Origin of the sequence: Limibacillus sp. (genome assembly GCA_037379885.1) — a bacterium.
GTDB lineage: Bacteria > Pseudomonadota > Alphaproteobacteria > Kiloniellales > CECT-8803 > JARRJC01.
Window position 1 is genome coordinate 1 of the sequence record JARRJC010000001.1, and the last position, 111,453, is coordinate 111,453.

108 protein-coding genes, 1 tRNA gene and 1 pseudogene (1 of these 110 only partly in view) are annotated in these 111,453 nt (G+C 66.6%); 65 read left to right on the forward strand and 45 right to left on the reverse strand.

Annotated elements, in window-relative coordinates:
* Window positions 1-197 precede the first annotated feature (197 nt).
* Window positions 198-272: transfer RNA gene (locus tag P8X75_00005), tRNA-Val, on the reverse strand.
* Window positions 273-610: 338 nt separating this feature from the next.
* Here P8X75_00005 and P8X75_00010 point away from each other — a divergent pair.
* Complete coding sequence (locus P8X75_00010) at window positions 611-1,648, forward strand: N-formylglutamate amidohydrolase (GenBank protein ID MEJ1993579.1); 1,038 nt, start codon at window positions 611-613, stop codon at window positions 1,646-1,648.
* Window positions 1,649-1,658: 10 nt separating this feature from the next.
* A complete protein-coding gene (locus P8X75_00015) occupies window positions 1,659-2,216 on the forward strand; it encodes a GNAT family N-acetyltransferase (GenBank protein ID MEJ1993580.1) in 558 nt (185 codons plus the stop codon).
* Window positions 2,217-2,468: 252 nt separating this feature from the next.
* Here P8X75_00015 and P8X75_00020 read toward each other — a convergent pair whose 3' ends face one another.
* The gene (locus P8X75_00020) at window positions 2,469-2,858 is read right to left on the reverse strand and encodes an ankyrin repeat domain-containing protein (GenBank protein ID MEJ1993581.1); all 390 of its coding nucleotides are present in this window, start codon (window positions 2,856-2,858) and stop codon (window positions 2,469-2,471) included.
* 142 nt (window positions 2,859-3,000) lie between these two features.
* Between P8X75_00020 and P8X75_00025 the strand changes: the two genes are divergently transcribed.
* Entirely contained in the window at window positions 3,001-3,927 is a 927-nt protein-coding gene (locus tag P8X75_00025) for a DMT family transporter (GenBank protein MEJ1993582.1), read from the forward strand.
* Here P8X75_00025 and P8X75_00030 read toward each other — a convergent pair.
* On the reverse strand, window positions 3,924-4,460 hold the full coding sequence (locus P8X75_00030; GenBank protein ID MEJ1993583.1) for a winged helix DNA-binding protein: 537 nt from the start codon (window positions 4,458-4,460) through the stop codon (window positions 3,924-3,926). The two genes, P8X75_00025 and P8X75_00030, sit on opposite strands and share 4 nt — an antisense overlap.
* Window positions 4,457-8,107: a hydantoinase B/oxoprolinase family protein gene (locus tag P8X75_00035; GenBank protein MEJ1993584.1), complete on the reverse strand. Its 3,651-nt coding sequence runs from the start codon at window positions 8,105-8,107 to the stop codon at window positions 4,457-4,459. The genes P8X75_00030 and P8X75_00035 overlap by 4 nt, the downstream gene beginning before the upstream one ends.
* A 150-nt stretch (window positions 8,108-8,257) precedes the next feature.
* On the opposite strand from P8X75_00035, the gene P8X75_00040 reads away from it, so the two are divergent.
* From P8X75_00040 to P8X75_00085, 10 genes are all read left to right on the forward strand, one after another.
* Entirely contained in the window at window positions 8,258-9,004 is a 747-nt protein-coding gene (locus P8X75_00040) for a TerB family tellurite resistance protein (protein MEJ1993585.1), read from the forward strand.
* Between the two features lie 56 nt (window positions 9,005-9,060).
* Complete coding sequence (locus P8X75_00045; GenBank protein ID MEJ1993586.1) at window positions 9,061-9,945, forward strand: EamA family transporter; 885 nt, start codon at window positions 9,061-9,063, stop codon at window positions 9,943-9,945.
* Window positions 9,946-9,952: 7 nt separating this feature from the next.
* Window positions 9,953-10,636: an N-acetylmuramoyl-L-alanine amidase gene (locus tag P8X75_00050; GenBank protein ID MEJ1993587.1), complete on the forward strand. Its 684-nt coding sequence runs from the start codon at window positions 9,953-9,955 to the stop codon at window positions 10,634-10,636.
* Window positions 10,637-10,739: 103 nt separating this feature from the next.
* Window positions 10,740-11,147 carry a tellurite resistance TerB family protein gene (locus tag P8X75_00055; GenBank protein ID MEJ1993588.1) on the forward strand — a complete coding sequence of 136 codons (408 nt, stop codon included), beginning with the start codon at window positions 10,740-10,742 and terminating at the stop codon, window positions 11,145-11,147.
* A gap of 9 nt (window positions 11,148-11,156) precedes the next feature.
* Entirely contained in the window at window positions 11,157-12,998 is a 1,842-nt protein-coding gene (gene recQ / locus P8X75_00060; protein MEJ1993589.1) for a DNA helicase RecQ, read from the forward strand.
* A gap of 55 nt (window positions 12,999-13,053) precedes the next feature.
* Window positions 13,054-14,946 (forward strand): ABC transporter ATP-binding protein/permease, encoded by a 1,893-nt coding sequence (locus P8X75_00065; GenBank protein MEJ1993590.1) that lies wholly within the window; start codon window positions 13,054-13,056, stop codon window positions 14,944-14,946.
* Window positions 14,947-14,959: 13 nt separating this feature from the next.
* Entirely contained in the window at window positions 14,960-15,418 is a 459-nt protein-coding gene (locus P8X75_00070) for a VOC family protein (protein ID MEJ1993591.1), read from the forward strand.
* On the forward strand, window positions 15,415-16,425 hold the full coding sequence (gene meaB / locus P8X75_00075) for a methylmalonyl Co-A mutase-associated GTPase MeaB (GenBank protein MEJ1993592.1): 1,011 nt from the start codon (window positions 15,415-15,417) through the stop codon (window positions 16,423-16,425). The genes P8X75_00070 and meaB overlap by 4 nt, the downstream gene beginning before the upstream one ends.
* Window positions 16,426-16,561: 136 nt before the next feature.
* Window positions 16,562-16,855: a 50S ribosomal protein L28 gene (rpmB, locus tag P8X75_00080; protein ID MEJ1993593.1), complete on the forward strand. Its 294-nt coding sequence runs from the start codon at window positions 16,562-16,564 to the stop codon at window positions 16,853-16,855.
* A 156-nt stretch (window positions 16,856-17,011) separates the two neighbouring features.
* On the forward strand, window positions 17,012-17,788 hold the full coding sequence (locus P8X75_00085) for a dienelactone hydrolase family protein (protein MEJ1993594.1): 777 nt from the start codon (window positions 17,012-17,014) through the stop codon (window positions 17,786-17,788).
* An 88-nt stretch (window positions 17,789-17,876) separates the two neighbouring features.
* Here P8X75_00085 and P8X75_00090 read toward each other — a convergent pair whose 3' ends face one another.
* Complete coding sequence (locus P8X75_00090; GenBank protein ID MEJ1993595.1) at window positions 17,877-18,344, reverse strand: Hsp20 family protein; 468 nt, start codon at window positions 18,342-18,344, stop codon at window positions 17,877-17,879.
* A gap of 290 nt (window positions 18,345-18,634) precedes the next feature.
* Window positions 18,635-18,862, reverse strand: coding sequence for a 50S ribosomal protein L31 (rpmE, locus tag P8X75_00095; protein MEJ1993596.1), 228 nt, complete (start codon window positions 18,860-18,862; stop codon window positions 18,635-18,637).
* A 242-nt stretch (window positions 18,863-19,104) separates the two neighbouring features.
* On the opposite strand from rpmE, the gene P8X75_00100 reads away from it, so the two are divergent.
* Window positions 19,105-20,907, forward strand: a complete 1,803-nt coding sequence (locus tag P8X75_00100; GenBank protein MEJ1993597.1) for an ABC transporter transmembrane domain-containing protein — start codon at window positions 19,105-19,107, stop codon at window positions 20,905-20,907.
* 183 nt (window positions 20,908-21,090) lie between these two features.
* On the opposite strand, the gene scpA is transcribed toward P8X75_00100, so the two are convergent.
* From scpA to P8X75_00120, 4 genes are all read right to left on the reverse strand, one after another.
* Complete coding sequence (gene scpA, locus P8X75_00105) at window positions 21,091-23,244, reverse strand: methylmalonyl-CoA mutase (protein ID MEJ1993598.1); 2,154 nt, start codon at window positions 23,242-23,244, stop codon at window positions 21,091-21,093.
* 153 nt (window positions 23,245-23,397) lie between these two features.
* Entirely contained in the window at window positions 23,398-24,276 is an 879-nt protein-coding gene (locus P8X75_00110; GenBank protein ID MEJ1993599.1) for a TIGR01459 family HAD-type hydrolase, read from the reverse strand.
* Complete coding sequence (locus tag P8X75_00115; protein ID MEJ1993600.1) at window positions 24,273-25,346, reverse strand: quinone-dependent dihydroorotate dehydrogenase; 1,074 nt, start codon at window positions 25,344-25,346, stop codon at window positions 24,273-24,275. Before P8X75_00115 ends, P8X75_00110 begins: the two co-directional genes overlap by 4 nt.
* Before the next feature lie 5 nt (window positions 25,347-25,351).
* Window positions 25,352-25,699 carry a DUF952 domain-containing protein gene (locus P8X75_00120; protein MEJ1993601.1) on the reverse strand — a complete coding sequence of 116 codons (348 nt, stop codon included), beginning with the start codon at window positions 25,697-25,699 and terminating at the stop codon, window positions 25,352-25,354.
* A 168-nt stretch (window positions 25,700-25,867) separates the two neighbouring features.
* Between P8X75_00120 and P8X75_00125 the strand changes: the two genes are divergently transcribed.
* Window positions 25,868-26,707, forward strand: a complete 840-nt coding sequence (locus tag P8X75_00125) for a branched-chain amino acid aminotransferase (GenBank protein MEJ1993602.1) — start codon at window positions 25,868-25,870, stop codon at window positions 26,705-26,707.
* Between the two features lie 210 nt (window positions 26,708-26,917).
* Here P8X75_00125 and ychF read toward each other — a convergent pair whose 3' ends face one another.
* From ychF to lgt, 9 genes are all read right to left on the reverse strand, one after another.
* Window positions 26,918-28,015, reverse strand: coding sequence for a redox-regulated ATPase YchF (gene ychF, locus P8X75_00130; GenBank protein MEJ1993603.1), 1,098 nt, complete (start codon window positions 28,013-28,015; stop codon window positions 26,918-26,920).
* 10 nt (window positions 28,016-28,025) lie between these two features.
* On the reverse strand, window positions 28,026-28,643 hold the full coding sequence (gene pth / locus P8X75_00135) for an aminoacyl-tRNA hydrolase (GenBank protein MEJ1993604.1): 618 nt from the start codon (window positions 28,641-28,643) through the stop codon (window positions 28,026-28,028).
* 102 nt (window positions 28,644-28,745) lie between these two features.
* On the reverse strand, window positions 28,746-29,462 hold the full coding sequence (locus tag P8X75_00140) for a 50S ribosomal protein L25/general stress protein Ctc (protein ID MEJ1993605.1): 717 nt from the start codon (window positions 29,460-29,462) through the stop codon (window positions 28,746-28,748).
* A gap of 157 nt (window positions 29,463-29,619) precedes the next feature.
* Complete coding sequence (locus P8X75_00145) at window positions 29,620-30,585, reverse strand: ribose-phosphate pyrophosphokinase (GenBank protein MEJ1993606.1); 966 nt, start codon at window positions 30,583-30,585, stop codon at window positions 29,620-29,622.
* Between the two features lie 158 nt (window positions 30,586-30,743).
* On the reverse strand, window positions 30,744-31,607 hold the full coding sequence (locus tag P8X75_00150; GenBank protein ID MEJ1993607.1) for a hypothetical protein: 864 nt from the start codon (window positions 31,605-31,607) through the stop codon (window positions 30,744-30,746).
* 92 nt (window positions 31,608-31,699) lie between these two features.
* Complete coding sequence (locus tag P8X75_00155; GenBank protein ID MEJ1993608.1) at window positions 31,700-32,860, reverse strand: Xaa-Pro peptidase family protein; 1,161 nt, start codon at window positions 32,858-32,860, stop codon at window positions 31,700-31,702.
* Between the two features lie 3 nt (window positions 32,861-32,863).
* On the reverse strand, window positions 32,864-33,649 hold the full coding sequence (gene pgeF / locus P8X75_00160; protein MEJ1993609.1) for a peptidoglycan editing factor PgeF: 786 nt from the start codon (window positions 33,647-33,649) through the stop codon (window positions 32,864-32,866).
* Window positions 33,650-33,660: 11 nt separating this feature from the next.
* Window positions 33,661-34,758: an SAM-dependent methyltransferase gene (locus P8X75_00165; GenBank protein MEJ1993610.1), complete on the reverse strand. Its 1,098-nt coding sequence runs from the start codon at window positions 34,756-34,758 to the stop codon at window positions 33,661-33,663.
* The gene (gene lgt, locus P8X75_00170; GenBank protein MEJ1993611.1) at window positions 34,758-35,570 is read right to left on the reverse strand and encodes a prolipoprotein diacylglyceryl transferase; all 813 of its coding nucleotides are present in this window, start codon (window positions 35,568-35,570) and stop codon (window positions 34,758-34,760) included. The genes P8X75_00165 and lgt overlap by 1 nt, the downstream gene beginning before the upstream one ends.
* A 141-nt stretch (window positions 35,571-35,711) precedes the next feature.
* Here lgt and P8X75_00175 point away from each other — a divergent pair, with 141 nt between their 5' ends.
* The 9 genes and pseudogenes from P8X75_00175 to P8X75_00215 all read left to right on the forward strand — a co-directional run bounded on the left by P8X75_00175 (window position 35,712) and on the right by P8X75_00215 (window position 41,904).
* Entirely contained in the window at window positions 35,712-36,212 is a 501-nt protein-coding gene (locus P8X75_00175) for a PaaI family thioesterase (protein MEJ1993612.1), read from the forward strand.
* Window positions 36,209-36,664, forward strand: coding sequence for a PaaI family thioesterase (locus P8X75_00180; protein ID MEJ1993613.1), 456 nt, complete (start codon window positions 36,209-36,211; stop codon window positions 36,662-36,664). The genes P8X75_00175 and P8X75_00180 overlap by 4 nt, the downstream gene beginning before the upstream one ends.
* A gap of 46 nt (window positions 36,665-36,710) precedes the next feature.
* Window positions 36,711-36,950, forward strand: a pseudogene (locus P8X75_00185) (accessory factor UbiK family protein).
* A gap of 475 nt (window positions 36,951-37,425) precedes the next feature.
* A complete protein-coding gene (locus P8X75_00190; GenBank protein ID MEJ1993614.1) occupies window positions 37,426-37,926 on the forward strand; it encodes a YbjN domain-containing protein in 501 nt (166 codons plus the stop codon).
* 9 nt (window positions 37,927-37,935) lie between these two features.
* Window positions 37,936-38,766 (forward strand): pyrroline-5-carboxylate reductase, encoded by an 831-nt coding sequence (proC, locus tag P8X75_00195; protein ID MEJ1993615.1) that lies wholly within the window; start codon window positions 37,936-37,938, stop codon window positions 38,764-38,766.
* Window positions 38,767-38,904: 138 nt separating this feature from the next.
* On the forward strand, window positions 38,905-39,567 hold the full coding sequence (locus tag P8X75_00200) for a TetR family transcriptional regulator (GenBank protein ID MEJ1993616.1): 663 nt from the start codon (window positions 38,905-38,907) through the stop codon (window positions 39,565-39,567).
* Window positions 39,568-39,676: 109 nt separating this feature from the next.
* On the forward strand, window positions 39,677-40,132 hold the full coding sequence (gene phaP / locus P8X75_00205) for a TIGR01841 family phasin (GenBank protein ID MEJ1993617.1): 456 nt from the start codon (window positions 39,677-39,679) through the stop codon (window positions 40,130-40,132).
* A gap of 194 nt (window positions 40,133-40,326) precedes the next feature.
* Window positions 40,327-40,995 carry a dienelactone hydrolase family protein gene (locus P8X75_00210; GenBank protein MEJ1993618.1) on the forward strand — a complete coding sequence of 223 codons (669 nt, stop codon included), beginning with the start codon at window positions 40,327-40,329 and terminating at the stop codon, window positions 40,993-40,995.
* Between the two features lie 12 nt (window positions 40,996-41,007).
* A complete protein-coding gene (locus P8X75_00215; GenBank protein MEJ1993619.1) occupies window positions 41,008-41,904 on the forward strand; it encodes a VOC family protein in 897 nt (298 codons plus the stop codon).
* A 25-nt stretch (window positions 41,905-41,929) separates the two neighbouring features.
* Here the strand turns inward: P8X75_00215 and P8X75_00220 are convergent, their stop codons facing one another.
* The 6 genes from P8X75_00220 to petA all read right to left on the reverse strand — a co-directional run bounded on the left by P8X75_00220 (window position 41,930) and on the right by petA (window position 47,322).
* Window positions 41,930-42,580, reverse strand: coding sequence for a class II aldolase/adducin family protein (locus P8X75_00220; GenBank protein ID MEJ1993620.1), 651 nt, complete (start codon window positions 42,578-42,580; stop codon window positions 41,930-41,932).
* On the reverse strand, window positions 42,577-43,689 hold the full coding sequence (mtnA, locus tag P8X75_00225; GenBank protein ID MEJ1993621.1) for an S-methyl-5-thioribose-1-phosphate isomerase: 1,113 nt from the start codon (window positions 43,687-43,689) through the stop codon (window positions 42,577-42,579). Before mtnA ends, P8X75_00220 begins: the two co-directional genes overlap by 4 nt.
* Before the next feature lie 3 nt (window positions 43,690-43,692).
* Entirely contained in the window at window positions 43,693-44,577 is an 885-nt protein-coding gene (locus P8X75_00230; GenBank protein ID MEJ1993622.1) for an S-methyl-5'-thioadenosine phosphorylase, read from the reverse strand.
* A 149-nt stretch (window positions 44,578-44,726) separates the two neighbouring features.
* Window positions 44,727-45,473 carry a cytochrome c1 gene (locus tag P8X75_00235; protein ID MEJ1993623.1) on the reverse strand — a complete coding sequence of 249 codons (747 nt, stop codon included), beginning with the start codon at window positions 45,471-45,473 and terminating at the stop codon, window positions 44,727-44,729.
* Window positions 45,474-45,476: 3 nt separating this feature from the next.
* Entirely contained in the window at window positions 45,477-46,763 is a 1,287-nt protein-coding gene (locus P8X75_00240) for a cytochrome b N-terminal domain-containing protein (protein MEJ1993624.1), read from the reverse strand.
* 13 nt (window positions 46,764-46,776) lie between these two features.
* On the reverse strand, window positions 46,777-47,322 hold the full coding sequence (gene petA / locus P8X75_00245) for a ubiquinol-cytochrome c reductase iron-sulfur subunit (protein ID MEJ1993625.1): 546 nt from the start codon (window positions 47,320-47,322) through the stop codon (window positions 46,777-46,779).
* Window positions 47,323-47,674: 352 nt separating this feature from the next.
* Here petA and P8X75_00250 point away from each other — a divergent pair, with 352 nt between their 5' ends.
* Both P8X75_00250 and hemF read left to right on the forward strand, forming a co-directional pair.
* Complete coding sequence (locus tag P8X75_00250) at window positions 47,675-48,148, forward strand: tRNA (cytidine(34)-2'-O)-methyltransferase (protein ID MEJ1993626.1); 474 nt, start codon at window positions 47,675-47,677, stop codon at window positions 48,146-48,148.
* A 96-nt stretch (window positions 48,149-48,244) separates the two neighbouring features.
* The gene (hemF, locus tag P8X75_00255) at window positions 48,245-49,114 is read left to right on the forward strand and encodes an oxygen-dependent coproporphyrinogen oxidase (GenBank protein MEJ1993627.1); all 870 of its coding nucleotides are present in this window, start codon (window positions 48,245-48,247) and stop codon (window positions 49,112-49,114) included.
* Window positions 49,115-49,126: 12 nt separating this feature from the next.
* Here the strand turns inward: hemF and tldD are convergent, their stop codons facing one another.
* Complete coding sequence (gene tldD / locus P8X75_00260) at window positions 49,127-50,512, reverse strand: metalloprotease TldD (protein MEJ1993628.1); 1,386 nt, start codon at window positions 50,510-50,512, stop codon at window positions 49,127-49,129.
* Between the two features lie 135 nt (window positions 50,513-50,647).
* Here tldD and P8X75_00265 point away from each other — a divergent pair, with 135 nt between their 5' ends.
* From P8X75_00265 to P8X75_00325, 13 genes are all read left to right on the forward strand, one after another.
* Window positions 50,648-51,949, forward strand: a complete 1,302-nt coding sequence (locus tag P8X75_00265; protein ID MEJ1993629.1) for a DUF3422 domain-containing protein — start codon at window positions 50,648-50,650, stop codon at window positions 51,947-51,949.
* A gap of 251 nt (window positions 51,950-52,200) precedes the next feature.
* The gene (gene coxB, locus P8X75_00270) at window positions 52,201-53,055 is read left to right on the forward strand and encodes a cytochrome c oxidase subunit II (protein MEJ1993630.1); all 855 of its coding nucleotides are present in this window, start codon (window positions 52,201-52,203) and stop codon (window positions 53,053-53,055) included.
* A gap of 21 nt (window positions 53,056-53,076) precedes the next feature.
* Complete coding sequence (gene ctaD, locus P8X75_00275) at window positions 53,077-54,678, forward strand: cytochrome c oxidase subunit I (GenBank protein ID MEJ1993631.1); 1,602 nt, start codon at window positions 53,077-53,079, stop codon at window positions 54,676-54,678.
* A gap of 104 nt (window positions 54,679-54,782) precedes the next feature.
* A complete protein-coding gene (gene cyoE, locus P8X75_00280) occupies window positions 54,783-55,646 on the forward strand; it encodes a heme o synthase (GenBank protein ID MEJ1993632.1) in 864 nt (287 codons plus the stop codon).
* Window positions 55,647-55,670: 24 nt separating this feature from the next.
* Window positions 55,671-55,805 carry a hypothetical protein gene (locus P8X75_00285; protein ID MEJ1993633.1) on the forward strand — a complete coding sequence of 45 codons (135 nt, stop codon included), beginning with the start codon at window positions 55,671-55,673 and terminating at the stop codon, window positions 55,803-55,805.
* Between the two features lie 7 nt (window positions 55,806-55,812).
* The gene (locus tag P8X75_00290; protein MEJ1993634.1) at window positions 55,813-56,457 is read left to right on the forward strand and encodes a cytochrome c oxidase assembly protein; all 645 of its coding nucleotides are present in this window, start codon (window positions 55,813-55,815) and stop codon (window positions 56,455-56,457) included.
* 39 nt (window positions 56,458-56,496) lie between these two features.
* The gene (locus tag P8X75_00295) at window positions 56,497-57,318 is read left to right on the forward strand and encodes a cytochrome c oxidase subunit 3 (protein ID MEJ1993635.1); all 822 of its coding nucleotides are present in this window, start codon (window positions 56,497-56,499) and stop codon (window positions 57,316-57,318) included.
* 37 nt (window positions 57,319-57,355) lie between these two features.
* A complete protein-coding gene (locus P8X75_00300; GenBank protein MEJ1993636.1) occupies window positions 57,356-57,739 on the forward strand; it encodes a DUF983 domain-containing protein in 384 nt (127 codons plus the stop codon).
* Window positions 57,732-58,469: an SURF1 family protein gene (locus P8X75_00305; protein ID MEJ1993637.1), complete on the forward strand. Its 738-nt coding sequence runs from the start codon at window positions 57,732-57,734 to the stop codon at window positions 58,467-58,469. The genes P8X75_00300 and P8X75_00305 overlap by 8 nt, the downstream gene beginning before the upstream one ends.
* Before the next feature lie 15 nt (window positions 58,470-58,484).
* Window positions 58,485-59,990 carry a carboxypeptidase M32 gene (locus P8X75_00310; GenBank protein ID MEJ1993638.1) on the forward strand — a complete coding sequence of 502 codons (1,506 nt, stop codon included), beginning with the start codon at window positions 58,485-58,487 and terminating at the stop codon, window positions 59,988-59,990.
* An 82-nt stretch (window positions 59,991-60,072) separates the two neighbouring features.
* Window positions 60,073-61,482, forward strand: a complete 1,410-nt coding sequence (thrC, locus tag P8X75_00315) for a threonine synthase (GenBank protein MEJ1993639.1) — start codon at window positions 60,073-60,075, stop codon at window positions 61,480-61,482.
* Window positions 61,483-62,748 (forward strand): pitrilysin family protein, encoded by a 1,266-nt coding sequence (locus P8X75_00320; GenBank protein ID MEJ1993640.1) that lies wholly within the window; start codon window positions 61,483-61,485, stop codon window positions 62,746-62,748. It abuts the gene before it with no gap.
* Between the two features lie 31 nt (window positions 62,749-62,779).
* A complete protein-coding gene (locus tag P8X75_00325; GenBank protein ID MEJ1993641.1) occupies window positions 62,780-63,376 on the forward strand; it encodes a GNAT family protein in 597 nt (198 codons plus the stop codon).
* Between the two features lie 15 nt (window positions 63,377-63,391).
* Here the strand turns inward: P8X75_00325 and P8X75_00330 are convergent, their stop codons facing one another.
* Together P8X75_00330 and P8X75_00335 are read right to left on the reverse strand one after the other, a co-directional pair.
* Window positions 63,392-64,132, reverse strand: coding sequence for a hypothetical protein (locus P8X75_00330; protein MEJ1993642.1), 741 nt, complete (start codon window positions 64,130-64,132; stop codon window positions 63,392-63,394).
* 113 nt (window positions 64,133-64,245) lie between these two features.
* The gene (locus P8X75_00335; protein ID MEJ1993643.1) at window positions 64,246-64,458 is read right to left on the reverse strand and encodes a DUF4170 domain-containing protein; all 213 of its coding nucleotides are present in this window, start codon (window positions 64,456-64,458) and stop codon (window positions 64,246-64,248) included.
* Window positions 64,459-64,768: 310 nt separating this feature from the next.
* Here P8X75_00335 and P8X75_00340 point away from each other — a divergent pair, with 310 nt between their 5' ends.
* The 4 genes from P8X75_00340 (at window position 64,769) to P8X75_00355 (ending at window position 69,222) form a co-directional block, all read left to right on the forward strand.
* Window positions 64,769-65,728, forward strand: a complete 960-nt coding sequence (locus tag P8X75_00340; GenBank protein MEJ1993644.1) for an SPFH/Band 7/PHB domain protein — start codon at window positions 64,769-64,771, stop codon at window positions 65,726-65,728.
* Between the two features lie 45 nt (window positions 65,729-65,773).
* The gene (locus P8X75_00345; protein ID MEJ1993645.1) at window positions 65,774-66,217 is read left to right on the forward strand and encodes an NfeD family protein; all 444 of its coding nucleotides are present in this window, start codon (window positions 65,774-65,776) and stop codon (window positions 66,215-66,217) included.
* A gap of 64 nt (window positions 66,218-66,281) precedes the next feature.
* Window positions 66,282-67,790, forward strand: coding sequence for a UbiD family decarboxylase (locus P8X75_00350; GenBank protein MEJ1993646.1), 1,509 nt, complete (start codon window positions 66,282-66,284; stop codon window positions 67,788-67,790).
* A 79-nt stretch (window positions 67,791-67,869) separates the two neighbouring features.
* Window positions 67,870-69,222, forward strand: coding sequence for a TldD/PmbA family protein (locus P8X75_00355; GenBank protein ID MEJ1993647.1), 1,353 nt, complete (start codon window positions 67,870-67,872; stop codon window positions 69,220-69,222).
* 7 nt (window positions 69,223-69,229) lie between these two features.
* Here the strand turns inward: P8X75_00355 and P8X75_00360 are convergent, their stop codons facing one another.
* A complete protein-coding gene (locus P8X75_00360; protein ID MEJ1993648.1) occupies window positions 69,230-70,141 on the reverse strand; it encodes a diacylglycerol kinase family lipid kinase in 912 nt (303 codons plus the stop codon).
* A gap of 204 nt (window positions 70,142-70,345) precedes the next feature.
* Between P8X75_00360 and P8X75_00365 the strand changes: the two genes are divergently transcribed.
* The 8 genes from P8X75_00365 (at window position 70,346) to P8X75_00400 (ending at window position 80,181) form a co-directional block, all read left to right on the forward strand.
* Window positions 70,346-71,200, forward strand: coding sequence for a UDP-2,3-diacylglucosamine diphosphatase (locus P8X75_00365; GenBank protein ID MEJ1993649.1), 855 nt, complete (start codon window positions 70,346-70,348; stop codon window positions 71,198-71,200).
* A complete protein-coding gene (locus P8X75_00370) occupies window positions 71,200-72,204 on the forward strand; it encodes a glycosyltransferase family 1 protein (GenBank protein ID MEJ1993650.1) in 1,005 nt (334 codons plus the stop codon). The genes P8X75_00365 and P8X75_00370 overlap by 1 nt, the downstream gene beginning before the upstream one ends.
* A 68-nt stretch (window positions 72,205-72,272) precedes the next feature.
* A complete protein-coding gene (locus P8X75_00375) occupies window positions 72,273-74,084 on the forward strand; it encodes an ABC transporter ATP-binding protein (GenBank protein ID MEJ1993651.1) in 1,812 nt (603 codons plus the stop codon).
* A gap of 4 nt (window positions 74,085-74,088) precedes the next feature.
* Window positions 74,089-74,805, forward strand: a complete 717-nt coding sequence (locus tag P8X75_00380) for a lysophospholipid acyltransferase family protein (protein MEJ1993652.1) — start codon at window positions 74,089-74,091, stop codon at window positions 74,803-74,805.
* Between the two features lie 8 nt (window positions 74,806-74,813).
* The gene (locus tag P8X75_00385; protein ID MEJ1993653.1) at window positions 74,814-76,133 is read left to right on the forward strand and encodes a 3-deoxy-D-manno-octulosonic acid transferase; all 1,320 of its coding nucleotides are present in this window, start codon (window positions 74,814-74,816) and stop codon (window positions 76,131-76,133) included.
* Complete coding sequence (gene lpxK / locus P8X75_00390; GenBank protein ID MEJ1993654.1) at window positions 76,130-77,110, forward strand: tetraacyldisaccharide 4'-kinase; 981 nt, start codon at window positions 76,130-76,132, stop codon at window positions 77,108-77,110. The genes P8X75_00385 and lpxK overlap by 4 nt, the downstream gene beginning before the upstream one ends.
* A complete protein-coding gene (locus P8X75_00395) occupies window positions 77,107-78,120 on the forward strand; it encodes a hypothetical protein (GenBank protein ID MEJ1993655.1) in 1,014 nt (337 codons plus the stop codon). Before lpxK ends, P8X75_00395 begins: the two co-directional genes overlap by 4 nt.
* A gap of 108 nt (window positions 78,121-78,228) precedes the next feature.
* Window positions 78,229-80,181 (forward strand): acetoacetate--CoA ligase, encoded by a 1,953-nt coding sequence (locus tag P8X75_00400; GenBank protein ID MEJ1993656.1) that lies wholly within the window; start codon window positions 78,229-78,231, stop codon window positions 80,179-80,181.
* Between the two features lie 22 nt (window positions 80,182-80,203).
* Here the strand turns inward: P8X75_00400 and P8X75_00405 are convergent, their stop codons facing one another.
* The 3 genes from P8X75_00405 to P8X75_00415 form a co-directional block, all read right to left on the reverse strand.
* A complete protein-coding gene (locus P8X75_00405) occupies window positions 80,204-81,115 on the reverse strand; it encodes a transglutaminase family protein (GenBank protein ID MEJ1993657.1) in 912 nt (303 codons plus the stop codon).
* A gap of 62 nt (window positions 81,116-81,177) precedes the next feature.
* Window positions 81,178-82,137, reverse strand: coding sequence for an alpha-E domain-containing protein (locus P8X75_00410; GenBank protein ID MEJ1993658.1), 960 nt, complete (start codon window positions 82,135-82,137; stop codon window positions 81,178-81,180).
* Window positions 82,134-83,594, reverse strand: coding sequence for a circularly permuted type 2 ATP-grasp protein (locus P8X75_00415; protein MEJ1993659.1), 1,461 nt, complete (start codon window positions 83,592-83,594; stop codon window positions 82,134-82,136). The genes P8X75_00410 and P8X75_00415 overlap by 4 nt, the downstream gene beginning before the upstream one ends.
* 235 nt (window positions 83,595-83,829) lie before the next feature.
* On the opposite strand from P8X75_00415, the gene P8X75_00420 reads away from it, so the two are divergent.
* A complete protein-coding gene (locus P8X75_00420; protein MEJ1993660.1) occupies window positions 83,830-84,732 on the forward strand; it encodes a CoA ester lyase in 903 nt (300 codons plus the stop codon).
* 11 nt (window positions 84,733-84,743) lie between these two features.
* Here P8X75_00420 and P8X75_00425 read toward each other — a convergent pair whose 3' ends face one another.
* From P8X75_00425 to P8X75_00435, 3 genes are all read right to left on the reverse strand, one after another.
* Window positions 84,744-85,340, reverse strand: a complete 597-nt coding sequence (locus tag P8X75_00425) for a TetR/AcrR family transcriptional regulator (GenBank protein ID MEJ1993661.1) — start codon at window positions 85,338-85,340, stop codon at window positions 84,744-84,746.
* Between the two features lie 20 nt (window positions 85,341-85,360).
* Window positions 85,361-85,915 (reverse strand): peroxiredoxin-like family protein, encoded by a 555-nt coding sequence (locus P8X75_00430; GenBank protein MEJ1993662.1) that lies wholly within the window; start codon window positions 85,913-85,915, stop codon window positions 85,361-85,363.
* 102 nt (window positions 85,916-86,017) lie between these two features.
* The gene (locus P8X75_00435; protein ID MEJ1993663.1) at window positions 86,018-86,467 is read right to left on the reverse strand and encodes a thioesterase family protein; all 450 of its coding nucleotides are present in this window, start codon (window positions 86,465-86,467) and stop codon (window positions 86,018-86,020) included.
* A gap of 127 nt (window positions 86,468-86,594) precedes the next feature.
* Here P8X75_00435 and P8X75_00440 point away from each other — a divergent pair, with 127 nt between their 5' ends.
* The 6 genes from P8X75_00440 to P8X75_00465 all read left to right on the forward strand — a co-directional run bounded on the left by P8X75_00440 (window position 86,595) and on the right by P8X75_00465 (window position 92,648).
* A complete protein-coding gene (locus P8X75_00440) occupies window positions 86,595-88,004 on the forward strand; it encodes an amidase (GenBank protein ID MEJ1993664.1) in 1,410 nt (469 codons plus the stop codon).
* 297 nt (window positions 88,005-88,301) lie between these two features.
* Window positions 88,302-89,600 (forward strand): O-acetylhomoserine aminocarboxypropyltransferase, encoded by a 1,299-nt coding sequence (locus tag P8X75_00445; GenBank protein MEJ1993665.1) that lies wholly within the window; start codon window positions 88,302-88,304, stop codon window positions 89,598-89,600.
* Window positions 89,601-89,621: 21 nt separating this feature from the next.
* A complete protein-coding gene (locus P8X75_00450) occupies window positions 89,622-90,410 on the forward strand; it encodes an alpha/beta hydrolase (GenBank protein ID MEJ1993666.1) in 789 nt (262 codons plus the stop codon).
* Window positions 90,411-90,515: 105 nt separating this feature from the next.
* Window positions 90,516-91,406, forward strand: a complete 891-nt coding sequence (locus tag P8X75_00455; GenBank protein MEJ1993667.1) for a LysR family transcriptional regulator — start codon at window positions 90,516-90,518, stop codon at window positions 91,404-91,406.
* 450 nt (window positions 91,407-91,856) lie between these two features.
* Window positions 91,857-92,174 carry a hypothetical protein gene (locus P8X75_00460; protein ID MEJ1993668.1) on the forward strand — a complete coding sequence of 106 codons (318 nt, stop codon included), beginning with the start codon at window positions 91,857-91,859 and terminating at the stop codon, window positions 92,172-92,174.
* A gap of 153 nt (window positions 92,175-92,327) precedes the next feature.
* Entirely contained in the window at window positions 92,328-92,648 is a 321-nt protein-coding gene (locus tag P8X75_00465; protein ID MEJ1993669.1) for a hypothetical protein, read from the forward strand.
* Window positions 92,649-92,660: 12 nt separating this feature from the next.
* Here P8X75_00465 and P8X75_00470 read toward each other — a convergent pair whose 3' ends face one another.
* Window positions 92,661-93,176 carry a hypothetical protein gene (locus P8X75_00470; protein MEJ1993670.1) on the reverse strand — a complete coding sequence of 172 codons (516 nt, stop codon included), beginning with the start codon at window positions 93,174-93,176 and terminating at the stop codon, window positions 92,661-92,663.
* Window positions 93,177-93,277: 101 nt separating this feature from the next.
* Here P8X75_00470 and P8X75_00475 point away from each other — a divergent pair, with 101 nt between their 5' ends.
* Window positions 93,278-93,460 (forward strand): hypothetical protein, encoded by a 183-nt coding sequence (locus P8X75_00475; protein ID MEJ1993671.1) that lies wholly within the window; start codon window positions 93,278-93,280, stop codon window positions 93,458-93,460.
* Window positions 93,461-93,495: 35 nt separating this feature from the next.
* On the opposite strand, the gene P8X75_00480 is transcribed toward P8X75_00475, so the two are convergent.
* From P8X75_00480 to xseA, 5 genes are all read right to left on the reverse strand, one after another.
* Complete coding sequence (locus P8X75_00480; GenBank protein MEJ1993672.1) at window positions 93,496-94,200, reverse strand: pentapeptide repeat-containing protein; 705 nt, start codon at window positions 94,198-94,200, stop codon at window positions 93,496-93,498.
* A 16-nt stretch (window positions 94,201-94,216) separates the two neighbouring features.
* On the reverse strand, window positions 94,217-95,206 hold the full coding sequence (gene msrP / locus P8X75_00485; GenBank protein MEJ1993673.1) for a protein-methionine-sulfoxide reductase catalytic subunit MsrP: 990 nt from the start codon (window positions 95,204-95,206) through the stop codon (window positions 94,217-94,219).
* 156 nt (window positions 95,207-95,362) lie between these two features.
* Window positions 95,363-97,387, reverse strand: a complete 2,025-nt coding sequence (locus P8X75_00490) for an elongation factor G (GenBank protein ID MEJ1993674.1) — start codon at window positions 97,385-97,387, stop codon at window positions 95,363-95,365.
* A 190-nt stretch (window positions 97,388-97,577) separates the two neighbouring features.
* Window positions 97,578-98,381: a M23 family metallopeptidase gene (locus P8X75_00495; protein ID MEJ1993675.1), complete on the reverse strand. Its 804-nt coding sequence runs from the start codon at window positions 98,379-98,381 to the stop codon at window positions 97,578-97,580.
* On the reverse strand, window positions 98,378-99,898 hold the full coding sequence (gene xseA, locus P8X75_00500) for an exodeoxyribonuclease VII large subunit (GenBank protein MEJ1993676.1): 1,521 nt from the start codon (window positions 99,896-99,898) through the stop codon (window positions 98,378-98,380). Before xseA ends, P8X75_00495 begins: the two co-directional genes overlap by 4 nt.
* A 122-nt stretch (window positions 99,899-100,020) precedes the next feature.
* On the opposite strand from xseA, the gene purD reads away from it, so the two are divergent.
* On the forward strand, window positions 100,021-101,289 hold the full coding sequence (gene purD, locus P8X75_00505; GenBank protein MEJ1993677.1) for a phosphoribosylamine--glycine ligase: 1,269 nt from the start codon (window positions 100,021-100,023) through the stop codon (window positions 101,287-101,289).
* Between the two features lie 11 nt (window positions 101,290-101,300).
* On the opposite strand, the gene P8X75_00510 is transcribed toward purD, so the two are convergent.
* Genes P8X75_00510 through P8X75_00520 form a run of 3 tightly spaced genes read right to left on the reverse strand, consistent with a single transcriptional unit; the run spans window position 101,301 to window position 103,495 of the window.
* Window positions 101,301-102,158 carry a DUF4743 domain-containing protein gene (locus tag P8X75_00510; GenBank protein ID MEJ1993678.1) on the reverse strand — a complete coding sequence of 286 codons (858 nt, stop codon included), beginning with the start codon at window positions 102,156-102,158 and terminating at the stop codon, window positions 101,301-101,303.
* Window positions 102,155-103,120 (reverse strand): AEC family transporter, encoded by a 966-nt coding sequence (locus P8X75_00515; GenBank protein ID MEJ1993679.1) that lies wholly within the window; start codon window positions 103,118-103,120, stop codon window positions 102,155-102,157. The genes P8X75_00510 and P8X75_00515 overlap by 4 nt, the downstream gene beginning before the upstream one ends.
* A gap of 51 nt (window positions 103,121-103,171) precedes the next feature.
* Complete coding sequence (locus P8X75_00520) at window positions 103,172-103,495, reverse strand: hypothetical protein (protein ID MEJ1993680.1); 324 nt, start codon at window positions 103,493-103,495, stop codon at window positions 103,172-103,174.
* Between the two features lie 286 nt (window positions 103,496-103,781).
* Between P8X75_00520 and P8X75_00525 the strand changes: the two genes are divergently transcribed.
* Genes P8X75_00525 through P8X75_00535 form a run of 3 tightly spaced genes read left to right on the forward strand, consistent with a single transcriptional unit; the run spans window position 103,782 to window position 106,961 of the window.
* Window positions 103,782-104,117 (forward strand): metalloregulator ArsR/SmtB family transcription factor, encoded by a 336-nt coding sequence (locus P8X75_00525; GenBank protein MEJ1993681.1) that lies wholly within the window; start codon window positions 103,782-103,784, stop codon window positions 104,115-104,117.
* Between the two features lie 32 nt (window positions 104,118-104,149).
* Window positions 104,150-105,601 (forward strand): multicopper oxidase family protein, encoded by a 1,452-nt coding sequence (locus P8X75_00530; GenBank protein ID MEJ1993682.1) that lies wholly within the window; start codon window positions 104,150-104,152, stop codon window positions 105,599-105,601.
* A 49-nt stretch (window positions 105,602-105,650) separates the two neighbouring features.
* Complete coding sequence (locus tag P8X75_00535) at window positions 105,651-106,961, forward strand: solute carrier family 23 protein (protein MEJ1993683.1); 1,311 nt, start codon at window positions 105,651-105,653, stop codon at window positions 106,959-106,961.
* Between the two features lie 56 nt (window positions 106,962-107,017).
* Here P8X75_00535 and P8X75_00540 read toward each other — a convergent pair whose 3' ends face one another.
* The gene (locus P8X75_00540; protein ID MEJ1993684.1) at window positions 107,018-107,914 is read right to left on the reverse strand and encodes a LysR family transcriptional regulator; all 897 of its coding nucleotides are present in this window, start codon (window positions 107,912-107,914) and stop codon (window positions 107,018-107,020) included.
* 105 nt (window positions 107,915-108,019) lie between these two features.
* Here P8X75_00540 and P8X75_00545 point away from each other — a divergent pair, with 105 nt between their 5' ends.
* Together P8X75_00545 and P8X75_00550 are read left to right on the forward strand one after the other, a co-directional pair.
* A complete protein-coding gene (locus P8X75_00545; GenBank protein ID MEJ1993685.1) occupies window positions 108,020-109,579 on the forward strand; it encodes a proton-conducting transporter membrane subunit in 1,560 nt (519 codons plus the stop codon).
* A gap of 23 nt (window positions 109,580-109,602) precedes the next feature.
* Window positions 109,603-111,453: the 5' portion of a DUF2309 domain-containing protein gene (locus tag P8X75_00550; protein MEJ1993686.1), read on the forward strand. The gene runs 573 nt beyond the window's last position; only the first 1,851 of its 2,424 coding nucleotides appear in the window; the start codon lies at window positions 109,603-109,605; its stop codon lies off the right edge, out of view.

Sequence of the window (111,453 nt, forward strand, 5' to 3'; positions counted from 1 at the left end):
GCTTTTTGTCGGTGAATGTCTTTGAGACAGGCGGGTGTCCTTTACGTCGGACCTGCACCTGCCACTTGCTTTTGAGCTGTCGAATTGAAGCCATCGATGCACCCCCAGTGTGATCAGAGTGTGAATCACTGAGGTATCCATCGCTTGTTGGGGCAGGCCTCTGATCAGCTAAGTGCTTGATCTTGTGAGGCAAAAGATGGTGGGCGCGGCTGGGATTGAACCAGCGACCCCTACGATGTCAACGTAGTGCTCTCCCGCTGAGCTACGCGCCCGCCTTGGATGGGACCGGTGCCTTTTCGGGGCTTCGGTCGAAGCGGTTGTCCTGCGGCGGTTCGGGATGGCTGCCAGGGCGGACCGTTTGGGACCTGCCGGGGCATCTCCGCCGCGAGGTGGGAGGCGAATAGCATCTGCCGACGGACTTTTCAAGAGGCCTTGGACCGCCCCTTCCCCACCGCGTCCCCACCGCGTCCCCGCCGCCTCCCTGCGCCCCTTTCCATGCCGGGGCGGCGGCCCGACCCGCTCCGGCTTAGAAGCCGCTGTTGGCTTGCCGTGGGGCGCGGAAGCGGCTACCTAGGATGGTGGCCGACTTTCTGCTGGAGGAACCCGCCTCTTGGACGAACTCTTCGCTCATCCCCAGGCCCGCGCCGCGCTGGCCCAGGCGCGCGGCGCTACGGGCGAGACCCTGCGCGCTGGCAAGGCGCACGAGGGGGATGGCCGGGCGGCGGAGTCCGGGCAGAGCGGGCGGCAGGCCTTCTCCATCGCCGAGCCCAAGCGGCAGTCGGTGCCGCTGGTCTTCGCCTCGCCGCACAGCGGGCGGGACTATCCAGCGGACTTCGTGGCGCGCTCGCGGCTCGACCCCGCCGGCCTGCGCCGGTCGGAGGACTGCTTCGTCGACCAGCTCTATTCCTTCGCCCCCAGGCTGACCGGCGCGGAGAGCGGCGCGCCGCTGCTCTGCGCCCTCTTCCCGCGCGCCTACGTCGACCCCAACCGGGAGCCCTATGAGCTCGACCCCGCCATGTTCGAGGAGTCGCTGCCCGAGTACGTCAACACGCGCTCGCCCCGCGTCGCCGCCGGGCTCGGCACGGTGGCGCGCGTGGTCGCGGGCGGCGCGGAGATCTACCGCGGCAAGCTGACCTTCGAGGAGGTGCGCCGGCGCATCGAGCTCACCTACTGGCCCTATCACGAGGCGCTGCGCGGCCTGCTGCAACAGACCCGGGAGAGCTTCGGCGGCTGCCTGCTGCTGGACTGCCACTCCATGCCCTCCGGCGTGGCCGCGACCGTGGCCTCGAACGAGATGGGCAAGCGGAACAGCGGCATGCCGGCAAGCGGCGCGTCAGGCCCGGCCTTCGTGCTGGGCGACTGCCACGGCAGCGCCTGCGACCGGCGCATCGTCGAGGCGGCCGAGAGCTTTCTGAAAGGGGCCGGCTACCGCGTCGCGCGCAACCAGCCCTACGCCGGCGGCTTCATCACGCGCCACTACGGGCGCCCCGGCGAGGCGATCCATGCCCTGCAGATCGAGATCAACCGCGCCCTCTACATGAACGAGCGGCGGCTGGAGCCCAATGACGGCTTCAAGGCGCTGCAAGACGACCTGAAGGCGCTCTCGGCCAATCTGGCGGAGGTCTGCGGGTCCCTCTTTTCGAAGTAGGCCGCGCGGCATGGAGAGCGAAAACCAGCCAGACTTCATTCTGCGCGACGCCGCGCCGGGGGACCTGCCGGCGCTGCAGGCGATCTACGCCCATCATGTGCGCACCGGCCTCGCCTCCTTCGAGCTGGAGCCGCCGGACCTCGCCGAGTTCACGCGCCGCTTCGAGGCGCTGAAGGCCGAGGGCCTGCCCTACTACCTGGCCGAGGCGCAGGACGGCACCCCGCTTGGCTACGCCTATGCCGGGCGCTATCGCCCCCGGCCCGGCTACCGCTTCTCGTTGGAGGACTCGATCTACGTGGCGCCGGAGGCCCAGGGGCGCGGCGTCGGCAAGGCGCTCCTGGAGGCCTTGATCGAGACCGCGACGGCCATGGGATACCGCAAGATGGTGGCGATCATCGGCGACAGCGCCAACGCCGCCTCCATCGGCCTGCACGCCAGCCACGGCTTTCTGCTGGCCGGGACGCTTCGGTCGGTTGGCTTCAAGCATGGGCGCTGGGTGGACTCGGTCCTGATGGAGCGTTTCCTGGGCGAGGGCGACAGCAGCCTGCCTCAGGAAATTTCCCGCTAAATCACTGGAAACACTCTGAAAAGAAAGGGGCCGCGCTCGTAAGCGCGGCCCGAGTTTAGGGAGGAAACGCCCAAGAAGTGCGTTTACGTCCAGGACGAGGCTTGCTCGTCCCTTTCGCACTGCACAATCTAAGGAGCATTTTTGTGCGCCGCAACAGAAAAATTCTAATCCACTGTGTTTTCTTATATTTTCAGAATCTTGACGATTTTTTATCCACAAGTTTGGAAAGCTCTGTTTTTGCCTAAAAAAGCGTCATTTGTCGGCCGCGAGCAGCAAGGCCTCGATCTCCTCGGCGTTCTTCGGCCAGACAGCCCAGTCGCGCGCGGCAAGCCCCCAGCGGTTGCCCGCCTTGGGGTCGGCGCCCGCCGCCAGCAGCCGCTTGACCACTTCCGCCTGTCCCCGCGCGGCGGCCAGCATCAAGGCCGAGTTCCCGGCATCGTCGGTCTTGTCGACCGCCGCGCCCTCGGCCAGCAGGAACTCCACGAGCTCCAGCCGTCCGGCCCCGGCGGCGAGGTGAAGCAGGGTCGCGCCGTGGCGGTCGCAGCCCTCGACCTCCGCGCCGGTCTTGAGGGCGGCGGCGATGGTTTCCTTGTCGCCGCGCTGGGCGGCGCGCAGCAGCGCGGGGTCGGCTTTCTTGGCCATGAATCTCAGTTTCCTCTATCCAAGCCGTCTTGTCGGCGGGGTCTTTCGCGCAAGATGCGCCGGGCGCTAAAGCCGGTCAAGCATGGCTCCCATCCCGACTTTGCACCTTGGATGCGCCGGCAAGAATGTTAAGAGAGGCGCCATGACCGGGGAGCGACAAGAAAGGGAACCGCTTGAGAACGTCGCCAATGGCGAGACGCTGGCGCGCGTCCTGCTTTTCGTAACCCCCTCCTTCTTCGCCTCCAACATGCTGATCGCCCGCGCGACGGCGGAGCTGGTGCCGCCGGTCGCGCTTGCCTTCGGCCGCTGGGCGCTGGCGCTGGCGATCCTGCTGGCGCTGCTCGGACCCTCTGTCTGGCGCGCGCGCCGCGCGATCGCGGGGGAGGCGGCGGAGCTGGCCCTGCTGGGCGCGCTGGGCATGGGGGTCTGCGGCGCCTTCGTCTACATCGGGGCCGACAGCACGACGGCCACCAACATCGGCATGATCTATGCGACCTCGCCGGTCATGATCATTCTTCTGGCCCGCGCCTTCTATGGCGAACGGCTGACTCCCGGGCGCTGGCTGGGGGTGTTCCTGGCGCTGGCCGGCATGATGGCGATCGTGTTCCGCGGCCAGGTTGAGACGCTCCTGACCCTGGACCTGACCCGGGGCGATCTCTGGATCATGGCCTCGGCCTTTTCCTGGGCGCTCTATTCGATCCTGCTGAAGCACCGCCCCACCCGGCTTGAACCCAAGGTCCGCTTTGCCGCGATCATGCTGTTTGGAACCCTGGTGCTGGCGCCCTTCACGCTCCTGGAGGCGCTGCTGTTCGAAGCCCCTGAGATCAACGCGGTCTCCGTCGGCGCGGTGGTCTTCCTGGCTCTGGTGCCGGCGCTCGGCGCCTATGGCAGCTATGGCTACGTGCAGCGCCACCTGGGCGCGTCCAAGACCGGACTGATGCTCTACCTAAGCCCCGTCTACACGGCTGTGCTCGCCTATTTCCTGCTGGCGGAGGCCTTGCAGGGCTATCACCTGCTGGGCGCCGCCCTGGTGCTGCCCGGCCTCTGGCTGGCGACCCGGAGGGACTAGAGCGAGGCGGCGGCGCGCGCCGCCTGATCGTAGAGTCCCGAGAAGGCGCGCAGCAGTTCCGCCGCCTCCCCCGTCTCCTCCGCCAGCGCCTCGCGCCGTCCACCCGCGAAGGCCTGGAAGACCTCCAAAAGACAGGCCTCGCGCAGCTCGCGGTAGCGCTTGCAGGCCTTCAGGCCCTCGGCGCTCGCGCTCCAGAAGGTCTCCTTGCCCTGCCGCGCGCCTTCCACCAGGCCCAGGCGCTGCAGCTTCTTCAGCGCATAGGTGACGGTGTGGGTGTCCTCGATGTTCAAGACAAAGCAGATGTCGCCCTGCCGCTTGGGCCGGTCCCGGTGATTGACAGAATGCAGGACCAGAACATCGGTGGCCGAAAGCTCCGGCCAGCCCGCCGCGGCCATGCAGCGCACGATCCAGCGGTTGAAGGCGTTGCCCGCGGTGATCAGGCCGAACTCCAGCTCGCTCAGCTCCGCCGCCTCCTCCGCGACCAGGTGGGAGGATCCGACGATGCGCGTGCCGCCGCTCTGACGCTTACTCATTCCGCGGCCTCCTTCTGCCCGTCCGCCGCGCCGAAGCCGCCGCCGCCCGGCGTCTCCACCACGAAGACGTCGCCCGGCGCCATCTCGCGCCTGTCGGTGCCGGTCATCTCCTCGCGGCTGCCGTCCTTGCGTTCGACCCAGTTGCGGCCGAGTTCACCCGGCGCGCCGCCGGCAACGCCGAAGGGCGGAACGCGCCGGTGGTTGGAGAGGATCGCGACCGTCATCTCCTCCAGGAACCTGAGCCGCCTCAGCGTGCCGTCCCCGCCCCGGTGCCGGCCCGCGCCACCGCTGCCCCGCCGGATCTCGAAGGACTCCAGCAGGACCGGAAAGCGGAACTCCAGCACTTCGGGATCGGTCAGGCGGGAGTTGGTCATGTGGGTGTGGACCGCATCGCAGCCGTCGAAGTCCGGCCCGGCGCCCGAGCCGCCCGCCAGCGTCTCGTAGTACTGATAGCGCGCGTTGCCGAAGGTGACGTTGTTCATGGTGCCCTGCGCGCCCGCCATCACGCCCAGCGCGCCATAGAGCGTGTCGGTGATGACCTGGCTGGTCTCCACGTTCCCGGCCACCACGGCGGCGGGATAGCGCGGGTTCAGCATGGAGCCTTCGGGGATCACGAGCTTGAGCGGCTTCAGGCAGCCCTCGTTCATCGGAATCTCGTCTTCGACCAGCGTGCGGAAGACGTAGAGCGTCGCCGCCCGGCAGACCGCCGAAGGCGCGTTGAAGTTGTTGGGAAGCTGCTGGCTGGAGCGCGAGTAGTCGATGGTCGCCTCGCGCTTTTCCTTGTCGATGGTGATGTCGACGGCGACCTTGTTGCCGTCGTCCATCTCGTAGTCGAAGGAGCCGTCCTTCAGCACGTCCAGGACCCGGCGCACCTGCTCTTCCGCATTGTCCTGCACGTGGCCCATGTAGGCCTGCACCACATCCAGTCCGAAGTGACCCACCATCTTGCGCAGCTCCTGCACGCCGCGCTCGTTGGCGGCGATCTGCGCCTGCAGGTCGGCGACGTTCTGATCGGCGTTGCGCACCGGATACTTGCCCGAGCCGAGCAGGTCGCGCAGCTCCTTCTCCCGGAAGCGCCCGCGCTCGATCAGCAGGAAGTTGTCGATCAGGACGCCCTCCTCCTCCACCGTCTTGGAGTCCGGCGGCATGGAGCCCGGGGTGATGCCGCCCACGTCGGCATGGTGCCCCCGGCTGGCGACGTAGAAGAGGATCTCCTCCCCCGCCTCGTCGAAGACCGGCGTCACCACCGTGATGTCGGGCAGGTGCGTGCCGCCGTTGTAGGGAGCGTTCAGGACATAGACGTTGCCGGGTTCGATCGCGCCCTCGTTCTCGCGGATCACGGTGCGGATCGATTCGCTCATGGAGCCCAGATGGACCGGCATGTGCGGCGCGTTGGCGACCAGGTTGCCCTCCTGGTCGAAGACCGCGCAGGAGAAGTCCAGCCGCTCCTTGATGTTCACAGAGTGCGCCGTCTTCTCCAAGGCCGAGCCCATCTGTTCGGCGATGGACATGAAGAGGTTGTTGAAGACCTCCAGCATCACGGGATCGACCTTGGTGCCGACCGCCTCCTCGCGCTGCATGGCGACGTGACGGTCCATGACCAGATGGTTCTTGGCGGTCAGTTCGGCGCGCCAGCCCTGCTCGATCACGGTGGTGGAGTTGGGCTCGATAAGGATCGCCGGGCCCTCGATCACCTGCCCGGGGCTCATGGTCTCGCGGTCGAAGACGCCCGCCTCGATCCACTCCCCGCCACGGTAGAAGGGCGCCGAGGCGACCGGCTCCGGCTTGCCGCCCGCGTCCTTCGCGGCGGTCACTTCGGGATCGTCGGTGACGCCGGTGCGCCCGATGCCCTCGACCGAGACCAGCTCCAGGATCAGCGGCTTTTCCGGCTGCACGAAGCTGAAACGCTGGCGGTGCGCCTCCTCGAACTCGGCGCGCATGGCTTCCAGGTCGTCCAGTTGCAACGCGACGCCGAAGGCCGTGTCGCTGCCCTGGTAGCGCAGGTAGAGCTCACGCTTGAACTCCTGGTCTTCCTCGGCGATGCCCTGGTCGCTCAGTTCGGCGGCGGCCTGGGCGGTCAGCTTCTCGACCAGGTCCTGCATCTCGGCCAGGGTGTCCGCCTCGTCCAGGCGGCCCTCCACGCCCTGCTGGGCGAAGGTGCGCAGGTCGGCGAGGCCCATGCCATAGGCCGACAGCACGCCCGCGAAGGGGTGCAGGAAGATGCGCGTCATGCCCAGCGTATCGGCGATGTCGCAGGCGTGCTGCCCGCCGGCCCCGCCGAAACAGTTGAGCGTGTACTCCGTCACGTCGTAGCCGCGCTGGATCGAGATCTTCTTGATGGCGTTGGCCATGTTCTCGACGGCGATGCGGCGGAAGCCTTCGGCCACCTCCTCCGGGCTGCGCCGGTCGCCGGACTGGGCTTCGATGCGCTCGGCGAGGGCCTGGAACTTCTCGACCACCACCTCCCGGTCGAGCGCCTGGTCGGCGTTGGGGCCGAAGACGCGCGGGAAGAAGTCCGGGTGGATGCGGCCCAGCATGACGTTGGCGTCGGTGACCGCGAGCGGCCCGCCGCGCCGGTAGCAGGCCGGGCCGGGATTGGCCCCGGCGCTGTCGGGGCCGACGCGGTAGCGGCTGCCGTCGAAGTGCAGGATCGAGCCGCCGCCCGCCGCCACGGTATGGATCTGCATCATGGGCGCGCGCATGCGCACGCCTGCGACCTGGGTCTCAAAGGCGCGCTCGTACTCGCCCGCGTAGTGGGAGACGTCGGTGGAGGTGCCGCCCATGTCGAAGCCGATGACCTTCTCAAAGCCCGCCATGGCGGCCGTGCGCACGCAGCCCACGATGCCGCCCGCCGGGCCGGAGAGGATCGAGTCCTTGCCCTGGAAGCGGCGCGCGTCGGTCAGGCCGCCGTTGGACTGCATGAACATCAGCCGCACGTCGCCCAACTCGCCCGCCACCTTGTCCACGTAGCGGCGCAGGATCGGCGAGAGGTAGGCGTCCACCACCGTGGTGTCGCCGCGCCCGACGAACTTCATCAGGGGGCTCACCTCGTGGCTGACCGAGACCTGGGTGAAGCCGACTTTACGGGCGATCTCCGCGACCTGGCGTTCGTGCGCCTGATGGCGGTAGCCGTGCAGGAAGACGATGGCGCAGGCGCCGAACCCCGCCTCGCGCGCTTCGGCCAACTGCGCTTCCACGACCGCGGGGTCCGGCGCCTTGAGCACTTCGCCCTCCGCCGTAACGCGCTCGTCGATCTCCACCACGTCCTTGTAAAGCTGCTCGGGCAATTCGATCTGGCGGGTGAAGAGATGCGGGCGGTTCTGGTAGGCGATCTTGAGCCCGTCCCGGAACCCCTTGGTGACGATCAGCAGCGTGCGCTCGCCCTTGCGCTCCAGAAGCGCATTGGTGGCGACCGTGGTGCCCATCTTCACCGCCTCGACCGCGTCTTCCGGGATGGGCTCTTCCTTGGAAAGGCCGAGCAGCGTGCGGATGCCCTGAAGGGCCGCGTCCTCGTACTGCTCCGGGTTCTCGCTGAGGAGTTTGTGGGAGATCAGCTCGCCGTCCGGCTTGCGGGCCACGAGATCGGTGAAGGTGCCGCCCCGGTCGATCCAGAACTGCCACGTGCCGCCGGAGGTCTGCTCTGTCATGGCGAAAACCCTTACACTAATAATTTATCGATAAATCGTTGGCATTATCTACCATAGCCCTGCGTCCCCTGCAAGGCTGCCCCCAAGGGGGCTTCCAAGCACGCGAACGGTCTTGTCGCGATACCGCTTTCCGTGGAATAAGCATCGGTCATGAGCATCTGGGGAAAGATCGTGGGAGGCGCGGCGGGCTTTGCCGTCGGCGGGCCTTTGGGCGCCATTCTGGGCGCCGTGGCGGGCCATGCCGTGGACAAGATGTCCGACGACAGCCGCGATCCGGAGAAGGCCGAGAAGGCGGACGATCCGACCCGGAGGATCGCTTTCACCATCGCCGTCATCGTCCTGGGCGCGAAGATGGCCAAGGCCGACGGGCGCGTGACCAAGGAGGAGATCGCCGCCTTCAAGCAGATCTTCCACGTGCCGCCCGAAGAGATGAAGAACGTCGGCAAGCTGTTCGATCAGGCGCGGCGCGACGCCCGCGGCTACGAGCCCTACGCCAAACAGATCGCGCGGCTGTTCCGCGACCGCCCTGCGGTCCTTGAGGAACTTCTGGGCGGGCTCTTCCACATCGCCAAGGCCGACGGGCGCGTGAGCGAAGAGGAGTTGGCCTATCTTGAAGACGTCGCCCAGATCTTCGGGCTCAGCGAGCAGGACTGGCTGCGCGTCAAGAGCGCCAACATGGGCGCCGACGCGCAGGACCCCTACGCCATCCTCGGCGTTGACCACAACGCCAGCGACGAGGAGGTCAAGGCCGCCTACCGCAAGCTGATCCGGGAGAACCACCCGGACAAGCTGGTGGCCGAGGGCCTGCCGCAGGAATTCATCGATCTCGCCAACGAGAAGATGGCCGCGATCAACGCGGCCTACGACCGGCTGCGCAAGCTGCGCGGCCTTTCCTGACTCGTCTTCGCAAGGGCGCGGCCAAGCCAAGGGCCGGGCCTTCGTAAAGGAGCCCCATGTTTTCGATCCGCCCGCTCCACCTTGGGCTCATTCTCATGGTCCTCTGCTTCTGGGGCTTCAACTTCGCCATGGTGAAGGTGGGCTTGCGCGACCTGCCGCCTTTCATGCTGACCAGTCTGCGCTTCTTCGCCGTGGCGCTGCTGCTGACCCCCTTCGTCAAGCCGCCGCGCGGGCGCTGGCGCGACATGCTGGTGATCTCGATGCTGCTGGGCGTGGCCCACTTCGCCCTGATGTTCAACGGCCTGACCGGCCTCGACGCCTCGACGGCGGCCATCTCGATCCAGTTGCAGGTGCCCTTCGCCTCGCTGCTGGCCGCCATCTTCATGAAGGACAAGCTCGGCTGGCGGCGGGCTCTCGGTATGCTGATCGCCTTTGCCGGGGTGGTGATCATCGCGGGCGAGCCGCGCCTGGACGGGCAGTATGTCTACCTCGGCATGGTGATCTCCGCCGCCTGCCTGTGGGCCGTCGCGAACCTCGTCATCAAGATGCAAAGGCCCATGGACGGCATGACGCTGCTCGCCTGGATGTCGGTCTTCGCCTCGCCCTGCCTGCTCGCCCTCTCTTTCGTTTTCGAGGACAACCAGTGGGAGGCGCTCTCCAACATCGGCTTCGACGGGATTTCCGCGGTTGTCTATCAGTCGCTCTTCGTGGTCGTGATCGGCTACGGCGTCTGGTACCACCTGCTGCGCCAATATTCGCTCAACGTTATGATGCCCTTCACGCTGCTGCTGCCGCCGATCGGCGTCCTGTCCGGCGTCGTCGTGCTCGGCGAGCGCTTGAGCATCACCTTCCTGATCGGCGCCGCCGTGACCGTCGTCGGCGTGGCGATTATCCTGATCCGGCGGCCAACGACCGCCTCGCCGGAGATCAAGGGCACATGAGGGCCCCATGAGGATCATCGACCATCCCTCCCCCAACTGCGAGCCCCGGCCCGAGGGTCTGCGCCCGGATATCCTGCTGCTCCACTACACCGGCATGAAGAGCGGGCCGGAGGCGCTGGCGCGCCTCTGCGCCCCCGAGGCGAAGGTGAGCGCGCACTATCTGATCGAGGAGGACGGCCGCGTCTTCGCGCTGGTGCCGGAGGCGGCGCGCGCCTGGCACGCCGGGATCGCCTCCTGGGAGGGCGAGAGCGACATCAACAGCCGCTCCATCGGCATCGAACTGGTCAACCCCGGCCACGAGTTCGGCTACCGCCCCTTCCCCGATGCTCAGATCGAAAGCCTGATCGCGCTGTCGCAAGCGATCCTGGAGCGCCACGCGATCGCGCCGCAGCGGGTCCTGGGCCATTCCGACGTCGCACCGCTCAGGAAGGAAGATCCGGGCGAGCTTTTCCCCTGGGAGAGACTCGCCGGGGCCGGCATCGGGCTCTGGAGCGAGGCGGAAAGAAAGGACCCCCGTCCCCTCTCGCAGCTCCTGGCGCTGCTCGGCTACGGCTTTCTGCGCGAAGACGAAGGCGCCGTCATCCGCGCCTTTCAGCGCCATTGGCTGCCCGGCCAGCTGACCGGCGCGCCGGACGAGCGCACGAAGCGGCGGGCCGCCGCGCTGCTGGCGCTGATCGAATCCGGAGCGTGAGCCCAGGACTTCTAGCCTTGCAGGAGGCCCCCGCGCCCCCTACTTTCCCAAGACTGCCGACAGCCCCGATTTCGCAGCCCCATCCAGGGAGAGAATTCCGCCGATGACCGCCCCGCAAGACGCCCTCATCTATTCCATGGTGGTGATGTCCGCCGCCGACCGTTCCATGTCCGACCGGGAGCTGAACACCATCGGCGAGATCGTCCGGCATCTGCCGGTCTTTCAGGGCTTCGACCTCAACCGCCTGCCCGAGGTCGTCGGCAACTGCATGGCCTACCTCGAGGACGAGGATGGGCTCGACACTCTGATCGACGCGATCAGCGAGGCCCTGCCCGAGCGTCTCTACGAGACGGCCTACGCCCTGGCCTGCGACATCGCCGCCGTCGATGGGACGGCGACCCAGGAGGAATTGCGGTTGCTGGAGATGATGCGCCACGGCCTGCCGGTCGGCCGCCTGCCCGCCGCCGCCATCGAGCGCGGCGCCCGCGCGCGCTACATGAAGCCCGAATAACCCGCCGTCGTGGGGGGCGAAGCCAATCCAGCCGACAGCCTAGCGGGTGAGGCGCGCGAGCGCCTGAAAAGCGTGTTCGGCTTCGAGGCCTTCCGCGCCGGGCAGGAGGAGATCGTCTCCGCCGTGCTCGGCGGGCGCGACGTCATGGCGGTGATGCCCACCGGGTCCGGCAAGTCGCTCTGCTATCAGCTTCCCGCCCTGCTGCTGCCCGGCCTGACCGTGGTGATCTCGCCCCTGATCGCCCTGATGCGCAATCAGGTGGCCCAGCTTCGCGCTTTCGGCATCGAAGCGGGCAGCCTCAATTCCAGCAACGACGAGGGCGAGAACGAACGGGTCTTCTCGGCCATCGACGAGGGGCGGCTGAAGCTCCTCTATCTGTCGCCCGAGCGCCTCATGACGGCGGGCACCGAGAGCTTGCTGCGCCGGGCCGGCGTGCGCCTGCTGGCGGTTGACGAGGCGCACTGCGTATCCCAGTGGGGACATGACTTCCGGCCGGAATACCTCCAGATCGGCGAGCTGCGCCACGCCCTGGGCGATGTCCAGATGATGGCCTTGACGGCCACCGCCGATGCAGCCACCCAGTCCGACATCGCCCGGCGCCTGTTCGAAGAGCCGCCGCTCAAGGTCATTCACGGCTTTGACCGCCCCAACCTCTTCCTCGCCATGCAGCCCAAGGCCAACGCGCGCCGCCAGATCCTGGACTTCATGGAGCCGCAGAAGGGCGAGAGCGGCATCGTCTACTGCGCCTCGCGCCGACAGACGGAGGAGCTGGCGGCCCAACTCCGCCTCAAGGGCTACAAGGCCTACGCCTATCACGCCGGTCAGGACAAGGAGACCCGCGAGGAGGCGCAGGACCGCTTTTTGCAGGAAGACGGCATTGTGATCGTGGCGACCATCGCCTTTGGCATGGGGATCGACAAGCCCGACGTACGCTTCGTCGCCCATGCGAACTTGCCCAAGACCATCGAGGCCTACTATCAGGAGATCGGCCGCGCCGGGCGCGACGGCCTGCCGGCGAAGACGCTGACGCTCTACGGTCTGGACGACATCCGCCTGCGCCGCCAGCAGATCGAGGAGGGCGACGCCGCGCCCGAGCAAAAACGCAGCGAGCTTCAGCGACTGAACGCCCTGGTCGCGCTCTGCGAGGCGCCCCGCTGCCGCCGCCAGACGCTGCTCGCCTATTTCGACGAGGAGAGCGCGGCCTGCGGGCACTGCGATCTCTGCAAGGAAGGGGTCGAGCTGTTCGACGCGACGGTGGAAGCGCAGAAGATCATGTCCGCGATCCTGCGCACCGGCGAGCGCTTCGGCGCGGAACACATCATCGCGGTCCTGCGCGGGGAGGAGACCGCGAACATCGTGAAGTTCGGCCACGACAAGCTGCCGACCTTCGGCGTCGGCGCGGAGATCGGCAAGAACGAGTGGCGCTCCCTTATGCGTCAGGTCTACGCCGCCGGCGCCGTCACCATGGACCTGGAGGGCTATGGCCGCTGGTGCGTGACGGAGCGGGGTCGGGCCATCCTGAAGGGCGAGGAACGCCTGGAGTTGCGCAAGGAGAGCCTGAAGCCCAGAGCGCGCGGGGGCAGCCGGCGCGAGGCCGCAGAGACGCCCGCGGACGTCGACAAGGGCCTGCTCTCGGCCCTGAAGAAGCTGCGCCTGGAACTGGCGCGCGAGCAGTCGGTCCCGGCCTATGTGGTCTTCCCCGACCGCACGCTGATCGACATGGCGCGGCTCCGGCCGCGAAACCTCAACCAGATGGGCCGGGTAAGCGGCGTCGGAGAGGCCAAGCTGGACCGCTACGGCGATACTTTCCTGGAGGCCATTGCCGCCTATGAGGAGGCCGCCGACCTCTAGACGGCTTGGCGATTTGATCTTGCCAAGGCTGGCCCGAAGCCTCACTAAGGTAGCCATGCGACCCACCCATCTCGACCCCAACTACAAGAGCGACGGCCACTGGACCACGCTGCGCGAGCTCGCCCCCTATCTCTGGCGCGAGGGGCGCGGCGACCTGAAGGTGCGGGTCGTGGTGGCGCTGGTGCTGCTGGTGGCGGCCAAGCTGACCAACGTCTATGTCCCGATCATCCTGAAGATGGCCGTGGACCGCCTTGGCAGCGGCGCGGACGCGCTGGTGGTGGCGCCCATCGGCCTGCTGATCGCCTACGGCCTCGCGCGGGTCGGCGCCCTGGGCTTCGGCGAGTTGCGCGACAGCCTCTTTGCCCGCGTCGCGCAGAACGCGATCCGTGAGGTGGCCCTGAAGACCTTCCGGCACCTGCATGCGCTTTCGCTCCGCTTTCACCTGGAACGCCAGACCGGCGGCCTGACCCGCGCCATCGACCGCGGCGTCAAAGGCATCGAGTTCCTGCTGTTCTTCGTGGTCTTCAACGTCCTGCCGACCCTGGTCGAGGTCGGGCTGGTCGCGGGCATCCTCTGGTACATGCTCGACTTCCGTTTCGCGGCCATCACGCTGGTCGTCATCGTCGCCTTCGTGATCTTCACCTTCAAGGTGACGGCCTGGCGCATCGGCATCCGGCGGCAGATGAACGAGGCCGACAACACCGCCAATACCCGGGCGGTCGACAGCCTGCTGAACTACGAGACGGTCAAGTATTTCGGCAACGAGGAGCACGAGGCCCGGCGTCTGGACAAGGGCCTGCGCTCCTACGAGGAAGCGGCGGTGAAGTCGCGCTACTCGCTTTCCATGCTGAACGCGGGTCAGTCGGTCATCATTGCCTTCGGCATCACTCTGATGATGATCCTGGCGGCCCAGGGCGTGGCCGCCGGAACCATGACGGTGGGCGACTTCGTGATGGTCAACGCCTACCTGCTGCAGCTCGCCATGCCGCTCAACTTCCTCGGCACGGTCTACCGCGAGATCAAGCAGTCGCTGGTCGACCTGGAACTGCTATTCAAGCTGACCCATGAGGACGCGGAGATCCGCGACAAGCCGGGCGCGCCGGACTTGAAGGTGGAGGGCGGCGAGGTCCGTTTCGAGGGCGTCGACTTCGACTACGACCCGCGCCGCAAGGTGCTGCGCGATGTGTCCTTCACCGTGCCGCCCGGCAACCGTGTCGCCATCGTGGGGCCCTCGGGCGCGGGCAAGTCCACCATCTCCCGCCTGCTGTTCCGCTTCTATGACGTGAACGCGGGCGCGATCAAGATCGACGGGCAGGACATCCGCGAGGTCAGCCAACAGTCGCTGCGCGCGGCCATCGCCATCGTGCCGCAGGATACGGTTCTATTTAATGATACGTTATACTATAACATTTCCTATGGCCGCCCCGGCGCCAGCCGCGAGGAGATCGAGGCCGCGGCCAAGCTCGCGCGCATCGACGAGTTCATCCGCCAACTGCCCGATGGCTATGAGACCACGGTGGGAGAGCGCGGCCTGAAGCTTTCCGGCGGCGAGAAGCAGCGCGTGGCCATCGCCCGCGCGATCCTGAAGCAGCCCGCGATCTTCCTCTTCGACGAGGCGACCTCCTCGCTCGACACCGCGACCGAGCGGGAGATTCAGCAGAGCCTCTCGGAGGTCTCCCAGGACCGCACGACACTGGTGATCGCCCACCGTCTCTCCACCATCGTGGACGCCGACGAGATCATCGTGCTGCAACAGGGCCAGATCGCCGAGCGCGGCAGCCATCAGGATCTGCTGGAGCGCGAGGGCGTCTACGCCCAGATGTGGGCCCGCCAGCAGGCCGGCGAAGAGGATCGCGGCAAGTCCGTGCGTCAGGCCGCCGAGCATCCGGACGCCGAAGAGGAAGAGCAAGCCGCCGAAGGCGTGGCGGCGCCGCATCCCACGCGCTAGTCTCTTTTCCGCCATGACCGAGACGAAAGCCCCAGCCCTATCGCTCACCCACCAGGCGCTGCATGCGCGCGACCTGGAGGCGACGCTCGCCTTCTACCGCGACTATTGCGGCTTGGAGGAGATCCACCGGCGCGAGGACGAGCCCGGCGTGCGGGTGGTCTGGATCGCCGAGCCGGGCCGCGAGAAGCGCTTCGTCTTCGTGGTGATCGAAGGCGGGCCCGGCCGGGTGAGGCGCGAGGGCGACCTCTCCCACCTTGGCTTCGCCTGCGCGGACCGGAGGGGCGTGGACGAGCTGGCGGAGAAGGCAGAGGCAGAGGGCCGCCTGATCTGGCCGGTCACCGAAGCACCCGCGCCGCTTGGCTACTTCTGCGGCGTCGAAGACCCCGACGGCAACCTGGTTGAGTTTTCCTATGGCCAGCCGCTCGGACCACAGCTCGGGAAACCGCCGGGTCCTGGGGAGGAAAGGTCGTGAGCGGGCCCGGCGCATCCTCGCCCGAAGCCATCCTGAAGGCCGCGCAGGCGGGCGACCGCCGCGCTCTGGGCCGGGCCATCACTCTCATCGAATCGACCCGCGCCGATCACCGCAGCGAGGCGCGCGCCCTCCTGGAGACCGCCCTGCCCGCAAGCGGCGGGTCCGTGCGCATCGGCATCACCGGCACGCCGGGCGTCGGCAAGTCCACCTTCATCGAGCGTTTCGGCCTCACCCTGATTGACCAGGGACTGAAGGTGGCCGTGATCGCCGTCGATCCCTCCTCGCGCCGCTCGGGGGGTTCGATCCTGGGCGACAAGACCCGCATGCCCGAACTCTCGCGCAACCATCAGGCCTTCATCCGTCCCTCGCCCTCGGCGGGCACGCTGGGCGGCGTTGCGCGGCGCACCCGCGAAACCCTGCTGCTGCTCGAAGCCGTGGGCTATGACGTGGTGATCGTCGAGACGGTCGGGGTCGGTCAGTCGGAGACGGCGGTCGCCGAGATGGTCGATGTCTTCCTGCTGCTGCTCTCGCCGGGCGGCGGCGACGAGCTGCAGGGCATCAAGAAGGGCGTGGTCGAACTGGCCGACATCATGATCGTCAACAAGGCCGACGGCGACCTGGAAGCCGCAGCCCGCCGGGCGGCGGGCGAATACCGCCACGCCCTCGACCTGCTGCGCCCCAGCTATCCCGAATGGACGCCCAAGGTCCTGCAGTGCTCGGCGCTGACCGGCAAGGGCGTCGCCGAGGTCTGGGAGACCATCGGCGCCTTCCGCGAGACCCTGGCCCCTGCCGGGCGGATCGAGGCGCGCCGCGCCGAGCAGGCCCGCGCCTGGTTCTGGCAGCGGTTGGAGGAAGGGCTGCTGGAGGCGTTGAAGGCTGACTCCGCCCTGGCGGCGAAACTGCCCGCCCTGGAGAAGGCGGTCATGGAGGGCGAACGCAGCCCCACGGCGGCGGCGGAGGAACTGCTCGCCGCCTTCTTGAATCCGGGCGGCTCCTCCAAGGGCTGAAAGGGCCAAAAAAGCCCCGCTTTCGGCTTGACCTTAACCGGGGAAGGCCGTACAAAGCCGCCTCGTTCGGGCGCGAGCCACGGCTTTCCGCGCCCCAATTTTTTATGAGAACGCCAGAGAGTTCAGGATAAAGATCATGTCCCGACGTTGCGACTTTACCGGTAAGGGCGTGTTGACCGGCAACAATGTGAGCCACGCGAACAACAAGACGCGTCGCCGCTTTCTGCCGAACATGCAGGACGCCGCCCTCTACAGCGAGGCGCTTGGCAAGCCTGTCCGCGTGCGCCTTTCGACCCGTGCGCTGCGCACCATCGAGCACAACGGCGGCATCGACGCCTACCTGCTCTCCACGCCGAACGCCAAGCTGGCCGGCGAGGCGCTGCGCCTCAAGCGCGTGATCGCCAAGGTCGTCGCCAAGAAGGCCGCCTGACGCGTCACGCTGCTTAAGAGTTTCCCACCAGGACGCCAAAGCCCGCTCCTCCGGCACCGGAGAGCGGGCTTTTGCTATGCGCTCCTCTGGAAATCCGCTTCCGGAGCGACAAGTCTTGGACGACCTGCAAAACCCAAGAATAGAGGAGCTTAAACCATGGTCGCAGTCGCACGCCGTTCCATCCTGAGAGGGGCCGCCAGCCTTCCGCTCGCCACCATCCTCGCCAGCCCAAGCCTGGTCAGGGCCGCCGCCGGCGAGACCGAGCGGGTCACCATCACCACGCCCAGCGGGCGCGAGGTCTCCGGCGCCCTCGCCATGCCGGATGCGCTGCCCGCGCCCACGGTGCTGCTGATCCACGAATGGTGGGGTCTCAACGACCACATCAAGACCATGGCGACCGAGTTCGCAAAGCAGGGCTACATCGCTCTCGCCGTCGACCTCTACGGCGGTGAAGTCGCCATGGCGGGCGACCGGGACGCAGCGCAGAGCCTGATGCAGGGGGTCGACGCCGGAGAGGCCACCGAGACCCTGACCGCCTGGACGGAGTGGCTGCGCGGGCATGAATTCGCGACCGGCAAGGTCGGGACCGTCGGCTGGTGCTTCGGCGGCGGCTGGTCGCTCTCCGCCTCGATCGCAACGCCGGTCGACGCCACGGTCATCTACTACGGCCGCGTGAACCAGCCGGTCGAGGAGATCGCCAAGCTTCAGGGCCCCGTCCTGGGCCACTTCGCCACGCGCGACGGCTGGATCAACGCCGAAATGGTGGGCGGCTTCGAGCGCGCGCTGGAGACCAACGGCAAGAGCGCGGAGATCCACTGGTACGTGGCCGACCACGCCTTCGCCAACCCGACCGGCGAGCGCTACGACGAAGAGGACGCCGCGCTCTCCTGGACCCGCACCCTCACCTTCTTCGCCGAACACCTGAAGGGCTGAGCGACGGGAAAAGAAAACGCCGGCTGGAACTGCTCCAGCCGGCGTCTTTTCGTTGCAGGCCTGTCTTTAGGCTAAAAGCCGAAGCGCGTTACGCGGCCTCGTGCTCGATGGCCTTGGCCTTCTTCTCGCCCTTGGTGATGGCGATGGTGCGCGGCTTCATGGCCTCGGGCACCTCGCGCACCAGGTCGATGTGCAGAAGCCCGTTCTCAAGCGACGCGCCGGTCACCTTGATGTGGTCGGCGAGATCGAAGCGGCGCTCGAAGGCGCGGCGGGCGATGCCGCGGTGCAGGAAGGTGGCTTCCTCCTGCTCTTCCTTCTGCTGAGCCTCGCCGTGGATGACCACGCCGCCGTCCTGCACGGTGATGGTGATCTCGTCCTCGGAGAAGCCGGCGACCGCCATGGAGATGCGGTAATCGTCCTCACCAAGCTTTTCGATGTTGTAGGGGGGATAGCCGCCGCCCTGTTCGTCCATGCGGGCCAGGGAGTCCATCATCCGGGCCATGCGGTCGAAACCGACGGTGGAACGCAGCAGCGGGGTCATGTCGTAGCTTCGCATATCTAAGTCCTCCTTTGATTCTTCGAAGCGACTTTTCGCCGGGCCCTCGTTCTTGTTGGGAACACCTTCTGGTCGATCCCGAAAGAGCCGGCGCTATGGGTCGAAGGGAACCCGCATAAGAAGGCAGCGAACCCTTCGCCAGAAGATATGGTCAGCCGTTTTTTGCGGTTCAAGAGGTCAAGAGCGCCAAAAAAGACAGCAGAAAAGGCCGCGAGGCGCTCGTTTCCAAGCGCCTCGCGGGTCGTTTTCGTCTCGTCCCTGAAAGAACGGCGCGCGCCGCTCCCAAGCTCTTACTGCTGCTTCAGGCCCAGGCCCTGGAAGCGCTTCTTGAACTTGGCGAGCTGGCCGCCCGAGTCCATCAGGCGATGGACGCCGGTCCAGGCCGGATGCGTCTTGGGGTCGATGTCCAGGCGCAGCGTGTCGCCTTCCTTGCCCATGGTCGAGCGGGTCTCGAACTCGCTGCCGTCGGTCATCACCACCTTGATGGTGTGGTACTCGGGATGAATATCTTTTTTCATCGGTCCTACTCCTGAATTCGGCGCCTGTGATACCTGAGACGACCTCATAAGGCAAGGGCGCTTTGCCGGGTTTCAAGCCGCTTTCGGGACGGGGCTGTCGGCGCAGGAATTTCAGCCTAGATATTGAGCTTACTGCCCGAATGGTCTACCGATCGCCTCCGAAGATGAACTTTCCACGTATCATCAAGCAATCCGCCGGACAAAGGCCGCCCGGCACCGGAGCCGCGCCGCGAAAGGGCCCCATGCGAGAAGCCTCCTCCGCCGACGACCCACGGCACTCGGACCTGCCGAAGAGCCGCAACCTGCGCCAGCTCGCCAAGCTCTGGCCGCTGCTGCGGCCCTACAAGGGCATGGTGGCGGGCGCGCTGGTGGCGCTCTCCATGGCCTCCATCCTGGTGCTCTTCGTCGGCTATGGCCTGCGCTACCTCGTGGACGCGGGCTTCAGCACGGGCAACATCGCGGTGCTCAACAAGGCCGTGGTGATCATGCTGATCATCGTGTTGCTGCTGGCGCTGGCGGTCTATTTCCGGGTCTTCACCGTCACCTGGCTGGGCGAGCGCGTGGTCGCCGACCTGCGGCGGCGCGTCTTCGATCACGTGGTGACGCTCTCGCCCGCCTTCTTCGAGATCACCAAGACCGGCGAGGTGCTGAGCCGCGTCACCACCGACACGACGCTGCTACAGGTCGTGGTCGGCACCACGCTGCCGATCGCGCTCCGCAACACCATGCTGTTCCTGGGCGGCTCGGTGGCCCTCTTTCTGACCTCGCCCAAGCTGGCTGGTCTGGTCTTTCTGGTGATCCCCTTGGTGGTGCCGCCGGTGATCATCATCGGGCGGCGCGTGCGCGCGCTCAGCCGCAACGCCCAGGACCGCATCGCCGACGTCGGCGCCAGCCTGAACGAGACGCTCTACGGCATCCGCATCGTGCAGGCCTTCAACCATCAGGGCCACGACAAGGAAGCCTTCGCCGAGCGCACGGAAGAGGCCTTCTCCGCCGCTGTCAGCCGCACGCGCGCACGCGCTCTGCTGGGCGGCACGGTGATGGGGCTGGTGTTCGGCGCCATCGCCGTGATCCTTTGGATCGGCGGGCAGGATGTGGTGCAGGGCCGCATCACCTCCGGCGAGCTCGCGGCCTTCGTGCTCTACGCCGTGATCGTGGCTTCCTCGCTCGGCTCCCTCTCCGAGTTGATCGGCGATCTGCAACGCGCCGCCGGCGCGACCGAACGCCTGCGCGAACTGCTGGACACCAAGCCCGACATCCTGCCGCCGGCAGACCCCAAGCCGCTGCCCGACCCGGCGCAAGGCCGCGTCTCCTTCCGGCAGGTCACCTTCCACTACCCCTCCCGCCCGGACGAGGCGGCGCTCCACGACTTCACGCTGGAGGTGGCGCCCGGCGAGCGCATCGCGCTGGTCGGCCCCTCGGGCGCGGGCAAGTCCACGGTGCTGCAACTGCTGCTGCGCTTTTACGATCCGACGGAGGGGTCGGTCGCCCTGGACGGCGTCGATCTGCGCGAGGCGGACCCGGCGGCCTTGCGCGCGCGTCAGGGGCTGGTGCCGCAGGAGGCGACCATCTTCTCCGCCACCCTGGCTGACAACATCCGCTACGGGCGGCCCGACGCCAGCGACGCGGCGGTCAAGGCCGCCGCCGACGCCGCCTATGCGACCGAGTTCATCGAGACCCTGCCCGAGGGCTTCGACACCTACGTGGGCGAGCGCGGCATCCGCCTTTCCGGCGGCCAGCGCCAGCGCGTCGCCATCGCCCGCGCGCTCTTGCGCGACCCCGCCGTGCTGCTGCTGGACGAGGCCACCTCGGCGCTGGACGCCGAGTCCGAGCGCTTCGTGCAGCAGGCCCTCGACCACCTGATGGCCGGCCGCACCACCATCATGATCGCCCACCGCCTTGCCACCGTGAAGAAGGCCGACCGCCTGATCGTCATGGACAAGGGCCGCGTCGTCGACAGCGGCACCCACGAGGAACTGGTCGAAAAAGGCGGCCTCTACGCCCGCCTCGCCGAGCTGCAGTTCCAGAATGGGAATGGGGGTTAGAGAGGCATAGCGCCGCGCATCCTTCGAGACGGTCCCGTTCGGGACCTCCTCAGGATGAGGCCGGTTCAAGCTGCAGCCTCATCCTGAGGAGCGGACGAACGCCCGCGTCTCGAAGCCTCGTCCTGAGGAGCGGGCGGAACGCCCGCGTCTCGAAGGAGGGGGCGGCGCCTTGCCGCAAGCCGCTCAGGCCGCCTGTTTCAGCTTTCTGACCAGACCCAGGATTTCGCGGGCGGCCTTGGGGATGTTGGTGCCGGGGCCGTAGATGGCGGCGACGCCGGCTTTCTTCAGGAAGTCGTAGTCCTGCTGCGGGATCACGCCGCCGCAGATCACGGCGATGTCCTCCGCACCCTCGGCCTTCAGCGCGTCGATCAGGTGCGGCACCAGGGTCTTGTGGCCGGCGGCTTGGCTGGAGACGCCGATCACATGCACGTCGTTCTCCAGGGCCTGGCGCGCGGCCTCCTCGGGCGTCTGGAACAACGGCCCGATGTCCACGTCGAAGCCCAGGTCGGCGAAGGCCGTTGCGATGATCTTGGCGCCGCGGTCGTGGCCGTCCTGGCCCATCTTCACCACCAGCATGCGCGGGCGGCGGCCCTCCTCCTCGGCGAAGGCGTCGATCTCCGCGCGGATCCGCTGGAAGTCGTCGTCGGCCTCGTAGGCCTTGCCGTAGACGCCGGAGATCGACTGCGTGGTCGCCTGGAAACGGCCGTAGACCTTCTCCAGCGCATCGGAAATCTCCCCGACCGTGGCGCGGGCCCGCGTCGCCTTGACCGCGAGATCGAGCAGGTTGCCCTCGTCGCTCTCGGCGGCTTGGGTCAGGGCCTCCAGCGCCGCCTTGCAGGCGGCCTCGTCGCGGGTCGCGCGGATGCGCTCCAGCCGCTCGACCTGGCCCTTCAGGACCTTGGTGTTGTCGATGTCGAGAACATCCACCGGGCTCGCCTCTTCCGAGACGTACTTGTTGACGCCGACGATGACCTCCTCGCCCCGGTCGACGCGGGCCTGCCAGCGCGCGGCGGACTCCTCGATCCGCAGCTTGGGCATGCCGCTTTCGACGGCCTTGGTCATGCCGCCCAGCTCCTCGACCTCCGCGATCAGCGCTTCGGCGTGCTGGACCAGACTGGCGGTCAGGCTCTCCAGGTAGTAGCTGCCGGCCAGCGGGTCCACGACCTTGGTGATGCCGGTCTCGTGGGTCAGGATCAACTGCGTGTTGCGGGCGATGCGCGAGGAAAAGCGCGTCGGCAGGCCAATCGCCTCGTCGAAGGAGTTGGTGTGCAGCGACTGCGTGCCGCCGAGGACGGCGGCCATGGCCTCCACCGTGGTGCGCACGATGTTGTTGTAGGGATCCTGCTCAGTCAGGCTGACGCCCGAGGTCTGGCAGTGGGTGCGCAGCGCCAGCGAGCGCGGGTCCTTGGGCGCAAACTCCTTTTCGATCAGCTTGGCCCAGAGGTAGCGCGCGGCGCGCAGCTTGGCGACCTCCATGAAGAAGTTCATGCCGATGGCGAAGAAGAAGGAGAGGCGCGGTGCGAACTTGTCGACGTCCAGCCCGCGCGCCTTGGCGGCGCGCACGTATTCCAGGCCGTCGGCCAGCGTGAAGGCCAGCTCCTGCACCGCCGTCGCCCCCGCCTCCTGCATGTGATAGCCGGAGATGGAGATGGAGTTGAAGCGCGGCATCTTCTCCGCGGTGAACCCGATGATGTCGGAGACGATGCGCATGGAGGGCGCGGGCGGATAGATGTAGGTGTTGCGGACCATGAACTCCTTCAGGATGTCGTTCTGGATGGTCCCGGAGAGCTGCTCCAGCGGCACGCCCTGCTCCTCGCCCGCCACGATGAAGCCCGCCAGGACCGGCAGCACCGCGCCGTTCATGGTCATGGAAACGCTCATCTCGCCGAGCGGGATGCCGTCGAAGAGGATCTTCATGTCCTCCACGGAATCGATCGCCACGCCGGCCTTGCCGACATCGCCCACCACGCGCGGATGGTCGCTGTCGTAGCCCCGGTGGGTCGCCAGGTCGAAGGCGACGGAGAGCCCCTTCTGCCCGCCCTTCAGGTTGGCGCGGTAGAAGGCGTTGGATTCTTCCGCCGTGGAGAAACCGGCGTACTGGCGGATGGTCCAGGGCCGGTTGGCGTACATGGTGGCCTTGGGGCCGCGCAGGTAGGGCGGGAAGCCCGGCAGGGTGCCCTGGGTCTCAAGCTCCGCCAGGTCCGACTCGCTGTAGAGCGGCTTCACCTCGATGCCCTCGGGCGTCTTCCAGGTGAGCGCGTCCAGGCTCTCGGCCTTCAGCTCCTTCTTTGCGAGTTCTTCCCAATCGCTGAGCGACTTCCTGTCGAAACCGGCCATTCTCCGTTCCTCCGAGCGCCCCTCCTTATTCGCGGAAAAGGGCATTTTTCTTTTCGCAGTGCAACAACCGCGGCACTATAAGACTGCCGCCCTGCCTCGTCCATATCTCAGAGAACCCGCGCAGTTTCCTTGCGCTGGATCAAGTGGTTGCGGCTACCACCTCAAAACCGGCATGGCGAAGTCGGCGCGCTGGCCGATGGTCTCCATCTCGGCCTCGACGCGCTCCAGCGACACCGCGCCGCCCGGCGTCAGGCCCAGGGCCGGACCGTGCAACCCGTCCAGCACCCAAAGGCTCGCCATGCCGCAGGCGTTCGCCCCGGCCACATCGGTCCTGAGCGCATCGCCGATGCAGAGGATCCTGGCGGGGTCTGAGACGCCGAGGATCGCCTCGGCGCTCTCGTAGATCGGCGGGTAGGGCTTGCCGTGATAGCGCACCGCGCCGCCCAGCTCCTCATAACGCTGGGCCAACGCCCCGGCGCAGATTTCCGCCTTGCCGCCGCGGATCACCTCCAGGTCCGGGTTGGCGCAGACCATGGGGACGCCCGCGGCCACGCCCGCTTCGATCACCTCCGCATAGGTCTCGACCGTGTCTTCGGGCGCATGCGCACCGGTGTTCATGATGAAGTCCGCCCCGCCCGGATCGGCGACCAGGGAGAGATCGAGCCCCTGGCACATGCCCGCATCCTTCGGCGGCCCCAGATGGAAGCAGCGGCGGCCCAGAGCGGCGTACCAGGGATCGCTCCGGTCCTTCAGGTTCCGCCAGGCGTCCTCCCCGCTGGAGAGGACGGCGTGATAGCAGCGCTCGTCGATGCCCAGTTCCAGGCAGCGGGCGATCACCTCGGAGGCCCGGCGCGGCGCGTTGGAGAGGATCAGGATGCGCCCGCCCGCCCGCTTCAGGTTCTGCGCCGCCTCGACCGCCGCCGGAAAGGCGGTGACGCCGTCGTGCAGACAGCCCCAGAGGTCGAGGATGAAGCCCTCGTAGTCCCCGGCGATCTGGGAAAGGCCGCTGATGGTCCGGAGGGGGCCGCTCATGGCTTGCCCGCCCTGTGGTCGGCCCCGACCGCCTCGGCGATGCTCGAAAAGCCGTCGCGCCGCAGCGCCTCCAGCAGACCCGCCTTGATGCGGCGGATCAGGCCCGGCCCCTGATAGACCAGGGCGGTGTAGAGCTGGACCAGCGAAGCGCCCGCGCGGATCTTGGCGTAGGCGTCTTCCGCCGAGGCGATGCCGCCGACGCCGACCAGCGGCAGCTTCCCCTCCGTCAGGCCGTAGAGTTCGGACAGCAGAGCGGTGGAAGGCCCGAACAGCGGTTTGCCCGAAAGCCCGCCCGTCTCCGCGCGGTGACGGCTCGCGAGGCTGTCGGGCCGCTCGACGGTGGTGTTGGAGACGATCAGTCCGGAGAGGCCGCTTTCCAAAGCCACGGCTGCGATATCCTCCTTGTCCGCCTGGGTCAGGTCGGGCGCGATCTTGAGCAGCAGCGGCGGGCGCTTTTCCTGCTTTTCCAAAGCGCCCATGACGGCTTCGATCAGCGCGCTCAGGCTTTCCTTACCCTGGAGCGCGCGCAGGCCCGGCGTGTTCGGAGAGGAGACGTTGATCACCAGATAGTCGGCGTAGGGTCCCAGCCGCTCGGCCCCCAGCCGGTAGTCGGCAGCGGCGTCCGCGCTCTCCTTGTTCTTGCCGAGATTGACGCCCAGCGGGCCGGGCAGCAGGCGGTCGCGCCAAGCCGCGAGGCGGCGCTCGGCGGCCTCCAGACCCTGGCTGTTGAAGCCGTAGCGGTTGATGACGGCGCCGTCTTCGGGCAGGCGGAAGACACGCGGGCGCGGATTGCCGGGCTGCGGCTTGGGCGTCACCGAGCCGATCTCCACGAACCCCAGGCCCAGGCCGAAGAGCGGCCCCACGGCCTCGGCATCCTTGTCGAAACCGGCGGCGATCCCGACCGGGTTCGGGAAGTGCAGCCCCCAGATATCCTGACCCAGCGGCGGCGGATCGGCGCGGCGGGTCTGAAGCCCCGGGCCAAGCGCCAAGGCCCGGATGGTCAGGCGGTGGGCGGTTTCCGGGTCCAGCAGGCGCAGGATCGGGGCGCCGAGGGTAAAGAGATCCGTCATGCCCTTTAGAACTCGTCGGGAAAGACGTGACGCCCGGCCTCGTCGAGCGGCAGCGGATAGACGTCCAGAACCGCCTCCAGTGGCAGCGCTCCGTAGAGGTGCGGGAAGAGCTGCCCGGCGCGCGATTCCTCCCATTTCAGGGACGCCCCCAAAAGGCCGGGGTCGACCGCGAGCAGCAGCAGCCCGGATTGCCCGGCGCGGTGCTTGGCCGCCGATCCCTCGACCTGCGTGCGGCTGGAGAAATGGATGAAGCCGTCGGCCTTGTCCTGGGAGGAGCCCTCATAGCGCCCGGCCGCCTCGGCGGCGCGCCACTCCTCTTCACGGCAGATGTGATAGATGCGGTCTCTCATCATGACGGCTGATCTTTTAGCACCTCGCGCGCCGGATTGAACAGGAACCTTGAACAGGTGCGCCAGAATAGGTGTGGGGGGGAGCAGGCGCGGCTTGCCGCGCGCGCGGGCGGCGTTATGCTGGGTCCCTGACTTGAAGCGACCCCATGACATGGAAGGCCGAAGAACCCCATGGAACCGATTCACTTCGTCGACGGCGGCTGGCAAAGCGGCAATCCCAAGATCGCGGGCCCGATGGACCATGTCATGTGGATGGCCTCCACGGTCTTTGACGGCGCGCGCGCCTTCGAAGGGGTGGCCCCGGACCTGGACCTGCACTGCCAGCGGCTGGTGGACTCGGCCAACAGCTTCGGCCTGAAACCAGTCCTGACGGCCCCTGAAATCCTGGAGCTGGCGCTGGACGGCATTTCCCGCTTCGACAAGGGCGCGGAGCTTTACGTCCGTCCCATGTTCTTCGCCGAGAGCGGGTTCGTCGTCGCCGACCCGGAGACCACGCGCTTTTGCCTCTCGGTCTACGAAGCGCCCATGCCCGAGCCGAAGGGCTTGGCGGTGACGCTCTCTTCCATGCGCCGCCCCGCGCCCAACATGGCGCCGACGCGGGCCAAGGCCTCTTGCCTCTACCCCGCTTCCGGCATGGCGCTGAAGGAGGCGATGGAGCAGGGCTTCGACAACGCCGTGGTGCTGGACGGCATCGGCAACGTGGCCGAACTGGCGACCGCCAACGTCTGGATGGTCAAGGACGGAGAGGCGCACACCCCGATTCCCAACGGCACCTTCCTGAACGGCGTCACGCGGCGGCGCGTGGCGGGGCTTCTGCAGAAGGCCGGGATCACGGTGCGCGAGCGGACCATCACCTACCCCGAACTGCTGGAAGCCGACGAGCTCTTCACCACGGGCAACTACGGCAAGGTCATGCCGATCACCCGCATCGAGCAGCGCAACCTCCAGCCCGGCCCGGTCTACGCCAAGGCCCGCGAGCTCTACTGGGCCTACGCCCACGGAGATGCGTGAGAAGGGTTTGAGGCAAAGCGCCGCCCATCCTTCGAGACGCGGACCTTCGTCCGCTCCTCAGGATGAGGCTGGAGCTTGTGCCGAAACTTCTTCGCCACAGGGTGAACTTGCGCCCAACCTCATCCTGAGGAGGCCGCGAAGGCGGCCGTCTCGAAGGATGGGCGGCGGCTTGAAACGCTGGAGCCAGCCCCCTCACGGAAACCGCAGCCCTCACACGTTGAAGCGGAAGTGGAAGATGTCGCCGTCCTTGGCGATGTAGGCCTTGCCTTCCATGCGCATCTTGCCGGCGTCCTTGGCCCCCTGCTCGCCCTTGCAGGCGATGAAGTCGTCGTAGGCGATGGTCTCCGCCCGGATGAAGCCGCGCTCGAAATCGCTGTGGATCGCACCGGCGGCCTCGGGCGCGCTGGCGCCCTTGTGCACGGTCCAGGCGCGCACCTCCTTCGGGCCCGAGGTGAAGAAGGTGATGAGGTCCAAGAGCGCGTAGCCCGCGCGGATGACGCGGGTGAGGCCCGTCTCCTCCAGCCCCAGGTCGGAGAGGAACAGCTGCTTTTCCTCCTCGTCCTCCAGGGCGGCGACCTCGGCCTCGATGGCGGCTGAGATCACGACACAGGCCGCGCCCTTCTCCTTCGCCATGGCCTCGACCTCGGCGGAGAGCGCATTGCCGGTGGCGGCGTTCTCCTCCTCCACGTTGGCCACGTAGAGAACCGGCTTGGCGGTCAGGAGGTTGAGCTGGCGCAGGATCGGCTTCTTGTCCTCGGGCAGCGCGACGGAGGAGGCGGGCTTGCCATCCTGGAGCGCGGCCATGACCGGCTCGATGACCGCCAGCCTCTCCTTGGCCTCCTTCTCGCCGCCGCGCGCCTTCTTGACGGCAGCGTTGTGCTGGCGCTCCAGACTTTCCAGGTCGGCCAGCATCAGCTCGGTCTCGACCGTCTCGGCGTCGCGCACCGGATCGACCGCGCCGTCGACGTGGGTCACCTCGCCCTCGAAGCAGCGCAGCACATGGACGATGGCGTCGACCTCGCGGATGTTGGCTAGGAACTGGTTGCCCAGCCCCTCTCCCTTGGAGGCGCCGCGCACCAGCCCGGCGATGTCCACGAACTCCAGGAAGGTCGGGATGATCTGCTGGGGCTTTTGAATGGCGGCGATGGCGTCGAGACGCTCGTCCGGCACGGCGACGCGGCCCGTGTTGGGCTCGATCGTGCAGAAGGGATAGTTCGCCGCCTCGGCCTGCGCCGTCTCGGTCAGCGCGTTGAAAAGCGTCGACTTGCCGACATTCGGCAAGCCCACGATGCCGCAGTTGAAACCCATGATCTTGCCCTCAGCTCTCGTCGTTCTTTTTTTCGGGGTTGGTCTTGTCGCCGCTGGTCTTGTCGCCGGTCAGATAGGCGACACGGCTCATGTAGCTGCCTTCGTCGCCCTTGACCAGCAGCGGCAGTTCGCTGGCGAGCGCGTCCAGCAGCGGCTCCAGCCAGTCCCGGTCGGCCTTGGCGAAGTCGCCCAGCACCCAGGGCATCACCAGATCCTTGTTGCCCGGATGACCGATGCCCAGGCGCACGCGCCGGAAGTCAGGACCGATGTGGGCGATCAGGGACCGGATGCCGTTGTGACCGGCGGCGCCCCCGCCCCACTTCACCTTCACCTTGCCGGGACGCAGGTCCAGCTCGTCATAGAAGACCGTCACCTTTTCAGGCGGCAGCTTATAGAAGCGCAGCGCCTCCCCGACCGACTGGCCGGAGTTGTTCATGTAGGTCTCCGGACAGAGCAGCAGGCACTTCTCCCCGTCCAGCGTCGCCTCCGCCGCCCGGCCCTGAAAGCGGCCGCGCCAAGCGGGCGCGTTGTGCCGCCGGGCGATGGCCTCGAGCGCCAGGAACCCGATGTTGTGGCGGTTGGCGGCGTAACGCGGACCGGGATTGCCGAGGCCGACGAGGATCTGCATGACGGAAGGTCGCTCCTCTCAAGCGAAAGACGGGCCCGCCTTTGGTCAAAGGAACGGGCCCGTTTTCGGATCGCTAGGCTGCGATGGGAGGAAAGATAAGGATTACTCCTTGTTCTCTTCCTCGCCGTCGCCTTCGCCCTCGGACTCTTCGCCCTCGCCCTCGCCTTCGGTCTCCTCGCCTTCGGCCTCTTCGCCCTCGGCAAGCGCGGCTTCCTCCTCCTCGGCCTGGGCCTCGGCGGCCTCGGCCTTCACCGCGCTCGGCGCGGCGATGGTGGCGACGGTGAAGTCACGGTCGTCGATGGTCGGGCGCACGCCCTCGGGCAGCGCGAAAGCGGAGATGTGCAGCGAATCGCCGATGTCCAGCCCGGCGAGGCTCGCGGTCAGCTCCTCGGGGATCGAGCCGGCCTTACAGACCACCTCGACCTCGTAACGCACGACGTTCAGCACGCCGCCACGCTCCAGACCCGGCGACGCTTCCTCGTCGGTGAAGTGCACCGGCACGTTGACCGTGATCTCCGAGGACTCGGAGACGCGGAGGAAGTCGATGTGGATCGGGAAATCCTTCACCGGGTCGAGCTGCACGTCACGGGCCAGCACCTGATGCTTGGTGCCGCCGGCGTCGATCTTCATGATGTGGGAAAAGAAACCCGGACGGTTGATCAGGGCCTTAACCTCGTTGGCCGCAAGCGCGACCATCACGGGGGACTGCTTGTCGCCGTAGATCACGGCGGGCACTTTTCCTTCACGACGCGTGGCGCGGGCGGCCCCCTTTCCGGCCCGCTCCTTGACGTCGGCAGAAAGGATAATCTCTTCGGACATCCTCTTTACTCCTAGTTCACTGTAACCGGAGGCCCGCCCTGTCCGGGCCGCCTCCGCTCCTTCAAGTCCGCCGCCTCCAGGGGTGCTGCGGACCCTGGCCGCCCACCACGGGAGGCCAAAATCTCTTGAGAGCCGGGGCCGGTCTCCGCTCTCAGCCTCAGTTGAAGAGGCTGGAGACCGAACGCGCGTTGCTGATGCGGTCGATGGCATCGCCCAACAGCGGGGCGATGGTGATCTGCCGGATGTTGTGCGCCACCCTCACCGCCTCTGTCGCCATGATGCTGTCGGTGGTCACCAGCTCCTTCATCGGAGAGGAGGAGACCCGGGCCACCGCGCCGCCGGAGAGAACCCCGTGCGTCACGTAGGCCGAGACCGATTCAGCACCGGCGTCCATCAGGGCGACGGCGGCGTTGCACAGCGTTCCGGCGGAATCGACGATATCGTCCACCAACAGGCAACGGCGGCCTTTGACGTCGCCGATGATGTTCATCACCTCGGAAACGCCGGCTCGTTCGCGGCGCTTATCGATGATTGCGAGCTCCACGTCAAGACGCCGCGCGATATCGCGCGCGCGCACCACGCCGCCGACATCGGGCGAAATGATCATCAGATTGTCGGTGCCGTAGTTGTCCTGAATGTCCTGGGTGAAGACGGGTGCGGCGAAAAGGTTGTCGGTGGGGATGTCGAAGAAGCCCTGGATCTGCCCGGCGTGAAGATCGAGCGTCAGTACCCGGTCGGCGCCCGCCGTGGTGATCAGGTTGGCCACCAGCTTGGCCGAGATCGGCGTGCGCGGCCCGGACTTCCGGTCCTGGCGCGCATAGCCGAAGTAGGGCAGCACCGCCGTGATGCGCCGGGCCGAACCGCGCTTCAGCGCGTCGATCGCGACCAGCAGTTCCATCAGGTTGTCGTTGGCCGGGTGGCAGGTCGACTGCACCATGAAGACGTCCTCGCCGCGGACGTTCTCGTGAATCTCCACGAAAACCTCCTGATCGGAAAAGCGCTTCATGCTGGCCGTGGTAAGCGGCAGGTTGAGATATGCCGAGATGGCTTCGGCCAGAGGCCGGTTGGAGTTGCCCGTCATGATCTTGTAAGGCCGGGCTGCCTGCTTGCTGCCTTCGCTCATATCCGCCGAAATCGCCCCTTACTGCTTGCTCTTCACCTCGCCGCAAGGGCCCGCTGCTCCCCCGGACGCCGCCTCCCCCGTCGAGGCGCGGCGGACTTTACCAATAGCCCCCCGCCAAGTAAACGCCGCTCGGCGGGGTTCAGCGGGCTTTTTCCCCACTATTGCGCGCTGCTCGTCCGATAGAGCAGATCGACCACCCCATCGACCGCCGCCTCGGCGATGAAGGGCGCGGTGTCCGGCCAGAAGAAGGACAGCGCCTGGGCCGGCACCAGATCGCCCTGGGAGACGCGGCCGAGCGAGTTTCCTTCGGGATCAAAAAGCTCCCAGACGACATCGACCCGGTGCTGTCCGGACTGCGCCGGCCCGATCCGGACAGAGCCCTGGAGCGTCAGGTCCCTGGGCCCGGCGTCCTCCGGCTCCGCGATCGGCAAGGCGGACTGGGAAAGCGCGACGCGGATCGAACTGCCGAGCAGCCGCGCGGCCTCCTCGGGGGCGGGCTCGACCGGCGCGATCACCAGGCGCGCGCCCGGATGCCCCGGCAGGCCGCCCGCTTCGGCGGCGGAAAGCTCGGTGATAAGAAGCGGGGCCGCCGCCTCCATGACCCTGCGCAGCACCGCGGGGTCGCCCTCGGCCAGGGCCTTGCCCTGGGCCCCGAGAGACTGCCGCTCGGTGCCGCGGATGGTGCCGTCGGCCTCGGAGATCAGCCAGAGCAAGCCGTCCTTGGTCAGGCGTCCGTCGAGATAGATGGAGGAACTGTTGCCCGGCGCGGCCGCCGCCGCGATGTTGAAGCGCCGCAGCTCTTCGGCCAGCAGTTCGGCGGCCAGCGCGCCGTCTTCGGGCAGCAGCCCCGAAACAGGGGAAACCGAGAGGGTCTCAGGCGCGGGCGGGGCGGAGAGCGTCTCGTTGGTCACCGCCTTGCCGCCGGGCTGGAAGGGTCGCGGCAAGGGGCCGCAGGCCGCGAGCAGGCTCACGAGGCAAAGCCCGATGAGCAGCCGGGAGGCCCCCTTCAGATCATCACGCACGTCGCGAGCCCGCCGAGCAGGAGAATGATGATGAAGACGATTAGGTGCGGCATGTCCCTCTCTCAAAGACGCGCGCGGAAGACTTTTGGGGCTCAGCCCGGAACGTGGATCAGGTCCAGCGGCATCGCCGAAAGGCTCTCCGCGCCCTTTTCCCCGACCAGCGAGGTGCGGCCCAGCGTCATGGCCAAGCCCTGCTCACTGTTGAAGATAATGATGTGGACGAAGAATACCATGCCCGGCCCGATCACCACGGGATTGTCGTGGTAGAGCATGGGCCAGTCCATCCAGTTGGGCGCGAAGGTGGTGCCCAGGCAATAGCCGCAGGCGTTCATGCGGTGGTTGCGGTAGCCCGCCCGGTCCAGCGTCTCGGCATGGGCGTCGAAGGCCTGGCCGACGGTGTTGCCGGGCGCCAGCTTCTCCTCGACCGCCAGCAGCGCGTCGCGCGCCACCGCGTGCATGGTCTTCTGCCATTCGGGAAGCGCGCCGATCACCGCCGTCGCCATCATGGCGGCGTGGTAGTGGCGGTAGGCGCCCGCCCACTCCAGGGTCAGTTGATCGTCGGCGGCCAGCACGCCCCGGCCCGTGTGGTAGCGGCAGAGCAGTGCGCGCTCCCCGGACCCGATGATGAACTCGTTGCCGGGATAGTCGCCGCCGCCCTCGAAGACCGCGCCCTGCATGGCGGCGAGGATGCTGCCCTCCTCCGCCCCTGGACGGATCAGCGGCAGCGCGGCCTTCAAGGCGTCGTCGGCCAGAACGCCCGCGCGCCGCACGTAGTCGATCTCCGCCGGGCTCTTAACGAGGCGCAGGCGGCTGACCAGGTAGGAGGCGTCGCGCAGGTGGCAGAAGCCCTCCAGCGTCCTGTCCAGATGCTTGCCGTTACGCGCGGTCAGGCCATAGGCCTCGTACTCCACGCCCAGGGTTTTGCCCTCGGCGCCCCGCTCGCGCAGGATCTCCTTCAGATCCTCGGCCGGGCGCGACTGCGGGTGATCGACCCAGACGCGGATGTCCTCGATGACCGAGGTCTGCTGCGCCTGGCGCAGGTCGGGCGCGCGGGTCAAGAGCGTCATGGCCCCGTCCCGCCCCAGGTAGAGGCACTGGAAGAAGACATAGCCGAAGGTATCGTATCCCGTCAGGTAGAAGAGGCTCTCCTGCCGGAAGACCAAGAGGCCGTCGAGGCCGCGTTCGGCCATCATCTCGCAGGCGCGCGCGCGGCGCCCCGCCAACTCTTCTTCTGAGAAATGCAGGTGCTTCATGATCTATCTCGGCTCCAGGGCGATGACGGAGACCTCGCGCCCGTAGTCGGGCTCCCCCGCCAGGGTGGCGCGGCGGTAGCTGAAGAACCGCTCTTCCTCGGCGCGGGTATCGGCGGGGCTGATCTCGACGCGGCCAAGCCCCGCGCCTGCGAGGCGGCTGGCGACATAGCCCTTCAGGTCGAAAAGGAAGTGGCCCTCGCGTTCGGACTCCATGAAGAAACGCTCGTTGGCGGGGTCCTGATCCGCAAAGCGGCCGGGAAACTCCGGCCCGACCTCGTAGGATCGCTGTTCGATGGCGGGCCCGACGGCGGCGGAGATGGCGGCGCGCGCTGCGCCCAGCCGCTCCATGGCGGCGAGCGTCGCTTCGACCACACCGCCGAGGGCGCCCTTCCAGCCGGCGTGCGCCGCGCCGACGACCCCGGCATCGGGATCGGCGAGCAGGACCGGCACGCAGTCGGCGGTCAGGATGCCGAGCGCCAGGCCCGGCGTCTTCGTCACCATGGCGTCGGCCTTGGGACGCTCGTCGCCCCAGGACTCGTTCACCTCGATCACGTCGGGAGAATGATGCTGATAAAGGGTGACCAGGGCGCCGGCGGGCAGACCGAGGGCCTCGGCGACCCGCGCCCGGTTCTCAGCCACGGCGGCGGGGTCGTCGGCGGAGCCCGGCCCGCAGTTCAAAGACGCATAGAGCCCCTGGCTGACGCCGCCCTGACGGGTGAAGAAGCCATGCTTCACGCCAGGCAGCGCGGCAAGACTTTCAGAGGTCAGATAGGAGGGGACCTTGCGCATGACGCCTCAGACTACAGCACGAAGGGGGCCGGCGCCTCCAGCCCGCTCTTCATCAGGACCAGCGCCTTGAAAAGCTCGCCCATGGCCTCGGCGTCGACCAGCCGCGACAGCGCCTGATCGACCGCGGCGGCCGCGTCCGGGTTGGCCGCCTTCAGATTCTCCGCGCGCAGCTCGATGCCCAGCGCGCGCAGGAAGTCGCCCTGGGTCACCGGCCCGTAGGCCGCCGCCCCTACTTCTTCCGCAGCGGCGATCATGGCGGGGAAGTCGACATGCGCGGTCAGGTCGGCGCTGCCCGGCGCCTCCAGCGGCTCATGGCGCTCGTGGCCCTTCACCGCTTGCAGCGTCGCGCCGAAGGCGGGGTGCGCCCGTCCGTAGTCGATCACCAGCGCCGCGCCGCCCTGCTGCTCCAGGCGCTCGGCCAGCGCCGCCGTCTGGCTGACCACGGCGGGCGAGACCTCCGCGATGCTGCCCTCGGCCGCCTCGTGCAAGGCGGGCGGAATGAAGGCCGGCGCGGCGGGGCTCACCGGACCCAGCTGGAAGACCAGCTTCTCGCGCGCCTCGTCCAGGCCCACCATGCGTTCGCGCCAGCCCTGGGCGGTCTTCTCGAAGTGACGCACCGGCAGGGCATCGAAGAACTCGTTGGCGATCACGATCAGCGGCGCGCTCTCGGGCAGGCCGGAGCCGTCCTTGTGCCAGATCACCTTGTGGCCGGAGAGGGTCTGGCGCTGCTTTTCCTTCAAGGCCGGGGAGACCTCGACGAGATGCACCTCGGCGGCGGCGGCGAACTCCGGGCTGACCTTGGCGCTGCGCAGGATGTCCGCCATCAGGGTGCCGCGCCCCGGTCCCAACTCGGCCAGGATCACGCGCTTCGGCGCGCCCAGCACGCGCTGCCAGAGATCGATGCACCAGAGGCCGATCATCTCCCCGAACATCTGGCTGACTTCGGGCGCGGTGACGAAGTCCCCGGCGCGTCCGAAGGGATCACTTTCCATGTAGTAGCCGCCTTTGGGGTCGGTCAGCACGGCGGTCATGTAGTCGGCGAGCGTGATCGGCCCTTCCAGGGCGATGCGGCGCTTGAGGCGCGCTTCCAGGTCCTTGGCCTCCGCCATCAGGCGCGGCTCCCCACCGCTCCGCGCCGCCAGGCCCAGAGCGCCAGCCCGAGACCGCCTAGGATCATCGGCAGGGAGAGCAGCTGACCCATGGTGATGCCGCCCGCGAGAAATCCGATATGCGCGTCCGGCTCTCTGAACAGCTCCACGAAGGCGCGGGAGAGACCGTAGCCAGCCAGGAAAAGGCCGGATATCACGCCGGGGCGCAAGAGAGCGCCGGCCCGGATCATGACCATCAGAATCGTGAAGAGCAGCAGGCCTTCAAGCCCGGCCTCATAGAGCTGGCTAGGGTGGCGCGGCTCCGGACCGCCGCCCGGGAAGACCATGGCCCAAGGCAGGTCGCTGGCGCGCCCAAAAAGCTCCCCGTTCACGAAGTTGGCGATGCGCCCGAAGAAGAGCCCGACCGGCGCCGCCGCCGCCACCAGATCGCAGAGCTGGAAAAGCGGAAGCCCGCGTTTCCAGGAGAACAGCAGCAAGGCGCCGATCACGCCCAGCAGCCCGCCGTGGAAGGCCATGCCGCCCTGCCAGACCTGGAGGATCTCCAAAGGGTTCTGCGCGAAATGGCCGAGGTTGTAGAAGAGCACGTAGCCGAGCCGCCCGCCGAGCAGCACGCCGAGCGTCGCCCAGACGACGAAATCGTCGAAGACCTCTGCCGTCAGCTTATCGCTGGGCGCTTTCGCCGCGAGACGGCGGCAGAGCCGCCAGCCCAGCACCAGACCCACGATATAGGCCAGCGCATACCAACGGATCGCGAAGGGACCGATCTCAACGGCCACGGGGTCGATCTGGGGAAAGACGAGCGCGTAAAGCATGGCGTCAGCCGTCACCTCCTGGAGGGGCCGGGGGAGAGGGGGATTTGGGCCGGGCCCCGCGTCGGCCCCTTATAGGCACGGGGCCGCGGGGCCCGCAAGGCTCGCTTGCCGCAGCGCGTCATACTGCGCTAAAGCAGGGGCATGTCCGATCAACCGACAACCCCGTTGAACAGCGGCGGTCCCGAGGCCTTCCGCGCCATTCTGAGAGACGTCTTCGGCGGCGACATCCCGCATGTCGAGGCGCTCGGCATCGCCGTCGAGAGCTTCGAGGGACCGAGAATCCTGATGCGCCTGCCCTATCAGGAGGCGCTGGTCGGCGACCCGGAGAGCGGCGTTCTGCATGGCGGGGCCGTCACCACGCTGATCGACAGCGCCTGCGGCCTGGGCGTCGTGGCCGCGCTCGACAAGCCGCGCCCCGTGGCGACTCTCGATCTGCGCATCGACTATTTGAAACCGGCGGAGGCGGGCCGCGACCTGCTCTGCCGGGCGGAGTGCTACCGCGTCGCCCATCAGGTCGCCTTCGCGCGGGCCAACGCCTTCCACGAGGGAGAGGAAGACAAGCCGGTCGCCGCCGCGCTCGGCAGCTTCATGCTCAGCCATCTGCCCCTCGAGGGCGCCGCCGGTGAGGGAACCCACAAATGAGCGCCGGCATCCTCCAAGACGCTCTCGCCAGAGCCCGCGCCGAGGGCGATTGGCAGGCGCTGGTCGACGCCGTGCCCTACGCGCGCTACTTGGGCGTGAAGGCCGAGCTGGAGAGCGGACGCCTGCTGCTGCGCCTGCCCTTCGACAAGAAGCTGGTCGGGAACCCCGGCCTGCAGGCGCTGCACGGCGGCGTGCTGGGGGCCTTCCTGGAGACGGCGGCGATCCTGACCCTGCTCTGGCGGCTGGAAAGCGACGTCATGCCCAAGACCATCACGAACACGGTCGACTATCTGCGGTCCGCGCGCGGCGAGGAGATCAGCGCCAGCGGCGAGGTGACCCGCCTGGGACGCCGCGTCGCGAGCGTCGCGGTGGCCGCCTGGGGGCGCGAGGAAGCCAAGCCGCTCGCCTCCGCGCGGCTGCACTTCCTGGTCGGCGGGGCTGGAAAGCCCTAAGTATAAGAGTACGGAACGACAGCTTCATTTGAGGAGAGACAGCGCCATGCAGACCCGAAACCGCTTGTTGGACGACCTGGCCAAAGTTGCGACCTCCGCGCTCGGCGTCGCGGGTGGCGTGAAGGACGAGGTGGAAGGCCGCCTGCGCCAGCAGTTCGAGCGCATCCTCGCCGACATGGACCTCGTGACCCGCGAAGAGTTCGAAGTGGTGCAGGACATGGCCGCCAAGGCGCGCGAGGAACAGGAACGCCTGCAGGATCGGCTGGCCGCCTTGGAGAAGCAGGTGGCCGCCGCCAAGAAGACGGCGGTAGCCAAGAAAGCGGCGCCCGGAAAGAAAGCCGCACCGGCGAAGAAGGCCGCACCGGCCAAGAAGACGACAGCCGCCTCGAAGACAACCGGCACGCGCGGCGCTTCGAAAGGCAGTAAAGGCTGACCGGGACGCGAATCCTGGAGGGTATTCGGCCCCTCTTCCCATCCCGCGATGCCCGCGTCGCGCCCGCGTCGTAATCGAGCCGTAACCGCCGCGCCTTCGAGCCGTAACGCCACGCGCCGCCGCGCGCCCGAATAACCCCCTGAAAAGACGCCCCTTTCTTCTTTTCCACAGAATTCGACAATCGCTTCTTGCGCCGCCGAATCGCGCGTGGCACGCTAAATCTTGTGGGTCGGAGGTGAGAGACCATCCATATATCGCTTCACCCCTCCGATCCTTCGCGGAATGCGCCGAGCTTGGCGCAGAACACATACGAGGGGGTCCCGACACCATGGAAAGTCTTGCCCACACCTCGGATTCCGCCGTCAACCCAATCGATCTTCTGGAAGAACTGGTCGCGGCCAATGACTGGCCCTTCGACCGGTCGAGCGATTGTGAGCTTGCGGTGGAGTTGTCCGGACGCTGGTGCGCCTATCATCTCTGGTTCGTGTGGCACGAACAGATCGGGGGTATGTACTTCTCCAGCCACTTCGACCTCAAGGTCCCGAAGAGCAAGTATCCGAGCGTCCATCAGCTCGTCGGCTCCATGAACGAACAGCTCTGGATGGGTCATTTCGAGTTGGGAACGGAGGAGGGTCAGGTGATCTTCCGCCACACCATTCCCTACCGTGGGACCACCGGGCCGAGCGTCGAGCAGCTTGAGGATCTGATGGACACCGCCATCCTGGAATGCGAGCGCTTCTATCCCGCGCTGCAGATGGTGCTCTGGGCCGGGCATTCGGTGCCTCAGGCCCTGGCCACCGCCATGATGGAAACGGTCGGCGAGGCCTGAGCCGGGGCCATGTCCGACGACCTGCGATTGCCGGGCCCCCTGCTTCTGGTGGGCTGCGGCAAGATGGGGGGCGCGCTGCTGGACGGCTGGCTTGCGCGCAACCTGCCTCCCTCCGACGTTTTCATCGTTGAGCCCTTCGAGGAAGCCCGCGAGGCGCTGAACGCAAAGGGCGTGACCGCCGTCGCCTCCGCCGGGGAGCTGCCCGGCGATCTGGCGCCCGCCATCGTCATGCTGGCGGTCAAGCCGCAGATGATGGACGAGGCGCTTCCGGCCTACCGCCGTTTCGTGCGGCCCGGCTGCTTCTTCCTCTCCATCGCCGCGGGCAAGACCATCTCCTACTTCGAGCAGCACCTGGGCGAAGAGGCGGCAATCGTCCGCTCCATGCCCAACACGCCCGCCGCCGTTGGCCGCGGGATCACGGTCTATTGCCCCAACGACCGGACCAGCGCCGAGCAGGCCGCGCTCGCCGGGGAACTCCTGGCCGCCGTCGGCGAGGTGGATTCGGTGGAGGAGGAAGGACTGCTGGACGCCGTGACGGCGCTCTCCGGGGGCGGTCCGGCCTATGTCTTCCTGCTGATCGAGTGCATGACCCGTGGCGGCATCGAAGCGGGCTTGCCCGAAGCCCTGGCCGAACGCCTGGCGCGCAGCACGGTCGCCGGGGCAGGCGAACTCGCCCGCCGCTCGGAAGATCCCGCTTCGACCCTGCGGCAGAACGTCACCTCGCCCGGCGGCACGACGCTGGAGGCGCTGAAGGTGCTGATGGCGGAAGACGGCATGGAGCCGCTCTTCGTCAAGGCCATCGCCGCCGCCACGAAACGCAGCCGCGAACTGGCCGAGTGACCCCGGGTTTGCCCGCCTGAACAGCCCACCTGAACAACCCTGCCGGAAGGGCCGGGGACTGACGCCGCTCTTGCCTGTGCTATGCTTGCCGCCTAGCTCATGACTCTTGGATCTTTTCGAACCTGGGAGAATGAGGACATGGCGACGGCCAAAGGCGGCGGGCGCAAAAAGAGCGCCAAGCCCAGAGACCCCGAGAAGACCCTGATCGACGCGGCCATGAAGTTGGCCGCCGAAAAGGGCTGGAAAGCGCTCAGCCTCGCCGAGATCGGCGAGGAGGCGGGGCTGGAGATGAAGGAGCTCTTCGTGATCGCCCCCGGCAAGCAGGCGATCCTTGACCTGCTGGGCCGGCGGATCGACGCCGAGGTGCTGGCCGAGGGCCCTCTGGATGAAGCGGAAGGCTCCCCCCGGGACCGGCTCTTCGATGTGCTGATGCGCCGCTTCGACGCCATGGCGCCCTACAAGGAGGGCATCGGCGAGATCACCTACGACCTGGGCCGCTCGCCCCTGGACGGGCTGGCGGAACTCCCCTCCCTCAAGCGCTCCATGGCCTGGATGCTGGAAGCCTCCGGCATAGACAGCAGCGGCCTGAAGGGCATGCTGCGGGTCAAGGTGCTGACCGGCATCTACCTCGGCGCCCTGCGCAGCTGGCTGAAGGACGACACGGCGGACTTCTCCAAGACCATGGCCGCCCTGGACAGCTATCTGCGGCGGCTGGAACCCTGGGCCGAGCGCTTCGAACGCCGTGGCCGGGGCCGGCGCGATCACGGAGATGAAACAGAAACCGCAACAGACAATTCTTGACAGAGACGCCAAGGGGACGCATATACGAGCCAGCTTATGCTGCACTGCAACATAAACCCGCTTTGGATCGTGGGTGCCTCCTGAGGGCCCGCGAGTTAGGAGAATAGAGATGACCAGCAAGAACCCCTTCTTCGACGCCGATTTCCGCGACTTCATGGACCCGGCGAAGCTGACCGAGCGCTTCAAGATGGCGTCCTTCGACCCGGCCGCGATCACTGAAATGCACCAGAGGAACATCGAGGCCATCGCCGAGGCCAACCGCATCTGCTTTGAGGGGATGCAGGCCATGGGTCAGCGTCAGGCCGAGATCATGCGCCAGTCCCTGGAAGAGGCCGTCGCCGCCCTTCAGGAGATGACCGCCCAGCCGGCCGCGCCGGAACAGCAGATGCAAAAGCAGGCTCAGCAGCTCAAGAAGCAGTATGAGACTGCCCTCGCCAACATCCGCGAGCTCAACGAGATCGGCACCAAGTCCTCCAGCGAGGCCGCCGAGACCCTGACCAAGCGCGTCGGCGAGTCGCTCGACGAGATCGCCAAGACCCTGACGGAGATGGGCAAGTCCAAGTAACCCGCCTCTACCGTTAGAGTTCCTACTTAAAGAGGCCGCCGGCCCGCCCGCGAGGGATGGGCGGCGGCCTCTTTTCGTTTTGTCGCGGCGCGTCATCCGCCGGTAAAGACAGCCCGGGTCCGCTTGTGCCAAACTACCCGCGAAAGTCCGCCGGAAAAGAGCGGGCGCCCGCGGGTCCGGATGGAGGGGAACACATGGGAGACTGGATACATCTGACAGCGTCCGACGGGCACGGCTTTCAGGCCTACGCCGCCGAGCCGGACCGCAAGCTGCGCGGCGCGCTGGTCATCGTGCAGGAGATCTTCGGGGTCAACAGCCACATCCGCAGCGTCTGCGACCGCTACGCGGCCCAGGGCTTCAAGGTGGTCGCCCCCTGTTACTTCGACCGTATAGAGCCAGGCATCGAACTGGACTACGACGAGGCCGGCGTGAAGCGCGGGCGCGAGTTGAAGGCCGAAGTCGGCTACGACAACGCCCAGCGCGACACCGGCGCCGCCGTCGCGCGCCTGATCAGCGAGGGTTACCCGGTCGGCGTGATCGGCTACTGCTGGGGCGGCGACATCGCTTGGCTTGCCGCCGCGCACCTGCCGGTTTCCTGCGCTGTTTGCTACTACGGCGGCGGCATCGTGAACCTTTTGGATCACCAACCGGCGGTCCCCCTCCAACTGCACTTCGGCGAACAGGATCAGGCGATCCCGCTTGAGTCCGTGGAGAAGATCCACGCGAGCGTGAACAACGCCGAGCTTTACCTCTACCCCGCGGGCCACGGCTTCAACTGCGATGCCCGCGCCAGCTACGATGCGCAGAGCTCCAAGCGGGCAGAGGCCCGCACCCTGGATTTCCTGGACAAAGCCCTGGGCTGACGGCGAGGCGGCATGTCGATCGAGAGCACAGCAAGACGCGGAATCGACCATCTTGTGCTGGCGGTAAAGGACCTGACCAAGGCGCGCAAAACCTACGAGGCCTTGGGCTTCACCCTGACCCCGGACGCCCAGCATCCCTTCGGCACCGGAAACTTCCTCGCCCAGTTCCCGGGAACCTTTCTGGAGGTCCTGGCGGTGACGCGCCCGAAGCTGGTCAAGAAGGCCAAGGAGGGCCACTTCTCCTTTGCCGCCTACAACCGTGATTTCCTGAAGCGGCGCGAAGGTTTCTCCATGCTGGTGTTCGAAAGCCAGGACGCCCGGCGCGACCGCGACGAATTCGCCGCCGAGGGTCTGACCACCTATGCCCCCTTCGACTTCGAGCGCAAGGCGACCCTGCCCGACGGTAAGAGCGTGACGGTCGGCTTTTCCCTGGCCTTCGTGACCGAGTCGCGAGCGCCCGATTGCGTCTTCTTCACCTGTCAGCAGCACGCCCCGGAGTACTTCTGGAAACCGGCCTATCAGGTTCATCCGAACGGTGCGGAGCGCGTTGATGAAGTGGTGATGGTCGCGGAGGAACCGCGCGAGCTCGAACAGCTTTTCGTCGGCCTTCAGGGACGCGAGCGGGTCGCTGCCTATTCAGACCGGCTTCTGGTCGAGACGGCGCGCGGGCGCGTTCTGGTGCAGCGCCCAGGCGCTTTCGAGGCCCGCTTTCCCGGCATGACCCCGCCCGACGCTCCGGCGACGCCCCATTTCGCGGGTTACGTGATCGGCGTGGAGGATCTGAACAAAACCGCGAAACTGCTGAAGAAGAACGGCGTTGGCGCCGTCAAGGTCGGGCGCATGCTCCAGGTGCCGCCGCAGCAGGCCTTCGGCTGCATGATCGCCTTCCAGGAGCCGACCGACGCTTGACCCGGGTCGCCCGCAGGGGCGCTCTTCAGGGCTTGTAGCCTCTGAACTTCTCCAGGACCCGCGCCATTTCAGAGGCGTCCAGGACAGCGGGTTCGCCGAGCTGAAGCAGACGCCAATAGAGCGCGGCCAGACTCTCAACCTCGCAGGCCAGGTCCAGCGCCTTGTCCAGCGTCTCGCCACAGGCGATCTGACCGTGGTGAGCGAGCAGACAGGCCTTGCGGCCTTCCAGCGCCATGAGCGCCGCCTCGGAAAGCTGCGGTTCGCCAAAGGTGCTGTAGGGTGCGCAGCGGATATCGTTGCCCCCCGCGACCGCCACCATGTAGTGGACCGCAGGGATGGATTGCCCCAGGCAGGCGATCGTGGTGGCGTAGGGTGAGTGGCAGTGCACCACGGCCCCAAGCTCCGTGCGCGACGCCAGGATGTCACGGTGGAAGCGCCACTCGCTGGTCGGACGGCGCGCGTCGGGCGCCTCCAGCACCGCGCCCTCCCAATCCAACAGGACCATGTCCTCGGGCGTCATGGCGTCATAGGCAAGCGCCGAGGGGGTGACCAGCAGTCCCTCGTCCACACGCAGCCCCAGGTTCCCGGCGGTCCCCTCGTTCAGCGCCAGGCCGGCCATGCGCCGCACGGCTTCCAGCAGGGCTTGCCGCTCCGCCTGATGGCCGCCGGCGCTCATCCCTCTGCCGCCCGCTCGCGCATTTCGGGGAACAGGCCAAGCAGCCCCTCCCGGTTTGCCGGGGCGACGCCGCGCTCGGTGATGAGAGCGGACACCAGCCGGGCCGGCGTCACGTCAAAGGCGTAGTTCACCGCCCGGCTGCCCGCGGGCAGCAGCCCGACCGTGGCGACCCGGCCGTCCTCCAGCTTGCCGGCGATGTGGGAGACCTCTTCGGCGGCCCGCTCCTCGATGGGGATGGCCGCGCCGTCGTGGAGCGTCCAATCGATGGTTGGACTGGGCAGCGCGACATAGAAGGGCACCTGATTGTCGTAGGCGGCGAGCGCCTTCAGGTAGGTGCCGATCTTGTTGCAGACATCGCCGCCCGCCGTGGTGCGGTCCGTGCCGGTGATGCAGAGGTCGACCAACCCCTTTTGCATCAGATGCCCGCCGGTGTTGTCGGCGATCACGGCATGCTCGATCTCTTCCTGACCCAACTCCCAGGCGGTCAGGCTCGCCCCTTGATTGCGCGGCCGGGTCTCGTCGACCCAGACCTCCACCGGGAAGCCCGCGCGCTTGGCGGCGAAGATCGGCGAGAGCGCCGTTCCGTGATCGACCGTGGCCAGCCAGCCCGCGTTGCAGTGGGTCAGGATGCGCACCGGCTCCTCCGGCCTCTTCTTGCGGTCATGGGCAATCTGAATCAGCCGCAGGCCCTGCTCGCCCAGCGCGCGATTGATGGCGACGTCCTCCTCGCAGATCTCCGCTGCCAAGGCGTAGGCGGCGGCGGCGCGCTCCTGCTGGGGCAAGGGCCTCAGCCGGGTTTTCGCGCGCTCCAGCGCCCAGCGCAGGTTGACCGCCGTGGGCCGGGTTGCAAGCAGCCGGGCCGCCGCCTCCTCAAGCCAAGCGTCCTCGGCCTTGTTGCGCAGCGCCAGGGCCATGCCGTAGGCCGCCGTGGCGCCGATCAGGGGCGCGCCCCGCACCTGCATGGCGGCGATCGCGTGGCAGGCCTCCTCCAGTGTTTCCAGGCGGACGATCCGGAAGTCGTGCGGCAGCAGTGTCTGATCGATGATCCGCACGGCCCAGCCGTCCTCGTCGAGCCAGATGGAGCGATAGCTTCTACCGGCGACCTGCATGGTTCAGCCTCCCAGAACCCGGCCCGCGACGGCGTCCAGCTTTGCGGCCAGGGCGGGATCGCGGGCGTCCGGATGGGTGATGAGCGCGTTGTCCAGCGCATGATGGCAGCCGCTGGGACAGGGGCCCTTGCGCGCCGTCAGCCGCGGCGTGACGCCGCGCACCAGCGCGCGCGCCTTGTCGGCGTTGGCCAGCAGCGTGCGGATCACCTCGTCAACCGTGACGTGGCCATGGTCGGGATGCCAGCAGTCGTAGTCGGTCACCATGGCGATGGTGGCGTAACAGAGCTCCGCCTCTCGGGCCAGCTTCGCCTCGGGCATGTTGGTCATGCCGATCACCGAGCAGCCCCACTGGCGGTAGAGCTCGGACTCCGCCCTGGTGGAAAACTGGGGGCCCTCCATCACCAGATAGCTGCCACCGCGCGCATGGGGCAGCGACAGTTCCTTGGCGACCGCCTCCACGGCGTCGCCCAGCCGCGCGCAGACCGGGTCGGCGAGCGACACGTGGGCGACCAGCCCGCTGTCGAAGAAGGATTTCTCGCGGGCGAAGGTGCGGTCGATGAACTGATCAACGATCACGAAAGTGCCGGGGGCCAGCTCCTCCTTGAGCGAACCGACCGCCGAGAGGGAGAGTATCTCTGTCGCGCCCGCGCGCTTCAGGGCGTCGATGTTGGCGCGGAAGTTGAGGCGGCTGGGCGGGATGCGGTGCCCCCGGCCATGACGCGGCAGGAAGACCAGCTTCTGACCGTCCAGCTCGCCGAACAGCAGTTCGTCGGAAGGCTCGCCGAACGGCGTTTCGACCCGACGCCAGGCCCTGTTCTCCAAGCCTTCGATCTCATAGATGCCACTGCCGCCGATGACGCCGATGACCGGCTCGCTGCTCTCGGACATGCTGCCTCCCCTTTGCCCCCGTTATCGTTCTTTTCCTATCGCCAAGCAGTCTGCCAAGGCCCCGCCGCCCCCGCAACGCTCAAAGAAAACGGGCCGCCCCGGCGAGGGAGCGGCCCGTCATCTCTCATCGGATGCGGATCAGGAAGGGCTTAGTGCAGGTCGGCCCAGACCTTCCGCTTCACGGCATAGAGCATGCCGGTGAAGATGATCAGGAACAGCAGCACCTTGACGCCGGTGCGCTTGCGGTCCTCAAGATGGGGTTCGGCGGTCCACATCAGGAACGCGGCCACATCCTCGGACTGCTGTTCGATGCTGGCCTCGGTGCCGTCGGCGTAGGAGACGTCGTCGCCCCAAAGCGGCTGCGGCATGGAGATCTGGTGGCCCGGGAAGTAGGCGTTGTAGTAGAGGCCGTCCTGGACCTCAACATCGGCGGGGGCTTCTTCGTAGCCCGCGAGCAACGCCTTCACATAGGACGCACCACCGGCGCGCGCCTTGGGCATCAGCGAGAGATCGGGCGCGTTCTCGAACACACCCTTGCCGCGGATGCGGTCGGACGGCACGGCCGTGACCTCCTCGACCGAGCCGTAGATGTCGGGCTTGGTGAAGACCGTGTACTCAGCGGCGAAGGCCTTCACCTCCTCCTCCGAATAGCCGATGTCCTCCAGGTTGCGGAAGGCGACATACTCCAGCGAATGGCAGGAGGAACAGATCACGTTGTAGACCTGCCAGCCGCGCTGCAACTGCGCCTTGTCCCAGGTGCCGAAGAAGCCGTCGAAGCTGAATTCCGTCTCGGGGATTTCAATGGCCTCGCCGGCCGCTTCGGAACGGTTGGCGGCGCTGAGACCCAAAGCCAGGACGGCGGCGGCGAGAACGCTTTTTTTCAACATGCTTTTCATGGCTCAGGCCTTCTCCATCGGCTTGGCGTTGGCGCCGGACATGCTGCCGCCGCCCTTTAGGACCGGTTCACTGATCGAGGCCGGCAGCGGCTTGGGCCGCTCCAGGCGTCCGAGCAGGGGCAGGATCACCAGGAAGTGGAGGAAGTAGTAAGCCGTGGCGATCCGACCGATGGTCAGCCAGACACCCTCCGCCGGCTGCGAGCCCGCATAGCCGAGGACCACGGCGTCGATCACCAGGATCCAGAAGAACTGCTTGAAGATTGGGCGGAACTTACCGCTTCGCACCGGGCTGGAGTCCAGCCAGGGCAGGGCGAAGAGCAGCAGGATCGAGCCGAACATCGCAATCACGCCGGCCAGCTTGGCCTCGACCAGAACGAAGCCGAAGAGACCGATGTCCGGCACGGCGCGCAGGATCGCGTAGAAGGGCAGGAAGTACCACTCCGGCACGATGTGCGGCGGCGTCACCAGGGGGTCCGCCGGAATGTAGTTGTCCGGATGACCCATGTAGTTCGGCGCGAAGAAGACGAAGCCCGCGAAGAAGATCAGGAACACGCCCAGCCCGAAGAGGTCCTTCACCGTGTAGTAGGGATGGAAGGGGATGGAGTCCTGCGGGCCCTTGGTGTCGATGCCCAGCGGGTTGTTCGAACCGAAGCGGTGCAGCGCGACCAGGTGCAGAACCACCACGCCGACGATCACGAAGGGCAGCAGGTAATGCAGCGCGAAGAAGCGGTTCAGCGTCGGGTTGTCGACCGAGAAGCCGCCCCACAGCCAGGTCACGATGGAATCGCCGACCAGCGGGATCGCCGAGAAGAGGTTGGTGATCACCGTGGCGCCCCAGAAGGACATCTGTCCCCAAGGCAGCACGTAGCCCATGAAGGCGGTCGCCATCATCAGCAACAGGATCACCACGCCGAGCTGCCACAAGAGCTCGCGCGGCGCCTTATAGGAGCCGAAGTAGAGCCCCCGGAACATGTGGATGTAGACCACGATGAAGAAGAAACTGGCGCCGTTCATGTGGATGTAGCGCAGCAGCCAGCCGAAGTTCACGTCGCGCATGATGCGCTCGACCGAGAAGAAGGCGTGGTCGACGTGCGCAGTGTACTGCATGGCCAGCACGATGCCGGTGGCGATCATGATCACCAGCGCGATGCCGGCGAGCGAGCCGAAGTTCCACCAGTAGCTCAGGTTCTTCGGGGTGGGATACTCATGAAGCTCGTGGTTCATGAAGGTGAAGATCGGCAGACGGTGGTCGATCCACTTCACCACGGGATTGTTGGGAATCTCAGCCATTTATCTTTTCTCCTCACCCGATCCGCACGGTGGAGTCATCAAGGTACTGGTACTCCGGAACCGCGAGGTTCTCGGGAGCGGGCCCCTTCCGGATGCGCCCGGAGGTGTCGTAGTGCGACCCATGACAGGGGCAGAACCAGCCGCCGAACTCGCCGCGGGTGCTGCCCGTGGCCTGACCCAGGGGCACGCAGCCCAGGTGGGTGCAGACGCCGACCAGGATCAGCCATTCCGGCTTGATCGCGCGCTCTTCGTCCGCCTGCGGGTCGCGCAGGTCGGCGACGTCGACGGCGCGCGCCTGTTCAATGGCTTCGGCCGGGCGGTGGTCGATGAAGACCGGCTTGCCGCGCCAGGTGACCGTGATGCGCTGGCCCACTGCGATCGGGGTAAGGTCCACGTCGATGGAGGCCAGAGCCAGCACATCGGCAGAGGGGTTGAGCGTGTCGATCAGCGGCCAAACGACCGCTCCCACGCCGACCGCGCCCATCGCGCCGGTCGCTAGATAGAGGAAATCGCGGCGTGTGCCGCCCTCTTCATGATCGCTGTGCACCGTCTCAGCCATCCTTCGTCCTTCCCTTGATCCTTCGCATGGCGGAACGGGCCGACCCGCAAGGCTATGCCCCGGCAGACCCGTCAACGAAAGTACCTCACTCTGCGGACAAGACTTCCGTCGAAAAGGCGCGCTGATTCTCAAAACCAGATTTTCGCGCCAGTCCCGTCCTCAGTTCCGAACTCTATTCCCCTTCGACAGGGCGGCCATGCGACACGCGGACGCAGACCAAGCCGGACGCAACGCACCCGAGGCTATAGGGCCACCTTGTCTTAGGCCAGCGATATAGAGGAAAACGCCCTGAAACGCAAAGCCCCTTCATGGGATTATTATCGCCATTCTTCGTTTTTGGAGGCGCCCCGCAATGACCATCAGATTGGCTCTCTACCAGCCGGACATTCCGCAAAACTGCGGCACGCTGCTGCGGCTTGGCGCTTGCCTGGGCGTCCCGCTGGACGTGATCGAGCCCTGCGGCTTCGCGCTTTCGGACCGGCAGCTGCGGCGCGCCGGCATGGACTATCTGGAACTGGCGGCCCTGGAAAGGCATCAGGATTGGGAGGCTTTCATGGCGCGTCTGCCCGGCCGGCTGGTGCTGCTGACCACGGCCGGCGACCAGCCCTATCAGCGCTTTGAGTTCCAGGCCGGCGACACGCTTCTTCTGGGACGGGAGAGCGCCGGAGTGCCGCCGGAGGTGCACGCCGCCGCCGATGCCCGCCTCGTCGTTCCGATGCGCGCGGGTCTGCGGTCATTGAACGTGGCGGTCGCCGGGGCGCTGGCCGCCGGAGAGGCCCTGCGCCAGACCGGCGGCCTGGAGGCCCTCAGCGGTCCGGCCGCGTGACCGCCATTTTTTGAGTGGCGCTGTTCGCCCCGCCTTGCCTATGGTCTCCAGCAAAACCGGGGAGCCGAACAACTAACGCATCGAGGGAGCGACGCCGTGACGCAGGTCGAGCAGAGGAAAGAAACTGCCAGGAAATGGTTCGAGAGCTTGCGGGATTCCATCTGCGCCGCCTTCGAATCGCTTGAAGACGAAGTCGGCGAAGAAGCGGCGGGCCGCGCCAACCGGCAGGAGGCCGGGCGCTTCCAACAGACGGCCTGGGACCGGCCCGAGGGCGGCGGCGGCGTCATGTCGGTGATGAAGGGCCGCGTCTTCGAAAAGGTCGGCGTCAACACCTCCACCGTGCACGGCGAGTTCTCACCCGAGTTCCGAAAGCAGATTCCCGGCGCCGAGGAGGATCCGCGTTTCTGGGCCAGCGGCATCTCCCTGGTGGCCCATCTCCAGAACCCGAAGGTGCCGGCGGTTCACATGAACACCCGCCACATCGTCACCTCCAAGGCCTGGTTCGGGGGCGGCGCGGACCTGACCCCCATGAAGCCGGTCCAGCAGGACACCGATGACTTCCACGCCGCCTTGAAGGCGGCCTGCGACAAGCACGGCGGCGACTACTACGAACGCTTCAAGGCCTGGTGCGACGACTATTTTCATCTGAAGCACCGGGGCGAACCGCGCGGCGTCGGCGGCATCTTCTACGATTACCTGGAAGCCGACAGCCAGGAGGACTGGGATGCGAGCTTCGCCTTCACCCAGGATGTCGGCCGGGCCTTTCTCGACATCTACCCCAAGCTGGTGGCGCGCCACATGGACGAGCCCTGGTCGGCGGAGGACCGCGAGCACCAGTTAATCCGGCGCGGCCGCTATGTGGAGTTCAACCTGCTCTACGACCGGGGCACCAAGTTCGGCCTGATGACCGGCGGCAACACCGAGGCGATCCTCATGTCCATGCCGCCCGAGGTGAAGTGGCCTTAAGGGGCCGGGACCTCAAGCCGCCGTGCCGCCCACCGTCAGACCCTCGATCAGGAGGGTCGGCTGGCCGACGCCGACCGGCACGCCCTGACCCGCTTTGCCGCAGGTGCCCACACCGGGGTCGAGCTTCATGTCGTTGCCGATCATCTTCACCTTGGTCAGGACGTCCGGACCGTTGCCGATCAGGGTCGCGCCCTTGACCGGCGCGCCGACCTTGCCGTTCTCGACCCGGTAGGCCTCGGTGCAGGAAAAGACGAACTTGCCTGAGGTGATGTCCACCTGCCCGCCGCCGAAGTTCACCGCGTAGAGGCCGTCCTTGACGCTGGACAGGATCTCCTCCGGCGCCTTGTCGCCCGCCAGCATGACCGTGTTGGTCATGCGCGGCATGGGGATGTGGGCGTAGGACTCGCGCCGCCCGTTGCCGGTCGGCTTCATGCCCATGAGGGACGCGTTCTGGCGGTCCTGCATGTAGCCCACCAGCTTGCCATCCTCGATCAGGACGCTGCGCTGGCTGGGTGTGCCCTCGTCATCGATGGTGAGCGAGCCGCGGCGGTCGGAAAGGGTCCCGTCGTCCACCACGGTCACGCCCGGCGCGGCGACCCGCTCCCCGAGCAGACCGGCGAAGGCCGAGGTCTTCTTGCGGTTGAAGTCGCCCTCCAGGCCATGACCGATGGCTTCATGCAGCAGGATGCCGGGCCAACCCGGCCCCAGCACCACGGTCATCTCGCCCGCCGGGGCGGCGACGGATTTGAGGTTCACAAGCGCCTGGCGCAGCGCCTCGTCCACGCTGGCGCGCCAGTTGGCGGGGTCGATGTAGGCTTCGTACCCGGCGCGCCCGCCGCTGCCGAAGCTGCCGCTTTCCATGCGGTCGCCCTCGCCCACCACGACCGCGACGTTGAGGCGCACGAGCGGACGGATGTCCGCCATGCGCTCGCCGCCGGCGCGGAGAATCTGCACCGCCTGCCATTCCCCGGAAAGGGAACAGGAAACCTGTCGCACCCTGGAGTCCTTCGCGCGGGCATAGGCGTCGATCTCGGCGAGCAGCTTCACCTTCTCCTCGAAGGAGACGCCGTCCAGCGGATTGATCTCGCCGTAAAGTTGCCGGTTCGTGCCCTGCGGGCCCGCCGCCCAGCTGCCAGAATGGCCACTCTGCACCGCGCGGACGGTCTCTCCGGCGCGGGCGATGGCCTCCTCGGTCAGTTCGCTGGCGTGGGCGTAGGCCGCCGCCTCGCCCGCCACCGAGCGCAGGCCGAAGCCTTGGGCCGTGTCGAAGCTGGCGTTCTTGAGACGGCCGTCATCGAAGGCGAGTCCCTCGGACAGGCGGTATTCTAGAAAGAGTTCCCCGTCGTCGCCCGCCTTCAGGTTGTCATCGACCAGGCGTTCGACCTTGGCGCGGTCCATGCCGGCGCGGTTGAAAAAAAGATCGTCGGTTGCGGCGATGTGGCTCACGTTCGAACTCCGCTCTTCTATTCAGGCTTGCATCTGTCCACTATATGGACGCCACGACCCGTCAAAGAAAGGCCGGATTTCGCCGCCATGCCAACCGAACGCTACGGACTTAAGGATCACCCGCAACGCGAAGCCCTGACGATCGAGGTGCATGCCCGGCCCTATGCCGTGCTGCAAGCGCCCGAACGCGCGACGCACCTGGCGATGCTGAGCGGCGACGCCGGCGCCGAGGACGACCGCGCGCACATCCTGAAGCTCTGCAAGCGCTACAACATCGCCGGGCCGGCCGAGGACATGAACCACTTCATGGCGGACTTCGGACCGTTCCGGCTGAAGTGGGAGCGCCACACCGAGTTCTCGACCTACACCTTCTTCCGCAGCGAGCCGGTGGCGGCCAACCCCTTCGAGAACCCGATCCTCGACACCGTGCCCAGGGACTGGGTCGAGGGCATCCCAGGCGAACTGATGGTCGGCATTCACGCCGCCATGGAGGCCGCCGACGCGCCGGAGCGTTCGGGTGACGATCTGGCGCGGCTGTTCGGCGCGGAATCCTTCGCCGGCGCGCAGGTCGCCGACGGGCACGCCAGCGCCTTCATGGACTTCTGGATCAATGGCGACGGCTTCGGCCACCTGCTGATTCGCGATTTCGGGCTCGCCCCCCGCCGCGCCGGGCGCCTCTTGCAGCGGCTTCTCGAAATCGAGACCTACAGGACCATGGCCCTGCTGGCCTTTCCCATTGCCAAGGAGGTCAGCCGCAAGCTCGACAAGATCGGCAAGCAGCTCTCGGGCACCATGGACGCCATGGGCGCCCTGGAGAACACAGAGGACGAGAAGAACCTGCTGGCCGACCTCACGAATCTGGCGGGCGAGCTGGAGCAGGCGGCAGCGGCCACCAACTACCGATTCGGCGCGGCGCGCGCCTATCATGCCCTAGTCTCCAAGCGCATCGAGGAATTGAGGGAATCGCGGCTGGAGGGCTATCAGCAGTTCGGCGAGTTCATGGACCGCCGCCTCGCCCCCGCCATGCGCACCTGCGAGGCTGTCGCGCAGCGCATGGAAAGCCTGTCGGAACGCCTGGCGCGCGCCAGCCAGATGCTGCGCACGCGGGTCGACATTCAGCTGGAGGAGCAGAACCGCAACCTGCTGCACTCCATGGACCGCCGGGCGCGCTTGCAGTTGCGCCTCCAGGAAACGGTCGAAGGCCTCTCCATCGCCGCCGTCACCTACTACGGCGTGGGTCTGATCGCTTATCTGGCCAAGGGACTGAAGCAGACCGGTCTCGCCGTGCCGGTCGAGATCATCCTCGCGGTATCGGTGCCGGTGATCGCTGGCTCCGCGTTGCTGGTGGTGCGCCGCATCCGCCGCATCGTCAGCAGGGAACAGAACTGAAAGCCGCCTGTGCTGGTTCGCGACACAAGGTCGCAAGCCTCCGCGGCGACAGCGCCTAGGTTAGAGTCTAGACTGTTTTAGACAGAGGAGCGGCGGGCGGAAAACCGCGCTCTCCGGCTTGTCGCTGGCAAGGAGTTGCGCTAGGGTCCGCACGACTTTTGGGGAAGGGATCATTCGCAGCTCCTGAGAGACTGCGCCGCCCTTTGGGAACGCACCGAACTTAAGGACACGAAGTGGGAAAGGCTGAAAGCATGGCAAAAGGGACGCGACTTGGCGTTTTCTTCGGTCTCCTGACGGTCGGACTTGGCTTGGCCCTTCCGGCCCTCGCCGCCGAACCGCAGGCCTGGTACATGAACTTCCAAGAGGCGGCCACGCCGGTGATGGAGCGCATCGAGGGCTTCCATGACCTCTTGCTGGTGATCATCACCGCGATCTCGGTCTTCGTCCTGGGACTTCTGATCTACGTGATGTGGCGCTATTCGGAGAAGCGGAACCCGACCCCCTCCAAGACGACCCACCACACGCTGATCGAGGTGGTCTGGACCGTCGTTCCGGTCTTGATCCTGCTGGTGATCGTCGTCCCCTCCATGCGGCTTCTCTATTACACCGACGTGGTCGAGGACGCCGAGATGACCATCAAGGCGACCGGCCATCAGTGGTACTGGAACTACGAGTATCCGGACCACGGGAACTTTGCCTTCGACGCCTACATGGTCGCCGAGGAGGATTTGCAGCCGGGTCAGAAGCGCTTGCTGGACACCGACAACTACGTGGTCCTGCCGGTCGACACCACGGTGCGCGTGATCGTCACCGCCGGCGACGTTCTGCACTCCTTCGCCATGCCCGCCTTCGGCGTGAAGAAGGATGCGGTACCCGGCCGACTGAACGAGACCTGGGTGAAGATCGATCCCAAGTACGCGGGCACGACCTTCTACGGCCAGTGCTCGGAGATCTGCGGCACGGGCCACGCCTACATGCCGATCGCCATCAAGGCCGTCACCAAGGAGGAATTCACCGCCTGGGTCGAAGAGGCCAAGAACACCTTCGCGCGCGTCGAGCCTGCGCCGGCACCCGCCGTGCAGCTGGCCGACAGCGCCGAACAATAATTTTGTCAGGAGGAAGAGATCATGGCTGAAGCTGCGGCTCACGATCATCACGACCACAAGCCCGGTTTCGTGGCGCGTTGGCTCTTTTCCACGAACCACAAGGACATCGGCACGCTCTATCTGATCTTCGCGGTCATCGCGGGCCTGATCGGCGGCGCCTTCTCCGGCATCATGCGCATGGAATTGCAGGAGCCTGGCATCCAGGTGCTGCAGTACATGTCCAACGACCCGGGTCAATTCTGGAACGTAATCATCACGGCCCACGGGCTGATCATGGTGTTCTTCGTGGTGATGCCCGCGCTGATTGGCGGTTTTGGCAACTGGTTCGTGCCGCTGATGATCGGCGCGCCCGACATGGCCTTCCCGCGCATGAACAACATCTCCTTCTGGTTGCTCGCCCCGGCCTTCCTGCTGCTGCTGGGCTCGGCCTTCGTCGACCAGGGCGCCGGCACCGGCTGGACCGTCTATCCGCCGCTCTCCTCTTCGCTCGGCCATCCGGGCATGAGCGTCGACATGGCGATCTTCGCGCTGCACCTGGCGGGCGCCAGCTCGATCCTGGGCGCGATCAACTTCATCACGACCATCTTCAACATGCGCGCGCCCGGCATGACGCTGCACAAGATGCCGCTGTTCGTCTGGTCCATGCTGATCACGGCCTTCCTGCTGCTTCTGGCGGTGCCGGTTCTGGGCGGCGCGATCACCATGCTGCTGACCGACCGCAACTTCGGCACGGCCTTCTTCGATCCCGCCGGCGGCGGTGACCCGATCCTGTTCCAGCACCTCTTCTGGTTCTTCGGCCACCCCGAGGTCTACATCATGATCCTGCCGGCCTTCGGCATCATCAGCCACATCGTCTCGACCTTCTCCAAGAAGCCGGTCTTCGGTTATTTGGGCATGGCCTACGCCATGGTGTCGATCGGCGTGGTCGGCTTCATCGTCTGGGCGCACCACATGTTCACCGTGGGTCTGGACGTGGACACCAAGGCCTATTTCACGCTGGCCACCATGATCATCGCGGTGCCCACGGGCGTTAAGATCTTCTCCTGGATCGCCACCATGTGGGGCGGCTCCATGAAGTTCGACGTGCCCATGCTCTGGGCGGTCGGCTTCATCTTCCTCTTCACCGTGGGCGGCGTGACCGGCGTGGTCCTGGCCAACGCGGGCATCGACACGGCGCTGCACGACACCTACTACGTGGTCGCGCACTTCCACTACGTGCTGAGCCTGGGCGCGGTCTTCGCGATCTTCGCGGGCTTCTACTACTGGATCGGCAAGATGAGCGGACACCAGTACCCCGAGTGGGCCGGCAAGCTGCACTTCTGGATGACCTTCGTGGGCGTCAACCTCGCCTTCTTCCCGCAGCACTTCCTGGGGCTTCAGGGCATGCCGCGCCGCTATCCGGACTATCCGGACGCCTTTGCCGGCTGGCACATGGTCTCGTCCTTCGGCACCTACATCTCGCTCGCGGCCACCGTCTTCTTCGTCTTCGTGGCGCTGAAGACCCTGACCAGCGGACGCAAGGTGGGAGAGAACTACTGGGGCGAAGGCGCGACGACGCTGGAGTGGAGCGTTTCCTCTCCGCCGCCGTTCCACACCTTCGAGGATCTGCCGCGCATCAAGTGATGCGCGGTCAGAGCCGCTAGGCACCTCTGACTGAAAGAGCAAGCGTGAGCGACACCAGTCTCCATCTCGACGGCCAGTCCCCGGCGCTTCCCGCGCCGGGCGAACTGCGCGATTACATCGCGCTGCTAAAGCCGCGCGTGATGTCTCTGGTGGTCTTCACGGCCTTTGCCGGCCTGCTGGCGGCGCCAGGTTCGCTCCATCCCGTCCTGGCCGCCGTGGCCATCCTCTGCATCGCGGTTTCCGCCGGGGCCGCGGGCGCCATCAACATGTGGTACGAGCGCGATATCGACGCGGTGATGTCCCGCACGGCCCAGCGTCCCCTGCCCCAGGGCAAGGTGGCGCCGGCCGAGGCCCTGGCCTTCGGGGTCGCGCTTTCGATCCTCTCGACCATGATGATGGGTCTGGCCGTCAACTGGGCGGCGGCCGCTCTGTTGGCGCTCGCCAACCTCTTCTACGTCTTCGTCTACACCATCTGGCTGAAGCGCCGCACGCCGCAGAACATCGTGATCGGCGGCGCGGCGGGCGCCTTTCCGCCGATGATCGGCTGGGCCGCCGTCACCGGCTCGGTCAGCCTGGAGTCCATTGCGCTCTTCCTCTTGATCTTCCTCTGGACCCCGCCGCACTTCTGGGCGCTGGCGCTCTTCGCCAAGAGCGACTACGCCAAGGCCGGGGTTCCCATGCTGCCGGTCGTCTCCGGCGTCAAGACCACCAAGCGTCAGATCCTCTACTACTGCATCGCGCTGCTGCCGGTGTCTCTGCTGCCGAGCCTCCTGGGCACGGCTGGCTGGGCCTACGGCGCGGTCGCCGGGATCATGTCGCTGGGCTTCATCGGTCTGGCCGTTCGCATTCTCCGCGAGGAGGGCACGGCGGCGGCCAAGCAGACATTCGGTTATTCGATCCTCTACCTCTTCGTGCTCTTCGCCCTTCTGATGGTGGATAGCGCGGCGAGCAACTGGTTGAACTGGTAACGGCGAGGGAACGGCGCAAAGGACATGAGCGATTCAAAGCGCAGCAATTCGAACAGCGAGGTGCACCGCCGTCAGCGGGGCAAGAACCTCGCCATGCTCGCCGGGCTCGTGACCCTGGTGGTGCTGTTCTACATCGTCGCGATCCTGAGGATGAGCTGAGAAGGCCATGCGCGAAGAGACGACCCAAACCGCACGCAAGGCAAAGCGCAGCAACGCCGCCACGGCGCTGCTGCTGAGCGGCCTGGTCTGCGGCATGGTCGGGCTTTCCTTCGCGGCGGTGCCCCTCTATCAGATCTTCTGTCAGGTGACGGGCCTGGGCGGCACCACGCAGGTGGCTGAGACCCTGCCCGAGAAAGCCCTGGAGCGCGTCATCAAGGTCCGCTTCAACGCCGACATCGACAGCGACTTGCCCTGGAGCTTCCAGCCCGGCGAGCGCGAGATTTCGCTGAAGGTCGGCGAACAGGGCCTGACCTTCTACAAGGCGGCCAGCAAGGCCGAGGTTCCGACCACGGGGCACGCCACCTTCAACGTGACGCCGCTGAAGGCGGGCCAGTACTTCAACAAGATCCACTGCTTCTGCTTCGACGAGCAGACGCTGGAGCCAGGAGAGCAGGTGGACATGGGGGTGAACTTCTTCGTCGACCCGGCAATCGACGAAGACCCCAACCTTGACGACGTGAAGACAATCACGCTGTCCTATACCTTCTTCCGCACGCCCGAGGACAAGGCGCGCGGCGAGTCGGCCAAGGAGCAGGTGAGCCAGATCAACGACGGCAGCGGCGGAAAAGCCGAAGCCCGGACCATCAACTGACCGAGCGGCTCTGCCGCGACGTTGGAGGGGAATGAAAGAATGAGCGAAGGCAGTCATCAGAACCATCCGTACCACTTGGTGGACCCCAGCCCCTGGCCGCTGGTCGGCGCGTTCGCCGGCGGCGTCACCGCAGTCGGCATGGTGCTTTTCATGCACGACGTGACGGCCTGGCTGCTGCCGGTCGGCCTGCTGATGGTCGCCGGCACGATGTTCGGATGGTGGCGCGACGTGGTGCGCGAGGGCGAGTATCAGGGACATCACACCCCGGTGGTCCAGATCGGCCTGCGCTACGGCATGCTGCTGTTCATCGCGTCCGAGGTGATGTTCTTCGCGGCCTTTTTCTGGGCCTTCTTCGACGCCAGTCTGTTCTTCGACGAGGCGAAGCAGGTGGGCCGCGTCGCAGCCACCGGCGGTGTTTGGCCGCCGGAGGGCATCGAGGCTTTCGATCCCTTCGACATCCCCTTCCTCAACACCCTGGTCCTGCTGCTCTCCGGCTGCACCGTCACCTGGGCCCACCACGCCCTGCGTGAAGGCAACCGCCAGCAATTCCTGCAGGGTCTCGGCCTGACCGTCCTGCTGGGCGCGGCCTTCTCCGCGCTGCAGGCCTACGAGTACGGCCACGCCGCCTTCGGCTTCACCGACGGCATCTACGCCTCGACCTTCTACATGGCCACCGGCTTCCACGGCGCGCACGTGCTGATCGGCACGATCTTCCTGCTGGTCTGCTTCTTCCGGGGCCTCGCCGGCCACTTCACGCCGGACCATCACTTCGGCTTCGAGGCGGCGGCCTGGTACTGGCACTTCGTGGACGTGGTGTGGCTCTTCCTCTTCACCTTCGTCTACTGGTGGGCGGGCCCGTAACAAGGTTCCCCGCGTTCCGGAGAAAGCCTGGGAGTTCATGAGCGGCAGCGGGTACCGCCCGGTAGTTTCCCCCTACGCCGTCGGCCTGAAATGCCGCTGCCCGCGTTGCGGGAAGGGCCGCCTGTTCCAGGGGTTCCTGACGCTTCGCAAGGCCTGTGAAGCCTGCGGCCTGGACTTCTCCAAGGCGGATAGCGGCGATGGACCGGCTGTTTTCATGATCTTCATCCTGGGGTTCACGGTCGTGCCTCTCATCGTGTTCGTGGAGTTCATCTATGAACCGCCGGTCTGGGTCACGCCCCTCTTGGGGATCGTGCTGGTCCTGGGCGGCGCCCTCCTCCTCCTGCGCCCGCTCAAGGGCCTCATGATCGCGCTGCAATACCGCCACAGGGCCAGCGACAGCGGCACCACGAAGTATGACTGACCGGCGTTTCCGGCCCGGGTTCTGGGCCAGTCTTTCCTGTCTCATCGTCTTTTGCGTCCTGGTGACCCTGGGTGTCTGGCAGCTTCATCGGCTGGAATGGAAGCAGGGCCTGATCGACGATCTCCGCGCCCGTTCCGAGGCGCCGCCGCTCACCGAACTGCCCCGTCCGCCCCACGATCTCGCCAACCTCTCCTACCGCAGCGTCCGTCTGACCGGGCAGTTTCTGGAGGGGCGCGAGTTCCTGTTTCCGGGCCGCAGTTATCAGGGCATGACCGGGGAGGAGCTGGCCGCGCCCTTCGTGACCAAGGAGGGGCGCGGCGTGATCGTCAGCCGCGGCTGGCTGCCGCCGCAGCGCCTGGACCCCGCGACCCGGACCGGCGAGGCGGCGGAGGGACCGATCACCATCGAGGGCATCCTGCGCCCCGGCGGCTGGAGCGGCATGGAAAGCTTCCGCCCGGTCAACGATCCGGAAAAGAACCGCTGGCTCTACTATGATTTGGACGCCATGACCGCGGCGGCGGGCCTTGAAGACCCGGAGACGGAGCTTTACGTGTCCTTGAAGAGGCAACCGGGAGACGAAAGCCTGCCGCTGCCTCTGCCCCCGGCCATCACGCTGGCCAACAACCACTTGGAATACGCCCTCACCTGGTTCGCGCTTTCGGGCGGCCTGATCGGCATCTATCTGCTGTTCGGCTTCGCGCGGGGCCGTGAGACACGCGAAAGACAATAGGGAACAGACCCATCCATGAACGCTCCTTCGGCCTATCAAAATCTGGAGACCCGCTTTAGGCGGATCGCCGCCCTCGATGAGGCGGCCGGCTTTCTCCATTGGGACCTGGCGACCATCATGCCGGAGGACTCAGCCGAATCCCGTGGCGAGCAGCTGGCCGCGCTAAGCCTCACGAGCCACGAGATGATCACCGACCCGCGCCTCTCGGACTGGCTCGCCGAGGCAGAGGAGAACGGCAAGGGACTGGACGCCTGGCAGCAGGCCAACCTGCGGGAGATGAAGCGCCGCTGGCTGCATGCCAACGCCGTGCCCGCCGATCTGGTGGAAGCCGAGAGTCGGGCCACACGGCGCAGTGAGATGGCCTGGCGCCGGGCCCGCCCGGCATCCGACTTCGCGGCGGTAAAGCCCTATCTGGCCGAGCTTCTCGCCATTCAGCGCGAGGTCGCCAGGGTCAAGGGCGAGGCCCTCGGCCTCTCGCCCTATGACGCCCTGCTCGACCAGTTCGATCCGGGCAATCGGGCAGAGCGCATCGACCCCGTGTTCGAGGATCTGGCCGCTTTCCTGCCCGGGTTCCTTGAGCAGGTGCTGGAACGCCAGGCCGCCAATCCGAACCCGCTGCCCCTTGCCGGCCCCTTCCCGCAGGCCCGTCAGGAGGCGCTGGCCCGCAAGCTGATCGAGGCCGTCGGCTTCGATTTCCGCAGCGGGCGGCTGGATGTCTCCCTGCACCCCTTCAGCGGCGGCACGCCGGAGGACAGCCGCATCACCACGCGCTACGACGAGGAAAACTTCCTCTCGGCCATGATGGGCGTGCTGCACGAAAGCGGCCACGCCCAGTACGAGCGCGGCCTGCCCAAGGACTGGCGCCGCCAGCCGGTCGGCGAGGCGCGGGGCATGACCCTGCACGAAAGCCAGTCGCTGCTGATCGAGATGCAGGCCTGCCGGGGCCGCGAGTTCATGACCTTCATGGCCCCGCTGGCCAAGGAGATCATGGGCGGCGAAGGCCCGGCCTGGGAGCCGGAGAACCTCTTGTCCCACTATCGCCGGGTGGAGCGGGGCTTCATCCGGGTGGACGCCGACGAGGTGACCTATCCGGCGCACGTGATCCTGCGCTACCGGTTGGAGCGCGCGCTCATCGCCGGCGACCTGCCGCTCGATGACCTGCCCGCGGCCTGGAACGATGGGCTGGAGGAACTCCTGGGCATCCGTCCGCCCGAAGACCGCCTCGGAGTCCTGCAGGACATCCATTGGTACGACGGCGCGTTCGGCTACTTCCCGACCTACACCCTGGGCGCCATGACGGCCGCCCAACTCTTCGCCCAGGCGGTGGCGGACAAGCCGGAGATACCTGCAGCGCTCTCCAAAGGCGACTTCGCGCCGCTCATGGCCTGGCTGCGCGACAAGGTGCATGGCCGCGGCTCTCTCTTGAGCGGCGACGAACTCCTGGAGGAGGCCACCGGCCGTCCGCTCGATGCCGATACCTTCAAGGGGCACCTGAAGCGGCGGTATCTGGAGTGCGCCTGAGCGCTCCGCTGCTTGTTTGCCGGGCGCGGCCTCAGTAAGGTGGCGCGCCGCCAGGATTGGAACCAAGAGAAGACCGCAAGCCATGCGCTACCTATCGACACGGGGCGAAGCCCCTGCGCTCAGCTTCGACGAGGTGCTGCTGACCGGGCTCGCCCGCGACGGCGGCCTTTACGTGCCCGAAAGCTGGCCGCAGTTCTCCCAGGCCGACCTCCGCCACATGGCGCGGCTTTCCTATCCCGATTTGGCTGTCGCCGTGATGCGCCCCTTCATGGCGGGCAGCGCCGCCGAGGAAAGGCTGCCGGAGCTGGTCAACAGGGCCTATGCCTCCTTCGCCCACCGGGCGGTGGCGCCCTTGAAGCAACTGGACAGCAATCTCTGGCTGATGGAGCTGTTCCACGGGCCGACGCTGGCCTTCAAGGACGTGGCGCTGCAACTGCTGGGACAGCTCTTCGAGGTGGTGCTGGAAGCCCACGACGCCCGTGTGACCATCGTCGGCGCGACCTCCGGCGATACCGGCTCGGCGGCGATCGAGGCCGTGCGCGGCAAGGAGCGCGCCAGCATCTTCATGCTGCATCCCAAGGGCCGGGTCAGCGAGGTGCAGCGCCGCCAGATGACCACCATCGACGACGACAATGTGCACAACCTGGCGGTCGCGGGCAGCTTCGACGACTGCCAGGACCTCGTGAAGGCCATGTTCAACGACCATGCCTTCCGCGACCGGCACCGGCTCTCCGCCGTCAACTCGATCAACTGGGCGCGGATCATGGCCCAGATCGTCTATTACTTTTCCGCAGCGCTCAGCCTCGGCGCGCCGGGACGGCCGATCAGCTTTTCCGTGCCCACCGGCAACTTCGGCAACGTCTATGCGGGCTACGCGGCCAAGGCCATGGGCCTGCCCATCGAGCGGCTCGTCGTCGCCTCCAACAAGAACGATATCCTGACCCGCTTCCTGGCCGACGGGAACATGGTGATCGAGGGGGTCGAGCCCAGCTATTCGCCTTCCATGGACATCCAGGTTTCCTCCAACTTCGAGCGGCTGCTGTTCGACCTGACCGGACGTCAGGGCGCGGAGGTGTCGGAGATCATGCAGCGCTTCCGCAAGGAGGGGCGCTTTTCCGTCTCCGACGCCGCGCTCTCCAAGCTGCAGGGCACCTTCTCGGGCTACCGCCTGGACGACGAGGGGACGCTGGCCGTGATCGGCGCGGAGCGGGAGGCGAACGGCGAACTGCTCGATCCCCATACCGCGATCGGCGTCTCCGCCGCGCGCGTGACCCTGCCCCGCTTGGAAAGCCCCGTGGTGGCGCTGGCGACGGCCCACCCGGCGAAGTTCCCGGACGCGGTGGAGAAGGCCACGGGCATCCGCCCGACCTTGCCCGAGCGTCTCGCCGACCTTTATGAAAGGCCTGAGTACGCAGTTGACGTCGAAGCCGGGCTTGACCACATCGAACGGCTCATCGACGATTCTCAATCGCTTACCTTGCAGAAGGGCTAGATGCAAAACGTGAAGGTCACCCGCCTGGAAAGCGGCCTGAGGGTCGCCAGCGACAGCCGCCCGGATGTCGCGAGCCTCGCGCTCGGGGTTTTCGTGGCTGTCGGCACGCGCCATGAGCCGGCGGAGATGAACGGCATCGCCCACATGCTGGAGCACATGGCCTTCAAGGGCACCGAGAACCGCAGCGCCTATGACATCGCGCGCGAGATCGAGGATGTCGGCGGCTACATCAACGCCTTCACCAGCCGCGAGATGACCGCCTATTACCTGCGCCTTCTGGCCGACGACCTTCCGCTGGGCGTCGATCTGCTGGCCGACATCATGCAGCGCTCCACCTTCGATCCGCAGGAGCTGGAGCGGGAGCGCAGCGTCATTCTCCAGGAACTGGGGCAGGCCCAGGACACGCCGGACGACATCATCTTCGACCATTTCCAGGCCACGGCCTTTCCCGCGCAGTCGCTGGGCCGGCCCATCCTGGGCGAGGCGGAGATCATCCGGAACATCAGCCGTGACCAGCTTCAAGGCTACATGGCCGAGCATTACCGCCCCGAGCGCATGGTGGTGAGCGCGGCGGGCCGGGTCGACCACGAGCGGCTGGTCGAACTGGTCTCGCGCGCTTTCGAGGGGCTGGCCCCGAGAGAAGGCGGTCTTCCGCCCGAAGGCGCGCGCTACACCGGCGGCGAATACCGCGAGGACAAGACCCTGGAGCAGGCGCACCTGCTGCTGGGGCTGCCCGGCGTGGCGCAGCTCGACGACGAGGTCTATGGCATTAACCTGCTGGCGACGCTGCTCGGCGGCGGCATGTCCTCCCGGCTGTTCCAGGAGGTGCGCGAAAAGCGCGGCCTGGTCTATTCCATCTACGCCTTCCACTCCGCCTACGAGGACAGCGGGCTCTTCGGCATCTACGCGGGAACCGGCGAGGCGGAGACCGGGGAGCTGATGCCGGTGATCTGCGATCAGTTGGCCGAGGTCGCCCGCACCGCCGATCAGGAGGAGCTGGAGCGGGCCCGCGCGCAGCTGCGTTCCTCCCTGCTGATGGGGCTGGAGAGCTCCAGCCAGCGGTGCGAGTCCCTGGCCCGGCAACTGCTGACGCGCGGGCGGCCCGTCACGCCCGAGGAGATGCTCGGCAAGCTCGAAGCCGTGACCCTGGAAGATGTGCGCGGACTGGCCCTGCGCCTCGCGAGCGCGGAACCCACCCTGGCGGGCATCGGCCCGCTCGCCAATCTGGAGTCCTTCGACAGCCTGCGCGCCCGTCTGGTGGCGTGAGCGCGGTCGAGGCAGGCTGCGTCCCATGACCATGCTGCTGCCTTTCTTCACCCGCCGCGAAGCCCAGTCCTTCCGGCAGCTGCGCGGGCGCATCTACCTCCGCCCGCCCCTCGGGCGGGACTACCGCGCCTGGGCCGCGGTGCGCGAGGAAAGCCGGTCCTTCCTGATTCCCTGGGAGCCAACCTGGGCGCATGACGCGCTGAGCCGCAGCGCCTACCGCCGGCGCCTGCGCCACTACGTTCAGGAATGGCGGCAGGACAACGGCTACGCCTTTTTCGTGTTCACTCAAGAGGACGACCGGCTGGTCGGCGGCATTACCCTCTCCAACCTGCGCCGCAGCGTCGCCCAGACCGCCGCCGTCGGCTATTGGGTGGGCGAAAGCCATGCCCGCAAGGGCTACATGACCGAAGCCCTGCTGGCGCTCGCCGACTTCTCCTTCGGACGCATCGGGCTGCGCCGTCTGGAGGCAGCCTGCCTGCCGCAGAACGAGGCCAGCCGCAAGCTGCTGGAGAAGGTCGGCTTCCAGTACGAGGGCTATGCCCGCGAATACCTGCGCATCGATGGCGAGTGGCGCGACCACCTGCTCTACGCCCTCCTGCGGGAAGACCCGCGGGGCGAGGGCCAGTAGCCGTTCGGGCTCCCTTCAGAGCCCTTCCAAGTGCGGCCGGAAGTGCGGCCAGTCGGCATGGAGCGATTCGCGGCCCATGGCCTCCAGCACGCGCTTGCGCGCCTCCCGGTCGCGCACGGTGGAAAGGATGCTCTGCTCCAGCGGAGAGCCGTCGCCGAAACGCCTGTGCACCTCGGCCAGCACCTCCTCCTGCGACAGCAGGGCGTGGGGCCGCCCTTCGCCGGTGACCGCAGCCAGCCCCACCGGCGCGCCCGCCACGGGCAGGCAGCCGTGGTCGCCCCGGTAGACGAAGGCCTCGACCGGCCCGGAGGGCCCGTCCTCCACCAAGAGCTCCGCGCCGGTCAAACTGCCGTAGCTGTAGAAGCCCTCGGTCTTGTGCATGTAGGCGAGCTGGGCGGGGTCCAGCCAGGTGACCGCGACCCGCACCCGGCATCCCGGCGCGTGCTGCAGGGTGGAGGCGATCGCCCCATAGCGGGTCACGTGGGCGGAATAGACGATGTCGTAGTCCGTGAGCCAGGCGAGGGTCACCGGGATTTCCGAGTCCCGGCCGCTCAAATGGCCGTACTTGCGATGGATCTGGGAGGGCGCCCGGTTCGACCCATGGCCTATGACGGGCGTACGGCCGGCGAAGTCAGCCGCCGAGATGTCCAACAGGCCGCCGTCGCGGTAGAGATAGGATTCCTCTGGCGATTCATAGGGATAGCCCTTGGCGAGGGCCAGGAGTCCGGCATCGTCTTCAGGGAGTTTCCAGACCATTTTCTTTCCAGGGATGAGGCGTACAGAGAGAGCCACTTCCGGCAACCAGCTGTCCCCGGCCGTCCCCTCGGTCTCGGTCTCATCCGCCCCGGCTGGGGCCGGCTATAGGCCGGTCAGTCGGTGCAGGCCGGCGGCTGGTCCGGGTCCGCCTGTTCGATGCGATAGCGGCGATGGCAATCGTCCACCGTCATCCACGCCAGCTTGGCCCATTCCTTCTCTGCCTCACTGTAGGTTTCGAAGGGTCCGACCCAATCTTCCTGGCCGCCGATAATCGCCTCGAATTTGGTGTCCTGGTACTCACCACCAACAACCCAGTACTTTTGCATCTGCCTCTTGCCTTTAGTGGCTCTAAGCTCTCGAGTTCCGGCTTGCAATGAAAGCGTAACCAATCCGTCGAATCGGCGCAACACAACAACTTAGCGAAGCAACCGGTTCTTAACCCTCAAAGTATCAAGGTAACCGCTCAGGGCCGGAGTCGGTCAGCCGTAAACCGCTTTTACATTGCAAATTCGTCATGCTCGGGAACTATTACAAGTTCAGAGGTGACGCAAGCAGCCAAATGACGCGGGCCACCCGCCTGACGCAGAGCTGATATTCGGACCCGGAAGAGGTCCTTCTTGAGAGGAGCAAGAAGCCATGGAAGGCTTTGCCATCTTCGTCCTGGCCTTCGTCCTGCTGGCCATCATCATCGTCTTCATGGGGGTCAAGTCGATCCCTCAGGGCATGGAGTACACGGTGGAGCGCTTCGGGCGCTACACGCGTACGCTTTCCCCCGGCCTTTCAGTGATCGTGCCCTTCGTCGACAGGATCGGCGCCAGACTGAACATGCGCGAGACCGTGCTCGACGTTCCCTCCCAGGACGTGATTTCCCGCGACAACGCGGTGGTCAGCGTGGACGGCGTGGTCTTCTATCAGGTGATCGACGCGCCCAAGGCCGCATATGAGGTCAACGATCTGGAGCGCGCGATCCTGAACCTTTCGACCACCAACCTGCGCACCGTGATGGGCTCCATGGACCTGGACGAGCTGTTGAGCGAACGCGATCAGATCAACGCGCGCCTGCTGACCATCGTCGACGAGGCGACCGCGCCCTGGGGCGTCAAGGTCACCCGCATCGAGATCAAGGACATCTCCCCGCCCGACGACCTGGTGGCTGCCATGGCCCGGCAGATGAAAGCCGAGCGCGACAAGCGCGCGGAAATCCTGGAGGCCGAAGGCGCCAAGCAGTCCGCGATCCTGCGCGCCGAGGGCGAGAAGCAGGCCGCCGTGCTGGAGGCCGAGGGCCGCAAGGAGGCCGCCTTCCGCGACGCCGAGGCCCGCGAGCGCGAGGCGGAGGCCGAAGCCAAGGCGACCCAGAGCGTGTCGAACGCCATCGCCGCCGGCAACGCCCAGGCGATCAACTACTTTCTGGGGCAGCGCTATCTGGAAGCGCTGGGCAAGTTCGCCGATTCGCCCAACCAGAAGGTCTTCATGCTGCCGGTCGAGGCGACCAACGTGCTGGGCGCGCTGGGCGGCATCGCCGAGATCGCCAAGGACGCCATGGCCGAGGGCCGGGGCGAGGATCCGGGCGGTCCCTGGGGCAAGGGCGGCCGGTAGCAAGGGCGGCCGGTAGCTAGCACGAACAGTAGGAAGGGGCGGACCATGATCGAGTTCAACGGGATCGAGTTCTGGTACTGGTGGGTCTTCGCGCTGGTTTTGGGCGCGATCGAAATTTTCGCGCCTTCCTTCTTCTTCCTCTGGCTGGGCTTCGCGGCGGCCGCCGTCGGTCTCGTCGTGCTGCTCTTCCCGGACATGGCCTGGGAGATGCAGCTGCTGTTCTTCGGCGTCTTCGCCGTGGTCTCGGTCCTGCTCTGGCTGCGCTTCGTGCGCCCGGCGCAGGTCGCGGGTTCCAGCGGGAAGCTGAACCGCCGCGCCGCTCAGTACGAGGGCCGCCTGACCACGCTGGATCAGGCGATCGAGAACGGAACCGGCTACGTGCGCCTGGACGACAGCCGCTGGAAAGTCACCGGCCCCGACCTGCCGCAGGGCACGAAGGTCAAGATAACCGGCGCCGACGGCGCGGTCCTGCAGGTCGAGGAAGCTTGACCTTCCGCGGAGTCCAGGTACCTCTAAGGGCCTGAGACGAAACCCGGAGGAACAAACCCCTTTCATGCCCTACCAGTCGCTGCGTGATTTCATCGAAAAGCTCGAAGCCTCGGGCCGTCTGGTGCGCGTTTCGCATCCCGTGTCGCCGAAGCTGGAGATGACCGAGATACAGACGCGCCTGCTGGCCGAGGGCGGCCCCGCCGTCTTGTTCGAGAACGTGGTGGAGGACGGCAAGTCCTACGGCATGCCCATGCTGGTGAACCTCTTCGGCACGGTCGAGCGGGTCGCCTGGGGCATGGACCGCGAGCCCCATGAGCTGCGCGAGGTGGGCGAGACCCTGGCCTTCCTGCGCCAGCCGGAGCCGCCGGGCGGCTTCCGCGAGGCGCTCGACATGCTGCCCCTGGCCAAGACCGTCATGTCGATGAAGCCCAAGACCGTCAGCCGTGCGCCGGTCCAGGAAGTGGTGCTGAAGGGCGAGGAGATCGACCTTTCCGAGATCCCCGTCCAGACCTGCTGGCCGGGCGAGCCCGCGCCGCTCATCACCTGGCCGCTGATCGTCACCAAGGGCCCGGGCAAGGGGCGTGAGGACAACTTCAACCTCGGCATCTACCGCATGCAGGTTCTGGGCCGCGACAAGACCCTGATGCGCTGGCTGAAGCATCGCGGCGGGGCGCAGCATCATCAGCGCTGGAAGTCCTCCGGCAAGACCGAGCCCCTGCCCGCCGCCGCCGTTCTGGGCGCGGACCCGGGCACCATCCTGGCGGCGGTGACGCCGGTGCCCGACACCCTCTCCGAGTACCAGTTCGCCGGGCTGCTGCGCGGCAAGAAGGTGGAGCTGGTGGACTGCAAGACCGTGCCGCTCAAGGTCCCGGCAGAGGCGGAGATCGTGCTGGAGGGCTACGTCAGCCTCGAGGACTACGGGGACGAGGGACCCTACGGCGACCATACGGGCTACTACAACTCGGTCGAGCGCTTCCCGGTCTTCCAGATCACCGCGATCACGCGGCGCAAGAAGCCCATCTACCTCTCGACCTTCACCGGCCGCCCGCCCGACGAACCCTCGGTCCTGGGCGAGGCGCTGAACGAGGTCTTCATCCCCCTGCTTCAGCAGCAGTTCCCGGAGATCACCGATTTCTGGCTGCCGCCGGAAGGCTGCTCCTACCGGATCGCCGTCATCTCCATGAAGAAGGCCTATCCGGGCCACGCCAAGCGCGTGATGCTGGGCGCCTGGTCCTATCTGCGCCAGTTCATGTACACCAAGTGGGTGATCGTGGTGGACGATGACGTGGACGCGCGCGACTGGAAGGAGGTCTGGTGGGCGGTCTCCACAAAAATGGACCCGGCGCGCGACATCACGCTTTTGGAGAACACGCCCATCGACTACCTGGATTTCGCCTCGCCGGACAGCGGCCTCGGCTCCAAGATCGGCCTGGACGCGACCGACAAGATCGAACCTGAGACCAAGCGGGAATGGGGCAAGGTCCTGCGCATGGATCAGGAGGTGGTGGAGCGGGTGACGGACATCTGGGACGAACTGGGCCTGCCCGGCAGCGGCAAGCCGATCTGGCGCTAGGGGCTTTCACCGCCCGCCTCCCGCCTCTATATCAACAGTCCCGGACAGCTAAGACCGCGACCCCGAATAAGGAGCCTTCATGGCCATCTCCCAGGAAGACGCGCTGAGCCTGCTCGACAGCGTCATCGAAAAAGCCAAGCAAGCCGGAGCCGATCAGGCCGACGCGCTCATCGCCCATTCCATCTCCATCTCCCACGCCCAGCGCCTGGGCGCGGTGGAGACGCTGGAGCGCTCGGAAGAGCAGGACCTGGGCCTGCGCGTGATCGTGGGAAAACGCCAGGCCTGCGTCTCCTCCAGCGACTTCAAGGCGGACGCCATCGAGGAGACCGTGGCCCGCGCGGTCGCCATGGCCAAGGCCGTACCGGAAGACCCCTATTGCGGCCTCGCGGAGGCGGAGCAGCTGGTCCGCGACTACCCGGATATCGATTCGGTCGACCCGGAGGAGCCTTCGGCCGAACGCCTGATGGAGATCGCCAAGGTCTGCGAGGAGGCCGCGCGCGCCGTCCCCGGCGTCACCAACTCCGAAGGGGCGGAAGCCGGCTGGGCCTTCGGGCGCGTCGCGCTCGCCGCCAGCAACGGTTTCAGGGGCTCCTACGAGCGTTCCTCCCACTCCTTCGGCGTGTCCGTGCTGTCCGGCGAGGGTCTGGGCATGGAGCGCGACTACGACTTCAGCCAGGCGGTCTACGGCAGCGACCTGCGCGACCCCGTGGAGGTCGGGCGCAACGCGGGGGAGAAGGCCGTGCGGCGCCTGGGCGCGCGGCGGCCCAAGACGGGGCGTTATCCCGTCCTGTTCGACCCGCGCATCTCCAACTCCCTGGTGCGCACGCTGGCGGGCGCGATCAACGGCGCGGCCATCGCCCGCGGCACCTCCTTCCTGAAGGACAAGCTGGGCGAGCTGGTCTTCGCGCCGGACATCGACATCATAGACGATCCGCACCGCCCGCGCGGCCTCTCCTCCAAGCCCTTCGACGCCGAAGGTCTCGCCAACGAGAAGCGCGCGCTGATCGAGAAGGGACGCTTGACCACCTGGGTCCTGGATCTGGCGACGGCCCGCCAACTCGGGCTCGAATCGACAGGGCATGCCGCACGCGGTTCGGGCGGCCCGCCAAGCCCCTCCACCACCAACCTCTATCTGGCTCCGGGAAAACAGAGCCGGGACGAGCTGATCGGCGGCATCGACCAGGGCTTCCTGGTCACCGAGATGATGGGCATGGGCACCAACATGGTGACCGGCGACTACTCGCGCGGCGCGTCCGGCTACTGGATCGAGAAGGGCGAGATCGCCTATCCGGTCAACGAGGTGACCGTGGCCGGAAACCTGAAGGAGATGTTCGCGCAGATGACGGCCGCCGACGACCTGGTCTTCCGCTACGGCGTCAACGCCCCGACCCTGCTGGTCGAGGGCATGACCGTGGCCGGCGGCAAGGACTGAGGCGCCTTCAAGGCACCAGCAGACGAAGCCGCCGGTCGCTGAGGCCGATCTCGACCGGCGTGACCCCGACGGAATCCCCGTCGGCCTGAAGCGGCAGGCCCGCGGGACCTAGGATGCGCAAGGACGTGACCGGCAGGCAGCGCACGCCGCGCGCCCGCTCCAGACGGCCCAGCATCAGCGCGAGGCTGTAGCGCAGCACGGAGAGCGGCCCCGCCTCCCCGAACAGGAAAGCCTGAAGACCATCGGTCTCCAGCCCCGCCGAGCGGCTCAGGACGAAGCCGCCGCCGTAGTGCCGTGCGCGGGCCACGATCAGCGAGCGTGCCGTCGCGGGCTCCCCGTCCAGCTCCAGCTCCAGCTCTGGAAAGCCGTAGCAAAAGCCCTGACGCAGACTCTCCCAGACATAGGCGCCCTTGCCGAAACGGCGCTTCAGCGAGGGGGAGACGGCGGCCACCACCTCGGCGTCGAAGCCCGCCCCGGCCATCAGCAGGAAATAGCGCTCCCCAAGGCGTCCGAGCCGGACATCGAGCTGGCTGCGCCCGGTCAGGCAGTCGGCCACGGCGCGCGGGCGCAGCGGCAAGCCGATCTCCTGCGCCAGCACGTTGGCGGTGCCCAGCGGAATGATGCCCAGCAGCGGTCCCGTCTGCTCCCCATGCCTCGGGACGGAAGCCAGGCCGTTGACGGCCTCGTGGATCGTCCCGTCGCCCCCGGCGACGGCGATGCGCTGACGGCCTTCGCGCGCCGCAGCGGCGGCCATGGCGGTGGCGTCGCCGGGCCCGGCCGTCGTCCGCAGCTCCGCGCGCCAGCCCTTTTCCTCCAGGGCCGCCAGAACGCGCGTGAAAAAAGCGCCGCGCCGCTGTCCCGCCGCCGGATTGTAGATCACGGTCAGCGAGCGGACCCGAGAAGTCAGGCTATCCGGCAAGAAAACATCCCCTGAGCGAAGAAAACAGCCGCGTGAAGGCTTAATAAAAACACTGTTTCGGTCCTGTTACCACTTCGCGTCGTTTACGTGAAGTTTGGCGCATTTTGATGCAATTCCATTGAACTGACACAAGACCTGGATAACAGAAGGTCAGGAGCGGCCCGGGGGACGAGTCGTTCGTCAGGACAAGAAGAGGTAAGGCTCATGGCAGGCGCTGAACGGCAACGGAAGCCGGAACCGGAAACCCGCCGCTACCGGGCGGTCTTTCTCTCCGACATCCACCTCGGGACCCGCGGCTGCAAGGCCGAGTTCCTGCTCGACTTCCTGCGCTACAACGAGGCGGACAAGATCTACCTGGTCGGCGATATCGTGGATGGCTGGCGGCTGAAGAAGAGCTGGTACTGGCCCCAGGCCCACAACGATGTGGTCCAGAAGCTGCTGCGCAAGGCGCGCAAGGGCACGGAGATCATCTATGTCCCGGGCAACCACGACGAGGCCCTGCGCAACTACACCGGCGTGCACTTCGGCGGCGTCGTGGTGGCCAGCGACACGGTTCACGAAACGGCGGACGGCAGGCGTCTTCTGGTGCTGCACGGCGACGCCTTCGACGGCGTGGTCAAGTACGCCAAGTGGCTGGCTCTGCTGGGCGACGGCGCCTACAACCTGATGCTCCAGGTGAACACCTGGTACAATGTGACGCGCCGCATGCTGGGTTTCGGTTACTGGTCGCTTTCGGCCTATCTGAAGAACAAGGTGAAGAACGCGGTGAAGTTCGTCGACGACTTCGAGCGCGCCGTGGCCGAGGAGGCGCGGCGGCGCAACCTCGACGGCGTGATCTGCGGGCATATCCACAAGGCAGAGATGCGCGAGATCGAGGGCATTCTCTACATCAACGACGGCGACTGGGTGGAGAGCTGCACCGCCCTGGTCGAGCATCAGGACGGACGGCTGGAGATCATCCATTGGGCCGAGGAGCGGAACTTCTCCATGCTGGCCCTGCCCCGGAGCGAGAGCGACGCACAGCCGGAACCGGCGCGAAAGAAGGAGTACGCCGCCTGATGCGTATCGCCATCGTGAGCGACGCCTGGTTTCCGCAGATCAACGGCGTGGTGCGCACCCTGAAGCGGGTCTGCGACGAACTGGGGGCTGAAGGGCACGAGATCCTGGTCATCCATCCCGGCCTGTTCAGAACCCTGCCCTGTCCCACCTACCCCGAGATCCGGCTGGCGATCCTGCCGGGCGCGCGCCTGCGCGGACTGCTGGAGGATTTCGCGCCCGAGGCGATCCACGTCGCGACCGAGGGCCCCCTGGGTCTTTCGGCGCGTGGCTACTGCCTAAAGCGCAACCTGCCCTTCACGACCTCCTACCACACGCGCTTTCCCGAATACGTGGCCGCGCGCTTCCCGCTCAAGCTCTCCTGGCTCTATGCCTTCATGCGGCGCTTCCACAACTCCGGGGCGGGCACGATGGTGGCGACGGAGTCCCTGCGCCGCGAACTGGCCGCGCGGGGCTTTCAGAAGATCAAGGTCTGGTCGCGCGGCGTCGACACCAAGATCTTCAAGCCCTTGGCGCCGCCTGACCTGGGTCTGGAGCATCCGGTCTTCATCAATGTCGGCCGCGTGGCCGTGGAGAAGAATCTGGAGGCCTTCCTGTCGCTGAAACTGCCGGGCAGCAAGGTGATCGTCGGCGGCGGCCCGCAGCTTGAAGAGCTGAGGCAGCGTTACCCCGAGGTTCACTTTCTTGGCCCGAAGGAAGGCGAGGAACTGGTGCGCCACTACGCGCTCGGCGATGTCTTCGTCTTTCCGAGCCGCACGGACACTTTCGGGCTCGTTTTGCTGGAAGCGCTCGCCTGTGGATTGCCGGTCGCGGCTTATCCGGTGCCGGGCCCGCTCGACGTGATCGGCAACAGCGGCGTGGGACGGCTTGACGAAGACCTCGAAAGCGCTTGCAAGGCGGCGCTGGAGATACCACGTGACCGCTGCCGGCCTTACGCCGAGCGCTTCTCCTGGCACGCCTGCGCCCAACAGTTCCTGAACAACTTGGAACCCGAGGTGCTGGGCTAGGGTTTCAACGCGCCTTCGTGCTATTGTCCGCCGGAATTTTGAGAAGCCGCGCGGAGTAACCTTCAATCGTGTCGACCAGTAAGCCCGCCCCCCTGTTGGCGAACCGGGAGCAGACGCTCTACCTGATGAAGCGACTGGTCCGCGGTTACATGAGCGACCAGATGCGCCGTCTGGCGCTCGCCGTGCTTTGCATGATCCTGGCGGCCGTCACCACGGCGGGCTTCACCCAGTTGGTGAAGCCGATCATCGACGACATCTTCGTCATGCAGAAGGGCGAGCTGCTGATCCCGGTCGCCGGGTTCACGCTGCTGATCTTCGTGACGCGCGGCATCGCCAGTTATGGCGAGGGCGTGCTGATGAGCCGCATCGGCCTGACCATCGTCTCGCGCCTGCAAAGCCAGCTCTATCACCGGCTGATCAAGCAGGACATGGCCTTCTTCAACGTGACCTCCCCCGGCACGCTGGTGTCCCGCTTCATCAGCGATGCCTTCATGCTCCGGAACTCCGTGGCCAATACCCTCACCAGCCTGGGCAAGGACACGCTGACGGCGACCGCGCTCGGCGCGGTCATGTTCTACGAGGATTGGCTGCTGGCCTGCTTTGCGATCTTCATCTTCCCCGCCGCGGTCTTCCCGATCGTTAGGATCGGACGGCGCATGCGCAAGGTCTCGCGCAATCAGCAGGTTCAGACAGGCGCCCTGGCCACGGTGCTGGACGAGTCTTTCCAGGGCATCCGCTATGTGAAGGCCTACTCCATGGAGGAGCACGAGGCCAAGCGCGCGGACCGCACCATCAACAAGCTGCTGGAGATCGCCCTGAAGGGCGCGCGCACGCGCAACGCCCTGCACCCGATCATGGAGGGCCTGGGCGGCATCGCGGTCGTTACCATCGTGCTCTATGGTGGCCAGATGGTGATCTCGGAAGCCAAGACGCCGGGCAGCTTCTTTGCTTTCATCTTCGCCCTGCTGCTGGCCTACGAACCGGTGAAGCGTCTGGCCCGCTTGAACACGGTGCTGCAGGAGGGCCTGGCGGCCGCCTCGCGTATCTTCGAGCTGCTGGACATGACGCCGGAACTCCAGGACAAGCCGGACGCAAAGCCACTCAAGGTCGGCGAAGGCCGCATCCAACTGCAGGACGTGGTCTTCTCCTACGACGGAGAGGGAAAGGCGCTGGACAAGGTCTCCATCGAGGTGGAGTCCGGTAAACGCGTGGCCCTCGTCGGCGCGTCGGGTTCGGGCAAGACCACCATCCTAAACTTGGTGCCGCGCTTCTATGACGTGGATGAAGGCCGGATCCTGATCGACGGGCAGGACGTGCGCGACGTGACCATGGAGTCCCTGCGCCGCAGCATGGCCCTGGTGAGCCAGGAGACGCTGCTGTTCGATGAGACCATCCGGGCGAACATCGCCTATGGAAACCCCGAGGCGAGCGACGAGGAGATCGAAAGCGCGGCCCGCAACGCCGGCGCGCACGACTTCATCAAGCAACTGCCGCAAGGCTACGACACGCTGGTCGGCCCGCGCGGCACCAAGCTGTCCGGCGGCCAGCGTCAGCGCATCTCCATCGCAAGGGCGATGATCCGCAACGCGCCCATCCTGCTGCTGGACGAAGCCACGTCCGCGCTCGACACAGAGTCCGAACGCCATGTCCAGAAGGCGCTCGACGAACTGATGGTGGGACGCAGTTCCATCGTGATCGCCCACCGCCTCTCCACCATCGTGGACGCCGACCGCATTTATGTCCTGGACAATGGCCGGATCGTGGAGAGCGGGACCCATGCCGAACTGTTGGCCAAGGGTGGAAACTACGCGAAGCTGCACAGCCTTCAGTACAGTGACGAGTCGGACGGCGGCTCGCAGAAGCGCGTGGCCCAGGAGTAGCTTCATGGCGAAGTCGTCGCTGGGAAAAAAGATCCTGAAGTCCCCGGCCTTCATGAGCTTCGTGTTCTCCTTCATCGCCGTTTATCTGCGGGTGATTGAGCGCAGCGTCCGGTGGCGCCGGGACTACCATCCCGAGGCTGAAGAACTGATCGAGGGAAACAAGGCCTTCATCGCCTGTTTCTGGCATGGCCGGATGGTGATGATGAGCTCGGCCTGGACGGCACCCCCTGAACGCATGCACCTGCTGATCTCCACCCACCGGGACGGTCAGCTTATCTCTCAGCCGATCCTGAAGCTGGGCTACAAGCAGATCGAGGGCTCCAGCGGACACGGCGGCGTCCAGGCGATCAGGGAGATGACCCGCGTCCTGAAGCAGGATCATGTCGTGGCGATCACGCCCGACGGTCCCCGTGGGCCGCGCATGAGGGTCAAGCCGGGTGTCCTGAAGATCGCGCAGTTGACCGGGGCGCCCATCGTGCCGCTGGCCGGTGCGGCGAAAAGCTGTTGGATGCTGAAGAGCTGGGACCGCTTTCTCATTCCCAAACCCTTCACCAAGGGTCTCCTGTCAGCGGGCAAACCCATCGTGATCGGCAGGGACCTGGACGAGGCCGCCCTGGAAGCAGTCAGGCTTGAGCTGGAAGAAGAACTCTTGAGGCTGGCCGCGGAGGCCGATAGGGCCATGGGCCGGGAGGTCATTGCACCCGGCCCGGTCGAGCAGTGAGGCCGCCGATGTTCTGGCTGCCTCTCTATCGCTTGACGACCGAACTCGGCACGCCGCTGATCCGCGGTGTGCTGAGAAAGCGCCTGCAACGGGGGCGCGAGGACCCTGAGCGTGTCACCGAGCGATACGGCGAAGCATCGCGGGCCCGCCCCGCCGGCAAGCTACTTTGGCTGCACGGCGCCAGCGTCGGGGAAGCCGTTTCGGTACTGCCGCTGATCGCCGCCTTGAGAGAGCGCAGGCCGGAGGTCAGCATTCTCATGACGACCGGCACGGTAACCTCGGCCAAGCTCATGTCGCAGCGCCTGCCCGAAGGCGTCATTCACCAGTTCGTGCCCCTCGACCATCTCTCCTGGGTTCGCCGTTTCCTGGACCATTGGCGGCCCGACGCGGCGCTCTGGGTGGAATCGGAGCTTTGGCCCAACCTGCTTTCAGAGGCTCAGGAACGGCAAATTCCCCTGGCCTTGGTGAACGCGCGCATGTCACCCGGCTCCTTCAAGAACTGGCGGCGTCTGCCGGGCGGGCTGAAGAGCCTGCTCTCCGCCTTCGAGCTCTGCCTTGCGCAAGACGATGCTCAGGCCGAGCGGCTTCGCACTCTGGGCGCGCCAAAGGTCCTTTCCGTTGGAAACCTCAAGTACGCAGCGGAAGCCTTGCCCTGTGACCAAAAAGAGCTTTCCGGGCTCTGGGAGAAGATTGGCCGCCGCCCCCTCTGGCTCGCCGCCTCGACCCATCCCGGAGAAGAAGAACAGCTCGCCGAGGCCCACGGCCAGCTGCGCGAGGAACACCCCGGTCTCCTCACCCTCCTGGTGCCCCGCCATGCGGAACGCGGCGACGCCATCGCCAAGCTGCTGGGCGACCGGGGTCTCTATGTCGCGCAGCGCTCGCGCGGCGAGGAACCGGATGGCGAGACCGATGTCTTTCTGGCCGATACCATGGGGGAACTGGGCCTCTTCTACCGCTTGAGCGAGATCGCCTTCGTGGGCGGCAGCCTCGTGCCGCATGGGGGTCAGAATCCGCTGGAGCCGGCCCGGCTCGAGGCCGCCATCCTTCATGGCCCTCATATGCAGAACTTCGCCCCCATCGTCGAGGCGCTGGACCGAGCCGGCGGCGCAAAGCAGGTCGCCGACGCAAGCGAATTGGCCGAGGCCCTGCACCAACTGCTGAACGATTCCGGGCAGCGCCGTCGCATGGCCGAGGCCGCACGCGCCGTCGCGAGCGCCCAGGAAGATGTTCTGGAGCGCGTGCTGGACGCGCTATCGCCGCTTCTGGACAGAGCCCTGGGACCGGCGCCGGAGGGCAGGGCGCCTCTAAAGACGGCGGCGGAACCATGACCTGGCGCCGCGCCCCCCGCTTTTGGGCCGAACGCGGCTTGCCCGCGCGCCTGCTGGCCCCGGTATCCTGGCTGGTGGCGGAGGCGGCGCGACTGCGCCAACGGGGCGTTGAACCACACCGCGCCGGCGTGCCGGTTATCTGCGTTGGCAATCTCGTGGCGGGGGGTGCGGGCAAGACCCCCGTGGCCCTCGACCTTCTCAAGCGCCTGTCGGCGGGGGGAAAGAAGGTCTTCGCTCTGACCCGAGGCTACGGTGGACGGGAGTCGGGTCCTCTGCTGGTCGATCCTGAGCGGCACGACTGGCGCGCGGTCGGCGATGAGGCGCTTTTGCTGGCGCGGGTCGCCCCGACCGTGGTGTCGCGCGACCGCATTGAAGGCGCTGCCCTGGCGGAGGCGGAGGGCGCGGAGGCCATCGTGATGGACGACGGCTTCCAGAACCCGCTTCTGCACAAGGACCTCAATCTGCTGGTGGTCGATGGCGGCGCCGGACTGGGCAACGGCATGGTGATGCCCTCGGGCCCCTTGCGCGAGCGCCCAGACGCTGCTTTCAAGAGAGCCGACGCCGTGATCATTCTGGGCGAGGACAAGACACGGCTTTCGGGCAAGCTGCCGCGTGGCCTGCCGCTGCTTCAGGCGGACCTGACACCGCTGCCGGAGGCCGCCAGCCAAGCCGGCCGCCGCCTGTTGGCCTTCGCTGGAATCGGACGCCCAGCGAAGTTCTTCGACAGCCTGCGGGCCACGGGTGCGGAGGTCGTGGCGGCGGTGGGATTTCCCGACCACCATCCCTATCGCGAGAGCGAATTATCTCTATTGATCAAAAAGGGATACGAGCTTGACGCACAGCCCATCACGACAGAGAAAGACCTGGTGCGCATTCCTGCGGGCTACGCCGACGAAATCGAGTGCTTTCCCATAACCCTGCGCTGGCGCGACAGCGACCGCCTTTGGACACTGCTCGAGAACATACTCGAAAAATGACCGACCAGAAGACAGCCATCACCCAGGGAATCGACCAAACGGCGACCGAGGCCGCCGACTCGGTGCTTGAGACGAAGAAGCGCCAAAGGCCCCGCGGGCGGCGCCACAGGTGGTTCGCCCGGCGGATCAAGTATCCCCTGGAAGCTCTGGCGTTCTTCCTGCTGCTCCGCTTCTTCGGACTGCTGCCGCTGGACTGGGCTTCGCGGTTCGGCGGCTGGGCGGGTGGAATCCTGATGCCGCATTTCGGGGCGTCGAAACGGGCGCTGCGCAATCTGCGGCTCATCTACCCCTCCATGCCCGAGGCGCTGCGCCGTCAGATCGTGAAAGACATGTGGCGCGACTTCGGCGCGGTCGCCGCCGAGTATGCCCATCTCGATGAGATCACCGACCTGAAGAACGGCCGCGTGACCCTCGTGGGCACGGAAGCGATGCGGCGGTCGATTGAAGCGGGCCACCCCGCGATCCTCGCCTCCGGTCACTTCTCCAACTTCGAGGTCATGCACATCGTCATGGCGCGGGTCTTCAAGAAAGTCTCGACCGTGGTGCGCCAACCCAACAACAAGCTCATCGAAGACGAGCTCGAGCGCATCCGCTCCTGCGGTGGCGGACGCCGTCTCGCCAAGGGCCGGGTCAGCGCGCGCAGCCTGCTCATGGCCCTGGAGGAAGGCGACACCCTCGGAATCCTGGTCGATCAGAAGCTGACCAGGGGTGTGGAATCCAAGTTTCTCGGACATCCGGCCATGACGCCGACCGCCGCCGCAGCCATGGCGATCCGGTTGAACCGCCCTATCTACATCGCGCACATCAAGCGAAAGGGGCCGGGGCGCTTCGAGTTGGCCGTGGAAGGACCCCTCGTCCCCGATTGCAACGCCCCCAGGAACGAGGAGATCAAACGCCTGACGCAGGCCCTGAACGACAAGCTCGGCGAATACATCCTGGAGCATCCGCCCGGCTGGCTTTGGCTGCACCGGCGCTGGCCCGAAGAGGTCTACCAGAAGGCGGGGGTCTAGGCGCCGGGCCGAAAACGGCGCGGCTTGGCAGGGCCGGGCGCATTGCCTAGGCTCGCTGGGTTCGACAAGTCGTGGAACGGCAGCAACCGGGAAGGACGCGATACGGCCATGGATAAGCCTCTTTGGCAGCCCAGCGAAGAACGCATCAAATCCAGCAATCTCTATGCCTTCATGCAGCAGGCAAAGGCGGATTGGGGCGTGGACGCCAAGGACTACTTCGACCTCTACGACTGGTCGGTCGAGGAGATGGAGAAGTTCTGGGCCACGGTCTGGGACTTCTGCGGCGTGATCGCCGAGACCCGGGGCGAACGGATCCTCGTGGACGGCGACAGGATGCCGGGCGCAAAGTTCTTTCCCGATGCCAAGCTCAATTTCGCGGAGAACCTGCTGCGCCAGGAGGGCGACGGCGATGCCATCGTCTTCTGGGGCGAGGACAAGGTTAAACGCCGCCTCTCCCACGACGAGCTGCGCGGGCTGGTAAGCCGCCTCCAACAGGTCTTGAGGGACGAAGGCGTCGGCGAGGGCGACCGGGTGGCCGGTTTCATGCCCAACATGCCGGAGACGGTTGCGGCGATGCTGGCGGCCACTTCCCTGGGCGCGGTCTGGTCTTCCTGCTCGCCCGATTTCGGAATACAGGGGGTGCTGGACCGTTTTGGGCAGATCGAACCCAAGGTGCTGTTCTGCCCGGACGGCTACTTCTACAACGGCAAGACCATCGACTCCCTGCCGCGCGTGGCGGAGTTCTCGGCCGAGCTTCCGAGCGTCAGCAAGATCATCGTCTGTCCCTACGTCTCGGAGAAGCCCGACGTTTCGAAGCTGCCCAAGGGCGTCACCCTCGGCGATGCCATCGCCGGCAAGAAGGCCGGACCCCTCACCTTCAACCGGGTGCCCTTCAACTCTCCGCTCTACATCATGTTCTCCAGCGGCACCACGGGTAAGCCCAAGTGCATCATCCACGGGGTCGGCGGCACGCTGCTGCAACACTTGAAGGAACACATCCTGCTTTGCGACGAGAAGCCGGGCGACCGGGTGTTCTACTTCACGACCTGCGGCTGGATGATGTGGAACTGGCTGGTCTCCGCACTGGCCGCGCGCTCGACGCTGCTGCTCTACGACGGCTCGCCCTTCGCGCCGGATCACCGCATCCTCTTCGACTACGCCCAGGCCGAGGGCATGACGCTCTTCGGGACCTCGGCCAAGTATATCGAGGCGCTGCGCAACGCCGAGGCCGATCCGAAGTCAACACACGACCTCTCGACGGTCCGGCTCATGACCTCGACCGGCTCTCCCCTGGTCCCCGAATCCTTCGACTACGTCTATCAGCACATCAAGAAGGACCTCTGCCTCTCGTCGATCTCGGGCGGCACAGACATCATCGCCTGTTTCGTCGCGGGCAACCCCATCGGACCGGTGTGGCGCGGGGAGATTCAGGCGCGTTGCCTGGGCATGGCCGCCGACGTCTTCGACGACGACGGCAAGCGCGTGCGCGAGGAGAAGGGGGAGCTGGTCTGCAAGAAGCCCTTCCCCTCCATGCCGCTCGGTTTCTGGGACGACCCGGACGGCGCGCGCTACCGCGCCGCCTACTTCGAGCGCTATGACAACGCCTGGTGCCAGGGCGACTTCGCGGAGATCACCAAGCATGACGGCGTGATCATCTACGGCCGCTCGGACGCGACGCTCAATCCGGGCGGGGTGCGCATCGGAACGGCGGAGATCTACCGGCAGGTGGAAAAGCTGCCCGAGGTCGACGAGTCCCTGGTGATCGGCCAGGACTGGCAGGGCGATGTGCGCGTCGTTCTGTTCGTTCGCTTGAGGGAGGGCGTGAGCCTGGACGACGAACTGGTCAAGGCGATCAAGACCCAGATCCGCAATGGCGCCACGCCGCGCCATGTCCCGGCCAAGGTGGTGCAGGTGGCCGACATCCCGCGCACCAAGTCCGGGAAGATCGTGGAACTGGCCGTGCGCGACATCGTCCACGGGCGCCAGGTCAAGAACAAGGAGGCGCTGGCCAACCCGGAAGCGCTGGACCTTTACAAGGATCTGGAAGAACTGAAGGGCTAGGGGGCTTGGAGGCCGAAAGCCCTCAACGCATCGCCGCGCTGACCGTGGGAGGCGCGCTCGCGTTGGAACTGACCGTCACGTCGGCGGTCATCTCGATGAAGTCGTCCCGCGCGCCGTAATAGGTTCCGGACATGGGCATGGCCTGTTCCGGATCGCGCGCCACGCCAACCCGGATCAGGTTGTCGCCGCCGATGATGCCGTTGGTGGGATCGCACTCGATCCAGCCGGGACCGGGCAGATAGACCTGGACCCAGGCATGGGTCGCGCCCGCGCCCACCATTCCGCTGTCGAAGCCTTCGAGCGCCGGGTCGTAGAGGTAGCCGCTGACGAAGCGTGCCGCCAGGCCCAGGCTGCGCGCCGCCTCCATCATGAAGAGCGCGTAGTCCCGGCAGGTGCCGGTTTGACTGTCCAAGGTGTCGAGCGGCGTCTGCACGCCCTCGGTTTCCCGCGGGATGTAGGTGAACTCTTCCTTGATGGTCCTGGTCATGGTCTCCAGGAGCGGCATGATTTCGGTCTGGTCGCGCTCCAGCAGGAAACGTCGCGCCCAGGCGTCGATGCGCTTTTCCGGATCGGGAAAATGCCGCTCGATGGCGCGCGCCAGATCGGGGTACTCCTGACTGGAATAGGACACCGGCAGGATCCGCGCCGTGGGGTCGACCGGAAAGGTGCTGTCGTTGATACCGTAGTGCTCGACCACGATGGTCGAATCGACAACGAGCTCCTCCGCCATCTCGCTAAAGGTGGCGAGCGCGACGGAATTTCCGAACACGTCATGAAACCACCGCAGCTCGTGCGCCGGGGTGATGGTCAGGCCGGAGGAGACGACGCGGATATCGTGGCTGTCGCGCGGCCGGAACATGAAACGGTGCGGCCCGAAACGGACCGGCTGGCGGTAGCGATAGCGCGTCGTGTGACGAATGGTCAGCAGGCGCATGACGCAGAACTAGGCTCCAATGATGAAAGCTGGACTCTTCTAATCCTCTTGGGCGAGTCCCCTCAAGCGTCCTGGCCGAAGAAGCGCCTCGCAATCGCGTTGGAAAGCTTGCCGGTCAGAAGCTGGATATGATCCATGCGCCAGTGCAGGGATTCGTCCCAGTAGGTTTCGCGGGCCATGGCGCTCATGGCCTCGTGAATCTCTCCCATTACCTGGGCGACTTCGCCTCCGCGTTCAAGCTGGTACTCCTCGTTCAACTGGGTGAAGACCCCGTCAAGCTCAGCCAGGGAGGTCGTCATGGACCGCGGGAAAGCGTGATCGAAGAGGAAGAAACCGGCCACGTCCGGCGCCTTCATGCCGCGTGGCTGGACCCGACGGAATGCGTGGTAGCCGGCGCCCGAACGCAGCAGCGTGTTCCAGAGCGAGGCGTCGGAGGTCGGGTCGATGGTGCCGTCGTTGCCCTCATAGCCCGGGTGACGGTACTTGATGTCGAGCAGCCGAGAGGTCTGGTCGACCCGCTCCAACTGCCGCCCGAGGCTATAGAAGCACCAGCTTTCGTCGCGGTAGAAGGTGCCTTCGGTGATACCGGCGTGGGTCTGGCAGTTCTCCTTGATCGCGCTGCAGAGGGTCGAGAGCTCGGCCAGCGCCAGATCCTTCTTCTTGAGACTGAGAAGCCAGGAATGGAAGACGTTCAATTGCGACCACATCTCCGTCGAGATGAGATGGCGCAGGGCCCGCGCGTTCTCCCGCGCGGCACGGACCGAGAAGATGATGGAGGTCGGGTTCTCCCGATCCAGCACGTAGAAGTGCAGCACATCCTTGGCCGTGACCTTCTCATGGCTCTCCAGGAAGCGCTCGAGGTCGCTGTTGAGCTCCAGCACTGGGCGCCAGTCGGAAGCGCCGCTGCGGTCCCGGGCGAAGGTCTCGTTGACCTGCAGGATGCGGGCCAGGTTCTCGGAGCGCTCCATGTAGCGCGCCAGCCAGAAGAGGCTCTCGGCGAAACGGGACAGCAACTGGCTCATGCGCCACCTCCCGGCTCCAGGACCCAGGTGTCCTTGGAGCCGCCGCCCTGGGATGAGTTCACCACGAGGGACCCGCGCTTCAGCGCCACGCGCGACAGGCCGCCCGGCAGCACCCAGGTGGACTTGCCCGTGACCGCGAAGGGCCGCAGGTCGACGTGGCGCGGCTCGACCTTGCCGTCGATCAGCGTGGGGGAAACGGAAAGACGGATCATGGGCTGGCTGATGTAGCCCGCCGGGTCCGCCTTGACCTGCTTGCGCAGGCTGTCCAACTCCGCCTTGGTCGCGCGCGGCCCCACGACGACGCCGTAGCCGCCCGCCTCGCCGACCGGCTTGGTCACCAGCTTGTCGAGGTTGTCGAGCGTGTACTTCAGCGCCTCCTTCTCCCCGCAGATGTTGGTCGGCACGTTCTGCAGGATCGGCTCTTCATCCAGGTAGTACTTGATGAGCCGGGGCATGTAGGCATAGACCGCCTTGTCGTCGGCGACGCCGGTGCCGACCGCGTTGGCGAGGTTCACCCTACCCTTGGCGTAGCTGCGCATCAGACCCGGCACGCCCAGCATGGAACTGGGCTCGAAGACTTCGGGGTCCAGGAAATCGTCGTTGATCCGCCGGTAAATCACGTCGACGCGCTTGGGCCCGCCGACGGTCTTCATGTAGACGCAGTCGTCGTCATCGACATAGAGGTCGCGCCCTTCGACCAGCGGCACGCCCATCTCGCGCGCCAGGAAGACATGCTCGAAGTAGGCCGAATTGAAGAAGCCCGGCGAGAGCAGCACGATCTGAGGGTCCATGACCCCGGCGGGCGCCACCTCGGCCAGGGCGTTGAGCAGGTTCACGCCGTACTCGGACACCGGCCGGATGCCGATGTTGTCCATCAGGTCCGGGAAGGTGCGGAGCATCAGGTGGCGGTTCTCCACCACGTAGGAAACACCGGAGGGACAGCGCCCGTTGTCCTCCAGCACCTGGAAGGTGCCGCTGTCGTCGCGCACCACGTCGATGCCGCAGATGTGGACGTAAGAGTCTTGCGGCAGCGTCAGGCCTTCCATGATCTTCTTGTAGTTCTCGTTCTTGAGGACGAGCTTCTTGGGCACGATGCCGTCCTTCAGCGCCTGCTGTTTGCCATAGACGTCCTTCAGGAAGAGGTTGATGGCCGCGACCCGCTGCTTGACGCCGGTTTCGATGGTGTTCCAGTCGTCCGCCGTCAGCACGCGCGGAATCACGTCGAAGGGCAGGATCCGGTCGATCGCCTCGGCTTCGGTGTAGACCGTGAAGGTGATGCCGAGGTTGTAGAGTTCGTCCTCGGCCGCCGCCGCCCGGCGTTTGAGGCTCGGCAGGCCGATTTCCTCTAGATGGGCTTGCAGCGGCAACGTGTCGGTCAGCGGATGCTCTGGGTTGCCCAGCATCTCGCAGTAGAAGCCGCCGGAATCGTATTCCTTGAGAACGCTTTTTCTGGTCACGACCGGCTCCCCGGCCTCGGCGCGGCGATGATCACCCGAACATGTCTCCCTGCCTGCCTATGGTTATTCTAAAACTGCAGCGCTTACTTTGACGATAGGATGCTGCAATGCAAAAGACAACAGCAGCGCACGCCGTTCCCGACACCGTGACGGTCGAAGACGCTTGTCTGCTGCTGCCAGAGGGCTACTCTCTAGACCAAAGAATAAAAGTACAGCGGGTCGGGAGAAAAATCCGATGGACGGGAAGGAAAGCGGCAGCCCCCTGCCGACGTCCCTGGCGCGTTGCTGGCTGTTCGTGCCGGCGGGCGAGGCCAAGCAATCTCTGAAGGTCTCAATCGAGTCCGGCGCGGACGTGCTGATCGCCGAGCTGGAGGATTTCACCGCGCCTGAGCGCCGCGCCGGCGCGCGCGCCGACCTCGCGGAGGTCCTGGCCGCCTGGAAACAGGCGGGGCTGCGCGCCGCCGTGCGGATCAACCCGCTGGAGACGGAAGACGGCCCGCACGACCTGGCGGCGGCCATGGCGGCGGGCGCGGAAGTGATCGCCCTGCCCAAGTGCGACACGCCCCAGAAGGTCCGCGCGCTGGGCGAGGCGGTGGGAGCGCATGAGGGCGGCCTCGGGATTGAGATCGGCTCGACCGAACTGCTACCCAACATCGAGAGCGCCGCGGGTCTGATCCGCACCTTCGAGATCGCGCAGGCTTCGCCGCGCGTGCGCGCCTGTCTGGTCGCCTCGGAGGACATGGCCGCCGACCTGCAAAGCGAGCGGGGCCGCGACGGCCTGGAGCTCAGCTACGTGCGCCAGCGCTTCCTGGTGGAGTGCCGGGCCGCCGGGGTTGAGCCGGTCGACTGTCCCTTCACCTGGACCAACCTGAAGGGCGTGGAGGCGGATGCGCTCTTCGCCCGGCGGCTCGGCTACAACGCCAAGAGCGCGGTCGCACCTGAGCACGCCCATGTCATCCGGGACGTCATGACGCCCAGCAACGACGGGGTCGAGCGCGCCCGGCGCATCGTCGCGGCCTTTGACGAGGCGCGCGCGAAGGGCGAAGGCCGGGTCGAACTGGATGGATCGCTGGTGGAGTTGCCGATCTACAGTGAAGCCAGGCGCCTGCTCGAGCGGGCGGCCCTCTTCGGACTCTAACCTGGAGCGGACTAGGCTGCGTCGGCCTTCCGGAACAGAAGGTCCAGGCCGGAGATGGCGTCGCGCATCCAGCCCTCTTCGGGCTTAACCCGGGACATGACCCGCATGCCGTTGATCATGGTCAGAAGGAAGCGTGCGGAGGCGCGCGGGTCGCGGCCGGGATCGATCTCCCCAACCGCCTGTCCGCGTTCGATCAGTTTGGTCAGGGCCTCCTCGACCTCATCGAAGAGACCGTAGACGCGCTGGCCGATCCGGTCGCCGCGTTCGCCGAACTCGACGGCTGAGTTGGTGAGCATGCAGCCCAGACGGCGGCCGTCCCCGATCGCGAATTCGACCAGATCGTCGAAGTAGCCCTGGATCGCCGCGCGCGGCGAAGGGTTGCCCTGAAGCTTGGCGATCCGCACGCGGTTGATTTCGGCCAGATAGCGCTCCACGGCGGCAAGGAAGAGCGCTTCCTTGCCGCCGAAGGTCGCATAGAGCGAGGCGCGGTTGATCCCCGTCGCCTCGACCAGGTCCTGGATCGAGGTGGCGTGATAGCCCTGGCGCCAGAAAAGCCGCATGGCCTTGTCCAACGCCAGATCGGGATCGAAGTCCTTATGCCGCGCCATTCAATCGCCTTTCAGCAGTGTCAGGCCGCGATGGATTCGACCTCGCCGCGGGCCGGATAGCCCTTGGCGATCACGAAATCCAGGGCCTTCAGGATATCGCCGAAGGCAGGACGCGCAAACGGCATGGTCTGCACGCTCGCGAAGTAGAGGGTCTGGTCCGGGCGGATGAAGAAGAGCCCCGGCTCCAAGAACTGCGCCGGCTCTTCGAAGCCAGAGGAGGTCTTGCCGATCCCCGAGGAGACGTAGAGGCCCCAGTTGCGCCCCTCCTCCAGGGTCATCCCATAGGCGATGTCGAGCTTGTCGAGGCCCCACTTCTCCTTGGCCTCGGCGGCGCGCTCCTCGCCGTCGCTGGAGGCCACGATCACCTTGACGCCCTTGTCCTGGAACTGACCGATCTTGTTGTTGAGGTCGGCCAGATACATCGAGCAGATCGGGCAGTGCAGACCGCGGTAGACCACCAGCATGGTGAAGTTCTCGGGCGCGTCGTCGCCCAGGCTGACCGTGCCGCCGCCGACCAGGGGCAGCTCCAGATCGGGAACCTTCTGGCGCGGCATGAGGGGATGGATCTCGGACATGGGTATTGTTTCCTCTTTTCTGGAATGAACGTTCCAGAAATATGCCGATGCCGGGCCGCGCCTGCAAGACCCACGTCATCACGAGGCCGTGAGAGGCCCCGGTCAGCCGGATTTCTTGATGGATTCCAGTGCCTTGCGGATGCCCTCGGGCATGGCGGTCGGGCGCATGGTCTCGCGCTCGACGAAGACATGGACGAACCAGCCGGTGGCCGCCGGGGTCTCCTTGCCCTGCTTGAAGAGGCCGATCTCGTACTTGACCGAGCGGCTGCCCAGGTGGGCCACGCGCAGGCCCGCTTCGATCACCTCCGGGAAGGTCAGGGAGTCATGGAAGTTGCAGTGCGTCTCCGGCGTGATGCCGATGACATCGCCGCCCGCGATATCCAGCCCGCCCTCGCGGATCAGGTACTCGTTGATGACCGTGTCGAAGTAGGAGTAGTAGACGACGTTGTTGACGTGCCCGTAGATGTCGTTGTCCATCCAGCGGGTCGGGATTTCCAGGACATGCGGAAAGTCCGCGCGCGTGGCGTCTTTCAGGTCGGCGGCTTCGGTCATGGGCGGGGTCGCTCTTGTGTTTCAGGGCTCGTCATCCGGGCGCGAGATTAGACCGCGCGGGCGGCGAGCGCAGCCCCAAAAACAGCCCTATGGACGAGGTCGCAGAAGCCGCTTAGGCTCGCCCGCCATGACAGAGCGCCTTTCCCAACTCTCCGCCGAGGAGATGCTGCGCCGCTTCGCCGCGCGGCAGCTTTCGCCCGTCGAGGTGACGCAGGACCTCTTTGCGGCCATCGACGAGATCAACCCCAAGATCAACGCCTTTTGCGTGCTGGACCCGGAAGCGGCGATCAAGAGCGCCCGCGCCTCCGAGGAGCGCTGGCAGAAGGGCGCGCCCCAGGGCCTGCTGGACGGCGTGCCGGTCTCCATCAAGGACGTGGTGATCACCAAGGGCTGGCCGACCCTGCGCGGCTCCAAGACCGTTGATCCCGACCAGCCCTGGGAGGAGGACGCGCCCGCCGTCGCATGGCTGCGCGAGGCCGGGGCGGTGGTCTTCGGCAAGACCAACACCTCGGAGTTCGGCTGGAAGGCCACCGGCGACTGCCCGCTCACCGGGATCACCCGCAATCCCTGGAACCTGGAGAAGACGCCCGGCGCCTCTTCGGCGGGGGCGGCAGCGCAGCTCGCCGCCGGCCTCGGCCCGCTCGCAATCGGTACGGACGGCGGCGGGTCGATCCGCATCCCGGCGAGCTTTTCCGGCCTCGTCGGCATCAAGCAGACCTTCGGGCGGGTGGCGGCCTGGCCGATCTCGCCTTTCGGGACGGTGGCGCACGTCGGCCCCATGGCGCGCAGCGTCAACGACCTCTCGCTCTTCTACCGCGTGATCGCCCAGCCGGACCCGCGCGACTGGTACTCCCTGCCGCTCTCCACCGAGCCGCTGGACCCGGAGCCGGCGGAGACCCTGAAGGGCATGAAGATTGCCTTCAGCCCCGACCTCGGCTATGCGCAGGTCGACCCGGAGGTCGCCGCGGCGGTCGAGCGGGCCGTCGGCCTGCTGGAAGACCTGGGCGCCCGGGTCGAGCGGCGCGATCCCGGCTTCTCCTCGCCCCATGATATCTTCCAGGTGCTCTGGTATTCCAGCGCGCGGCAGATGGTCACCAAGTCCATTCCCAAGGAGAAATGGCCGCTGATGGACCCCGGCCTGGTCCGGGTGGTCGAGCAGGCGGCGCGCTACAGCCTTTCCGACTTCCTCTCCGCCACGGCGGCGCGCGAGCAGCTCGGCAGCCGGATGCAGCTCTTCCATGAGGACTACGACCTGCTGGTGACGCCCTCGGTCGCGGTCCCGGCGTTTGGCGTCGGCCGCGACCTGCCGGAGGGCATGGAGAGCGAGGACTGGTGCGACTGGACGCCCTTCTCCTACCCCTTCAACATGACCCAGCAGCCGGCGCTCTCCCTACCCTGCGGTTTGACCGGGGAGGGACTGCCCGTCGGCCTCCAGATCGTCGGCGCGCGGTTCGACGAGGCGCGGGTGCTGCGCGCGGCCCAGGCGCTGGAGGCGCAGCTCGCTTTTCCCAGTCTCGGCGCCCTCACCACGCTTTAGGGCCGGGAGTCGCCGGCCCGTGCTTTACCCGGCGGGAAGCCCCCTCGCCCAGCGTCACCTTGGGCTCCACCCTGGGCTCTGTGCTGAGTGCGGACCAGATATGCGAATCCCGCTTGACGCTGGCCGCCAAGCCGCTCTAACGTTCGTCCCCATACCGGCAAGTGAGCAGGTAGAGGCTTCGAAAAAATGATGGAGGGCCACGGTCTCGGAACAGGGATCGTCAGGCCCTCCACGCTTTTCAGGGCTACGGCGCGGAGGCATCTCCCGGCGTGATGAAAGCCCGCCCCGGAGGACCCCATGGCCGATCCCAAGTTCCTGAAACTCGACACGCTGGCGCTGCACGCCGGCCAGCAGCCCGACCCGGTGACCGGCGCCAGGGCCGTGCCGATCTACCAGACGACCTCCTATTGCTTTAAGAGCGGCGACCATGCGGCCGCGCTCTTCAACCTGGAGCAGGCGGGCCACATCTATTCGCGCATCTCCAACCCCACCGTTGCGGTGCTGGAGGAGCGCATCGCCGCCCTCGACCTGGGCGTGGGCGCGGTCGCCACGGCGTCGGGCCACGGCTCGCTCTTCCTGGCGATCGCGACGCTGATGGGCCAGGGCGGCCACATTGTCGCCTCGCGCTCGCTCTACGGCGGCTCCATCAACCTCTTCTGCCACACCCTGCCCCGCTTTGGGATCACGACAACGCTGGTCGACCCGCGCAAGCCGGAGGCGTTCCGCGCGGCGATCCGCCCGGAGACGCGGCTGCTCTTCGGCGAGGTGGTCGGCAATCCCGGGCTGGAGGTGCTGGACGTCCCGGCGGTCGCCGAGGTCGCGGCGGAGGCCGGACTGCCGCTGATGATCGACAACACCTTTTTGACCCCGGCGCTCTGCCGGCCGGTCGAGTTGGGCGCCACGCTGATCATGCACTCGGCTACCAAGTGGCTGGGCGGTCACGGTCTGGCGGTCGCGGGACTGCTGGTCGATTCCGGCCGCTTCGACTGGGAAGCCTCGGACAAGTTCCCGACCATCACCGAGCCCTACGAGGGGTATCACGGCATCGACTTCTCCGAAGAGTTCGGCCCCCAGGCCTTTCTGATGCGCGCGCGCTCGGAGGGGCTGCGGGACTTCGGCGCGACCTTGAGCCCGCAGAACGCCTTCTACATCCTCCAGGGCATCGAGACCCTGTCGCTGCGCATGGAGAAGCACCTCTCCAACACCGAGAAGGTGCTGGAGTTCCTGGAGGGGAACGAGGCGGTTTCCTGGGTGCTGCACCCCAGCCTGCCCAGCCACCCCGACCATAAGCTGGCTCAGCGCCTTCTGCCCAAGGGCGCGGGCTCCATTATCTCCTTCGGCGTCAAGGGCGGGCGCAAGGAGGGCGCGCGCTTCATCGAGTCCTGCGGTCTTGCCTCTCACCTCGCCAACGTCGGCGACGCCAAGACCCTGGTGCTGCATCCCGCCAGCACGACCCACTCCCAGCTCTCCAAGCAGCAGCTCGAAGAAGGCGGGATCGGCGAGGACATGATCCGCCTTTCGGTCGGCCTGGAAGACCCGCAGGACATCATCGACGACCTGCGTCAGGCCCTCAAAGCCTCGCAGCGCGACAGCTAAGTCCGAAGGGGAAACGAAAAGATGGACATCACCCTCGACGGCCTGCGGCTGCACGCGAGCACCGGCGGCCAGACCTTCGACCCGGAAAAGCCCGCCATCGTCTTCTTGCACGGCGCGGGCATGGATCACACGGTCTGGGCGCTTCAGAGCCGCTATTTCGCCCACCGGGGATACGGCGTGCTGGCGCTGGACCTGCCGGGGCACGGCCGCTCGGAGGGAACGGCGCTCGCCACCATCGAGGACTGGGCGGACTGGACGGCCCGCTTCATCGAAGCGGCGGGCCTGAAGCAGGCGGCGCTGGTCGGCCATTCCATGGGCTCCCTGATCGCCCTCGCCACCGCCGCCCGGCATCCGGAGCGGGTGCGCGCCCTGGCGCTGCTCGGCGTCGCCGCGCGCATGCCGGTTCACCCCGACCTGCTGGAAGCCGCCGAGAACAACGACCGCAAGGCCGCCGAGCTGATTTCCTCCTGGGGTTTCGGGCCGACCGGCCACATCGGCGGCACGCGCCTGCCGGGGCTCTATCTGCTCTGGGGCGGCGAGCGCCTGCTGGAAAAAGCCAAGCCCGGCAGCCTCTTTGCCGATCTTTCCGCCTGCAACGACTTCGCCTCTGCCGAGGCGATGGCCGCCACGGTGTCCTGCCCCACGACGCTGGTGCTGGGCGCGCTCGACAAGATGACCCCGGCGCGCGCCGGGCAGAAACTCGCCGCCCTGATCCCCGGCGCCGAGGCGACCGTCATCCCCGCGGCAGGCCACATGATGATGCTGGAAAAGCCGGACGAAACGCTGGAGGCGCTGAAGGGCCGGGTTTGACCCTCTCGCTGTCAACGAGACAGCGGTGGTGACCTAACCTATACTGTTCGGCGCGGGGTCGAGTCGGGAAAGCAGGGACCCTGGATAGGTCAGGGGAAGAACCCAATGGATTGGGACAAGTTACGCATCTTTCACGCCGTTGCGGAGGCCGGCAGCTTCACCCACGCGGGCGAGCAGCTGAACCTCAGCCAGTCGGCGGTCAGCCGTCAGATTTCCGCCCTGGAAGAGAGCCTGAAGGTCATGCTCTTCCACCGCCATGCGCGCGGCCTGATCCTGACCGAGCAGGGCGAGCTGCTCTACCGCACGGCCCACGAGATCTTCGGCAAGCTCTCCATGGTCGAAGCGCAGCTGGCCGAGAGCAAGGACCGCCCGCGCGGCCTGCTCAAGGTCACCACGACGGTTGCCTTCGGCTCCACCTGGCTCAGCCCGCGCATGCGCGACTTCATGGAGCTCTACCCGGATATCGAGGTGCACCTGATCCTGGCCGACCGGGAACTGGACCTTTCCATGCGCGAGGCCGATATCGGCATCCGCCTCTCCCCGCCGCGTCAGGCCGACCTGATCCAACGCCACCTGCTGACCGTGCACATGGCGATCTTCGCCTCCACTCATTACCTCAAGAAACACGGCTCGCCGAGCAGCCCGGAGGACTTGAACAATCACCGCATCGTGGTCTACGGCGACGATGCCCGGCCGCCGGTCCCGGACGTCAACTGGCTCTTGCGGATCGGCAACGAGTCAGGCGAGATGCGCCGGGCGAACCTCACCGTCAACAACGTCTATGGCGTCATGCGGGCGGTACAGGCCGGAGCTGGCATCGGCGCGCTGCCGGAGTTCATGGTCCAGGGTCAGAGCGATCTGGTGCAAGTCCTGCCGGAGCTCACGGGACCCACGATCGACGCCTATTTCGTCTACCCGGAGGAGCTTCGCGCCTCAAAACGAATCCAGGTGTTTCGCGATTTTCTCCTGCGCCACGTCGCCGCCCAGCGCTTCTAGGTTGTCAAAGCCGCCTTCCAGCCACCCTTCTGGCTCGAATTTTCGGCGAAAATCTGCGGTGTTCAGAGCCATGCAAGCAACGCATGCCAACTTTGCTATTTTTGGTATGGTCTGAGCGCTCCCGCTCCTTATCTTGTCTCTTGTGAATGTTGCATTGCAGCATCCTTCGAGTTTCCGGCGGGCCTGTCTCGGCCCGCCGGTTCGAGTGTTCCAGGCGCCAGCCTGGACCAAGGGGCCCGGTTCTTGACCGGGGTCCTACGTCTCCCAGACGTGAAGCCTCCCTGTTCAACTTGCCGGGAAACGAATAGTTTCCCGGCTCTCTTTTTTGAGAGAGCCGCACTGCTTTGCGGAAGTGAAACGGGGAATAGCGCCGGATTTCGGCCCCTGTTTTGAAGGTTCCGCCGTGGGAAGCACAGATAGGCCGCCCGCGGAGCAGCAACGAGGATGAGCATGAGCCGTTTCGATCCCGATGGTCTCAAGGACCTGGAAACCATGACCCCGGAAAAGCGCCTTTGGTGCGCCGTTCTTTTCCGCATTTTCCAGGACGCCTGCCGGACCCTGCCCCCCAAGGCCGACAACGCGCAGAAAGTTGAGCGCGATCAGGCCCGGTCCTGGCTACTCGGCGGCACCGATATGCGGATCGTCTGCGAGTTGGCCGGCTTCGATCCCGACGCCATCCGCGAGGCCGCAGAACGCCTGAAGCGCAACGACTGGCCGCCGATCAAGGTGGACCTTTCGGAGCCCGCCCCGCTCCAGGCCGCCGCCTGATTCCCGCCCAAAATAGCGCCCTCCGCGTCCATCTGTCGCCCACCCGGCACGCCCCTGGTGGGCGATTTGCTGTTGCAAGTAGGTGTCAACCCTCTATATCCCTAAAGGAACACAAAAAAGCGTAAACTTACGCCGACAGGGAATTCTTCTGGAATGAGCCGATATGATCCCGACGCGATTGGGGGCGATACGCCTTTGACGCCTGAAAAGCGCCTTTGGTGCGCTGTGCTGTTCCGCATTCTGCAGGACGCCTGCCGTCCGCTGCCGCCCAAGGCGGACAACGCGCAGAAAGTAGAGCGCGATCAGGCGCGCTCCTGGCTGCTCAATAGCCAGGACATGCGGATCGTCTGCGAACTCGCGGGTTTCGATCCCGACGCCATGCGCGAAGCGGCGCTGAAGCTCGAGACGCAAGACTGGCCCGCTCTGAAGCTCGACAGTCTGGTGCCAAAGGGCGACGACAAGATCGCCGCCTGATTCGCCGAAGCGTCAGTTCGCTGGCGGCTGCGGCCTCCGGATGGCCGGACCGAGCGCCTTCAACACCTGATCCACATCGTGATATCCCGCCACGTCAGGCGGCGGCGATCCCTCAAAGGGGATCACGATGGCGCTCGCGCTGTAGACCTGAGAGCGGTAGGCGGGCGAACTCCCCAGCGGGAACCCGATGGAGATGGAAGCCCCGCTGCCATAACCGCGATGGCCGTAGCCGTAGCGGCCATAGGGCCCCCAGTAGGGATCGTAGTAGCTGTCCCGCACGACCTTCTCCACCAGCTTGTCCTTCAGCGCGAAACGCGAATAGCCGAGTTCCGCCGAGCGTTCGGCCGCCCGGTAGAGGAGATAATCCTCAACGGTCTTGCGGTCCGTGTGGCTGTTGCCCGCGAAGACCAGCTTGAAGGCCGGCGCGATCAACTCCTGCTCGGAATAGCCGAAAGCACTGTCGCCCGCAGGCTTATAAGGCGTCGGCTGAGGGGTCGAGCAGCCCGCCGCCAGGACAAGCAGCAACAACGCACAGATAGATCGAACACTAAGCAAATAATTTACCCTTCGTTAAGAAAGCTTAGGTATCTCTAAAGAAGCTCAACATCCTTCCAGCGGGACCTTCGAACATGCCATCGCTCAAAAATGCCTACCGCGTTCTTTTTTCCGGCGCGCTGTCGGTCCTCGTTTCGGTTCTGCTGGTAAAGGCGCATGTGATGCTGTTTTTCGTCGTGCTCGGCGGCATCGGCGCGGCCGCTGTCGCCCTGCCGCTCTTCGAGCTGCTGGTCCGCGACCGGATCGACTGGGTTTGACGGGGCCCCAAGGACCCGGCCCTCAAGATCGCGGCCTATTCGTCCGAGGGGCAGGGCCAGCTTGCCGGGGCTCTAAGCGTTTCAGGTAAGGTGGTCTGCGCATCCCCACAGGCATTGGTCAACTGATCCTGGGTCAGGCCGATCGACGCCGAGAGGTCCGCCCCTTCGAGGTGCGTGCGGATCAGGATGGCGGAGGAGAAGTCCGCGCCCTCCAGCGCCGCCCCCTTGAAGATCGTGCGCAGCAGGACGGCACCGGTTAAATTCGCTCCGCTCAAGTCCGCGCCTGAGAAGTCCGTGCGGCTCATCTCGGCCTTGGTGAGGTCGGCGCCGCTCAGGTCCGCGCCGCTGAAATCGCTGCGCGGCAACTCGGCCTTGAACAGCGACGCCCCGGCCAGCTTCGCCTCCCGGAAATTCGTGCGCCCGGCGTAAACCCGGATCATGGAGGCGCCTGTCAGGTCGGCCTCCTCCAGCCGCGCGCGGGAAAGGTCGGCGCTTTCGAGGTCGGCCTTGCTGAGGTTCGAGCCTTTCAGGTCAGATCCGCCCAGGTCCGTGCGCTGGAATGTACCCCCACTGAGGTCGTTCCCCGCAAGGCGCAAGCGCGCCTTCATGCAGCTGGACCAGTTCACGCCGGCCTGCGGACGGTCGCCGCAATCGGCGGCGGAGGCCGGACTGGACTCTGTGCTCAGCGCTGTAGTCAGCAAAAGAATGAACAGGGCCGCTAGGGCACCGCTTCGCAACATGGCTCCTCCTTCTCCCTTACATGAAGAGCCGTTCGCCCTCCATTCCCTCGTAGAGACCTGCCACGTACTCACCATACCCGTTGTAGAGCTGTGTGGGAACGCGCTCGTCACCGCCGAGAACACGCTCGGTGGCCTGGCTCCAGCGCGGGTGCGGCACCTCCGGATTGACGTTCGCCCAGAAGCCGTACTCAGAGGCCTGAATCTCCTCCCAGAAGGAAACCGGACGCTGATCCGTGAACTCGAAGCGCACGATGCCCTTGGTCGACTTGAAGCCGTACTTCCAGGGAACCGCCAGACGCAGCGGCGCGCCGTTCTGCTTGGGCAACGCCTTGCCGTAGAGCCCCGTGACCATGAAGGCCAGCTCGTTGGTCGCCTCTTCGATCGTCAAGCCCTCGATATAGGGCCAGGGGTACCAGCCCGCCTTCTGGCCGCGCGCCACTTCCGGGTCCTTGAAGGAAACCATGCGGACGTACTTGGCCGAGGAGAGAGGCTTGGCCAACTCGACGAGGCGGGCCATGGCGAAGCCGCTCCAAGGCACGGCCATGGACCAAGCCTCCACGCAGCGGTGGCGGTAGAGGCGCTCTTCCAGGGGCATCTTCGCCAGCAGATCGTCGATGCCGATCTCGAAGGGCTTCTCGACCTGCCCGGCGATCGAAATCGTCCAGGGGCGGATCGGCAGGTCCTGCGCATAGCGCCAGATGTTCTTGGAGGAGCCGAACTCATAGTAGTTGTTGTAGGTGGTCGCCAACTCCGCGTCGGTGATCTCCCGGTCGAGCCGGTAGGCCATGTTGCGCTTGACCGGATAGAGCCCGGCGCTGGGGTCCTCCTCGACCGCGGCCATGGCCTGCATGCCCTCGTCCTTGCAGGCGGAGAGAAGACCCGCGCCCGCGAGCAGCACGGGACCGGCCGCCATCGCCTTGATCAACTGACGGCGTTTCAAAAACACCGCTTCGGGTGTCGCCTGACTTTCCGGGATTTCCCAACCGCGCTTCTTCTTGATGAACATGTCGCTCGACGCTCCTCGATGAAACTTCTATCTGCTGACAAAGTATCTTCGCGCGCCCGCCGTCATAATCAACGGGCGTGAAGAAGGCGAAAAAAAGAAAGGCGCAAGTTCAATGACTTACGCCCTTCATATCTTCGTGAGAGCGCCGCGAGCGGCCTATTGCGCGGCTTGGCGGGCCTGCACCACCTGATCGGCGAGCCGTCCCTGCAGCTCTTGCAGGTGATCGAAGACCGCCGTGAAGCTGGCCGTTCCCTGGGTCAGGCTGCGCAGTTCGATGATCAGGTCCTGTATCTCCGCTTCGGGCATGTAGGCCTGCATCTCGTCCCAGCCGTCCCAGCCATCCTTGGCGTCGAAGCCCAGGATCTGCCCGCGCCGCCCGCTGATCAGCCCGTGGATGCGGTTGGTGAAGCTCTGCGGCACGGAGATGGTGACCAACTGCACCGGCTCCAGCAGCACCGGATCACACTCCGGCAAGGCGTCGCTCATGGCCTGACGTCCGCAGGTCCGGAAGGCCTGGTCGGAGGAGTCCACCGAGTGGTGCTGCCCGTCGAGCAGCGTTACCTTGGCGTCCACCACCGGAAAGCCGAGCGGGCCCTTGGCCAGCCCTTCGCGCACCCCGGCCTCGACCGCGGGGATAAAGTTGCGCGGCACCGAGCCGCCGACCACCTTCTCCTCGAACAGCAGGCCTTCGCCCCGGCCCAGCGGGGCGATCTCGACCTTGATGTCGGCGAACTGGCCGTGGCCGCCGGACTGCCGCTTGAAGCGGGCGTGGTGCTGAACGGAGCGGCGAATGGATTCCCGGTATCCGGTCAGCGGCCGCTCGGTCCGGACGCCGACGTTGAACTTGCTCTTGAGCCGTTCCACGGCGAGCTTCAAGTGCATCTCGCCCTGGCCCAGGAGCACCAACTGCCCGGTTTCCTCACGCATCTCGAAACCGAGGGAGGGATCCTCCTCGGAAAGCTTGGCGAGCGCCGCCGTCAGCTTCACTTCGTCCTGCCGGTTCTCCGGCTCGACCGCCAGGGCGTAGACCGGGGCGCCAGGTTTGGGCGCCAGGCTCTCCTGCGGCGCCACCCCGCCATCGGTGATGCGGTCGCCGATCTTGAGGTTCTCCAGGCGGCCCAGAGCCACGACTTCGCCGGCGGCGGCCTTGGAGAGCTTGTCGGTGTTCCCGCCCTTCATGCGGTAGAGGCTGGAGAGCCGCTCGCCATTGATGGAGGCGCCTTCGGCCAAGCTGCCGTCCCAGAGCCGGGCGATGGAAAGCTTGCCGGCATGGGGCTGATACTGGTTGGAGAAGACCGTCGCGGTGAACGCGCCCTCCGGCTTGATTTCCAGCCGCGCCGCCGTGACCTCCGGGTCGGGCGTTTCATGGCGCAGCGCCTTCCAAAGCCGCTGCACGCCGTTCTCGTGCTCCGCGGAGCCGAGGAAGACAGGAACGATCAAGTCGTCCTTCAGGTCCTTGGCGAGCTGGTCGTAGATTTCGTCGCTGGCCGGTATCTTGTCTTCCAGCAGCTGTTCGAGCAGCGCGTCGTCGAAATCGGCCAGCGATTCCAGAAGTTCCTGGCGCGCCTCGCTCTCGCGGTCCTTCAGTTCACCGGGCATTTCGATCAGGTCGCTGGGCGTACCCTCCTTCCAGCGGTAGGCGCGCTCGGAGACGAGATCGACATAACCGCTAACGCTCTCGCCCTCGCGGATCGGAACCTGCCGCAGCAGCAGCGGACGGCTGGAAACGGACTGCAGCCCCTCCAGCAGGGCGCGCGCGGTCAGTTCCGTCTTGTCCATCTTGTTGACGAAGACCATGTGCGGGATCTTGCGGTCGTCCAGATACTTGAAGAGCGGCGCCAGGATCGGCAGCCGCTCCAAATCGGGTTCCGCTACAACCACCGCAACGTCCGCGGCGGCCAGCGCCTGATGAGCCATCTCGGTCAGCTCCACCGAGCCGGGCGCATCGATCAGGGTCCAGTCATCGTCCATGAACCGGCAGGAAGCGATGTTGAGCTCCGTCGTCATGCTGTGGGCCCGCGCCTCCGGCGAGGCGTCGCCGAGGCTGTTGCCCTGCGAGACGGACCCGCGACGCTCCAGCGCGCCCGAGGCGTGGAGAAGGCTTTCGAGCAGCGTGGTCTTGCCGCTGCCATAGGATCCGATGAGAGCGGCGCAGCGCGCCGCGGATGAGCTGCTGGTCATGACGTCCTCCCTGGTTCGCGAGCCTTATGTCAGCGAACCGGCGCCAGCCGAACGGCGTTGAGAACGTCGTCGTATTGAGAGGCTGAGCGCCCCCGCTTGACTCACGTTTTGGTCTTTTTTCTGTTCCAGACAGTCTGACTGCAAGCGGCCCCTGCGCGCAAGCCCGCAGAGTATCGGAGAGCCGCGCAAGCTACTGCGGCATGGGGCCCATGAGTAGCCCCGGGTCGACCCGCCGGTCGAACCAGTTCATGCGCCAGTCCAGGTGCGGGCCGGTGGCGCGCCCGGTCGCTCCGATGGTGCCGAGCGGATCGCCGGCCTCCACCATCTGGCCCTTTTCGACGGTCACGCTCGCCATGTGCATCAGGGTGGAGGTCACGCCCTGCCCGTGGTCGATGATGATCGTGCCGCCGGTGTAGTAGTGATCGGTGACCGCCATGGTCACCAGCCCGGCGGCGGGCGCGATGACCGGCGTACCCTCGGGCGCCGCCACGTCGATGCCGTAGTGCGGCTGACGCGGCTCGCCGTTCAGAATGCGCTGGGAGCCGTAGACGCCGCTGATCACCCCCTTGGCGGGCCAGATATAGGGGCCGAAGGCGTAGTCGAAATCGTAATCGCCGCTGCGCGCCTCGGCCACTTCCGCGCGCTCTCGCGCCAGGCGGTCCAGAAACTCCTGCGGCGGCGTCACCATGGTGTCCGGCAGACCGTCGATGCGCTGGATCTCGTAGTCGCGCGTGGCGATCTCCAAGGTCCGGGTTTGAAGACTGCCGTCGGGGCGGCGCACGATCAGCTCGGCTTCGGGGGCGGCGTCCCGGTGAAAGCCGAAGAGAAAGCGCCCCTCCGGCGTCACCTTCAGGCCGCGCCCGTCGAGCTGCACGCGCGAACCCGGCTCCACCTTGCCGAAGATCAGCCCGCCCTGGGTCAGCTCCCCCTCCAGCTCCAGCGCGAGGACCGGCAGCGTCCAAAGAACGGCGATCAGGAAGACCAGCGCCCTCATAGCAGGCTCCCCTGCTCGGGCCCGCCGTCCTTCTTCGGTTTCGGCTTGGCTTTCGGCTTGGCGGCAGCTCCCCTGGCAGCACCCCCGCCAGCAGCAACCGCGGCCACCCGCTCCTCGCCCGCGAACTCGATATCCAGCGCCTCGCCGCTCGCGACCTGGGAGGCTCGGGTCACGATCTTCTCGCCGGACCAGACCACGGCGAAACCACGCTCCAATGTCCGCTCGTAGGAGTAACCGTCGAGAAGGCGCGAGAGAGCCGCCAGCTCCTGCTGCGATTCCCGCAGGCGTTGGGCCAGGGCGCGCTCAAGCCTGCGACCCGGCTCCAACCTCTCCAGCGTGCGCGACGCTTCCCGCGTCACTCTCGGGCGCAGGTTCCCCAGCCGGGCGCCCAGGTCGCCCACCTGACGGCGGGTCTCGCTCAGGCGCTGGCGCGGATGGACCAGACGCGCGCCCAGCTCGCTCACCTCGCCCAGCCTGCGCCGCAGGAGATTGCGCGCGGCCAGCAGCTGGCGTCCGGCCAGGTCGTCCAGGCGCTGGGTCTTCTCCTCCAGCAGGCGGCCCGGATGGATCAAGCCCCGGCCCAGGCCCTCCAGCAGTTCCTGCCGCTGGGTCAGGCTGCGCCGCCCGGCTTGAAGCAGACGGACTCCGAAGTTCGAGACCTGCTCCAGAAGTTCGCCGCGCACCGGCACGGCGATCTCAGCCGCCGCCGTGGGCGTCGGTGCGCGCCGGTCGGATGCGAAGTCGATCAGGGTGGTGTCGGTTTCGTGCCCCACGGCCGATATCAGCGGTATCTCAGAGGCGGCGGCCGCGCGCACCACGATTTCCTCATTGAAGGCCCAGAGGTCCTCCAGCGATCCGCCGCCGCGCGCAACGATCAGCAGGTCCGGCCGGGGGACGACGCCGCCCTCGGCGGGCAGGGCGTTGAAGCCCTCGATGGCCGCGGCGATCTCGGGCGCCGCCTTTTCGCCCTGAACCGGGACCGGCCAGACCAGGACATGGCGCGGGAAGCGGTCCCGCAAGCGGTGCAGGATGTCCCGGATCACGGCGCCCGAGGGCGAGGTGATGACGCCGATCACGGTGGGCAGGCGCGGCAGCGGGCGCTTGCGCTCCTCGGCGAAGAGGCCCTCGGCGGCCAGCTTGCGCTTGCGCTCTTCCAGCAGCTTCAGGAGCGCGCCCTCGCCCGCCACCTCGATCTGCTCGACCACGATCTGATAGCTCGACTTGCCGGCGAAGGTGGTCATGCGCCCGGTCGCGATCACCTCCAGCCCGTCCTCCGGCTTCACCGCAAGGCGGCTGACCGTGCCCCGCCAGCAGACCGAATCGATGACGGCGTTCTCGTCCTTCAGGCGGAAGTAGCAGTGACCCGAGGCCGGGAAGCTGGGCCGGGATATCTCGCCGCGCACCCGCACGCGCTCGAAGCTGCCCTCTATGGTCCGCTTGACCGCCGAGGAGAGCTCGGAGACGGTGAATTCCTGGAGATTCGTGGGGCCGGGCGCATCCGCTGTCATGCCGGTCATGCTAGCCGGGCCGGACCGCGCCGCGCAACCGAAGGCAGGAAGACAAACCGGTGCTGCCTTTGCTAAAGAAGGCGCCTGGAACAGCGGCTTGATCGAACAGGATTGGGGAGCGGCGGAGAGCAATGAAGGTTTTGGTGGTCGGCGGCGGCGGACGGGAACATGCGCTCTGTTGGGCTTTGAGCGCTTCACCCCTGGTGGACCGCCTTTTCTGCGCGCCGGGCAACGCCGGCATCGCCGGGGTGGCCGAGTGTCTGGCCGTGGGCGCGGAGGACATAGAAGGCCTGCTCGGGCTGGTGCAGGAACTGGGCATCGACTACGTGGTCGTCGGTCCCGAGGCGGCCCTGGTCAAGGGGCTGGTCGACCGCCTTTCCGAGCGTGGCGTCAAGGCTTTTGGACCGAGCGCGGCCGCCGCCGAACTGGAAGGCTCCAAGGGCTTCATGAAGGACCTCTGCCAGGCCGAGGGCATCCCCACCGCCGCCTATGGCCGCTTCAGCGATCTTGAAGCCGCGAAGGACTTCTTGAAGCAACAGCAAGCGCCGATCGTGGTGAAGGCGGACGGATTGGCTGCCGGCAAGGGCGTGGTGATCGCCGAAAGCCTGGAGGAGGCGCAAGCGACTGTGGAGGACTTCCTCTCCGGCAACGCCTTCGGCGAGGCGGGGCACGAGGTGGTGATCGAGGAGTTCCTGGAGGGCGAGGAGGCAAGCTTCTTCGTGCTGGTGGATGGGGAGACGGCCCTGCCGCTGGCCTCCGCCCAGGACCACAAGCGCGCCTACGAGGGCGACGAAGGTCCCAACACCGGCGGCATGGGCGCCTATTCACCCGCCCCCATCGTCACGCCGGAAATGACCGGCAGCATCATGGCGGAAATCATCGAACCGACGGTCCGGGCCATGGCGGCGCGCGGCGCGCCCTATAAGGGCGTGCTCTATGCGGGCCTCATGATCCGGGACGGCAAGGCCAAGCTGCTGGAATACAACGTGCGTTTCGGCGACCCCGAGTGCCAGGTCCTGATGATGCGCCTGAAAAGCGACCTCCTGCCCGCCCTTCAGGCCTCCACGGAGGGGACGCTGAAGTCCCTCGACCTCCAGTGGCGCGACGAAGCCGCCATGACGGTGGTGATGGCCGCCAGAGGCTATCCGGGAGCTTACGAGAAAGGCAGCGAGATCAGGGGACTGGAGGCGCTGACCGACGACCCCGACCTGGTGGTCTTCCACGCCGGGACCAAGGCGGGCGAAGACGGGAAGATCCTGGCCAACGGCGGACGGGTGCTGAACGTAACGGCCCTGGGCCGCGACCTCGGCGAGGCGAAGTCGCGCGCCTATGCCGCCATAGACCGGATCGAGTGGCCGGAGGGCTTCTGCCGCCGCGACATCGGCTGGCGGGCGCTCTAGCCGAGGGGCGATCAGTCGGGCGGACGGCTGTAGAGCCGCTCGGCAAGGGCCGCGACCTCCGGGTCGCTCTTGTCGAGCGCGCCGTGGCGCAGGAAGAAGTCCATCAGCACCAGGTTGACGTTGAACTTGAAGTCGTCGCTGTCGCGGACCCGTTCGACGACTTCCGCCAGCGGCCATAGCTCGAAGGCCTCCACCTCGTCGTCCTGGGGTTCTGGCGTAACCTCCTCGGGCAGTTCCAAGTCGTAGCAGAAGAGCACATCGTCGCGGACGTGCTCGCCCAGAAGGCAGCGGTAGGCGATCTCTCCGACCGGCTTGGCGCGCCGGGCCACCGCCTCTTCCAGCGAGGCCTCCTCCCAGGACTCCTTGACCAGATTCTCCTCCAGCGTCAGGCCATAAGGCTGACCGCCCGCGACCATGTGATCCAGCTTGCCCGGCGCCACCGGCTTGTCGGCGCTGCGGCGAGCGACCCAGAGGTGGATGCCGTCCTTGCGGCGCTGGTAGCCGTTGACGTGAACGCCGTAGGACCGAGTCCCGAAATAGGGCACGGCGCCCCGGTCGAGGAGCAGGACCGGCGGCTCCCCCCAGGCGCGGTTCACCGGGTAGACCTCATGCCGGCGTCTCGGCCCGAGCCCGCGCGCGGCAATGTCATCCAGAAGCGCATCCAGCGCCGCCGTGCGGACCGCCGGCCCCGCCAGGACGGGGGAGAGGGTGACGGCGCTCTCCTCCACCAGAAAGACCTTCGGGTAGGCCTCCAGAGCCTCCGCGAAGGCATGGGTCATCCAGCCCTGGAGCCTGCCGTCGATCATGAAGCGGCGGAAGCGCTCCTCCGGCCAGTGGTGGCAGCGGGTGATCTTGTTCACAAAGCTCATTCGCCGGCCCCCAGCAGAACCAGCAGCAGCGTCACGGTGATCATGGCCAGACCGGAGGTGATCAGCACCGCGCTGCCCGCGCGCCGCTGATAGATGCCGTAGCGTTCCGAGAAGAGGTACACGTTCACGCCCACGGGCATGGCCGCCGTCATGGTGCCGACCGCGACCCAGAGCGGCGGCAGGTCGAAAAGGAAGGTCATGGCGAGCCAGACGATCAAGGGATGCAGCACCAGCTTGCCGAGCGAAACGCCCGTCGCCTCCAAGAGATCGCCGCCCAGGCGATACTGGCAGAGCGCAGCACCGGTGCCGAAGAGGGCGCAGGGCGTGACGGCCAGCGCCAGCAGCTCCAAGAAGCGGTCGAGCGGTGCGGCGAGGCCCCAGCCGGTCTGCCCATAGGCCACACCCAGGATCAGCGACAGCACGATGGGATTCGCAAAGAGCGACTTGCCGATGCGCCCGAACTGGGCGGCAAGGCTGACCCGCTCCGCGCCCTCCCGCGCCTTTACGGCCTCCAGCCAGAGGGTGGTGAAGGCGAAGAGCAGCAGGGAATGAAAGGCCAGAAGCAGGAAGAAGGGCTGGCTCGCCTCCGTCCCGAAGGCCGTCAACACCACCGGCATGGCGAACATCACCACATTGGCGTAGGAAGTCGCCATGCCCGCGATCACGCCCTCCATGGCGCTGCGCTTGAAGAAATGGCGGGCGGTCAGGGCAGCCGCGATATAGAGCGCGAAGGTCGGAAGGTAGTAGGAGGCCAGAAACTGCAGCGGCAGATCGGAGGGCAGCGGCTCGCGCGCCGTCGAGCGGAACAGCAGCGCCGGGACCGCGAAGTTGAAGACGAAGGCCGCCAGGGTCTGGCTCGCGCCCTCCTGAAGCCAGCCCACGCGCTGGGCGATGTAGCCCAGCAGCGCGATACCGAAAACCGGGCCAGCAATGGTGAGAACGACCTCCATGACGGCGGCCACGCTAGCGGCTTTTCCGGGAAGAGCCTAGAGCCCTCGCGCTCGCCGCGCCGGTCAGCCCTTGGTCGCGCGCAGCACGGACTCGACGCCCCAGATCTGCCTGAGGCAGCGGGCGATATGCTCGGCCTCCCGCTCTTCCAGGCCTTTGACCTGCAGGTCCACGGTCAAGTGGCCACCGCCCGGCATGCGGTCGGACACCCAGCGCTCAGGCACCAGGTTGCGCTTGGCGAAGAGTTCCAGGACGCGGGGCAGGATGCCGGGATGGGCTTCGGCCATCAGCGAAAAACAATGGGTCGGCGCTTGGGGCGCCGGCGCGTCGGCGGGTACGTGCAGGGGCGCGTCCGCGTGGCGCGTGTTCAAAGGGGACATCGATGTCATGGGAGACGAAGCTCCTCTTCAAGATCGGATCAATTGCAGGCGAACAGCAGGCTTTCCCGGTTACCCTAGGGGTACCGGGCCGCTAATTCGTGCAATGTTCAGACCTTGAAAGCTTGTCATGGCGGCAAGCCTATGCCCGGCACCTGAGCGGGTCAAGGCGATGTTTACTGGCCATTTATCAATTATTTGCGGGGAATTTTGGCAACTCCGGCTGCGAGTTCTTGTGTTCCGGGCCCGCCGTCTTAGTTATAAGGTTCCTACTACAGGTCCTTAGAAGGCCGAAAAAATGAGTGACACCGCCGAAAGCAATCCTGCCGATCTCTTGGGGGAGATGCGCGAGAGCGCCACGCGGGCCAGCGGCCTTTTAAAGGCGCTTAGCCACGAGAACCGCTTGCTCATTCTCTGCATGCTGGCCGAGGGGGAGAAGGCCGTGACGGAGCTGGAGCGGGAGCTCGGCATGCGCCAGCCCGCCGTCTCCCAGCAACTGGCGCGCCTGCGCGGCGACAAGCTGGTTCAGGCGCGGCGCGACGGCAAGACGATCTACTACTCCATCGCCAGCCCTGAGGCGAAGGAGGTCATAGAGTTGCTCTATAAGCTTTACTGCGCACCCGCGAAGAGTTGACCCGGCGCAGAGCTGCGCCACAAATAGCAATCATGACCGCTTTCGAGTCCCGCCCCGCCCGGATCGCCCTCACCCGCCGCTCGCTGCTTGCGGGGGGCGCCGCCTTGACGGCGGCCCAGACGCTTCCTGGCGCCCTCGCCTTTGCCGCTGCGCCGCCCGCCGCCGGGCTGGAAGCGACGCCGCTGACCGCCGGGAGGGCGCGCGCACACCTGTTGGAGCCCGGCGCGCCGGAGACCGAACTCTGGGGCTTCGGCGGCAGCGTGCCGGGCCCCGTACTGCGGGTTCGGCAAGGCGAAGAGCTGGCGATCCTGCTTCAGAACGACCTGGAGCAGCCCACCGCGGTGCATTGGCACGGCATACGGATCGACAATGCGATGGACGGCGTGGTCGGCCTGACGCAGGAGGCCATTGCCCCGGGGACAAGCTTTGAATACCGCTTCACGCCGCCCGACGCCGGCACCTTCTGGTATCACAGCCATAACCGGTCCTGGGAGCAGATGGCGCGCGGGCTCTATGGCCTCCTGATCGTGGAGGAACCCGATGCGCCGGAGGTGGACCGGGAACTCCTGCTGGTCGCAGACGATTGGCGCCTGGACGAGATCGGCGCCATCCACGAGGAGTCGCTGGGCAGCCTGCGCGACGCCTCCCACGCCGGGCGGCTCGGCAATGTGCTGACGCTCAACTCGAAGGACTTTCTGGAGGAAAGCATCGCGCCGGGCGAGCGCCTGCGCCTGCGGCTCTGCAACACGGCCAACGCGCGCATCCTGGCGCTGGAGTTCACGGGCCACCGCCCCTGGACGATCGCCGTCGATGGACAGCCGGTGACCCCGCGCCCGCTGGACGGGCCGCTGACGCTTGCCCCCGGGCAACGCGCGGACCTGATCCTGGACGGCACGGGCGAGCCCGGCAGCCGCCATGCGATCCTGGCCCACACCGGCGGTCAGACCCTGGAAATCGGCGCGCTCAACTACGCCCAGGAGCCGCGGCGCGATGCCGCCGATCTGGGGCCCGTTCCGGCGCTGCCGCCCAGCAAGATTCCCACGCCCCGCCTGGAGGGCGCGCGCGAGATACGCCTGGTGATGGAGGGCGGCGCCATGGGGCGCATGCAGTCCGCGCGCCTGGGCGAGGAGGAACTGGCGATCCGCGATCTGGTCGAGCGCGGCTATGCCTGGAGCTTCAACGGCATCGCGGGACGGCCGACAGACCCTTGGGTCTCAGCGCGGCAGGGCGAGACGCTGGTGGCCGAGATCGTCAACGAGACGGCCTGGCCCCATGTCATCCACACCCACGGCCACCACTTCCTGACCCTGGAAGCGGACGGCAGCCTGCCCGCCGACCCGGTCTGGCGGGACGGTGTGCTGCTGGAACGAGAAGAGACGAAAAAGATCGCCTTCGTGGCCGACAATCCGGGGCGCTGGCTGATCCACTGTCATATGCTGGAGCATCAGGCCGCCGGGATGGTGACCTGGTTCGAGGTGACCTGAGGCGGGGGAGCCGCCAAGAACAAACGCTGCAATCGGGGGGAATGACACCATGGCGGGGAACAACGACAGCCTGACACTTGGGGTAAGCGAGCGTCCTTCGGCGGGGCTTTGGGCGCTTTTGAGTCTGCAGCACCTCTTCGCCATGTTCGGCGCGACGGTGCTGGTGCCTCTGCTCGTCGGGCTTCCACCCGAAGTCGCGCTGGTGACCAGCGGCGTGGGCACGCTGATCTACATCTTCTGCACCGGGGCGCAGGTGCCGGCCTATCTCGGTTCCTCCTTCGCCTTCATCGGGCCGATCCTGGCCGGGGCCGCGGCGGCGGGCATGGAAGGCGCGCTGCTGGGCGCCTTCGGTGCGGGCTGCATCTATCTGGTGGTGGCGGCGCTGGTCCGCGCCTTCGGCGTCGGCTGGCTCCTGCGGCTGCTGCCGCCCGTGGTGGTCGGGCCGGTCATCATCGTCATCGGCCTCTCGCTGGCCTCGGTCGCCGTGCAGATGGCCGAGGGCACCGTGGCGGGCGGGGACTACGATCTGGTGCAGCTTCTGGTGGCGCTCGCCACGCTGGGCTCGATCATCTTCTTCTCGCTGGTGCTGAAAGGCTTCTTCACCGTCGTGCCGATCCTGCTCGGCATCCTCGTGGGCTATCTGATCGCGGCGGTCGCGGGTCTGGTCGATTTCGCGCCGCTGGCCGAGGCCTCGCTCTTCCGGATTCCAGATTTCGTCTCCTTCCTCGGGGTCTTCTCAAGCGAGGGCGGCGTGCCCTGGGGTGCCCTCACCATCATCGCGCCGGTCGCCATCGTCACCATGGCCGAGCACATCGGCGACACCGTGGTGCTGAGCCGCGTGGTGGGGCGCAACTTCATCGCCAAGCCCGGCCTGCACCGCACCCTGCTGGGCGACGGCCTTGCGACCATGGTGGCGGCCCTGATCGGCGGCCCGCCCAACACCACCTATGGCGAGAACGTGGGCGTGCTGGCGATCACGCGCATCTATTCCATCTACGTGATCGCGGGCGCCGCCGTCATGGCGATCCTGCTGGGCTTCGTCGGCATCGTGGCGGCCTTCCTCTCGACCATCCCGACGGCCGTCATGGGCGGCGTTTCCATCGCGCTCTTCGGGGTCATCGCCTCCTCGGGCATCCGGACCCTGATCGAGGGCAAAGTGGACTTCGGCGAACGGCGCAACCTTTTGGTGGCCTCGATCATCCTGGTGATCGGCATCGGCGGCGCGACCCTGCAGGTGAGCGAGCAGTTCACCGTCTCCTCCATGGCGCTGGCGGCGATCATCGGCGTCTTCCTCCACGCGGTCCTGCCCAACAAGCACCTGGGCGGCGACAGCGAGACGGTCCTGGGCAGCCACGGCTAGGGGCTGTTGGGAAGGGCTTTAGGAATAGGACCCTGGGGCGGCATCCGGGCGGGCCTTCAGCGCTCGCCTGACGCCTCCTCTTCGATCGGGCCCAAGAGACCCTGCACCAGCGGGTTGGGATACTTACGCTGCTTGGTCACGGCGTAGAAGGTCTCCGAGATTCCCGGCAGCGTGTCGGCATTCACCAGACGCCCGCTCGCCAGCTCGTCCTTGACGACGATCGGGGGAATCACGGCAAGGCCCACGCCGTCGCGGGCCAGCAAGCGCGCCATCGCCATATCGTCAACCTCCGCCGCCACCTTCGGCGTCACGTTGAGACGGCTGACCAGCGCGTCAAAGTCGGCGCGCGGGCCGCTCATGGCCGCCGGCAGCACCAGGGGAGCCGAGGCGAGACGCTCAGCCAGCGAAAGGCCGGGCGGAGAGAGCGAGGGGATGCCGATCAAACCCACGGGCTGCTCGGCGAGGCGGTGAACGATGAAGGGCGAGAGAGCGTTTCGGTCGGGCGGATGATTGGTCAGGACAAGGTCAAGCTGAAGCATCGTCAGGGCCTCGAAAAGCTCGGTTCGGCTGCCCGAGCGCAGGATCACCTCCACGTCGTCGCGCCCCAGAACCGGTTTCAGGAAGGCCAGCTGAAGGTTCCGCGAGAGGGTGGCGATGGCCCCGATCTTGAGCGGCCGCCGCGCCTGCGGGCCGAGCGTCAAGGTCGAGACGAGCTCCTTGCCCGCCGCGAAGATCGTGTCGGCATGCTCCAAGGCTATCCGCCCGGCCTCCGTCAGGTGGAGGGCGCGGCCCCGCCGCTCGAAAAGCGCCTGGCCAAGCCGCTCTTCCAGTTGGCGGATCTGGGACGAGAGAGCCGACTGCGCGACATTGAGCTGCTCGGCTGCGCGGGTGAGGTTCCCCTCGTGAGCAACGGCCTGGAAGTAGCGTAGGTGATGGTAGTTGAGCTCTTGCATATCGTTCTTATAAATCGAACATATTAAGCAAAACAATCTATTTTTCTTTAGTTAGAAGAGCGACTACCTTCCGGCCAAGTTTTTTGGAAGCCGGAGTCTGTCGCCATGTCGTTCTACCTGCTGCCCGTGATCGCTCCGCTCGCGCTTCTGGCGGGCGCCGCCTTTGCTTTTTCCAGGCCCGGCGTGCGGCCACCCCTGGTTTCAACTCTGCTGCAGGTCAGCGCCCTGGTTGGGCTTTGCGCCGCCGCCGCCTCGGCCATTTGGCTTTTGCTAGCCGATGCGCACAGCGCGCGGATCCTGGGGCCGGAGGGTTTCGCCCTGTCGCTGCGCCTCGATGTTGTCAGCGCGACGATGCTGCTGTTGGTTGCCTTCATCGGTGCGATCGTCCTGCGCTTTTCCGCAACCTATCTGGACGGGGAAGAACGGCAGGGCGTCTTCATGGGCTGGCTTGTCGCCACGCTCGCCGCCGTCGAACTGCTGGTGATCGCCGGTGATCTCGTGACCCTCGCGCTGGGCTGGATCCTGACCAGCCTCTGCCTCCATCGCCTCTTGCTCTTTTACCCGGCCCGCGTCAGCGCGCGGCGCGCGGCGCGCAAGAAGTTCATCGTGGCCCGCGCCGGCGACGCGCTGCTCATATCGGCATTCGGCTTGATGGCCTATGGCTACGGCACGACGGATATCGCCTCGATCCTCCAGCGCGCGTCGGAGGGGCAAGCGCAGACCATCGGCGCTGCCGCCGCCGCCCTGCTCGCACTGGCCGCCCTCCTGAAGTCGGCGCAGTTTCCGACCCACGGCTGGCTCACCGAGGTCATGGAAACGCCAACGCCGGTCTCTGCGGTGCTGCATGCGGGCGTCATCAACGCCGGCGGCTTTCTGCTGATCCGCTTTGCCGACGTGATGTTGCTTTCGCCGGGCGTGCTCGCCCTGCTGGTCATGATCGGCGGCTTCACCGCGCTTCTCGGCGGTCTCGCCATGCTCGCCCAGCCGGCGGTCAAGACCTCTCTGGCCTGGTCGACCATCGCCCAGATGGGCTTCATGATCATGCAGTGCGGCCTCGCGCTCTTTCCGCTGGCGCTGCTCCACATCGTTGCGCACTCGCTCTACAAGGCCCACGCCTTCCTATCGTCCGGCGCAACCGTCGAGACCGTGGCCGCCATCTCGCGCCCGGGGCCGGTAGCGATCCCAGGGGCCAAAGCGGTGCTGCGCGCCTTCGCCCTGGCGCTCCTGATCTACGCGGCGATCGCTCTCGCCTTCGGCATCGACCAGAAGTCCCCGCAGGCGCTGGCCCTCGGCGCGATCCTGATCTTCGGCGTCGCATACCTCTTCGCCCAAGGCTTCGCCGACGCAGCGCCCCGCGCGCTGACCCGGCGCACAGTGCTCTACGCCGTCAGCGCCTCGGTCAGCTACTTCGCGCTCCAAACCGGGGCGGAGTGGCTGACTGAGGGAACGCTGCCCGCCGCCCCGCCGCCCGGTCCCCTGGAGTGGGCGCTCCTGAGCCTCGCCATCTTCAGTTTCGGCCTCGTCGCCGTGGCGCAGGCCACTTTTCCTAATTGGGCACTCCACCCGGCCGCCGCGGGCTTGCGCGTGCATCTGGGCAATGGGCTCTACGCCACCGCCGTGTTCGACCGCCTGATCGGCAACTGGTCCACGGCCCGCTCGAAATGATCGCCGTGAAGGAGACAGAAGCCATGCGCAACGAGGCAACCGCACTCGACACTCCTCCATTGGCCCTCGCCGCGGAGCGCGCGGCGCGGCGCATTCCGCCGCTCTGGCCGCTGGACAGCCATGTCGCCGTCAATCCCTACCTCGGAGAGAGCGCTCTGCGCCTCGCCGAGGCCGGCGCCGTGCTGTCCCGGAGCGGTGGCGGCCCCATCACTATGCCAAGGAGCTGGTACCTTGAGAGGATCGCCGATGGCCGGATAGCGGAGAGCGACCTCGAAGCAGCGCTCGACGCCTCCCCCTACGCGGAGAAGCCGAAGAGCCTGGAGGCCCTCCTGCATGCGGCCGGCGAGCCGCGTCCGGAGCCCGCCGCACTCCCGACGGTCGCCGACCTGGCCGCCAAGGTCAGCGGCACCGACTGGCCGGGCCTCGCCGCCGACAGGATCGGGGTCTGGGCCGCCAGCCACTTCGACGCCGGGCAGGCGCTTTGGGTCGCGTTGCGGGGCAAGACCGCCTGGGCCGCCTACAGGAGCTTTGCGAGCCACGACATCACACCGGAGATCATGGGGCTCGCGGGCTTCGCCGCCTTCGTGGCCGACGCGCCGGAGAGCGCGCCGGAGGCGATCTCCCGCGCGGCCCACCGTCTCGGTCTCGATGAAACCGCTTTGGAGTCCTACGCCCACCAGCTGTTCCTTTCGCTGGGCGGTTGGGCGCAGCTCGCCCGCTACCGGCTCTGGCGCGCCGAACTGGCGGGCGAGAGCGATGGCATCCTGCTCGATCTCCTGGCTGTCCGCCTGCTCTGGGAGGAGGTGCTCTACGAGCGTTACGAGACCGCCCTGCAGGACGACTGGGAGAAGGTTCGCGCCACGCACGCCCAGCCGGCATCGCCCTCTGCGGCGGCGATCCTGGACGAGATCCTGCAGGAGGCGTGGGAGCGGTCCGGCCAGCGTCACTTGAGCGAGCGCCTTTGTGAAACCTCGGAACTTTCCCCGGAAGACACCCGGCCCGCTCTGCAGGCCGCCTTTTGCATCGACGTGCGGTCCGAGGTCTTCCGCAGGGCGCTCGAATCGCTGGACGGGGGGATCCGCACGCTCGGCTTCGCGGGCTTCTTCGGCGTCGCCGCTGAGCACCGGCGCTTCGCCTCGGACGTCGCGGAGCGGCGGCTGCCGGTCCTTTTGAACCCGGGCGTCCACAGCAGCGCGACCGCCGATGCAGACCGCCAGGCTGATCTCGCCGCCCGCTTCAAGGCGCGGGCGCGCCGCGCCTGGGGCCGCTTCAAACTGGCCGCCGTCTCCTCCTTCGCCTTCGTCGAGGCCATGGGGCCCGTCTACGGGATCAAGCTGCTGCGCGACACCTTCAAGCTGAACCCGGAGTCCGGAAAGACCGACCCGGCACCGCAGTTCGAGCCACCGCTCGATCTGTCCGCGCGGGTCAAGTCGGCGGAGACGGTGCTGCGGGCCATGTCCTTGACCAGCGGCTTCGCGCCGATCGTGCTCCTCGCCGGGCATGGCGCGCGGGTGGTCAACAACCCGCATGCCAGCGGGCTGCAATGCGGCGCCTGCGGCGGCTATTCGGGCGAGGTGAACGCCAGACTTCTGGCTGGCCTGCTGAACGATCCGGAGGTTCGCGCCGGTCTCGCCGGGCGCGGCATCGTCGTCCCGGAGGACACGCTCTTCATCGCCGCCCTCCATGACACGACCAGCGACGCCATGACCCTCTATACGCAGGACGCGCCGGCCAGTGGCCGGGAGGAGGAACTGCGCCAAGTCCGGAGCTGGCTCAAGACGGCAGGCGGACTCGCCCGCAGCGAAAGGGCCTTGCGGCTGCCCCGGGCGGAGAGCGAAGGGGATCTGCCGTCCCGCGCGCGCGACTGGGCCGAG

Bases quoted from the DNA above. Each gene is read 5' to 3' on its own strand.
- P8X75_00015 (MEJ1993580.1), top strand. From the start codon at position 1,659: ATGGAGAGCGAAAACCAGCCAGACTTCATTCTGCGCGACGCCGCGCCG.
- P8X75_00020 (MEJ1993581.1), bottom strand. From the start codon at position 2,858: ATGGCCAAGAAAGCCGACCCCGCGCTGCTGCGCGCCGCCCAGCGCGGC.
- P8X75_00025 (MEJ1993582.1), top strand. From the start codon at position 3,001: ATGACCGGGGAGCGACAAGAAAGGGAACCGCTTGAGAACGTCGCCAAT.
- P8X75_00030 (MEJ1993583.1), bottom strand. From the start codon at position 4,460: ATGAGTAAGCGTCAGAGCGGCGGCACGCGCATCGTCGGATCCTCCCAC.
- P8X75_00035 (MEJ1993584.1), bottom strand. From the start codon at position 8,107: ATGACAGAGCAGACCTCCGGCGGCACGTGGCAGTTCTGGATCGACCGG.
- P8X75_00040 (MEJ1993585.1), top strand. From the start codon at position 8,258: ATGAGCATCTGGGGAAAGATCGTGGGAGGCGCGGCGGGCTTTGCCGTC.
- P8X75_00045 (MEJ1993586.1), top strand. From the start codon at position 9,061: ATGTTTTCGATCCGCCCGCTCCACCTTGGGCTCATTCTCATGGTCCTC.
- P8X75_00050 (MEJ1993587.1), top strand. From the start codon at position 9,953: ATGAGGATCATCGACCATCCCTCCCCCAACTGCGAGCCCCGGCCCGAG.
- P8X75_00055 (MEJ1993588.1), top strand. From the start codon at position 10,740: ATGACCGCCCCGCAAGACGCCCTCATCTATTCCATGGTGGTGATGTCC.
- P8X75_00065 (MEJ1993590.1), top strand. From the start codon at position 13,054: ATGCGACCCACCCATCTCGACCCCAACTACAAGAGCGACGGCCACTGG.
- P8X75_00070 (MEJ1993591.1), top strand. From the start codon at position 14,960: ATGACCGAGACGAAAGCCCCAGCCCTATCGCTCACCCACCAGGCGCTG.
- rpmB (MEJ1993593.1), top strand. From the start codon at position 16,562: ATGTCCCGACGTTGCGACTTTACCGGTAAGGGCGTGTTGACCGGCAAC.
- P8X75_00085 (MEJ1993594.1), top strand. From the start codon at position 17,012: ATGGTCGCAGTCGCACGCCGTTCCATCCTGAGAGGGGCCGCCAGCCTT.
- P8X75_00090 (MEJ1993595.1), bottom strand. From the start codon at position 18,344: ATGCGAAGCTACGACATGACCCCGCTGCTGCGTTCCACCGTCGGTTTC.
- rpmE (MEJ1993596.1), bottom strand. From the start codon at position 18,862: ATGAAAAAAGATATTCATCCCGAGTACCACACCATCAAGGTGGTGATG.
- P8X75_00100 (MEJ1993597.1), top strand. From the start codon at position 19,105: ATGCGAGAAGCCTCCTCCGCCGACGACCCACGGCACTCGGACCTGCCG.
- scpA (MEJ1993598.1), bottom strand. From the start codon at position 23,244: ATGGCCGGTTTCGACAGGAAGTCGCTCAGCGATTGGGAAGAACTCGCA.
- P8X75_00110 (MEJ1993599.1), bottom strand. From the start codon at position 24,276: ATGAGCGGCCCCCTCCGGACCATCAGCGGCCTTTCCCAGATCGCCGGG.
- P8X75_00115 (MEJ1993600.1), bottom strand. From the start codon at position 25,346: ATGACGGATCTCTTTACCCTCGGCGCCCCGATCCTGCGCCTGCTGGAC.
- P8X75_00120 (MEJ1993601.1), bottom strand. From the start codon at position 25,699: ATGATGAGAGACCGCATCTATCACATCTGCCGTGAAGAGGAGTGGCGC.
- P8X75_00125 (MEJ1993602.1), top strand. From the start codon at position 25,868: ATGGAACCGATTCACTTCGTCGACGGCGGCTGGCAAAGCGGCAATCCC.
- ychF (MEJ1993603.1), bottom strand. From the start codon at position 28,015: ATGGGTTTCAACTGCGGCATCGTGGGCTTGCCGAATGTCGGCAAGTCG.
- pth (MEJ1993604.1), bottom strand. From the start codon at position 28,643: ATGCAGATCCTCGTCGGCCTCGGCAATCCCGGTCCGCGTTACGCCGCC.
- P8X75_00140 (MEJ1993605.1), bottom strand. From the start codon at position 29,462: ATGTCCGAAGAGATTATCCTTTCTGCCGACGTCAAGGAGCGGGCCGGA.
- P8X75_00145 (MEJ1993606.1), bottom strand. From the start codon at position 30,585: ATGAGCGAAGGCAGCAAGCAGGCAGCCCGGCCTTACAAGATCATGACG.
- P8X75_00155 (MEJ1993608.1), bottom strand. From the start codon at position 32,860: ATGAAGCACCTGCATTTCTCAGAAGAAGAGTTGGCGGGGCGCCGCGCG.
- pgeF (MEJ1993609.1), bottom strand. From the start codon at position 33,649: ATGCGCAAGGTCCCCTCCTATCTGACCTCTGAAAGTCTTGCCGCGCTG.
- P8X75_00165 (MEJ1993610.1), bottom strand. From the start codon at position 34,758: ATGGCGGAGGCCAAGGACCTGGAAGCGCGCCTCAAGCGCCGCATCGCC.
- lgt (MEJ1993611.1), bottom strand. From the start codon at position 35,570: ATGCTTTACGCGCTCGTCTTTCCCCAGATCGACCCCGTGGCCGTTGAG.
- P8X75_00175 (MEJ1993612.1), top strand. From the start codon at position 35,712: ATGTCCGATCAACCGACAACCCCGTTGAACAGCGGCGGTCCCGAGGCC.
- P8X75_00180 (MEJ1993613.1), top strand. From the start codon at position 36,209: ATGAGCGCCGGCATCCTCCAAGACGCTCTCGCCAGAGCCCGCGCCGAG.
- P8X75_00190 (MEJ1993614.1), top strand. From the start codon at position 37,426: ATGGAAAGTCTTGCCCACACCTCGGATTCCGCCGTCAACCCAATCGAT.
- proC (MEJ1993615.1), top strand. From the start codon at position 37,936: ATGTCCGACGACCTGCGATTGCCGGGCCCCCTGCTTCTGGTGGGCTGC.
- P8X75_00200 (MEJ1993616.1), top strand. From the start codon at position 38,905: ATGGCGACGGCCAAAGGCGGCGGGCGCAAAAAGAGCGCCAAGCCCAGA.
- phaP (MEJ1993617.1), top strand. From the start codon at position 39,677: ATGACCAGCAAGAACCCCTTCTTCGACGCCGATTTCCGCGACTTCATG.
- P8X75_00210 (MEJ1993618.1), top strand. From the start codon at position 40,327: ATGGGAGACTGGATACATCTGACAGCGTCCGACGGGCACGGCTTTCAG.
- P8X75_00215 (MEJ1993619.1), top strand. From the start codon at position 41,008: ATGTCGATCGAGAGCACAGCAAGACGCGGAATCGACCATCTTGTGCTG.
- P8X75_00220 (MEJ1993620.1), bottom strand. From the start codon at position 42,580: ATGAGCGCCGGCGGCCATCAGGCGGAGCGGCAAGCCCTGCTGGAAGCC.
- mtnA (MEJ1993621.1), bottom strand. From the start codon at position 43,689: ATGCAGGTCGCCGGTAGAAGCTATCGCTCCATCTGGCTCGACGAGGAC.
- P8X75_00230 (MEJ1993622.1), bottom strand. From the start codon at position 44,577: ATGTCCGAGAGCAGCGAGCCGGTCATCGGCGTCATCGGCGGCAGTGGC.
- P8X75_00235 (MEJ1993623.1), bottom strand. From the start codon at position 45,473: ATGAAAAGCATGTTGAAAAAAAGCGTTCTCGCCGCCGCCGTCCTGGCT.
- P8X75_00240 (MEJ1993624.1), bottom strand. From the start codon at position 46,763: ATGGCTGAGATTCCCAACAATCCCGTGGTGAAGTGGATCGACCACCGT.
- petA (MEJ1993625.1), bottom strand. From the start codon at position 47,322: ATGGCTGAGACGGTGCACAGCGATCATGAAGAGGGCGGCACACGCCGC.
- P8X75_00250 (MEJ1993626.1), top strand. From the start codon at position 47,675: ATGACCATCAGATTGGCTCTCTACCAGCCGGACATTCCGCAAAACTGC.
- tldD (MEJ1993628.1), bottom strand. From the start codon at position 50,512: ATGGACCGCGCCAAGGTCGAACGCCTGGTCGATGACAACCTGAAGGCG.
- P8X75_00265 (MEJ1993629.1), top strand. From the start codon at position 50,648: ATGCCAACCGAACGCTACGGACTTAAGGATCACCCGCAACGCGAAGCC.
- coxB (MEJ1993630.1), top strand. From the start codon at position 52,201: ATGGCAAAAGGGACGCGACTTGGCGTTTTCTTCGGTCTCCTGACGGTC.
- ctaD (MEJ1993631.1), top strand. From the start codon at position 53,077: ATGGCTGAAGCTGCGGCTCACGATCATCACGACCACAAGCCCGGTTTC.
- P8X75_00285 (MEJ1993633.1), top strand. From the start codon at position 55,671: ATGAGCGATTCAAAGCGCAGCAATTCGAACAGCGAGGTGCACCGCCGT.
- P8X75_00290 (MEJ1993634.1), top strand. From the start codon at position 55,813: ATGCGCGAAGAGACGACCCAAACCGCACGCAAGGCAAAGCGCAGCAAC.
- P8X75_00295 (MEJ1993635.1), top strand. From the start codon at position 56,497: ATGAGCGAAGGCAGTCATCAGAACCATCCGTACCACTTGGTGGACCCC.
- P8X75_00300 (MEJ1993636.1), top strand. From the start codon at position 57,356: ATGAGCGGCAGCGGGTACCGCCCGGTAGTTTCCCCCTACGCCGTCGGC.
- P8X75_00305 (MEJ1993637.1), top strand. From the start codon at position 57,732: ATGACTGACCGGCGTTTCCGGCCCGGGTTCTGGGCCAGTCTTTCCTGT.
- P8X75_00310 (MEJ1993638.1), top strand. From the start codon at position 58,485: ATGAACGCTCCTTCGGCCTATCAAAATCTGGAGACCCGCTTTAGGCGG.
- thrC (MEJ1993639.1), top strand. From the start codon at position 60,073: ATGCGCTACCTATCGACACGGGGCGAAGCCCCTGCGCTCAGCTTCGAC.
- P8X75_00320 (MEJ1993640.1), top strand. From the start codon at position 61,483: ATGCAAAACGTGAAGGTCACCCGCCTGGAAAGCGGCCTGAGGGTCGCC.
- P8X75_00325 (MEJ1993641.1), top strand. From the start codon at position 62,780: ATGCTGCTGCCTTTCTTCACCCGCCGCGAAGCCCAGTCCTTCCGGCAG.
- P8X75_00330 (MEJ1993642.1), bottom strand. From the start codon at position 64,132: ATGGTCTGGAAACTCCCTGAAGACGATGCCGGACTCCTGGCCCTCGCC.
- P8X75_00335 (MEJ1993643.1), bottom strand. From the start codon at position 64,458: ATGCAAAAGTACTGGGTTGTTGGTGGTGAGTACCAGGACACCAAATTC.
- P8X75_00340 (MEJ1993644.1), top strand. From the start codon at position 64,769: ATGGAAGGCTTTGCCATCTTCGTCCTGGCCTTCGTCCTGCTGGCCATC.
- P8X75_00345 (MEJ1993645.1), top strand. From the start codon at position 65,774: ATGATCGAGTTCAACGGGATCGAGTTCTGGTACTGGTGGGTCTTCGCG.
- P8X75_00350 (MEJ1993646.1), top strand. From the start codon at position 66,282: ATGCCCTACCAGTCGCTGCGTGATTTCATCGAAAAGCTCGAAGCCTCG.
- P8X75_00355 (MEJ1993647.1), top strand. From the start codon at position 67,870: ATGGCCATCTCCCAGGAAGACGCGCTGAGCCTGCTCGACAGCGTCATC.
- P8X75_00365 (MEJ1993649.1), top strand. From the start codon at position 70,346: ATGGCAGGCGCTGAACGGCAACGGAAGCCGGAACCGGAAACCCGCCGC.
- P8X75_00370 (MEJ1993650.1), top strand. From the start codon at position 71,200: ATGCGTATCGCCATCGTGAGCGACGCCTGGTTTCCGCAGATCAACGGC.
- P8X75_00380 (MEJ1993652.1), top strand. From the start codon at position 74,089: ATGGCGAAGTCGTCGCTGGGAAAAAAGATCCTGAAGTCCCCGGCCTTC.
- P8X75_00385 (MEJ1993653.1), top strand. From the start codon at position 74,814: ATGTTCTGGCTGCCTCTCTATCGCTTGACGACCGAACTCGGCACGCCG.
- lpxK (MEJ1993654.1), top strand. From the start codon at position 76,130: ATGACCTGGCGCCGCGCCCCCCGCTTTTGGGCCGAACGCGGCTTGCCC.
- P8X75_00395 (MEJ1993655.1), top strand. From the start codon at position 77,107: ATGACCGACCAGAAGACAGCCATCACCCAGGGAATCGACCAAACGGCG.
- P8X75_00400 (MEJ1993656.1), top strand. From the start codon at position 78,229: ATGGATAAGCCTCTTTGGCAGCCCAGCGAAGAACGCATCAAATCCAGC.
- P8X75_00405 (MEJ1993657.1), bottom strand. From the start codon at position 81,115: ATGCGCCTGCTGACCATTCGTCACACGACGCGCTATCGCTACCGCCAG.
- P8X75_00410 (MEJ1993658.1), bottom strand. From the start codon at position 82,137: ATGAGCCAGTTGCTGTCCCGTTTCGCCGAGAGCCTCTTCTGGCTGGCG.
- P8X75_00420 (MEJ1993660.1), top strand. From the start codon at position 83,830: ATGGACGGGAAGGAAAGCGGCAGCCCCCTGCCGACGTCCCTGGCGCGT.
- P8X75_00425 (MEJ1993661.1), bottom strand. From the start codon at position 85,340: ATGGCGCGGCATAAGGACTTCGATCCCGATCTGGCGTTGGACAAGGCC.
- P8X75_00430 (MEJ1993662.1), bottom strand. From the start codon at position 85,915: ATGTCCGAGATCCATCCCCTCATGCCGCGCCAGAAGGTTCCCGATCTG.
- P8X75_00435 (MEJ1993663.1), bottom strand. From the start codon at position 86,467: ATGACCGAAGCCGCCGACCTGAAAGACGCCACGCGCGCGGACTTTCCG.
- P8X75_00440 (MEJ1993664.1), top strand. From the start codon at position 86,595: ATGACAGAGCGCCTTTCCCAACTCTCCGCCGAGGAGATGCTGCGCCGC.
- P8X75_00445 (MEJ1993665.1), top strand. From the start codon at position 88,302: ATGGCCGATCCCAAGTTCCTGAAACTCGACACGCTGGCGCTGCACGCC.
- P8X75_00450 (MEJ1993666.1), top strand. From the start codon at position 89,622: ATGGACATCACCCTCGACGGCCTGCGGCTGCACGCGAGCACCGGCGGC.
- P8X75_00455 (MEJ1993667.1), top strand. From the start codon at position 90,516: ATGGATTGGGACAAGTTACGCATCTTTCACGCCGTTGCGGAGGCCGGC.
- P8X75_00460 (MEJ1993668.1), top strand. From the start codon at position 91,857: ATGAGCCGTTTCGATCCCGATGGTCTCAAGGACCTGGAAACCATGACC.
- P8X75_00465 (MEJ1993669.1), top strand. From the start codon at position 92,328: ATGAGCCGATATGATCCCGACGCGATTGGGGGCGATACGCCTTTGACG.
- P8X75_00475 (MEJ1993671.1), top strand. From the start codon at position 93,278: ATGCCATCGCTCAAAAATGCCTACCGCGTTCTTTTTTCCGGCGCGCTG.
- P8X75_00480 (MEJ1993672.1), bottom strand. From the start codon at position 94,200: ATGTTGCGAAGCGGTGCCCTAGCGGCCCTGTTCATTCTTTTGCTGACT.
- msrP (MEJ1993673.1), bottom strand. From the start codon at position 95,206: ATGTTCATCAAGAAGAAGCGCGGTTGGGAAATCCCGGAAAGTCAGGCG.
- P8X75_00490 (MEJ1993674.1), bottom strand. From the start codon at position 97,387: ATGACCAGCAGCTCATCCGCGGCGCGCTGCGCCGCTCTCATCGGATCC.
- P8X75_00495 (MEJ1993675.1), bottom strand. From the start codon at position 98,381: ATGAGGGCGCTGGTCTTCCTGATCGCCGTTCTTTGGACGCTGCCGGTC.
- xseA (MEJ1993676.1), bottom strand. From the start codon at position 99,898: ATGACCGGCATGACAGCGGATGCGCCCGGCCCCACGAATCTCCAGGAA.
- purD (MEJ1993677.1), top strand. From the start codon at position 100,021: ATGAAGGTTTTGGTGGTCGGCGGCGGCGGACGGGAACATGCGCTCTGT.
- P8X75_00510 (MEJ1993678.1), bottom strand. From the start codon at position 102,158: ATGAGCTTTGTGAACAAGATCACCCGCTGCCACCACTGGCCGGAGGAG.
- P8X75_00520 (MEJ1993680.1), bottom strand. From the start codon at position 103,495: ATGACATCGATGTCCCCTTTGAACACGCGCCACGCGGACGCGCCCCTG.
- P8X75_00525 (MEJ1993681.1), top strand. From the start codon at position 103,782: ATGAGTGACACCGCCGAAAGCAATCCTGCCGATCTCTTGGGGGAGATG.
- P8X75_00530 (MEJ1993682.1), top strand. From the start codon at position 104,150: ATGACCGCTTTCGAGTCCCGCCCCGCCCGGATCGCCCTCACCCGCCGC.
- P8X75_00535 (MEJ1993683.1), top strand. From the start codon at position 105,651: ATGGCGGGGAACAACGACAGCCTGACACTTGGGGTAAGCGAGCGTCCT.
- P8X75_00540 (MEJ1993684.1), bottom strand. From the start codon at position 107,914: ATGCAAGAGCTCAACTACCATCACCTACGCTACTTCCAGGCCGTTGCT.
- P8X75_00545 (MEJ1993685.1), top strand. From the start codon at position 108,020: ATGTCGTTCTACCTGCTGCCCGTGATCGCTCCGCTCGCGCTTCTGGCG.